Source organism: Micromonospora sp. PTRAS2 (assembly GCF_054052245.1).
Window position 1 is genome coordinate 114,411 of record NZ_JBSWBU010000008.1, and the last position, 113,618, is coordinate 228,028.

101 protein-coding genes (1 of these 101 only partly in view) are annotated in these 113,618 nt (G+C 74.4%); 61 read left to right on the forward strand and 40 right to left on the reverse strand.

What is annotated here, in order from left to right; genetic code table 11:
* Positions 1-13: 13 nt before the first annotated feature.
* Positions 14-991 carry a ribonucleotide-diphosphate reductase subunit beta gene (locus ACVMYR_RS23465; RefSeq protein WP_228986740.1) on the forward strand — a complete coding sequence of 326 codons (978 nt, stop codon included), beginning with the start codon at positions 14-16 and terminating at the stop codon, positions 989-991.
* Between the two features lie 26 nt (positions 992-1,017).
* Here the strand turns inward: ACVMYR_RS23465 and ACVMYR_RS23470 are convergent, their stop codons facing one another.
* Positions 1,018-2,058 carry a LacI family DNA-binding transcriptional regulator gene (locus ACVMYR_RS23470; protein ID WP_431897325.1) on the reverse strand — a complete coding sequence of 347 codons (1,041 nt, stop codon included), beginning with the start codon at positions 2,056-2,058 and terminating at the stop codon, positions 1,018-1,020.
* A gap of 310 nt (positions 2,059-2,368) precedes the next feature.
* Between ACVMYR_RS23470 and rhaI (ACVMYR_RS23475) the strand changes: the two genes are divergently transcribed.
* The 3 genes from rhaI (ACVMYR_RS23475) to ACVMYR_RS23485 are packed head-to-tail and all read left to right on the forward strand — an operon-like array spanning position 2,369 to position 6,355.
* Positions 2,369-3,550 carry an L-rhamnose isomerase gene (gene rhaI, locus ACVMYR_RS23475; RefSeq protein WP_457122758.1) on the forward strand — a complete coding sequence of 394 codons (1,182 nt, stop codon included), beginning with the start codon at positions 2,369-2,371 and terminating at the stop codon, positions 3,548-3,550.
* Complete coding sequence (locus ACVMYR_RS23480; RefSeq protein ID WP_457122759.1) at positions 3,543-5,342, forward strand: hypothetical protein; 1,800 nt, start codon at positions 3,543-3,545, stop codon at positions 5,340-5,342. Before rhaI (ACVMYR_RS23475) ends, ACVMYR_RS23480 begins: the two co-directional genes overlap by 8 nt.
* Positions 5,339-6,355, forward strand: a complete 1,017-nt coding sequence (locus ACVMYR_RS23485) for an aldo/keto reductase (protein ID WP_077939672.1) — start codon at positions 5,339-5,341, stop codon at positions 6,353-6,355. Before ACVMYR_RS23480 ends, ACVMYR_RS23485 begins: the two co-directional genes overlap by 4 nt.
* 86 nt (positions 6,356-6,441) lie before the next feature.
* On the opposite strand, the gene ACVMYR_RS23490 is transcribed toward ACVMYR_RS23485, so the two are convergent.
* Positions 6,442-9,051: a family 78 glycoside hydrolase catalytic domain gene (locus tag ACVMYR_RS23490; RefSeq protein ID WP_457122760.1), complete on the reverse strand. Its 2,610-nt coding sequence runs from the start codon at positions 9,049-9,051 to the stop codon at positions 6,442-6,444.
* 248 nt (positions 9,052-9,299) lie between these two features.
* Here ACVMYR_RS23490 and ACVMYR_RS23495 point away from each other — a divergent pair, with 248 nt between their 5' ends.
* Positions 9,300-10,688, forward strand: a complete 1,389-nt coding sequence (locus ACVMYR_RS23495; RefSeq protein ID WP_457122761.1) for a hypothetical protein — start codon at positions 9,300-9,302, stop codon at positions 10,686-10,688.
* Positions 10,689-10,757: 69 nt separating this feature from the next.
* Here the strand turns inward: ACVMYR_RS23495 and ACVMYR_RS23500 are convergent, their stop codons facing one another.
* From ACVMYR_RS23500 to ACVMYR_RS23530, 7 genes are read right to left on the reverse strand one after another with little or no spacing between them, the layout of a single operon-like run.
* Positions 10,758-11,144: a cupin domain-containing protein gene (locus tag ACVMYR_RS23500; protein ID WP_158229490.1), complete on the reverse strand. Its 387-nt coding sequence runs from the start codon at positions 11,142-11,144 to the stop codon at positions 10,758-10,760.
* Positions 11,141-11,560 (reverse strand): cupin domain-containing protein, encoded by a 420-nt coding sequence (locus ACVMYR_RS23505; protein WP_077939676.1) that lies wholly within the window; start codon positions 11,558-11,560, stop codon positions 11,141-11,143. The genes ACVMYR_RS23500 and ACVMYR_RS23505 overlap by 4 nt, the downstream gene beginning before the upstream one ends.
* A gap of 22 nt (positions 11,561-11,582) precedes the next feature.
* A complete protein-coding gene (locus ACVMYR_RS23510) occupies positions 11,583-12,407 on the reverse strand; it encodes a phosphoenolpyruvate hydrolase family protein (RefSeq protein ID WP_043968370.1) in 825 nt (274 codons plus the stop codon).
* Position 12,408: 1 nt separating this feature from the next.
* Positions 12,409-13,659: a Tm-1-like ATP-binding domain-containing protein gene (locus tag ACVMYR_RS23515; RefSeq protein WP_457122762.1), complete on the reverse strand. Its 1,251-nt coding sequence runs from the start codon at positions 13,657-13,659 to the stop codon at positions 12,409-12,411.
* Position 13,660: 1 nt separating this feature from the next.
* Entirely contained in the window at positions 13,661-14,119 is a 459-nt protein-coding gene (locus tag ACVMYR_RS23520; protein WP_091286754.1) for a carboxymuconolactone decarboxylase family protein, read from the reverse strand.
* The gene (locus ACVMYR_RS23525; protein ID WP_052503965.1) at positions 14,116-14,892 is read right to left on the reverse strand and encodes an SDR family NAD(P)-dependent oxidoreductase; all 777 of its coding nucleotides are present in this window, start codon (positions 14,890-14,892) and stop codon (positions 14,116-14,118) included. Before ACVMYR_RS23525 ends, ACVMYR_RS23520 begins: the two co-directional genes overlap by 4 nt.
* A gap of 40 nt (positions 14,893-14,932) precedes the next feature.
* The gene (locus ACVMYR_RS23530; RefSeq protein ID WP_457122763.1) at positions 14,933-15,871 is read right to left on the reverse strand and encodes an NAD(P)-dependent oxidoreductase; all 939 of its coding nucleotides are present in this window, start codon (positions 15,869-15,871) and stop codon (positions 14,933-14,935) included.
* Positions 15,872-16,256: 385 nt separating this feature from the next.
* Here ACVMYR_RS23530 and ACVMYR_RS23535 point away from each other — a divergent pair, with 385 nt between their 5' ends.
* From ACVMYR_RS23535 to ACVMYR_RS23590, 12 genes are all read left to right on the forward strand, one after another.
* Positions 16,257-17,591, forward strand: a complete 1,335-nt coding sequence (locus ACVMYR_RS23535) for an ABC transporter substrate-binding protein (RefSeq protein WP_199486155.1) — start codon at positions 16,257-16,259, stop codon at positions 17,589-17,591.
* Between the two features lie 93 nt (positions 17,592-17,684).
* Positions 17,685-18,569 (forward strand): carbohydrate ABC transporter permease, encoded by an 885-nt coding sequence (locus ACVMYR_RS23540; RefSeq protein WP_077939686.1) that lies wholly within the window; start codon positions 17,685-17,687, stop codon positions 18,567-18,569.
* Between the two features lie 2 nt (positions 18,570-18,571).
* Positions 18,572-19,492 carry a carbohydrate ABC transporter permease gene (locus ACVMYR_RS23545; RefSeq protein ID WP_077939687.1) on the forward strand — a complete coding sequence of 307 codons (921 nt, stop codon included), beginning with the start codon at positions 18,572-18,574 and terminating at the stop codon, positions 19,490-19,492.
* A gap of 4 nt (positions 19,493-19,496) precedes the next feature.
* Positions 19,497-20,351: an amidohydrolase family protein gene (locus tag ACVMYR_RS23550; protein ID WP_457122764.1), complete on the forward strand. Its 855-nt coding sequence runs from the start codon at positions 19,497-19,499 to the stop codon at positions 20,349-20,351.
* A complete protein-coding gene (locus ACVMYR_RS23555) occupies positions 20,348-21,439 on the forward strand; it encodes a hydroxyacid dehydrogenase (RefSeq protein WP_457122765.1) in 1,092 nt (363 codons plus the stop codon). The genes ACVMYR_RS23550 and ACVMYR_RS23555 overlap by 4 nt, the downstream gene beginning before the upstream one ends.
* A gap of 81 nt (positions 21,440-21,520) precedes the next feature.
* On the forward strand, positions 21,521-23,092 hold the full coding sequence (gene aceB, locus ACVMYR_RS23560) for a malate synthase A (RefSeq protein ID WP_457122766.1): 1,572 nt from the start codon (positions 21,521-21,523) through the stop codon (positions 23,090-23,092).
* Between the two features lie 155 nt (positions 23,093-23,247).
* Positions 23,248-24,111: a phosphogluconate dehydrogenase C-terminal domain-containing protein gene (locus ACVMYR_RS23565; RefSeq protein ID WP_457122767.1), complete on the forward strand. Its 864-nt coding sequence runs from the start codon at positions 23,248-23,250 to the stop codon at positions 24,109-24,111.
* On the forward strand, positions 24,108-25,886 hold the full coding sequence (locus tag ACVMYR_RS23570) for a dihydroxyacetone kinase family protein (protein ID WP_457122768.1): 1,779 nt from the start codon (positions 24,108-24,110) through the stop codon (positions 25,884-25,886). The genes ACVMYR_RS23565 and ACVMYR_RS23570 overlap by 4 nt, the downstream gene beginning before the upstream one ends.
* Positions 25,883-26,356, forward strand: coding sequence for a ribose-5-phosphate isomerase (locus ACVMYR_RS23575; protein ID WP_091286729.1), 474 nt, complete (start codon positions 25,883-25,885; stop codon positions 26,354-26,356). The genes ACVMYR_RS23570 and ACVMYR_RS23575 overlap by 4 nt, the downstream gene beginning before the upstream one ends.
* A gap of 4 nt (positions 26,357-26,360) precedes the next feature.
* Entirely contained in the window at positions 26,361-27,209 is an 849-nt protein-coding gene (locus ACVMYR_RS23580; RefSeq protein ID WP_457122769.1) for a triose-phosphate isomerase family protein, read from the forward strand.
* The gene (locus ACVMYR_RS23585; RefSeq protein WP_457122770.1) at positions 27,194-27,991 is read left to right on the forward strand and encodes a sugar phosphate isomerase/epimerase family protein; all 798 of its coding nucleotides are present in this window, start codon (positions 27,194-27,196) and stop codon (positions 27,989-27,991) included. Before ACVMYR_RS23580 ends, ACVMYR_RS23585 begins: the two co-directional genes overlap by 16 nt.
* A 175-nt stretch (positions 27,992-28,166) precedes the next feature.
* Complete coding sequence (locus tag ACVMYR_RS23590; RefSeq protein ID WP_396788624.1) at positions 28,167-28,487, forward strand: hypothetical protein; 321 nt, start codon at positions 28,167-28,169, stop codon at positions 28,485-28,487.
* Positions 28,488-28,590: 103 nt separating this feature from the next.
* On the opposite strand, the gene ACVMYR_RS23595 is transcribed toward ACVMYR_RS23590, so the two are convergent.
* The 3 genes from ACVMYR_RS23595 to ACVMYR_RS23605 all read right to left on the reverse strand — a co-directional run bounded on the left by ACVMYR_RS23595 (position 28,591) and on the right by ACVMYR_RS23605 (position 30,602).
* Entirely contained in the window at positions 28,591-29,220 is a 630-nt protein-coding gene (locus ACVMYR_RS23595) for a class I SAM-dependent methyltransferase (protein ID WP_077939695.1), read from the reverse strand.
* Positions 29,217-30,221, reverse strand: a complete 1,005-nt coding sequence (locus tag ACVMYR_RS23600; protein WP_457122771.1) for an alpha/beta hydrolase — start codon at positions 30,219-30,221, stop codon at positions 29,217-29,219. The genes ACVMYR_RS23595 and ACVMYR_RS23600 overlap by 4 nt, the downstream gene beginning before the upstream one ends.
* 75 nt (positions 30,222-30,296) lie before the next feature.
* The gene (locus ACVMYR_RS23605) at positions 30,297-30,602 is read right to left on the reverse strand and encodes a putative quinol monooxygenase (protein ID WP_077939697.1); all 306 of its coding nucleotides are present in this window, start codon (positions 30,600-30,602) and stop codon (positions 30,297-30,299) included.
* Positions 30,603-30,950: 348 nt separating this feature from the next.
* Between ACVMYR_RS23605 and ACVMYR_RS23610 the strand changes: the two genes are divergently transcribed.
* Entirely contained in the window at positions 30,951-31,553 is a 603-nt protein-coding gene (locus tag ACVMYR_RS23610; protein ID WP_144082781.1) for a ferritin-like domain-containing protein, read from the forward strand.
* Here the strand turns inward: ACVMYR_RS23610 and ACVMYR_RS23615 are convergent.
* From ACVMYR_RS23615 to ACVMYR_RS23635, 5 genes are all read right to left on the reverse strand, one after another.
* Positions 31,489-34,254: an ATP-binding protein gene (locus tag ACVMYR_RS23615; RefSeq protein WP_457122772.1), complete on the reverse strand. Its 2,766-nt coding sequence runs from the start codon at positions 34,252-34,254 to the stop codon at positions 31,489-31,491. The two genes, ACVMYR_RS23610 and ACVMYR_RS23615, sit on opposite strands and share 65 nt — an antisense overlap.
* Before the next feature lie 141 nt (positions 34,255-34,395).
* The gene (locus ACVMYR_RS23620) at positions 34,396-35,304 is read right to left on the reverse strand and encodes an AraC family transcriptional regulator (protein WP_077939700.1); all 909 of its coding nucleotides are present in this window, start codon (positions 35,302-35,304) and stop codon (positions 34,396-34,398) included.
* 127 nt (positions 35,305-35,431) lie between these two features.
* Positions 35,432-35,956 (reverse strand): sigma-70 family RNA polymerase sigma factor, encoded by a 525-nt coding sequence (locus ACVMYR_RS23625; protein WP_077939701.1) that lies wholly within the window; start codon positions 35,954-35,956, stop codon positions 35,432-35,434.
* Positions 35,957-36,066: 110 nt separating this feature from the next.
* Entirely contained in the window at positions 36,067-36,828 is a 762-nt protein-coding gene (locus tag ACVMYR_RS23630) for an SDR family oxidoreductase (protein WP_457122773.1), read from the reverse strand.
* Between the two features lie 93 nt (positions 36,829-36,921).
* Positions 36,922-37,326 (reverse strand): ester cyclase, encoded by a 405-nt coding sequence (locus ACVMYR_RS23635; protein ID WP_077939703.1) that lies wholly within the window; start codon positions 37,324-37,326, stop codon positions 36,922-36,924.
* A 503-nt stretch (positions 37,327-37,829) separates the two neighbouring features.
* Here ACVMYR_RS23635 and rhaI (ACVMYR_RS23640) point away from each other — a divergent pair.
* The 7 genes from rhaI (ACVMYR_RS23640) (at position 37,830) to ACVMYR_RS23670 (ending at position 45,811) form a co-directional block, all read left to right on the forward strand.
* The gene (rhaI, locus tag ACVMYR_RS23640) at positions 37,830-39,008 is read left to right on the forward strand and encodes an L-rhamnose isomerase (protein ID WP_457122774.1); all 1,179 of its coding nucleotides are present in this window, start codon (positions 37,830-37,832) and stop codon (positions 39,006-39,008) included.
* Between the two features lie 36 nt (positions 39,009-39,044).
* Complete coding sequence (locus tag ACVMYR_RS23645) at positions 39,045-41,078, forward strand: bifunctional aldolase/short-chain dehydrogenase (RefSeq protein ID WP_457122775.1); 2,034 nt, start codon at positions 39,045-39,047, stop codon at positions 41,076-41,078.
* A complete protein-coding gene (locus tag ACVMYR_RS23650) occupies positions 41,075-42,532 on the forward strand; it encodes a rhamnulokinase (protein WP_457122776.1) in 1,458 nt (485 codons plus the stop codon). Before ACVMYR_RS23645 ends, ACVMYR_RS23650 begins: the two co-directional genes overlap by 4 nt.
* Entirely contained in the window at positions 42,511-43,290 is a 780-nt protein-coding gene (locus tag ACVMYR_RS23655) for a (Fe-S)-binding protein (protein ID WP_431895652.1), read from the forward strand. Before ACVMYR_RS23650 ends, ACVMYR_RS23655 begins: the two co-directional genes overlap by 22 nt.
* Complete coding sequence (locus ACVMYR_RS23660; protein WP_077939709.1) at positions 43,287-44,717, forward strand: lactate utilization protein B; 1,431 nt, start codon at positions 43,287-43,289, stop codon at positions 44,715-44,717. Before ACVMYR_RS23655 ends, ACVMYR_RS23660 begins: the two co-directional genes overlap by 4 nt.
* A complete protein-coding gene (locus tag ACVMYR_RS23665; RefSeq protein ID WP_431895656.1) occupies positions 44,714-45,331 on the forward strand; it encodes a LutC/YkgG family protein in 618 nt (205 codons plus the stop codon). The genes ACVMYR_RS23660 and ACVMYR_RS23665 overlap by 4 nt, the downstream gene beginning before the upstream one ends.
* 99 nt (positions 45,332-45,430) lie before the next feature.
* Positions 45,431-45,811, forward strand: coding sequence for a VOC family protein (locus ACVMYR_RS23670; protein WP_457122777.1), 381 nt, complete (start codon positions 45,431-45,433; stop codon positions 45,809-45,811).
* A gap of 73 nt (positions 45,812-45,884) precedes the next feature.
* Here the strand turns inward: ACVMYR_RS23670 and ACVMYR_RS23675 are convergent, their stop codons facing one another.
* From ACVMYR_RS23675 to ACVMYR_RS23685, 3 genes are all read right to left on the reverse strand, one after another.
* Positions 45,885-48,653 (reverse strand): cellulose binding domain-containing protein, encoded by a 2,769-nt coding sequence (locus tag ACVMYR_RS23675; protein WP_457122778.1) that lies wholly within the window; start codon positions 48,651-48,653, stop codon positions 45,885-45,887.
* A gap of 164 nt (positions 48,654-48,817) precedes the next feature.
* Positions 48,818-51,655 carry a glycosyl hydrolase family 95 catalytic domain-containing protein gene (locus ACVMYR_RS23680; RefSeq protein WP_457122779.1) on the reverse strand — a complete coding sequence of 946 codons (2,838 nt, stop codon included), beginning with the start codon at positions 51,653-51,655 and terminating at the stop codon, positions 48,818-48,820.
* Between the two features lie 21 nt (positions 51,656-51,676).
* Complete coding sequence (locus ACVMYR_RS23685; protein ID WP_396788614.1) at positions 51,677-52,963, reverse strand: cellulose binding domain-containing protein; 1,287 nt, start codon at positions 52,961-52,963, stop codon at positions 51,677-51,679.
* Between the two features lie 559 nt (positions 52,964-53,522).
* On the opposite strand from ACVMYR_RS23685, the gene ACVMYR_RS23690 reads away from it, so the two are divergent.
* Positions 53,523-55,073 (forward strand): glycoside hydrolase family 43 protein, encoded by a 1,551-nt coding sequence (locus ACVMYR_RS23690; protein WP_077939714.1) that lies wholly within the window; start codon positions 53,523-53,525, stop codon positions 55,071-55,073.
* Between the two features lie 64 nt (positions 55,074-55,137).
* Positions 55,138-56,178, forward strand: coding sequence for a LacI family DNA-binding transcriptional regulator (locus ACVMYR_RS23695; RefSeq protein WP_457122780.1), 1,041 nt, complete (start codon positions 55,138-55,140; stop codon positions 56,176-56,178).
* Positions 56,179-56,221: 43 nt separating this feature from the next.
* Here the strand turns inward: ACVMYR_RS23695 and ACVMYR_RS23700 are convergent, their stop codons facing one another.
* Positions 56,222-57,646, reverse strand: a complete 1,425-nt coding sequence (locus tag ACVMYR_RS23700) for a short-chain fatty acyl-CoA regulator family protein (protein ID WP_457122781.1) — start codon at positions 57,644-57,646, stop codon at positions 56,222-56,224.
* A 197-nt stretch (positions 57,647-57,843) separates the two neighbouring features.
* Between ACVMYR_RS23700 and aceA the strand changes: the two genes are divergently transcribed.
* Positions 57,844-59,115, forward strand: coding sequence for an isocitrate lyase (gene aceA / locus ACVMYR_RS23705; RefSeq protein ID WP_077939716.1), 1,272 nt, complete (start codon positions 57,844-57,846; stop codon positions 59,113-59,115).
* Positions 59,112-60,722 carry a malate synthase A gene (aceB, locus tag ACVMYR_RS23710; RefSeq protein WP_091281266.1) on the forward strand — a complete coding sequence of 537 codons (1,611 nt, stop codon included), beginning with the start codon at positions 59,112-59,114 and terminating at the stop codon, positions 60,720-60,722. Before aceA ends, aceB (ACVMYR_RS23710) begins: the two co-directional genes overlap by 4 nt.
* A gap of 48 nt (positions 60,723-60,770) precedes the next feature.
* On the opposite strand, the gene ACVMYR_RS23715 is transcribed toward aceB (ACVMYR_RS23710), so the two are convergent.
* From ACVMYR_RS23715 to pcaH, 9 genes are all read right to left on the reverse strand, one after another.
* A complete protein-coding gene (locus ACVMYR_RS23715; protein ID WP_077939718.1) occupies positions 60,771-61,553 on the reverse strand; it encodes an IclR family transcriptional regulator in 783 nt (260 codons plus the stop codon).
* A gap of 141 nt (positions 61,554-61,694) precedes the next feature.
* Positions 61,695-62,876, reverse strand: coding sequence for a thiolase family protein (locus tag ACVMYR_RS23720; protein ID WP_396788609.1), 1,182 nt, complete (start codon positions 62,874-62,876; stop codon positions 61,695-61,697).
* A complete protein-coding gene (locus tag ACVMYR_RS23725) occupies positions 62,873-63,643 on the reverse strand; it encodes a CoA-transferase subunit beta (protein WP_077939720.1) in 771 nt (256 codons plus the stop codon). The genes ACVMYR_RS23720 and ACVMYR_RS23725 overlap by 4 nt, the downstream gene beginning before the upstream one ends.
* A complete protein-coding gene (locus ACVMYR_RS23730; RefSeq protein WP_457122782.1) occupies positions 63,640-64,458 on the reverse strand; it encodes a CoA transferase subunit A in 819 nt (272 codons plus the stop codon). Before ACVMYR_RS23730 ends, ACVMYR_RS23725 begins: the two co-directional genes overlap by 4 nt.
* Positions 64,459-64,582: 124 nt before the next feature.
* Positions 64,583-64,999, reverse strand: a complete 417-nt coding sequence (gene pcaC, locus ACVMYR_RS23735; protein ID WP_431895673.1) for a 4-carboxymuconolactone decarboxylase — start codon at positions 64,997-64,999, stop codon at positions 64,583-64,585.
* A complete protein-coding gene (gene pcaD / locus ACVMYR_RS23740) occupies positions 64,989-65,771 on the reverse strand; it encodes a 3-oxoadipate enol-lactonase (protein WP_431895675.1) in 783 nt (260 codons plus the stop codon). The genes pcaC and pcaD overlap by 11 nt, the downstream gene beginning before the upstream one ends.
* Complete coding sequence (gene pcaB, locus ACVMYR_RS23745; RefSeq protein ID WP_457122783.1) at positions 65,768-67,135, reverse strand: 3-carboxy-cis,cis-muconate cycloisomerase; 1,368 nt, start codon at positions 67,133-67,135, stop codon at positions 65,768-65,770. The genes pcaD and pcaB overlap by 4 nt, the downstream gene beginning before the upstream one ends.
* Complete coding sequence (gene pcaG / locus ACVMYR_RS23750) at positions 67,110-67,682, reverse strand: protocatechuate 3,4-dioxygenase subunit alpha (protein ID WP_043968424.1); 573 nt, start codon at positions 67,680-67,682, stop codon at positions 67,110-67,112. The genes pcaB and pcaG overlap by 26 nt, the downstream gene beginning before the upstream one ends.
* The gene (gene pcaH / locus ACVMYR_RS23755) at positions 67,675-68,406 is read right to left on the reverse strand and encodes a protocatechuate 3,4-dioxygenase subunit beta (RefSeq protein WP_077939726.1); all 732 of its coding nucleotides are present in this window, start codon (positions 68,404-68,406) and stop codon (positions 67,675-67,677) included. The genes pcaG and pcaH overlap by 8 nt, the downstream gene beginning before the upstream one ends.
* Before the next feature lie 119 nt (positions 68,407-68,525).
* On the opposite strand from pcaH, the gene ACVMYR_RS23760 reads away from it, so the two are divergent.
* Together ACVMYR_RS23760 and ACVMYR_RS23765 are read left to right on the forward strand one after the other, a co-directional pair.
* Positions 68,526-70,079 carry a gamma-glutamyltransferase gene (locus tag ACVMYR_RS23760; protein WP_457122784.1) on the forward strand — a complete coding sequence of 518 codons (1,554 nt, stop codon included), beginning with the start codon at positions 68,526-68,528 and terminating at the stop codon, positions 70,077-70,079.
* Between the two features lie 61 nt (positions 70,080-70,140).
* Positions 70,141-71,160: a phosphotriesterase family protein gene (locus tag ACVMYR_RS23765; RefSeq protein WP_091281299.1), complete on the forward strand. Its 1,020-nt coding sequence runs from the start codon at positions 70,141-70,143 to the stop codon at positions 71,158-71,160.
* 30 nt (positions 71,161-71,190) lie between these two features.
* Here ACVMYR_RS23765 and ACVMYR_RS23770 read toward each other — a convergent pair whose 3' ends face one another.
* Both ACVMYR_RS23770 and ACVMYR_RS23775 read right to left on the reverse strand, forming a co-directional pair.
* The gene (locus ACVMYR_RS23770) at positions 71,191-72,447 is read right to left on the reverse strand and encodes an MFS transporter (RefSeq protein ID WP_457122785.1); all 1,257 of its coding nucleotides are present in this window, start codon (positions 72,445-72,447) and stop codon (positions 71,191-71,193) included.
* Positions 72,444-72,944, reverse strand: coding sequence for a RidA family protein (locus ACVMYR_RS23775; RefSeq protein ID WP_077939729.1), 501 nt, complete (start codon positions 72,942-72,944; stop codon positions 72,444-72,446). The genes ACVMYR_RS23770 and ACVMYR_RS23775 overlap by 4 nt, the downstream gene beginning before the upstream one ends.
* 64 nt (positions 72,945-73,008) lie before the next feature.
* On the opposite strand from ACVMYR_RS23775, the gene ACVMYR_RS23780 reads away from it, so the two are divergent.
* A complete protein-coding gene (locus ACVMYR_RS23780) occupies positions 73,009-73,512 on the forward strand; it encodes a RidA family protein (RefSeq protein ID WP_077939730.1) in 504 nt (167 codons plus the stop codon).
* Between the two features lie 58 nt (positions 73,513-73,570).
* Here ACVMYR_RS23780 and ACVMYR_RS23785 read toward each other — a convergent pair whose 3' ends face one another.
* Entirely contained in the window at positions 73,571-74,332 is a 762-nt protein-coding gene (locus ACVMYR_RS23785; RefSeq protein ID WP_457122858.1) for a sulfite exporter TauE/SafE family protein, read from the reverse strand.
* Between the two features lie 158 nt (positions 74,333-74,490).
* On the opposite strand from ACVMYR_RS23785, the gene ACVMYR_RS23790 reads away from it, so the two are divergent.
* The 11 genes from ACVMYR_RS23790 (at position 74,491) to ACVMYR_RS23840 (ending at position 88,629) form a co-directional block, all read left to right on the forward strand.
* Complete coding sequence (locus ACVMYR_RS23790) at positions 74,491-76,218, forward strand: gamma-glutamyltransferase family protein (protein ID WP_457122786.1); 1,728 nt, start codon at positions 74,491-74,493, stop codon at positions 76,216-76,218.
* Between the two features lie 33 nt (positions 76,219-76,251).
* On the forward strand, positions 76,252-77,607 hold the full coding sequence (locus ACVMYR_RS23795; RefSeq protein ID WP_457122787.1) for an amidohydrolase: 1,356 nt from the start codon (positions 76,252-76,254) through the stop codon (positions 77,605-77,607).
* A gap of 211 nt (positions 77,608-77,818) precedes the next feature.
* The gene (locus tag ACVMYR_RS23800; protein WP_144082784.1) at positions 77,819-78,694 is read left to right on the forward strand and encodes an ABC transporter permease; all 876 of its coding nucleotides are present in this window, start codon (positions 77,819-77,821) and stop codon (positions 78,692-78,694) included.
* Position 78,695: 1 nt separating this feature from the next.
* Complete coding sequence (locus tag ACVMYR_RS23805; protein WP_077939735.1) at positions 78,696-79,544, forward strand: ABC transporter permease; 849 nt, start codon at positions 78,696-78,698, stop codon at positions 79,542-79,544.
* Positions 79,541-80,602, forward strand: a complete 1,062-nt coding sequence (locus ACVMYR_RS23810) for an ABC transporter ATP-binding protein (RefSeq protein WP_077939736.1) — start codon at positions 79,541-79,543, stop codon at positions 80,600-80,602. The genes ACVMYR_RS23805 and ACVMYR_RS23810 overlap by 4 nt, the downstream gene beginning before the upstream one ends.
* Before the next feature lie 28 nt (positions 80,603-80,630).
* Positions 80,631-81,689 carry a phosphotriesterase family protein gene (locus ACVMYR_RS23815; RefSeq protein WP_096761721.1) on the forward strand — a complete coding sequence of 353 codons (1,059 nt, stop codon included), beginning with the start codon at positions 80,631-80,633 and terminating at the stop codon, positions 81,687-81,689.
* Positions 81,679-83,127, forward strand: a complete 1,449-nt coding sequence (locus ACVMYR_RS23820; protein ID WP_457122788.1) for an aldehyde dehydrogenase family protein — start codon at positions 81,679-81,681, stop codon at positions 83,125-83,127. Before ACVMYR_RS23815 ends, ACVMYR_RS23820 begins: the two co-directional genes overlap by 11 nt.
* A 137-nt stretch (positions 83,128-83,264) precedes the next feature.
* Positions 83,265-84,503, forward strand: a complete 1,239-nt coding sequence (locus ACVMYR_RS23825; protein ID WP_457122789.1) for an aminotransferase class V-fold PLP-dependent enzyme — start codon at positions 83,265-83,267, stop codon at positions 84,501-84,503.
* Positions 84,500-85,612 (forward strand): FAD-dependent oxidoreductase, encoded by a 1,113-nt coding sequence (locus ACVMYR_RS23830; RefSeq protein ID WP_457122790.1) that lies wholly within the window; start codon positions 84,500-84,502, stop codon positions 85,610-85,612. The genes ACVMYR_RS23825 and ACVMYR_RS23830 overlap by 4 nt, the downstream gene beginning before the upstream one ends.
* A gap of 79 nt (positions 85,613-85,691) precedes the next feature.
* Positions 85,692-87,608 carry a primary-amine oxidase gene (locus tag ACVMYR_RS23835; RefSeq protein ID WP_077939741.1) on the forward strand — a complete coding sequence of 639 codons (1,917 nt, stop codon included), beginning with the start codon at positions 85,692-85,694 and terminating at the stop codon, positions 87,606-87,608.
* 10 nt (positions 87,609-87,618) lie between these two features.
* Entirely contained in the window at positions 87,619-88,629 is a 1,011-nt protein-coding gene (locus ACVMYR_RS23840) for a phosphotriesterase family protein (protein WP_077939742.1), read from the forward strand.
* Positions 88,630-88,678: 49 nt separating this feature from the next.
* On the opposite strand, the gene ACVMYR_RS23845 is transcribed toward ACVMYR_RS23840, so the two are convergent.
* The 3 genes from ACVMYR_RS23845 to ACVMYR_RS23855 all read right to left on the reverse strand — a co-directional run bounded on the left by ACVMYR_RS23845 (position 88,679) and on the right by ACVMYR_RS23855 (position 90,493).
* The gene (locus tag ACVMYR_RS23845; RefSeq protein WP_457122791.1) at positions 88,679-89,347 is read right to left on the reverse strand and encodes a cysteine hydrolase family protein; all 669 of its coding nucleotides are present in this window, start codon (positions 89,345-89,347) and stop codon (positions 88,679-88,681) included.
* Positions 89,344-89,700 carry a cupin domain-containing protein gene (locus ACVMYR_RS23850; RefSeq protein WP_091281345.1) on the reverse strand — a complete coding sequence of 119 codons (357 nt, stop codon included), beginning with the start codon at positions 89,698-89,700 and terminating at the stop codon, positions 89,344-89,346. Before ACVMYR_RS23850 ends, ACVMYR_RS23845 begins: the two co-directional genes overlap by 4 nt.
* 73 nt (positions 89,701-89,773) lie before the next feature.
* Positions 89,774-90,493, reverse strand: a complete 720-nt coding sequence (locus ACVMYR_RS23855; RefSeq protein WP_198956737.1) for a GntR family transcriptional regulator — start codon at positions 90,491-90,493, stop codon at positions 89,774-89,776.
* A gap of 216 nt (positions 90,494-90,709) precedes the next feature.
* On the opposite strand from ACVMYR_RS23855, the gene ACVMYR_RS23860 reads away from it, so the two are divergent.
* From ACVMYR_RS23860 to atzF, 7 genes are all read left to right on the forward strand, one after another.
* Complete coding sequence (locus tag ACVMYR_RS23860) at positions 90,710-91,657, forward strand: PDR/VanB family oxidoreductase (protein ID WP_457122792.1); 948 nt, start codon at positions 90,710-90,712, stop codon at positions 91,655-91,657.
* 92 nt (positions 91,658-91,749) lie between these two features.
* Positions 91,750-93,078, forward strand: a complete 1,329-nt coding sequence (locus ACVMYR_RS23865; RefSeq protein ID WP_077939747.1) for a Rieske 2Fe-2S domain-containing protein — start codon at positions 91,750-91,752, stop codon at positions 93,076-93,078.
* Positions 93,071-94,597: a glutamine synthetase family protein gene (locus ACVMYR_RS23870; RefSeq protein ID WP_457122793.1), complete on the forward strand. Its 1,527-nt coding sequence runs from the start codon at positions 93,071-93,073 to the stop codon at positions 94,595-94,597. The genes ACVMYR_RS23865 and ACVMYR_RS23870 overlap by 8 nt, the downstream gene beginning before the upstream one ends.
* A 291-nt stretch (positions 94,598-94,888) precedes the next feature.
* Entirely contained in the window at positions 94,889-95,983 is a 1,095-nt protein-coding gene (locus tag ACVMYR_RS23875; RefSeq protein WP_457122794.1) for an extracellular solute-binding protein, read from the forward strand.
* 181 nt (positions 95,984-96,164) lie between these two features.
* On the forward strand, positions 96,165-96,881 hold the full coding sequence (locus ACVMYR_RS23880) for an urea amidolyase associated protein UAAP1 (RefSeq protein WP_457122795.1): 717 nt from the start codon (positions 96,165-96,167) through the stop codon (positions 96,879-96,881).
* Entirely contained in the window at positions 96,878-97,501 is a 624-nt protein-coding gene (locus ACVMYR_RS23885) for an urea amidolyase associated protein UAAP2 (RefSeq protein ID WP_431975855.1), read from the forward strand. Before ACVMYR_RS23880 ends, ACVMYR_RS23885 begins: the two co-directional genes overlap by 4 nt.
* Positions 97,498-99,132, forward strand: coding sequence for an allophanate hydrolase (gene atzF / locus ACVMYR_RS23890; RefSeq protein ID WP_457122796.1), 1,635 nt, complete (start codon positions 97,498-97,500; stop codon positions 99,130-99,132). The genes ACVMYR_RS23885 and atzF overlap by 4 nt, the downstream gene beginning before the upstream one ends.
* A gap of 11 nt (positions 99,133-99,143) precedes the next feature.
* Here atzF and ACVMYR_RS23895 read toward each other — a convergent pair whose 3' ends face one another.
* From ACVMYR_RS23895 to ACVMYR_RS23910, 4 genes are all read right to left on the reverse strand, one after another.
* Positions 99,144-99,743, reverse strand: a complete 600-nt coding sequence (locus ACVMYR_RS23895) for a DUF5134 domain-containing protein (protein ID WP_457122797.1) — start codon at positions 99,741-99,743, stop codon at positions 99,144-99,146.
* 205 nt (positions 99,744-99,948) lie between these two features.
* Positions 99,949-100,776, reverse strand: coding sequence for a hypothetical protein (locus tag ACVMYR_RS23900; protein ID WP_457122798.1), 828 nt, complete (start codon positions 100,774-100,776; stop codon positions 99,949-99,951).
* Positions 100,773-101,816, reverse strand: a complete 1,044-nt coding sequence (locus ACVMYR_RS23905) for a WxL protein peptidoglycan domain-containing protein (protein ID WP_457122799.1) — start codon at positions 101,814-101,816, stop codon at positions 100,773-100,775. Before ACVMYR_RS23905 ends, ACVMYR_RS23900 begins: the two co-directional genes overlap by 4 nt.
* Positions 101,817-101,884: 68 nt before the next feature.
* Complete coding sequence (locus ACVMYR_RS23910; RefSeq protein WP_431895701.1) at positions 101,885-103,393, reverse strand: HtaA domain-containing protein; 1,509 nt, start codon at positions 103,391-103,393, stop codon at positions 101,885-101,887.
* A gap of 193 nt (positions 103,394-103,586) precedes the next feature.
* Between ACVMYR_RS23910 and ACVMYR_RS23915 the strand changes: the two genes are divergently transcribed.
* The 11 genes from ACVMYR_RS23915 to ACVMYR_RS23965 all read left to right on the forward strand — a co-directional run.
* The gene (locus tag ACVMYR_RS23915; RefSeq protein WP_457122800.1) at positions 103,587-104,417 is read left to right on the forward strand and encodes a hypothetical protein; all 831 of its coding nucleotides are present in this window, start codon (positions 103,587-103,589) and stop codon (positions 104,415-104,417) included.
* Positions 104,414-105,469, forward strand: a complete 1,056-nt coding sequence (locus ACVMYR_RS23920; RefSeq protein ID WP_457122801.1) for a heme/hemin ABC transporter substrate-binding protein — start codon at positions 104,414-104,416, stop codon at positions 105,467-105,469. The genes ACVMYR_RS23915 and ACVMYR_RS23920 overlap by 4 nt, the downstream gene beginning before the upstream one ends.
* 29 nt (positions 105,470-105,498) lie before the next feature.
* Positions 105,499-106,596, forward strand: coding sequence for a FecCD family ABC transporter permease (locus ACVMYR_RS23925; RefSeq protein ID WP_457122802.1), 1,098 nt, complete (start codon positions 105,499-105,501; stop codon positions 106,594-106,596).
* A 53-nt stretch (positions 106,597-106,649) separates the two neighbouring features.
* Positions 106,650-107,513 (forward strand): heme ABC transporter ATP-binding protein, encoded by an 864-nt coding sequence (locus ACVMYR_RS23930; protein WP_353901594.1) that lies wholly within the window; start codon positions 106,650-106,652, stop codon positions 107,511-107,513.
* Positions 107,514-108,194, forward strand: a complete 681-nt coding sequence (locus tag ACVMYR_RS23935) for a biliverdin-producing heme oxygenase (protein ID WP_457122803.1) — start codon at positions 107,514-107,516, stop codon at positions 108,192-108,194.
* A complete protein-coding gene (locus ACVMYR_RS23940; RefSeq protein ID WP_396788585.1) occupies positions 108,191-108,610 on the forward strand; it encodes a DUF2470 domain-containing protein in 420 nt (139 codons plus the stop codon). The genes ACVMYR_RS23935 and ACVMYR_RS23940 overlap by 4 nt, the downstream gene beginning before the upstream one ends.
* A 128-nt stretch (positions 108,611-108,738) precedes the next feature.
* Positions 108,739-110,751: an oxidoreductase gene (locus ACVMYR_RS23945; RefSeq protein ID WP_457122804.1), complete on the forward strand. Its 2,013-nt coding sequence runs from the start codon at positions 108,739-108,741 to the stop codon at positions 110,749-110,751.
* A 94-nt stretch (positions 110,752-110,845) separates the two neighbouring features.
* Positions 110,846-111,922, forward strand: coding sequence for a class I SAM-dependent methyltransferase (locus tag ACVMYR_RS23950; RefSeq protein WP_457122805.1), 1,077 nt, complete (start codon positions 110,846-110,848; stop codon positions 111,920-111,922).
* The gene (locus ACVMYR_RS23955; protein ID WP_077939770.1) at positions 111,922-112,233 is read left to right on the forward strand and encodes a hypothetical protein; all 312 of its coding nucleotides are present in this window, start codon (positions 111,922-111,924) and stop codon (positions 112,231-112,233) included. Before ACVMYR_RS23950 ends, ACVMYR_RS23955 begins: the two co-directional genes overlap by 1 nt.
* A complete protein-coding gene (locus tag ACVMYR_RS23960; RefSeq protein WP_431895717.1) occupies positions 112,233-112,616 on the forward strand; it encodes a nuclear transport factor 2 family protein in 384 nt (127 codons plus the stop codon). The genes ACVMYR_RS23955 and ACVMYR_RS23960 overlap by 1 nt, the downstream gene beginning before the upstream one ends.
* 126 nt (positions 112,617-112,742) lie before the next feature.
* Positions 112,743-113,618: the 5' portion of an ABC transporter substrate-binding protein gene (locus tag ACVMYR_RS23965; protein ID WP_077939772.1), read on the forward strand. The gene runs 237 nt beyond the window's last position; the window shows 876 of its 1,113 coding nt (coding positions 1-876); it begins with the start codon at positions 112,743-112,745; the stop codon falls past the right edge of the window.

A 113,618-nucleotide genomic window follows, 5' to 3' on the forward strand; every position in this document is an offset into this window, starting at 1 on the left:
GCTCGACCCCGGGATGGACCTGACCCTGCGGCCGATGCGCTACCCCCGGTTCTTCGACCGGTTCAAGGACGCGATCAAGAACACCTGGACCGTCGAGGAGGTCGACCTGCACTCCGACCTCGCCGACCTCGCCCGGCTCTCCCCGGCGGAGCAGCACCTGGTGTCCCGGCTGGTCGCGTTCTTCGCCACCGGCGACACGATCGTCGCCAACAACCTCGTGCTCAACCTCTACCAGCACGTCAACTCCCCGGAGGGCCGGCTCTACCTGTCCCGGCAGCTGTTCGAGGAGGCGGTGCACGTCCAGTTCTACCTCAACCTGCTGGACACCTACGTGCCGGACGAGCGGGAACGGTTCGCGGCGTTCGCTGCGGTGGAGAACATCCCGTCGATCGCCCGCAAGGCCGAGTTCTGCTTCACCTGGATCAACTCGATCCACGACCTGCGGGAGCTGCGGACGCGCGAGGACCGGCGGGCGTTCCTGCTCAACCTGATCTGCTTCGCCGCCTGCATCGAGGGGCTGTTCTTCTACGGCGCCTTCGCCTACGTGTACTTCCTGCGCTCGCGGGGGCTGCTGCACGGGCTGGCGTCCGGCACCAACTGGGTGTTCCGCGACGAGTCGATGCACATGGAGTTCGCCTTCGACGTGGTGGACACCGTACGCGCCGAGGAGCCGGAGCTGTTCGACGCGGAGCTGGAACGGCAGGTGCGGCAGATGCTGGCCGAGGCCGTGGAGTGTGAGGTGCAGTTCGCCGCCGACCTGCTGGAGCAGGGGGTGTCCGGGCTGTCGCTGGTCGACATGCGCGAGTACCTGCAGCACGTGGCCGACCGGCGGCTGGCCACGCTCGGCATCGAGCCGATGTACCACAGCCGCAACCCGTTCGCGTTCATGGAGCTGCAGGACGTGCAGGAGCTGTCGAACTTCTTCGAACGACGGGTGTCGGCCTACCAGGTGGGGGTGACCGGCACGGTCGGCTTCGACGAGGACTTCTGACCGGGCCTGCGCGGCGGCGACCGCCGCTAGGAGGCGATCGACGGCTGCCGCGGTCGCCGCCGCGCGGGCCGTGCGCTGGACTCCCGCACGACGAGCTCCGGCTGGAAGACCACGTGCCGGTGCTGGTGCTGCCCGGCGTTGTCGACCTCCTCCAGGAGCAACTGGGCGGCCGTGCGGCCGAGCTGCTCGCGGGGCTGCCGCACCGAGGACAGCGGCACCGCCGCGGCGGCCGCGTACTCGATGTCGTCGTAGCCGACGATGGCGATGTCCTGGGGGACCCGGATGCCCTGCCGGGTCAGCTCCTGGAGCACGCCGAGGGCGATCAGGTCGTTGGCGCACATCACGGCGGTGGGCCGGTCGGCCGCGGGTAGGGCGGTGAGCTCGCGGGCGGCGGACCGGCCCGCGCCGACGGTCAGGTTCGGGGTCGTGACGTTGATCAGCTCCGCGTTGCCCTCCAGCGCCTGGGTGACGCCCGCGCGCCGGTCGGCGACCTGCGCGATGCTGAGCGGGCCGCCGACGAAGGCGATCCGCCGGTGCCCCTGCTCGACCAGGTGGTCGCCGGCGAGGCGACCGCCGAGCACGTCGTCGACTGCCACCGAGCACAGGCTGTGTCGGCCGGCTCCCCGGTCCACCAGCACGACGGGGGTGCCCCGGCGGATGAGCTGCTCCAGCCGGGAGCCACGCGAGTCGTCCACGGGGGTGATCAGCACCCCGCGTACGCGCTGCTCCTCCAGCAGCTCCAGGTGCCGACGCTCGCGCTCGTCGTCGTCGCCGCTGTTGCACACGACGACCATCACGCCGTGCTTGTCGACGGCGGCCTCGGCGCCCCGGATCACGTCGGTGAAGAACGGGTTGGTGACGTCGAGCACCACGATGGCGATCTGGCGGCTGCGCCCGGCGCGGAGCTGCCGTGCCGAGTCGTTGCGGACGTACCCCAGCTCGGCGATGGCGTCCAGGACGCGCCGCCGGGTGGCCTCGGCGACCAGGTCGGGCCGGTTCAGCACGTTGCTCACCGTGCCGATGGACACCCCGGCGTGGCGCGCGACCTCCTTGATGCTGGCCGTCATCGCCCTCGCTCCTCGTCGCCTTGCCAGCCGGTCGCCGTCAGCCGGCGGCACCGGTGCGACCCCGGCAGGGAGCCGCCTTCTAAAACGTGTCAACTACGGTCGGGCGGGAAAACGCCGTCCCCCAGGTTACACGCAGGGCGAGTTGGCCGAACTCCTTGACGTGCCGTGCGTGGCGACCTACCGTGAGCGTAACAGGTGTATGAAACGTTTCACGACGTGTTTGCCGAGATCGGAGCGATGGTGGCCAATCCGCTGCTGCCCGGAACGGGCCCGGGATCCCCCGGCGCCCCCGCACCGGGGGAGGCACCCGATGCCTGAGCTGTCCCCAAGCACCCGGGCTCGGGTGGCGGCGGCGCTGCGTGCCCAGCGCATCGAGACGGCGTCCTGGGCGTTCGGCAATTCCGGTACGCGGTTCAAGGTGTTCGCGCAGGAGGGTGTGCCGCGGGATCCGTACGAGAAGGTCGCCGACGCTGCCGTCGTGCACCGGTTCACCGGTGTCGCGCCTTCCGTGGCTCTGCACATTCCGTGGGACCGGGTCGACGACTATGCGGATCTGGCCCGCCATGCCAAGGAGCAGGGCGTGGCTCTCGGTGCGGTCAATGCGAACGTGTTCCAGGACGATGACTACAAGTTGGGCAGCGTGACCAACCCCGACCGGGGGGTGCGGCGCAAGGCGGTCGATCATCTGTTGGAGTGCGTGGACGTCATGGACGCCACCGGCTCCCGCGATCTGAAGTTGTGGTTCTCCGATGGCATCAACTATCCGGGTCAGGATGATGTGCGTGCCCGGCAGGACCGGCTTGCCGCCGCGTTGCGGGAGGCGTACGACCGGCTGGGGGACGGGCAGCGGATGTTGGTGGAGTACAAGTTGTTCGAGCCGGCTTTCTATGCCATGGACGTGCCGGACTGGGGCACGGCGTACGCGCACTGCCTCCAGCTCGGGCCGAAGGCGCAGGTGGTCATCGACACTGGGCATCATGCGCCGGGGACGAACATCGAGTTCATCGTGGCGGTTCTGCTGCGGGCCGGGAAGTTGGGTGGTTTCGACTTCAACTCGCGGTTCTATGCCGATGACGATCTGATGGTGGGTGCGGCGGATCCGTTCCAGTTGTTCCGGATCATGCAGGAGATCGTGCGCGGCGACGCTCTGCGTGCGGAGGCGGGTGTCGCGTTCATGCTCGATCAGTGTCACAACATCGAGCCGAAGATTCCGGCGGTCATCCGGTCGGTGATGAATGTGCAGGAGGCCACCGCGAAGGCGCTGCTGGTCGACCGGGCCGCGTTGCGGGCCGCTCAGGACGCCGGTGACGTGCTCGCGGCGAATGCGGTGTTGATGGACGCCTACCACACCGACGTGCGGCCGCTGCTCGCCGAGCTTCGCGCCGACGCGGGTCTGGACCCGGACCCGATGGGCGCATACGCCCGCTCCGGCTACTTCGAGAAGATCCGCGCCGAACGGGCCGGCGGACAGCAGGCCGGCTGGGGTGCCTGACACCGGCGGGGCCGACGAACTGGCGTGGGGGGACCGGGAGTCGGCCGAACCGTGGCACGACCTCGCGCTGGGGCGGTGGTCGGCCCGGCTCACGGCGCGCGGGATCGAGGACGTCCGGCTCGACGGGCGGCGGGTGCTCACCCGCGTCCTGCACACCGTGCGGGCCACCGACTGGTCGACCGAGCGGGCGGCGCTGACGTACACCCTCGCCCCGCCCGGCCGGGACGGGCCCGCCGCCACGTTCACGGCGCGCTACCCGGGGCACGGTCTCGACCTGCGCGGCGAGATCCGGGCCGTCCCCGACGGCTTCGACGTCGCGTTCGAGTCCCGGCCCGCCGGCACCCGCGCGGTGCGGGTCAATCGGGTCGGCCCGGCCGTCCTGCACCCCGGGGACCAGGCCGGACGCCCGGTGCGCGGGCACCCGGGCGGGCTCCCGGCCGGGTTCGCGTTTCCCCGGCACGTCGCCCGGTCGCCGGTGTTCGCCGCCGGCGACCGGATGGAGCTGGACCTCGCCCCCACCGGCGTCGTGCTGGAACTCGACGGCGGCGAGTTCGAGGTGGAGGACCACCGCGACTGGTCCGACGACGGCTTCAAGACCTACACGCCGCCGCTGGCCGCGCCCCGTCCGATCGTTCTGCGCCCCGGCGACGTGCTGCGCCACCGGCTCCGGATCACCGCCGCCCCGACCGCCCCGGGCCCGGCCCGCGCCCGCCCCCGCCGGCCCGACGCGGCCACCCCGGCCGGCGTCATGCCCCCGCTGGGGCTGCAGCACTCCGGGGGAGCGCTTCCGCCGGCCGCCCTCGCGGCCGTCGCCGAGCTGCGGCCGGCCTTCCTTCACCTGACCACCGACCTCGCCCACCCCCGGTGGCGGGAGCTGCTGGCCGCCGACGCCACGGCAGCCCGTGCCCTGGACGTGCCGGTCGTGCTCACCCTCGTCGCCGACCCCACCGACCCCGGGCCCGCCGCCGAGCTGCCCGGCCTGCTCGACGGCCGGCTGACCACCGTCCTCGCGTTCGACGCGGGCACCGCCCGCACCTCCGCCGCGCTGGTGCGCGCCCTGCGCCCCCGTCTCGGCGCGGGCGTGACGATCGGCGGCGGCAGCCGCGCCCACCTGGCCGCCCTGCTCACCGCGCCGCCGGTCGACGAGCTGGACGTCGTCACGTTCCCGATCGCGTCCTGTGCGCACGACGTCGACCGGGCCGCCGTGCGATCGTCGCTCGACAGTCACCCCGCCGTGCTGGCCGCCGCCACCGAGTTGGCGGGCGGCCGGCCGCTGCTGGTCGGCCCGGTCGGTCACCTGCCGTACTGGGACTCGTGGGGGGCGGCCACGCCCGGCCCCGCGTACGGCTGGGGGCCGGGGCTCGCCCGGCAGCGGTCGGTGTTCCATGCCGCCTGGACGGTGGCCGCGCTCGCCGGCTTCGCCGCCGCCGGGGTGGCCCGCGTGTCGCTGTGCCACACCACCGGCCTGCGCGGCGTCGGCGAGCCGGCCGGCGACGCGTTCGCCGCGTACCCCTTGTGGTTCGCGCTGCGGGAGCTGGCCGGCACGGCCGGCTGGCGGCGGCTGCCCGGGACGCCGCCGCCGGGCACCACCGGGCTGCGGCTGCGCGGCCCGGCCGGCGGGCTGGACCTGCTGGCCTGCCTCGCCGACGACCCGCCCGCCGGCGGTTTCCCGCCCACCGCCGAGGTGCTGCACGCCGTGGCCGGCACGCTGCGCCGCGAACCGGCCCGCACCGCCGGCACGCCCACCCCCTGCGTGGTGGTCGACCGGCAGCCACGAGGAGGACAACCATGAGGTACGCGCTGCTCGGCCCGTCCGGTATCCGGGTCTCCCGGATCGCCCTGGGCACGGCGACCTTCGGCGTGGCGCCCGACGCCACCCGCGCCGACGCCGTCGTCGGCGCCGCCCTCGACGCCGGCATCAACCTGGTCGACACCGCCAACGCGTACGGCAACCTGCCGCACTTCGACCGCCCCGGCGTGCCCCCGGCGGCCGAGCGGGAGTCGGCGGAGGAAATCCTCGGCCGGGCCCTGGCCGGCCGCCGCGACGACGTGGTGCTGTGCACCAAGGCGCAGGAGCCGGTCGGCCCGGGCGTCAACGACCGGGGACTGTCCCGCCGGCACCTGTTCGCCCAGCTCGACCGCAGCCTGCGCCGGCTGCGCACCGACCACGTCGACGTCTTCTACGCCCACCACCCCGACCCGGCCACCCCGTTGGAGACCACCCTCGCCGCGCTGGACGACCTGGTCCGCGCCGGCAAGGCCCGGCACTGTGCGCTGTCGACGTTCCCGGCCTGGCAGACCGTGCACGCGCTGTGGATCTGCGACGACCGGCGGCTGCACCCACCCGTCGCCCTCCAGGTGCGCTACCACCTGTTCGCGCGGGGCGTGGAGGCGGAGATCGTCCCCCTCGCCGACAGGTTCGGGCTGTCGGTGGTGGCGTTCAGCCCGCTCGCCGGGGGGCTGCTCGCCGGGGCGGCGGCCCGCACCAGGGCGCACGCGGGGGAGTCCCGGTGGGGCGGCGGCGCGTTCACCCCGTCCCAGCAGGCCGCCGCCGCGCAGGTGGAGGAGATCGCCGCCGCCGCCGGGCACCGCGCCGACGAGCTGGCCGTAGCCTGGCTGCTGTCCCGGCCCACGGTGGCCGCCGCGATCGTCGGCGCGGAGAACCCCGAGGAGGTGGCCGCCGCCGGTCGCGCCGCCGCCCTGATCCCGGACGCGGAGGTGCTGGCCCGCCTCGACGCGATCGACGTGGCCGAGATCCGCGAGCCGAAGCCCCGGACGGCTCGGCCCACCGCACCGGGCCTCTGACCGACCCTCGACCACGTGTCGCGCCCGCCGGGGCGGGGCGTGCGGCGGCCCGGCCCCGAGATCGGGGCCCCGGGCCGCCGCTGCGGTCAGGCCGCCTCGCTCCAGGGCACGGTGAACCGGTGCGCGCCGGAGCCGACCTTCGTCGGCGCGGCGCCGGGCAGCTCGACCCGCGCGGTCGCGCCGGGCGGCACCGTCACCTCGACGGCCAGCTCGCCGTCGGCCAGCCGCCAGCCCACCGCCGCCGGCCCGTACGGGGTCAGCAGCGCGGCGCGGGCGTGCCGCAGCCCGCCGCCGGGCCGGGGCCGCACCAGCAGCCGGCGGTAGCCGGGCTCGGCCGGGGCGAGGCCGGCGACCGTGCGGTGCAGCCAGTCCGCCACCGCGCCCAGCGCGTAGTGGTTGAACGACGTCATCTGCCCCGGGTTGACCGTGCCGTCGGGCAGCAGGCTGTCCCAGCGCTCCCAGATCGTGGTCGCGCCCGTGGTCACCGGGTACAGCCAGGACGGGCAGTCGGTGCTCAGCAGCAGCCGGTACGCGGTCTCCACCTCGCCGTTGTCGGCGAGCGCGTCGCAGATGGCCGGGGTGCCGGCGAACCCGGTGGCGATGCGCCACCCGGCCTCCTCGACCAGCTCGGCCAGCCGCCTGGCCGCCGCCCGGCGCGGGCGGCCGGCCGGCACGAGACCGAACCGCAGCGCCAGCGCGTACGACGTCTGCGCGTCGTTGTCGAGCAGCCCGGAGGGCAGCACGTACCGGCGCTGGAACGCCTCGGTGACGGCGGCGGCGAGGGCGGCGTAGCGCTGTGCGTCGGCGTGCCGCCCGAGCACCTCGGCCATCCGGGCGAGGGCCCCGGTGGAGTGGGCGAAGTAGGCCGTGGCGACCAGGTAGCGGTCGGCCTTGGCGTCCTCCGGGTCGTCCGGCGGGGCGGTCGGGTCGAGCCAGTCGCCGAGCTGGTAGCCGCTGTCCCACAGGTGGTCCGCGCCGGCCCGCTGGTCGACCAGGTCGACGAACGCCTTCGCGCTGGCGTACTGCCGGGCCAGCACGTCGCGGTCGCCGTAGCGCTCGTAGAGCGTCCAGGGGGTGAGCACGGCGGCGTCGCCCCAGACCGCCGTCGGCTGCGGCGGCTCCCACCTCGGCGCGGGGATGCGGGGCACGAAGTACGGCACGGTCCCGTCGGGCAGCTGCTCGGCGGCCAGGTCGACCAGCCACGACGAGAGCATGCCGGCGCAGTCGTACAGGAAGGCGGCGGTGGGGGCGAAGACCTGGATGTCGCCGGTCCAGCCCAGCCGCTCGTCGCGCTGCGGACAGTCGGTCGGGATGTCCAGGAAGTTGCCCCGCATGCTCCACACGACGTTGTCGTGCAGCTGGTTGACCAGCGGGTCCGAGCACTCGAACGTGCCGGTGCGGACCATGTCGGTGTGGTGGACCCGGGCCACCACCGCCGCCGGGTCGAACTCGCCGGGCCAGCCGGTGACCTCGGCGTAGCGGAAGCCGTGGAAGGTGAACCGGGGCTCCCACGTCTCGACGCCCCCGCCGCGCAGCGTGTACGAGTCGGTGGCCTTCGCCCCGCGCAGCGCCCGGACGAACAGCTCGCCGTCCTGGAGCACCTCGGCGTGGCGCAGCCGCACCGTCTGCCCGGCCGGGCCGGTGACCGTGATCCGCAGCCGGCCCACCAGGTTCTGCCCGAAGTCCAGGATGATCCGCCCGCCGGTGGCGTCGACCACCTCGGCCACCGGCACCTCCTGCACGCAACGCACGGGCGGGCCGGTCGGGGCGACCAGGGCCGCCGCCGGGCGGGGCAGCACGCGCACCGGGGTCCAGCCGTCGGCGGCGAAGCCGGGCGAGGACCAGCCGGTGGGCTCGCGGCGGGCGTCGTGGTGCTCGCCGTCGAGCAGTCCGGAGGCGGTCAGCGGCCCGGTCGCGGCCCGCCAGGAGCCGTCGGTGGCGACGAGCTGCCGCCGGCCGTCGGCGTACTCGATCTCCAGCTGGGCGAGCAGGCCGATCCGGCTGCCGTAGACGGTGCGGTGGCCGCCGTGGAAGCCGAGGCGGCCGGCGTACCAGCCCTCGGCGAGCCAGCCGCCGACGGCGTTGCGGCCCGGCCGCAGCAGCCCCGTGACGTCGTAGGTCTGGTAGCGCAGCCGGTGATGGTAGCTGGTCCAGCCCGGGGCGAGGGTCTGGTCGCCGACGCGGGCGCCGTTGAGCTCCAGCTCGTAGACGCCGAGGGCGGTGGCGTAGACCCGGGCCCGGGTGACCTCGCCGGTGACGTCGAACTCGTGGCGCAGCAGCGGCGGGGGCTGCTCGACCGTGGGGTCGACCTCCCAGTCGGGGGAGACGAACTCCGCCTGCCAGTCGTCCGCGTCGAGGCCGGCCTCCACGGTGGCCGGGTCGCTGAACGGCGTGGGCTCGTCGGCGTCGGCACCCCAGACCCGTACGCGCACCTCGCACCGCTCGCGGGGGCGCAACGGCGGCGCGGGCCAGGGCACCAGCACGCAGTCGGCCGAGTCGAGGCGGCCGCTGCGGTGGGCGGCCCGGTCCGGCCCGGTCACCTCGACCTCGTAGCCGACCTGCCGCCAGCCGGCGGGGGCGTCGGTGACGCGGAACGAGAGCCGGGGGGCGGGCTCGCCGATGCCGATCGCCGGGTCGACGTGCGCGACGCGGGGCGCCTGGACCGTCGTCCGGGGCGCGGGGTCGGCGTTGCTCATGGGCTTCCTCTCGACCGTCCGGTGGCACCGGGTACGTTACGAGCCAATGAAAGGTTTCACAAGTGTCGTGCCGCAGGGTGTCGAGTGGCGACGCCGCTTGACCGGTGGTGGTGACGGGCATAGCGTGGGGTCGCAGATTGAAACGTCTCAGCCCCCGGTTCGGTCGCCGCCGTGCCGCTGACCCGCCCCGACGCGCGGTCCGCCCTACGGCGGGACGGCCGCGGGGCGCGCACCCCCGAGGAGAGCGTGTGGGGTCCCTGGTGGGAATCCAGATCGGTGCCATCTCCTTCGTCGACGAGGGCGTCGACCAGGTTCTCGACATCGTCGGCGAGGCCGCGGCGGTCGACGCCGTGTTCGTGGCGACCCAGTCCTTCGACCGTGGCCTGCAGGGCCGGCAGGTGGTGAGCCGCCCCTGGCCCGGCCACGGCGCCCGCCAACTCGACCACCACCACGTCGGCGGCTCGTACGTCACCCAGCACCCGGAGTTCTACGCCAACACCGCGCTCGGGCCGTTCCGCGCCCCGGACCGCGAGGTCGCCGGCTTCGACGTGCTGGAACAGGTCATCCCGGCCGCCCGGCGGCGCGGCATGAGGGTCTACTCGTTCGTCCTGGAGAACACCCACTCCGGGCTGACCCGGCACGTGCCGAACTGGCCGAAGGTCCTCCAGGTCGACGCCTGGGGCCGCGCCGACCCGTACGCCTGCGTGCGCAACCCCGACTACGTCGCCTGGTGGCTCGGCCTGATCGAGGACCAGCTCAAGAGCTACCCGCTGGACGGGCTCATGTTCGGCTCCGAACGGCACGGCCCGCTCGGCAACGTCCTGGGCGACGGCGGCTTCGCCCGCGACGGCAACCCGTACTGCTTCTGCCCGCACTGCGAGGCCGCCGGCCACCGCCGCGGCATCGACGTGCGCCGGGCCCGCGAGGGGTACGTCGCGCTGCACCGGCTCGCCCACGGCGGGGCCGACCCCGGCGGCGACAGCGGCTTCGTGCGCTTCCTGCGCCTGCTCACCGAGTACCCGGAGATCCTCGCCTGGGAGCAGCTCTGGACCGACGGCTTCGAGGCCCTGCGCCGCCAGCTCTACGGCACCGCGAAGTTCCTCGCCCCGCACGTGCAGGTCGGCTGGCACGTCTGGCACCACAACTCGTTCTCCCCGCTCTACCGGGCCCAGACCGACTTCACCGCGCTCGCCGAGTACGCCGACTTCGTCAAGCCGGTGCTCTACAACAACTGCGCCGGCTACCGACTGCACCACCACATCCGGCAGGTGGCCCGGAGCATCTTCGCCGGGGTCGACGAGCAGACCCTCTACGACCTCTACCGGGGCGTGCTCGGCTACGACGAGGCCGTCCGGTTCGACGACCTGCCCGCCACCGGCCTGTCCGCCGACTACGTCACCCGGGAGACCCGCCGCACCGTGACCGCGGTCGCCGGCCGGGCCGCCGTGTACCCGGGGCTCGACCTCGACGTGCCCACCCCGGAGCACGTCAAGAAGACCAGCCCCGAGGAGGTCCGCGCCTCGGTCACCGCGGCGCTCGACGGCGGCGCCGACGGCATCATCCTGTCCCGCAAGTACTCCGAGATGCGGCTGGACAACCTCGCCGCCGTCGGCGACACCCTGCGCGCCCGCGCCTGACCCGCTGCCGGACACGAATCGGGGCGGGGACCCGTGCAGGGTCCCCGCCCCGATCGTCGTGGCGACCGGTCAGCCGGCCGACGGTCCGGGTCGCCCGACGTCGTGGCCCAGAGCGAACTCCGGCTCCCGGTGCAGGTGCCCGGCCGGCTCGCCCTCGGGCACGGCCGCGACGAAGAAGAACAGCCGCAGGTCGTCGGTGTACGCGCGCAGGATGTCGTGCTCCACCCCGGCCGGCGTGCAGACCAGGTCACCGGGGGCGACGTCGTACTCCTGCGCCCCGACGGCGACGCGGGCCCGGCCCTCGACGACCGCCCAGTACTCCGGGCAGGAGTGGTGGTGCCGGTCGAACCGGAAGCCGGCCCGCTCCAGGCTGAACCAGCCGACCGCCGACAGGTCGCTCCAGGCCGGCCCGTCGACGGTCCACCGCTGGCCGGCGCCCAGCCGCAGGACGCTCACGCGCCCGGCCGCTGCCAGGCCACGACCTCACCCGCCGGGTGGCGGCAGAAGTCGGGCAGCCCGGTCAGCGCCTGCTCCTCGCCGCCCGGCGTGTACGTCACCAGCAGCCGCAGCGTGCGCCAGGTGGAGTTCATCGTCGAGTGCAGGGTGTCGCGGGGGATGTAGACCATGTCGCCCTCGGCGATGGCGAACTCGTCGTCGCCGACGGTCTGCACCCCCGCCCCGGACACCACGTAGATCAGCTCGTCCGCGCCGGCGTGCAGGTGCCGGCCGTGGCCCTGCCCCGGGTTGATGATGACCTCGCCCTGGGAGTTGACGGCCCCGGGGATGGTCACCGGCGAGACGAACCACTTCATGGTGCCCCAGTCGAAGCTGAAGGTCTCCACGTCGTGCGCGGGGATGTGGGTGGGTGGCATGGGGGTCTCCGATCGGGGTGGCTCAGGAGGTGGGCAGGGACTTGAAGGCGCGGACCTGGGCGGTCAGGGCGCGCTCCACCGGCAGGCGTTCCATCGACGAGGCGCCGAAGAAGCCGACCACGCCGGTGGTGTGGGCCAGCACGTACGCGGCGTCGTCCGGCTCGGCGATCGGGCCGCCGTGGCAGAGCACCAGCACGTCCGGGTTCACCGCCACGGCGGCGTCGCGCATGGCCTGGATCCGCTCGACCGACTCGTCGAGGGTCAGCGCGGTCCGCGCGCCGATGGTGCCGGACGTGGTCAGCCCCATGTGCGGCACCAGCACGTCCGCCCCGGCCGCCGTCATGGCCGCCGCCTGCTCGGGGTCGAAGACGTACGGGCAGGTGAGCAGGCCGCGTTCGGCGGCCAGCCGGATCATCTCGACCTCCAGGTCGAAGCCCATCCCGGTCTCGGCGAGGTTCTGCCCGAACACCCCGTCGATGAGGCCGACGGTGGGGAAGTTCTGCACCCCGGTGAAGCCGATCGCGGCCAGCTCGTCGAGGAACCGGGGCATCAGCCGGAACGGGTCGGTGCCGCAGACGCCCGCGAGCACCGGGGTGTCCCGCACGACCGGCAGCACCTCGGCTGCCATCTCCACCACGATCGCGTTCGCGTCGCCGTAGGGCAGCAGGCCGGCGAGCGAGCCGCGCCCGGCCATCCGGTAGCGGCCCGAGTTGTAGATGATGATCAGGTCGGCCCCGCCGGCCTCGGCGCACTTGGCCGACAGGCCGGTGCCGGCGCCCGCGCCGACGATCGGCCGGCCGGCGGCCGCCTGTTCCCGCAGCCGCCGCAGCGCCTCCGCGCGTTCCATCTCAGGCTCCCTTCTGGATCAGCCGGTGCAGGGTGTCGGCCATCGCCGACGCGAACTCCGGCGCGTTGACGTGCGCGTCGACGCGGTGCAGCGTCCGGCCGTGCGCCGCGAGGGCCGCCGCGAGGGCGTCGCGGCACGCCGTGTCGGCCGCCGGGTCGGCGAACGGCTGACCGGGGGCGTCCAGCGCGCTCACCCCGCCGTCGGGCCAGAACACCTCGGTCGGGCCGGTCGCGGCGGCGGCCTTCGCGCCGATCCGCCGGCCCAGCTCGGCCATCTCGTCGGCGGTGGTACGCATCAGGGTCACGGTCGGGTTGTGCACGAAGAACAGCCGGTCGGCGAAGCGCTCCGGCACGGTGTCGACCGGCCCGAAGTTGACCATGTCCAGCGCGCCGGGCGCGATCACCTGCGGCACGCCGGCCGCCCCGGCGGCGGTGAGCCGGTCAGGACCGGCGGTGAGCACCCCGCCCACCAGGTCGTCGGCCAGCTCGGTGGTGGTCAGGTCCAGCACCCCGGCGAGCAGTCCGGCCTGAGCCAGTCCCTCCAGGGCCCGGCCCCCGGCGCCGGTGGCGTGGAAGACCAGCACCTCGTACCCCAGCTCCTCCAGCCGGGCCTTGGCGGCCTCGACGGCGGGGGTGGTGACGCCGAACATGCTGGCCGCGACGATCGGCCGGGCGTCGGTGGCGGTGTCGGCGCGGGACCGGTCGCGGGCCATGCCGGCCATCGCCGCGGCGGCGTTGCCGAGCACGAGCCGGGAGATCCGGTTGACCCCGGCGACGTCGACGACCGAATACATGATCGTGACGTCGTTGGCCCCGACGTACGGGGAGACGTCGCCGGAGGCCATGGTCGACACCAGCAGCTTCGGCAGCCCGACCGGGCAGGCGGCCAGCACCGCCGCCGCGATCGACGACCCGCCGGAGCCGCCGGCGGCGAGTACGCCGTCGACCCGGCCCGCGGCGACCAGCCGGCCGACGACCGCCGCCGCGCCCCGGCCCATCGCGGTGACCGCCGCGCCCCGGTCGCCCGCCGAGACCAGCTCGGCGACGGTGGTGCCGGCCGCCCCGGCGACCTCGTCGGCGGTGACGTCCGGGGTGAGGCCGCGCGGCGCGGCGGTGCCGGCGTCCACGACGAGGACGTCGACGCCGAGGGCGCGCAGCCGCTCGGCCAGGTACGCGTAGTCGGGGCCCTTGGTGTCGAGGGTGCCGACGAGGACGACGGTGGGCATGCCGGCCTCCTTCGGGGCGGTGGACATGTCAGTTCCCTTCGGGCAGCGGTGGGGCGGGCGGGTCGGGGTCGTCGACGTCGACCCCGGCGTCGGCGAGCGCGGCGCGGACCACCGCGAGCGCGTTGATCGCCCGGGGGAACCCGACGAACTGCACGCAGTGGATCACCACCTCGACGATCTCGGCGGGGGTGAGGCCGACCCGCAGCGCGGCCTTGGTGTGCCCGGCGATCTGCGGGTCCGCGCCGCCCATGCCGATGAGCACGGCGAGGGTGGCGATCTCCCGGCGGGCCAGGTCGAGGCCGGGCCGGGAGTTGACGTCGCCGAAGTTGAACTCCAGCCCGAAGCGGGCCAGGTCTGCGCCGAGGCCGGAGCGGCGCTGCAGGAACACGTCGGCCGCGCCCGGCCCGTAGATCTCGTTGAACGCCCGCCGTCCCCGGTCGAGCCGGCTCTGTCCGGCCTCGGGCGTCCCGGTCGGTTCCGTGGTCAAATCGAGTGCCCTCCGTCCTGGGCGAGGGTGACGCCGGTGATGTACGCGGCCGACTCCTGGCACAGGAAGACCACCGAGGCGGCCAGGTCGTCGGGTTGGCCGAGGGTGCGGGTGGGGATCTGGGCGAGCAGCTCCTCGCGGCGCTGCGGGGTGTCCCGGTCCCGGCCCGGGGTGGCCTGCGCCCCGGGGGCGATGGCGTTGACGGTGATGCCGGTCTCGGCCAGCTCGATGGCCAGCGCCTTGGTCAGGCCGATCACCCCGGCCTTGGCCGCCGCGTACGCCGTGGCGTTGCGCACCAGCCGGCCGCCGCGCACGGCGGCGATGGACGACAGCGACACGATCCGCCCCCAGCCGCCGGGCAGCATGTGTGGCAGGACCGCCCGCGTGGAGGTGAACACGCTGGTGAGGTTGCGGTCGAGCTGGGTCTGCCACTCGTCGAGCGTCAGCTCGGCGAACGGCCGGACCAGGCCGCCCCCGGCGGTGTTGACCAGGATGTCGATGCCGCCCCACTCGGCGGCGGTGCGGTCGGCCGCCGCGACGACGGCGGCGAAGTCGAGCAGGTCGACCGCGTCGTGCCGGGCGGTGGCCCCCCGGGCGGTGAGGTCGGCGGTGGTGGCCGCGGCGGCGTCGGCGGAGATGTCCAGGCCGGCCACGGCGGCGCCCTGGTCGGCGAGGGCCCGGCAGATGCGGCGGCCGAGGGCGCCGCCGGAGCCGGTGACGACGGCGCGGCGGCCGGCCAGCGGGCGGGCCGACGGCGCGGGTGGGGCTGTCATGTCGCGGGAGGTTCCCTTCGGGTGGAGGTGTCCGGTTGGCTCAGGTGGGGTCGATGACCAGGTTGTCGGGTCGCCGACCGTGGGCGAACAGGTCGATCTGCGCGGCGGCCACGGCCCAGGCGCGCGCCGAGATCCCCTCGGTCAACCCGGCGACGTGCGGGGTGAGGGTGACGTTCGGCGCGTCCCACAGCGGGTGGTCGGGCGGCAGTGGCTCGGGGTCGGTGACGTCCAGGATCGCGTGCAACCGGTCGCCGCCGGTCTCGCGCAACAGCGCGTCGGTGTCGACCAGGGTGCCCCGGCCCGCGTTGACCAGCACCGCGCCGTCGCGCAGCCCGGCGAGGAACCGCGCGTCGGCGATCCGGTCGGTGTCCGGGCCGGCCGGCAGCGCGAGGACGACGACGTCCTGCTCGGCCGCGACGGCGGTGAACCCGGCGGCCGACAGGACTCCCGCGCGGGCGCGCCGCCCGACCAGGGTCACCTCGCAGCCGAAGGGGCGCAGCAGGCCCGCGACGTGCCGGCCGATGTCACCGGCGCCGAGGACCGCCACCCGGCTGCCGGCCAGCGACCGGCCGGTCCGGCGCTCCCAGCGCCGCCGGCGCTGCGCCTCGGCGAAGAAGGCCAGCTCCCGGTGGTGCGCGAGCAGCACCGCGACGACCCACTCGGCCACGGCCGCGCCGTGCGCGCCACGGGCGTTGGACAGGCCCACGCCGGGCGGCAGCCGGCCGATCCAGCCGTCGTAGCCGGCGTTGAGGGTCTGGACGAGCCGGACGCGGGGGAGCCGGGGAAGCAGGGCGAGGGTGCGCTCCACCGGGTGGAAGCCGTGCACGACGACGACGGCGTGGTCACGCTGCCCGGCCGTCGGCTCGCCGCCGGGCCCGAGCAGCTGCGGGCGCAGCAGTGGGTACGCCGCCAGCGCCGCCGCGCCCTGCTCGTCGGGCACGAGGACGCAGACGCCCGCGTCGCCGTCACTGTCGGTCATGGCATCTGCACTCCGTGGTCGGTGGCGGGCAGGCGCGCCCGGACGGCGCGCGGCTGCTCCTCGTGGCCCCGGGGACGGGATGAGGCCGACGGCGGCGGGCGGCGAGGGCCCTGCATGTATAACGTTTCAGAGCGGTGCTGGCAAGCCCGTCTGCCGGGGCGCGGCCACTGCCTGTCCGGCGTGCGCGCATTCCGCCCTGCTCCGTGTCGCTGTCGCCCCGCCGACCGGCGGAGCTGGGGCGGCGGCCGGGCCGCGTTACAAGCGGGAAACAGCCTGTTGACACTGCGGATGTGACGCAGGTAGCATCCGTCCGTTGAAACGATTTAAAGGCCGGCCGGCTATGCGCGTTGCTTCGCACGACCATCCCTGCCCCCGAGGAGCACCCGTGATCAGAACCTGGCGAGCCGCTCGCACGCACCCCACACTACGCACAGTAGCGGCTGTCAGCGCCGCCGCCCTGCTGGTTTCGGGATGCAGTGCGGCAGGCACCGGCACCAAGTCCGGTTCCGCCTCCAAGCCCACCGCGTTCTCGGCGCTGTTCACCACCGAGAACACCCAGATCCCCGCCGAGCTCAACCGGCTCGCCGCCGGCGAGTGCAAGGCCCAGAACGACGCGCTGCCGCTCAAGATCGAGCAGACCCCCAGCAGCAACATGCAGCAGAAGGTGCAGCTCCTCGCCGGCCAGGACGCGCTCCCGGTGCTGTTCGCCGGGGGCAACGCCCTGATCAACAAGGACGGGGCGCTGCAGAAGTCCGGTCAGCTCGTCGACGTCAAGAAGGCGCTGACCGACCTCGGCGTCGCCGACAAGCTCACCCCGGCCGCGTCCGACACGATCGACAAGCTCTACGGCGGTGGCGTGTACCCGACCATCCCGTTCCAGTACAACATCGAGGGCATCTTCTACAACAAGAAGATCTTCGAGGAGCAGGGCATCGCCGTCCCCGCCACCTGGGACGAGCTGCTCGCCGCCGCCGCGAAGCTGAAGGCCGCCAAGATCACCCCGTTCACCGCCTCGGGCAAGACCGGCTGGACGATCAGCCGCTGGGTCGGCGCGTACATCCTGCGCGACCTGGGCCCCGACGCGCTGAAGAAGGTCGCCGACGGGCAGGCCAAGCTGACCGACCCCGAGTACGTCCGGGCCGCCCAGGCGATCGCCGACCTCGGCAAGGCCGGCTACTTCGTCGACGGGGTCACCTCCGTCGACTACGACACCGCCACGGCCAACCTGCTCAACGGCAAGGCCGCCATGATGTACATGGGCAGCTGGCTGCTGGCCAGCATCAACGACCCGAAGAAGAACCCCCTCGGCGACGCGATCGGGTTCATGCCCGTCCCCGCCGTCACCGGCGGCAGCGGCTCGATCGACCAGTACCCGGCCAACGTCGGCGCGCCGACGGCGATCTCCGCCAAGCAGTACAGCCCCGAGGTCGGCGGCTGGCTCAAGTGCATCGCCGAGAACTACGCCAGCGGGCTGATGGAGACCCAGGGCGCCTTCTCCGGCTTCAAGATGGGCAAGCCGGTGGCCAACGTCCCGCCGCTGACCCAGGACCTGCAGAAGCGCATCGACGCCAGCACCTCCACCGTCCTGTGGTTCGAGGCCCTGTTCAACACCAAGGCGACCGGCGACGCCAGCGCCAACGCCGCCCCGCTGCTCACCGGCGCCATGAAGCCGGAGCAGTACATGAGCCTGCTCCAGAACGACCTCTCCGCGGCACAGTAGTTCCGGCGGGCCGGTCCACCGGGCGGCGGCGGGTAGCCGCCGCCCGGTGGACGGCCCAACCGGTCAGGCATCCTTGGTTGGGACGGGTAATCAATGGACCGAGTATTCGGTGACAAAAAGGCCATCGCGATCCTGCTCGGGCCCGCGTTGTTCATGTACACGGCGATCATGCTGGTGCCGTCGGTGTGGTCGCTGTTCTACGCCTTCTCCACCGGCAACGTGATCGAGGGCTTCCGCCCGGTCGGGCTCGACAACTTCCGCAAGCTGCTGGACGACCCGATCGTCCCGACCTCGCTGCGGTTCACCGTGACCTACGCCCTGGTCATCACGGTCGGGCAGATCCTGCTCGGCCTGGCGCTGGCCCTGTTCTACGTCTTCGTGCTGCGCCGGGCCTCCGCGCTCATCCGTACCCTGGTCTTCTTCCCGGTGGTGCTGCCCACCGTCGCGGTCGGCCTGCTGTTCTCCAAGATGTTCGCCATCGCGCCGCAGACCGGCCCGGCCAACAGCCTGCTCGACCTCCTGGGGTTCGGGGCGACCGACTGGTTCTCCACCGGCAGCAAGGCGTTCTGGGTCATCATCCTGATGGACCTGTGGCGCACCATGGGCTTCTACGCGGTGCTGCTCTACACCGGCCTGCTCGACATTCCCGGCGAGGTCCTGGAGTCCGCGCGGCTCGACGGGGCGGTCGGCTGGCGGCTGCTGCGGCACATCGTGCTGCCGCTGGCGCTGCCGGTGCTGATCTCGTCGATCATCTTCAGCCTGAACTCCTCGCTGAAGGTCTTCGACTCCGTGGTGGCGCTGACCAACGGCGGCCCCGGGACGTCGACCACCCCGCTGAACCTCTACATGTTCCAGACCTCGTTCTTCTACAGCGACTACGGCTACGGCAGCACCCTGGCGATCCTGATCACCACCATCTGCCTGACCGTCACGCTCTTCCTGTTCCGCTCCTCCCGACGAGACCTCACCAAGGGCTGACCATGGCGACACGTACGGACCTCTCCGCGCCGGTGGCGACCCGCGCGACCGCACCTGCCCCACCCGCGCCGTCGCGCCGCCGCGGCGTCAACTGGCGTCGGGTGGGCAACCGCGCCTGGACGGGCCTGGTGATCGCCGTCCTGCTGGTGATCACCATCTACCCGCTGTTCTGGATGTTCGCCAGCTCGCTGAAGACCGAGAACGAGTTCATCACCGAGCCGCTGTGGTCGCTGCCCCGCGAGCTGAACTTCCAGAACTACGTCGACGCGTGGGAACTCGGCGGCATCGGCACCGTCATCCGCAACAGCCTGCTGGTGACCCTGCCGTCGCTGTTCTTCATCCTCGCCCTCGGCGCGGCGGCCGGGTTCGCCCTGGAGGTGATGGTCTGGAAGGGGCGCAACACCGTCCTGCTGCTCATCGTCGGCGGGATGATGCTGCCGCTGCAGCTGATCCTGCTGCCGCTGTTCACGATCTACTTCCGCCTCGGCCTCACCGACTCGCTGCTGCCGCTCATCCTCACCTACGTCGGGCACGGCCTGCCGCTGACGGTGTTCCTGATGGCGGCCTACTTCCGGGCCGTGCCCCGGGAGCTGTTCGAGGCCTCGACGCTGGACGGGGCCGGGGTGTTCCGGGCGTTCTTCTCCGTCGGCCTGCCGATGGTCCGCAACGGCCTGCTCACCCTCGGCCTGCTGATGTTCTTCTCCGTCTGGAACGACCTGCTCATCGCGTTGACCTTCAACACCAGCAAGGAGCTGAGCACCATCCAGGTGGGCCTGCTCAACTTCAACGGCGAGTACGGCTCGACCCTCTACGGCCCGCTCTTCGCCGGCATCTGCACCACCGTGCTCGGCATCCTGGTCGTCTACGTGTTCATCAACAAGCAGATCATGAAGGGCCTGGCGGCCGGGTCGCTGAAGGGCTGAACCGGTGATCGTCGACGCGCACACCCACGCCTGGCCGCGCTGGCCGTACCGGCCGCCCGTGCCGGACGACGCCACCCGGGGCGGGGTCGAGGTGCTGCTGCACGAGATGGCCGCCGCCGGGGTGGACCGGGCGGTCGTGGTGGCCGCCGAGATCGACCGCAACGCCGACAACAACGACTACGTCGCGGCGGCGGTGGCCCGGCACCCCGGGCGGCTTCACCACTTCGCCGACCTGGACAGCCGGTGGAGCCCCCGGCACCACACGGCCGGGGCCGCCGACCGGCTCGCGGCGCTCGCCGACCGGTACCCCCTCGCCGGGATCAGCCACTACCTCGGCCCCGACAACGACGGGTGGCTGCGCTCGGCGGACGCCCGGGCGCTGTTCGCCGCCGCCGAGCGCCGGGGACTGCTCATGGGGCTGGCCGCCGGGCCGGCCTGGCACGCCGACCTGCGCGCGCTCGCCGCGACCGTGCCCGGCCTGCCCATCCTGTGCAACCACCTGGCCCTGGTGCCGGCCTGGCCCGGCGGCGTCGCCGACGCCCTGGCCCGGGTGCTCGACCCGGCCGTCCCCGCCAACCTGATCGTCAAGGTCTCCGGCCTCCAGTACGGCGCGGCCGACCCCTGGGACGTGCCGCACCGGGCGGCGTTGGACGTCGTCCGGGCGTACTACGAGACGTGGGGCCCCCGGCGCCTGGTGTGGGGCTCGGACCACCCGGCCTCCGGCGCGGCGATGACGTACCGGCAGTCGCTGGAGGCGGTGCGGCGGCACTGCGACTTCATCGCGCCGGCCGACCTGCCGCTGGTCCTCGGCGGCACCCTCGCCGGGCTGCTCGGCGACCCGGAAGGAGTCCGCGCATGACCCCGCCGCCGCCCCGCCCGCACGTGACCCCGCCGCCCCGCCCGCGGGTGGGCGTCGCGTGCAACCGGGCGACCCGGGAACGCTTCGTCACCGAGGCCGCGCTGGCCCGCCTCGCCGGGGTCGTCGACGTGGCCTGGCTGGAGTTCGACGGACCGGACCGCTCCACCGCGCCGCCGCCGACGGACCCGGCGACCGTCGCCCGGCTGACCGCCTTCGTGGCCGACCTCGACGCGCTGGTCGTCAGCCACGGCTGCCCCCGGGTCACCGACGAGGTGCTGGCCGCCGCGCCCCGGCTGCGTCTCGTCGGCGACACCCACGGCGACCGCTTCGCCCACCGCGTCGACGTCGCCGCCGCCCGCGCCCGGGGGGTCTGGGCGGTGGACACCACCAACGGCTCCTCCGACCCGGTGGCCGAGTGGGCGCTCGCGCTGATGCTCGTCGGCCTGCGCAACGCCGGGGCGCTGTTCCGCCGCCTCGTCGCCGACGAGGTGCTCTGGCCCGACCGCGGCGTGTTCCTCGACGACCCCGGCTACCGCAACGGCGAGCTGACCGGCCGGACGGTCGGCATCATCGCGCTCGGCCACATCGGCCGGCGGCTGCTGGAACTCCTCGCGCCCTTCGGGGTGGACGTCCTCGCTCACGACCCGTACGCGCCCCGGGTGCTCGCCGACGTCTACGACCTCACCCTGACCAGCCTCGACGGCGTGCTCTCCGGGTCCGACGTGGTGGTCTGCCTGGCCCCCCTGACCAGCGCCACCCGGGGCCTGCTCGGCGCCCGCGAGATCGCCCTGCTCAGGCCCGGCGCGGTCTTCGTCAACGTGTCCCGGGGCGCGGTCGTCGACTCGGCCGCGCTCCTCGACCGGCTCGCGACCGGCGACATCGTCGCCTGCCTCGACGTCTTCGACCCGGAGCCGATCCCGGCCGGGCACCCCGTCCGCGCCCTGCCCAACGTCTTCCTCAGCCCGCACATCGCCGGGGTCACCGCCGCCAGCGAGCCGCGCTTCTTCGACCTGATGGTGGACGAGGTGATCCGCGTGATCCGCGGCCACCACCCCCGCCACGAACTGGTCCCCCGCGAACCCGACTGAACCGCCCCGGCCGGGCGTCAGCGGCCCCGGCCGCCGAGCGCCGGGCCAGCGGCCCCGGCCGCCGCCGAGACTGGAGCCACCGTGACCGTTTCCTACTCCGCCGCGCCGCCGCTGAGCGAGCGCGCGCGGGCCGAGGTGCTCAGCCCTGCCGCCCTGGACTTCGTGGCCGGGCTGCACCGCCGCTTCGACCCGCGCCGGCGGGAGCTGCTGGCCGACCGCGCCGCCCGACCCGCGCCGACCGGCTTCCTGCCGGAGACCGCCGACGTGCGGGCCGGCGACTGGCGGGTCGCCCCGCCCCGCCCCGACTACGCCGACCGCCGCGTCGAGATCACCGGCCCTACGGACCGCAAGATGGTGATCAACGCCCTCAACTCGGGGGCCCGCGGCTTCATGGCCGACTTCGAGGACGCCAACAGCCCGACCTGGCGCAACCAGGTCGAGGGCCACCTCAACCTGACCGACGCGATCGACCGGACGATCACCCACGACGCCTCCGACGGCCGGCGGTACCGGCTGGTCGACTCGCCGGCCACCCTGCTGGTCCGCCCGCGCGGCTGGCACCTGGTCGACAAGCACCTGCTGGTCGACGGCGTCCCCGTCGCCGGGGCGCTGATGGACTTCGGGCTGTTCGCCTTCCACAACGCCCGCCGGCTGCTGGAGCGGGGCAGCGCACCGTACCTCTACCTGCCGAAGCTGGAGCACCACCTGGAGGCGCGGCTGTGGAACGACGTGTTCCTCCACGCCCAGGACGCGCTCGGGGTGCCCCGGGGCAGCATCCGGGCCACGGTGCTGATCGAGACGTTCCCGGCGGCGCTGCAGATGGACGAGATCCTGTTCGAGCTGCGGGAGCACTCGTACGGGCTCAACGCCGGCCGCTGGGACTACATCTTCTCGATGATCAAGACCTTCCGGGACCGGCCGGGGTTCGTGCTGCCGGACCGCACGGCGGTGACGATGACCGTGCCGTTCATGCGGGCGTACACGGAGCTGCTGGTGGCCACCTGTCACCGGCGCGGCGCGTTCGCGATGGGTGGCATGGCCGCCCTCATCCCGTCCCGCCGCGACCCGGAGGCCAACGCCCGGGCCGTGGCGGCGGTGGACGCGGACAAGCGCCGCGAGGCCGGCGACGGCTTCGACGGCACCTGGGTCGCCCACCCCGACGTGGTGCCGGTGGCCCGCGCGGCGTTCGACGCGGTGCTGGGGGAGCGGCCGAACCAGCTCGACCGGCGGCGCGACGATGTCACGACGACCCCGGCCGACCTGCTCGACGTGGCGTCCACCCCGGGGTCGGTCACCGAGGCCGGGCTGCGGGGCAACGTCAGTGTGACGTTTCAATACCTGTCGTTCTGGCTGACCGGACGGGGCGCGGCCGGGATCGACAACCTGATGGAGGACGCGGCCACGGCCGAGATCGCCCGATCCCAGGTCTGGCAGTGGATCCGGCACGGCGCGCGGCTGCCCGACGGGCGGGTCGTCACGCGGGACCTGGTGGCCGGCATCCTCGCCGAGGAGATGGCGCGGATCGCCGCCGAGGTCGGCGACCGGGTGTGGCGACAGGGCAGGCCGGAGGACGCGCGGGAGGTCTTCGCGCGCGTCGCACTCGCCGACGAGCTGCCGGAATTCCTCACCCTGGTGGCGTACGACCGGCTGTAGGCCACCGGTGCGCGGCGGCCCGTTGACCGTCCCGCGCCATCTACTGTAACGTTTCATTCCGTCGGCCGTGGCCCGTGGCATCCGCCGGGGCCACCCGCCCCCCCGCCGGCCCCACCCTTCGCCAACCCCTCTGCCACCCTTGTGAGGAGCCCCTCATGTCCACCTCGGACCTGGTCATCACCGTCGTCGGCGCCGGCGGCAAGATGGGCCTGCGGATCTCGGCCAACCTCCAGCGCAGCGGCCACACCGTCCGCTACTGCGAGAACCACCCGCCGGCCCGGGCCCGGGTGACCGCCGAGGGCCGCGAGCTGAGCGACACGGCCACCGCCGCCGCCGACAGCGACGTCGTCGTCCTCGCCGTCCCCGACGTGCTGCTCGGGGACATCTCCGCGCAGCTCGTGCCGCTGCTCAAGCCGGGCGCCGTCGTGCTCACGCTCGACCCGGCCGCCGCCTACGCCGGCGTCCTCGCCCGCCGCGACGACATCCACCTCGCCTGCGCCCACCCCTGCCACCCGTCGGTCTTCCTGGAGCGCACCACCGGCGAGGAGTACGCCGACACCTTCGGCGGCGTCGCCGCCGCCCAGGACGTCGTCGCCGCGCTCGAATCCGGCGACGACGCCGTCCGCGCGCGCGTCGAGGACGTCGTCCGCATCATGTACGGCCCGGTGCTCGACGTGCACTGGGTCACCGTCAAGCAGCTCGCCGTCCTGGAGCCGACCCTGGTCGAGACCGTCGCCTGCATGATCAGCGGCCTGCTCCGCGACGCGCTGCACGAGACCGTCCACACCGTCGGCGTGCCCGAGGCGGCCGCGAAGGCGATGCTTTTCGGCCACATCCAGGTGGCGCTGAGCAACTCGCTGCGCGGCTCCAACCCGTTCTCCGAGGCGTGCCTCATCGCGATGGACTACGGGCGGGAGACCATCGTGCGCGACGACTGGAAGCGCATCTTCGACGACGCCGAGCTGGACTCCGTCATCGCCCGGATGCTGCGCATCGACGCGGTGCGGCCGGCGCGATGACCCGCCTGTCCAACGACCCCGCCCGCTTCGCCGCGCAGGCCCTCGACGGCTTCGTCGCGGCCCACCCGGGGCTGGTGCGCCGGGTGGGCGGCGGCGTGGTCCGGGCGGCGGCTCCCGCACCGGGGCGGGTCGCCGTCGTCGTCGGCGGCGGCAGCGGCCACTACCCGGCGTTCGCCGGCCTGGTCGGCGAGGGCCTCGCCCACGGCGCGGCCGTCGGCAACGTCTTCGCGTCCCCGTCGGCCCGGCAGGTCCGGTCGGTGGCGCGGGCCGCGTCCGGCGGCGGCGGGATCCTGCTGGCCTACGGCAACTACGCCGGCGACGTCCTCAACTTCACCGCCGCCCGGGTGCACCTGGAGGCGGAGGGCGTCGACTGCCGCGCCGTCGCCGTCACCGACGACCTGGCCAGCGCCCCGGCCGAGCAGGCCGACCGGCGGCGGGGGATCGCCGGGGGACTGGTGGTGTTCAAGGTGGCCGCTGCCGCCGCCGACCGGGGGCTCGACCTCGACCAGGTGGAGCGGATCGCCCGGCTGGCCAACGCCCGGACCCGCTCGTTCGGGGTCGCCCTGACCGGCTGCACCCTGCCCGGCGCGGCCGCCCCGCTGTTCGCGGTCCCCGCCGGGCGGATGGCCGTCGGCCTGGGCATCCACGGCGAGCCCGGCATCGACGAGCGGGACCGCCCCGACGCCGACGGCCTGGCCGAGCTCCTCGTCGACACCGTCCTCGCCGAACTGCCGGCCGGGATCGACGCCCCCGCCGGCCAGCGGGCCGCCGTCCTGCTCAACGGGCTGGGCAGCGTCAAGTACGAGGAGCTGTTCGTCGTCTACCGGCGGGTCGCCGAGCTGCTCGCCGCCGCCGGTGTGCAGGTCGTCGCCCCGGCCGTCGGCGAGCTGGTGACCAGCTTCGAGATGGCCGGCGTCTCGCTGACCGTCTGCTGGCTGACCGACGAGCTGACCCCGCTGTGGTGCGCCCCGGCCGACGCCCCCGGCTTCCGACGCGGCCTGTCGGCCACCGCCGCCGCGCCGCCCGCGCCGGTCCTCGCCGAGGAGGCGGCGGAACCCGTGCCGCCCGCGAGCCCCGCGTCGCGGGCCGCCGGCCGCCGCCTGCTCGGCGCGCTCGCGGCGGCGCGGGACGCCGTCGACGCGCACGCCGACGAGCTGGGCCGCATCGACGCCCTGGCCGGCGACGGCGACCACGGCATCGGGATGAGCCGGGGCGTCAACGCCGCCGTGGCCGCCGCCGGGGCCGCCGTCGCCGCCGGCGCCGGGGTCGGCACCGCGCTGACCCGGGCCGGGGACGCCTGGGCCGACGCCGGCGGCGGCACCTCCGGCGCGCTGTGGGGGGTGGCCCTGCGCGGCGCGGCCCTGGCCCTTGGCGACGAGAGCGAGCCGACCCCCGCGCGGGTGACCAGTGCGGTCTCCCGGGCGCTGGCCGACGTCACCCGGGTCGGCGGGGCCGCCGTCGGCGACAAGACCCTCGTCGACGCGTTCGCGCCCTTCGCCGCCACGCTGGCCGACCGCGTGCAGGCCGGACAGCCGCTCGCCGCCGCCTGGCGGGAGGCCGCCGCCGTGGCCGACGCGGCGGCCCGGGCCACCGCCGACCTGGTGCCCCGCGTCGGTCGGGCCCGCCCCCTGGCCCACCGCAGCGTCGGCGCCCCGGACGCGGGGGCGGTCTCGCTCGCCCTGATCCTGGCGGCCGTCGCGCCCACCGGGGAAGAAGCCGCCACCGCCCCCACCCGAGAAGACGCCCCCACCCGTGCAGAGGAGACCGCGCGATGAGCGCCAGCAGGCTGCGGATCGTCGTCGGCGCCGACGACGCCGGCTACCAGTACAAGGAGATGCTCAAGGCCGACCTGCGCGGCCATGAGCGGGTGGCCGAGGTGATCGACGTGGGCGTCGACGCGGACGGGCACACCGCCTACCCGATCGTCGCCATCGCCGCCGCCGAGATCGTCGCGGCGGGCCGGGCCGACCGGGCGCTGCTGGTCTGCGGCACCGGCCTGGGCGTGGCCATCGCCGCCAACAAGGTCGCCGGCATCCGCGCGGTCACCGCCCACGACAGCTACTCCGTCGAACGGGCCATCCTGAGCAACAACGCCCAGGTCCTCACCTTCGGCCAGCGCGTCATCGGGCCGGAGCTGGCCCGCCGGCTTGCCCGCGAGTGGTTGGCCTACGACTTCGACGACTCGTCGCCGTCGGGGGCGAAGGTCCGGCTGATGTCGACGTACGAGTCGACCGGGTCGTGCTGAGCCGATGCGCGACCGCCCGCTGACCGTCGGGGTCAGCCTCAAGATGTACTTCGGGGAGCGGGAGACGCTGCGCTGGTGCGCGGACGTGGCGCGACTGGCCCGCGGCCACGACGCTGTCGCGGCCGGACGGGTCGAGCTGTTCGTGCTGCCGTCGGCGCCGCTGATCGCCCCGGTCCGGGGCGTCCTCGCCGGCACCCGCGTCCACGTCGGCGCCCAGGACCTGCACCACACCGACCGGGGCGCGGTCACCGGCGGCACCAGCGGCGCGCTGCTCGCCGAGCTGGGCTGCCGCTTCGCCGAGGTGGGCCACTTCGAGCGCCGTACCCTCTTCGGAGAGGACGACGCCGTCGTCGCCGCCAAGACCACGGCGGCGCTCCGCAACGGCCTGACACCGGTGCTCTGCGTCGGCGAGCCCGACCGGGTCGACGCCCCGGCGGCCGCCGCCGACTGCGTCGCCCAGGCCCGCGCCGCCCTCGCCGCCGCCCCGCCCGGCCCCGTGGTCCTGGCGTACGAACCATGGTGGGCGATCGGCCGGCCCGAGCCGGCCCCGCCGCAGCACATCGGGGCCGTCACCGGGCCGCTGCGCGACTGGATCGCCGACCAGCCGGGCCGGGCCGGCAGCCGGGTGATCTACGGCGGCAGCGCCGGACCGGGGCTGCTCGGCCGGCTCGGCGACCGGGTCGACGGGCTGTTCCTCGGCCGGTTCGCCCACGACCCGGCGGCCCTGGCCGCGATCCTCGACGAGGCGGCCACCCTCGCCGGTGCCGCCCCCACCGGCGACACCGGGGACAGTGCCCACACCGCCGGCGGCGCGCCGGCCCGCACCGGGGAGCCGCCGTGGCCATCGGCCTGAGCACGTACTCGTTCTTCTGGCGCTGGACGGCGGCGCAGCGCCCGTTGTCCCTGACCGACATGGTCGAGCGGACCGCCGAGGCCGGGGCGACCGTCTTCCAGATCTGCGACTACCCGCCGATCGAGGAGGCGTCCGACGGGGAACTGGAGCGGCTGCGCCGCCGGGCGTCCGCCCTCGGCGTCCGGCTGGAGCTGGGCACCCGGGGCGTCGACGGCCCGAGCCTGGCCCGCTACCTGGACCTGGCCGGCCGGCTCGACGTCGGCTTCGTGCGCACCATGCTGAACACCGCCGCGCACCGCCCGACCGTCGCCGAGGCCGTCACCCTGCTCGCCGCCGCCCTGCCCGGGTACGCCGCCCGGGGCGTCACCATCGGCCTGGAGACCTACGAGCAGGTGGCCACCGACGACCTGCTCGCGGTCGTACGCGGGGTGGACGACCCGCACCTGGGGGTGTGCCTCGACCCGGCGAACTGCGTGGCCCGGCTCGAACTGCCCGCGACCACCGTGGAGCGCACCGCGCCGTACGTGGTGAACCTGCACGTCAAGGACTTCGCCTTCACCCGGGCCCCGGGGTGGGTGGGCTTCTCGCTGGTCGGCTGCCCGCTCGGCACCGGCCTGCTGGACTACGCCGCGATGGTGGCGCGGGTCCGGCCGGCCGAGCGCGGGATCAACCAGATCGTCGAGCACTGGTTGCCCCGGCAGGAGTCGATCGAGCGCACCTGCGCGGTCGAGGACGAGTGGACCCGGCACAGCGTGGAGTTCCTGCGCCGGGCCGGGAACTGACCCGCCCGGTCCCGCGTACGACGGGCGACACGTAGGCGACCCCGCCGAATTCATCGGCGGGGGCATGAACATGTGTCGATTATTTCACCGGGCGGAATCGTTGAGAACTCAGGTGTCTCGATGAATGGTGGGTCGGGAACCGCACCGCCGTTCGTCGAGCACAGGAGGCAGCAGCATGAGGAAGCGGATCGTTCGTACCGTCGTGGGCCTGGCCGCCGTGGCGGGGGCCACTGCCGCGACGGCGCTGCCGGCGCACGCCGCGCTGGCCGCGGGCCTGACCTTCTACCAGGGCACGTTCGCCACGCCGGTGCTGCACGTCCCCGAGCCCGACGGCGCCTGCACGGCGTTCCCGGCGAGCGCCGACTCCCTGGCCGCCGCCGGTGGGGTGGAGCAGGTCCTCGCGTTCCGCAGCGCCGACTGCGCGGGCGCGGCGGTGGGCCTGGGCACCCTGCGCACCTTCCCGGCCGGCGAGTACCACTCCTTCCGGGCGTTCTGAGCCGTCGCCGGGGGCGGGCACGGCCACCGCCCCCGGCCGACCATCCCGGGTCGGACGCGTCGGCTGCTTCCCCATGGCCAACCCGCCTCTCGGGGTTCCGTTCTCAGCCGGCCAGGGACACCAGCGCGCGCGGTCGCGCGGTGGCCCGGGGCCGCCGGCAGAAGTACACGAAGGCCGGCGGCACGTTGGCCCACACGGTGCGGCCGGTCACGACCTCCTCGAACCGGTCGCCCAGCGCCCGCCGCAGTCGTCGGGCGGGCGGGGCCCAGCGGGCGAACGTGTAGCCGAACGTGGTGAACGCCCCGTCCGGCGTGAGCGCGCCGGTGACGGCGTGCAGCAGCTCGTCCTGCTGGCCCTCGGCGAACGCTGCCCACGGCAGCCCGCTCACGATCACGTCCGCCCGGCCGTGGCCCCGCTGTGCCAGCACGTCGCCGAGGCCGCGTGCGTCGGCCACGGCGACGTCGAGCCGGGGGTACCGGGCGGCCAGCAGGCCGGCGAACCGCTCGTTGACCTCGACCGCGAGGTGGTGACCCCGGCCAGCGAGCCGGCGCTGGATGGCGGCCGTGAACGCCCCGGTGCCGGGGCCGAGTTCGACCACCAGCGGCTCGCCGGCGCCGGGGACGGGCGCGGTGACGAGGTCGGCCAGCAGTCGGCCGCTGGGGGCGACCGAGGCGACGGTGAACGGGTCGCGGAGGAACTCGCGCAGGAACTCCGCCCGGTGGTTGTCGCTCATCGTCCGGCCCGCTGCCCGGAGAGCTGCGGCCGGGCCGGCCCGGCGGCGGGGTCCAGGACCCGGGCGAGCCAGTCGGTGCGGGCGCGGCGGGCCTGGGCCGAGACCCGCGCCTGCGGGTACAGGGCGTCGAAGCCGTGGAAGCCGCCCGCCCAGACGTGCAGCTCGGCCTGGCCGCCGGCGGCCCAGATGCGGGTGGCGTAGGCGACGGCCTCGTCGCGGAACACCTCGGCGGTGCCGGCGTCGACGTAGGCGTCCGGCAAGCCGGACAGGTCGTCGGCCGTCGCGGGAGAGACATGCCCGGGTACGGCGTCGTCGGCGACGTCGCCGAGCACCGACCGCCAGCCGAACTCGTTCATCTCGCGCGTCCACACCCCGGGCTCACCGGCGTACTGGCGGCTGGAGGTGGTGTCGTTGTGATGGTCGAGCATGGGGCAGATCAGCACCTGGGCGGCGAGCGGCGGGCCGCCGCGGTCGCGGGCCAGCAGGGCGATCCCGGCGGTGAGGCCGCCGCCGGCGCTGACCCCGGCGACGACGATCCGGTCCGGGTCGACGCCCAGCTCGTCGGCGTGCTCGGCCACCCACAGCAGACCGTGGTAGCAGTCGTCGACCAGGCTGGTGCCGGTGGCCTCGGGTGCCAGCCGGTAGTCCACGGAGACCACGACGGCGCCGAACCGGTCGAGCCACTCCAAGGGGATGTCGAGCTGGGAGAAGCGGTCGCCCATCACCATGCCACCGCCGTGCATCCAGTAGACGCAGGGCACCGGAGCGGTGTGTTCCGGGCCGGCGGGGCGGAAGACGGACAGCGGGATGTTCGTGCCGTCCGGGCCGGCGATGCCGACCTCGCGCCGGTCGATCGCCCGGCCTTCGAGCAGCGGCTCCACGGGCGTCGACGAGAACTGCCGGATCTGCGGGAGCACGTCGCGGTTGAGTTCGGGTACGAGCGGCATGTCGGCCAGGAGCGCGCGCAGCTCGGGGTCGAAGGGGGGACGTGTCAGTACCATGAGGGGCTTCCTGTCGTGTTCGATGTTGACGGCCGGATGGACGGCCGTAGGGACGGGCGGACGGACGGGCGGGTCTCAGATGGCGGCCTTGCCGCCGACCGGCACCTCGTCGAGGTATGCCGGCTCGCCGACGATCAGCGGCTGGAGCTGCGCCAGCAGGGCCTGCGCCTCGGCGGTGGCGAAGAACCGGTGGTGCGCCTCCTCGGTCGTCCAGCCCTCGGTGACGTGGACGACGTCGGAGTCGGCGGCGGAACGGCCGATCAGGAAGACGACGCAGTCCTCGTTCGTCAGCGACGGCGACGCGAGCAGGAAGTCGGCGAGTTCGTCGCCCTTGCCGGGCTGGGCGGTCATGGTGGCGTGGAAGCCGTAGCTGATGGTCATCGGGCACTCTCCTCGGCGGCTGCCGCCGGATGTCGGCGGCGACGGTATTGCCTGGCTGGTCTCTACCTTCGGGGCCGCCGGGCCGGCCTTCATCAGTCATCCGACTTCCGAGATCCGGGCCGCCGACGACGATGACCTAGCCGGTCGTGCCGGAACCGGGCAGGCCGGCGGCAGGGCGGGGCCGGTGACGTGAGCGGAGCCGCCGGCCCGCGCCGCGTCCTTGTGCACCGGCCCGGGGCCGCGAGGACCCTCCGCCGCCGCGAGCACCCTCCGCCGCCGGCACCTCGTCCCCGGGTTAGGTCATTCGACAGATGTGCGGGCCGGGTGCCGCGCCGCACCATCGACGGCGTGACGCCATCAGGACGGGAACACCCCGCATCGCCGCCCACCGTGCTGCGGATGCGCGAGGTCCGCGACCGGGCCCTGTTCGACCTCGACGACGGGCCGGTCACGCCGTCGAACCGGGCTGACCTGACGGCGACCACGCGCCTGCTCAACGTGCTGCTGGCGAGCCTGGTCGTGTCCTCGTTGCAGTACGAGCAGCATGCGCTGGTCGTCCGCGCTCCGTCGGCCCGGCCGCTCGCGGAGCTCCTGTTCGCCGGGGCCGACCGCGACCGTGGTGACGCCCGGCTGGTCGCGACCCGGATCCGGCAGCTCGGGTGCGCCGGCGACTACGACCCGCAGCACCTCAGCGCCCGGTCCCGGGTCGCCTTCCGGGCGTTCCCCGACGGTGACGTCGTCGGCATCGTGACGCAGAACCTCGTCGGGGCGCGGATCCTCGTCCAGACGTTGCAGGAGGCGGTGCGCTGGCTCGGCGGCGACGACCCCACCACCCGGCGTCTCCTGGAGCGGCTGCTCGAAGCGAAGGAGACGCAGGCCGACGAGCTCAGCGCGCAGTCTGCCCAGCAGCAGGCGGCGACAGCGCGTCCCGGAGCGCGGCCCGGGACGTGACGCCCAGCTTGGGGAAGATCCGGTACAGGTGGGCGCCGACGGTCCGGTGGGACAGGTACAGGCGCTCGGCGATCTGCTTGTTGGTCAGGCCGCTCGCCGCCAGCTCCGCGATCTGGAGTTCCTGCGCCGTCAGCGCGGTCAGGTCACCCCGCTGCCGGGGGGTCGGACGGTGACCGCAGGCACGCAGTTCCCCCTCTACCCGGTCGAGCCAGGGCTCTGCAGCCAGGGCGGCGAATCCGTCCCGTGCGGCGAGCAGGTGCGGCCGGGCCTCCACCGGCGACCGGGTCCGCCGCAGCCGCTCCCCGAGGGCCAACCGCACCCGGGTGCCGTCGAACAACCACCGTCGGGTGACGGGTTCGACCAGCAGGGCCTCCACGCGGGTCACCGACTCGTCGTCGTCGAGGACGAGGGCCTCCGCGCCGGCCTGGAGCAGGGCCAGCCGGGGCGACAGGACGGCCAGGTCCGCGTCCCGCATCGCCTGGACGTGGGCCCGGGCCTCGGCCGTACGCCCGGTGCGTACGGCCGCCTCGACCAGGTCGAACATGACCCAGGTGCAGTGCGGCACGTGGGAGGCGAGCACGCCGGGCGGGCTCATCGCGGCGGCGTGGCCGAAGGCGGCGTCGTAGTCGCCCTGCCCCATGGCGGCGAGCACCCGGGGATGCTGCGCGAACAGCGCGGCGGCGGCGACGCCCCGGGGCAGCGCCCAGTGGGTGATCTCGTCGGCGAGCGCGTACGCCTCGTCGAACCGTCCCCGGCCGGCGGCGAGGATCGCCCGGTTGTACCGGAAGTACCACGCGAAGAACGAGAAGCCGCTGGTGTCGCAGGTCCGCTGGCCCTCCGCGGCGAGTTCCTCGGCCTCGTCCCACCGGCCGGTCAGGAAGTCGTCGAGGCACAGGTGCATCAGGGCCCCGAGGTGCCGGCGGGGCGCCCCGCCGTTGCGCCCGTGCTCGACCAGCCGCCAGGACGCCTCCCGCGAGTCGCCGAGACGATCGAGGTACACCGAGGCCGTGCCGATCCGCATGATGCGGGTGGGGTCCTCGTTCTCGGTCAGCGTGCGGAGCACCGCATCGATCCGGCCCAGCGCGGCCTTCCCGGTGCGCACCGGGTCGGCGAAGCTGTCGCTCGCCAGCGCGAGCACGTCCGGCGGCCGGGGCCGGATCCGGCGCAGCATCGCGAAGAACGGTTCCCAGTACTCCGGCCTGCTGCCGTACCAGCACAGCAGCAGCAGGGTGTGCATGGCCTCGACGAGCGCGGGGTCGGCGGCCCGGTAGCCGTGGTCGCCGGTCTCGATGGCGCCCACCAGCAGCCGGTGGGCGGTGTTCACGTCGCCGTCCCCGTTGATCATGAGGAAGGCGGTCGCGTTGGCCGCGTGCAGCGAACCGGCAGAGTCGGGAGCCGCCCGACGCGCGTCGGTCAGCAGGATCTTCGCGTCGTCGATGGTGCCGCTGGCCTCCGCGCCGATGTACGCGGCCTCGGCGAGCCGCCGCCCCCGGCCGGCGCTCGTGGCGCTCAGCTCGGCGGCGCGGACCAGGGCCGCCACCGCCGCGAACCCGTCCCCGCGCCGCATCACCCGGTGCGCCGCCTCTTCCAGGAGTTCCGCCACCGCCTCGTCCGGGCCGACAGCGGCCGCCGCGAGGTGCCACGCGCGGCGTTCCTCGTCGTCGACCAGGGCTCCGGCGAGGGCGACGTGCGCGGTGCGGCGCTCCTCGTGGGTGGACATGGCCACGATCGCCGAGCGGATCAGTGGATGCCGGAACGCGATCCGGGCCGTGGCGTCGTCCACCCGGACGAGCTGCGCCCGCTCGGCGGGGGCCAGGTCGGCCAGGCTGGACTGGTCGGGCAGCGCGGCGCGGAGCACCCGGACGTCGCCGGTGCCCTCGAAGGTGGCCAGCAGCAGCACCCGCCGGGTCGCCTCGGGCAGCCCGGTCAACCGGGCCGCGAAGATCGCCTGCAACCGGTCGCTGAGGGGGACCACCTCGGGCTGCGTCTCCGTGCGCCGCACGGAGCCCAGCAGCGTGGCGGGCAGCTCCATCAGCGCGAGGGGGTTGCCCTGGGCGAGGTCGAGCAGGCGGCGGCGTACCCGCGCCGGCAGTTGCGGGTGGCGGGCGTCGACCAGCCGCCCCGCGGCCTCGTCGTCGAGCGGCCCGACGGCGTGCTCGGACAGCCCCCGCAGGTCGAGGAAGCTCACCGATCCCGCCCTGGTCGACGCCAGCAGCCCGGCCCGGACACCCGCCAGCCGCCGGGCGATGAAGCCGAGGACGACGGCGCTCGCGCGGTCGAGCCAGTGCACGTCGTCGACCACCAGCAGGACCGGCTCGTCGGCCGTGAGCTCCGTGACGAGCAGCAGGGCGGCGTTGCAGACCAGGAGGACGTCCGGGGGCGTGCCGACGCCGAAGCCGAGCGCCACCGACAGCGCCTCGCGCGGACCGGGCGGGAGACGGTCGAGAGCCGCGTGTGCGGGCAGCAGCAGCTGGTGCAGGCCGGAGTAGCTGACGTCGGCCTCGAACTCCGACCCGGACGCCCGCAGCACGCGCATCCCGTCCGCGAGGGCGAACTCCATGGCGGCGGTCATCAGGGCGGACTTGCCGACCCCCGGCTCGCCGCAGATCAGCCGCGCCCCGCCGCCCTGGCGCACCCCGTCGAGGAACTCGGCGAGCTGCGCCAGGTCGTCGTGGCGTCCGAACAGTTCGCTACCGGCCACCCGTACCTCACGCGCCCGTCGTTGTCCGTCGGCCCCCGGCCGACCTCGGCCCTCTGCTCGGGCAGGCTACCGGCGGTGATCAGCCACCCGGCCGTCCGTCGGGCAGGCGGGCAGGATCGGGCAAGAGAACGCGAGTTCCGGTCAACTGTCGCGGGGCGTGACCCGTGCGGCGGTGCGGGCGTGCAGGCGGGCCGCGTCCTGGCGGGGCGGGCCCCCGAACTGCCGGCGGTACTCGCGGCTGAACTGGGCGGGGCTCTCGTAGCCGACGCGGCGGCTGACCCCGGCGACGTCGCCGGGGCTCGCGGCGAGCAGCAGCCGGGCGCGTTGCAGGCGGATCTGCTTCTGATACTGGATCGGGCTCATCGAGGTGACGGCCTGGAAGTTGCGGTGGAACGCGGAGACGCTCATTCCCGCCTGCTGCGCCACGTCCTCGACGCGGAAGGGCCGCGCGTAGTTGTCGCGGATCCACTGGACGGCCCGGGCGATGTGGCTGAGGCTGCTGTCGGGCAGGCCGAACTGGCGCAGGACGCCGCCCTGCTCGCCGGTGAGCAGCCGCCAGATGATCTCCCGCTTGATCAGGGGCGCGATCATGGGGATGTCGCGGGGCTGGTCGAGCAGGCGCAGCAGGCGGACGGCGGCATCGAGCAGCTCGACGGGGGCCCTGCTGACGGCCAGGCCCGCCGGCACGTCGGTGGCGGGTGGCGGCAGGTCCGCCGGGTCGGCCTGGAGCAGCACGTCGGCGACGGCGGCCGGGTGGAGGGTCAGGCCGAAGCCGAGCGCCGGCTCTTCCGGGCTGGCCCGGGCGAAGTGCGCGGTAACCGGCAGGTCGACCGAGGCGACGAGATACTCCCCGGCCTGGTACTCGTACACGCGGTCGCCGAGCGCGAACCGCTTCGTGCCCTGCGCGACGAGGGCCAGCACCCTGCCGTAGGTGGTCGGCGTCGGCGGGTCGGGCCGATCGGCACGGAAGATACGCACGTCGGCGATGCCCGTGCCCAGGTCGGGCCGGGCGTGCCGGGCCAGCAGAACGCGCAACTCGTCGAGCGGCATGACCGCAATTGAACCACCGTGACCACGATCCGGATTCCGGGCTCATCCGCCGCCGGCCAGCCGGGACCGCCGGCGACGGCAGAGCCGGGTACGCACCCGGGGGAGTGCGGCAGCCCCTGCCTCCCTGTCAGCCCTCTCCCATCGCGGCGCGGAGGGCCCGCAGCGCGTAGTAGACACGGGAGCGCACGGTGCCGACCGGAATGCCCAGTTCGGTGGCGATCTCGTCGACTGTCCGGTCGCGGAAGTAGACCTCGTGCAACACCCGGCGGTGGTCCGCGCTGAGCCGGGCGACCGCCTGGCGTAGCGCCTGGCTCGCGATCGCCGTGTCGGCCGTCTCGTCGCCGGTCACGCCATACTCCTGGGCCGCCTGGGCGGCGACCTCGACCGGGCGGGCCTGCCGCCGCCGCGCCTCGTCGATGACCAGCCGCCGGGCGACGGTGAACAGCCAGCGCCGGCTGCTGCCCCCGCTGTCCGGCGGCAGCGAGTCGAGGTGGCGCCACGCCCGGAGCAGGGTCTCCTGCACCACGTCCTCGGCGGTCTGCCGGTTGCCCATGGTCAGCCCCCGGACGAACCGGGTCAGCGGCGTGCCGTGCGCGGCGAGCAGCTCACGGATGCGGGTGTCGGTGTCGTGCTCACTGGCCAGGCAGCTCATCGGGCGGTCCTATCGCTGAGGCGGCGCGTCTTCGTGGTGCACGCGGTCCGACCCCGCACGCCGCGGGGCCGGACCGCCCGGACCGCGCCTCACCGCGCGGTCCGGCCGGATCACCTCGCCTGGTCGAGCCAGACGGCGTCGGGGCCGGCAGGGAACCGCAACTGGCCGGTGGTGTCATGGACGGCCCGCCACACCGCCTCGGCGACGTCGCTCTCCCGGGTGAACAGGTCCTGGTTGACGAAGCCGCCGAGGGCCTTCTTCGCGAAGGGCTCGTAGGGCGCCGGGACCAGGCCCTCCAGCGAGGCGGTGAGGTCGATGTTGTTCGTGGCCCCGGCGGCGAAGTTCGTCGTCAGGCAGGCGCCCGGCTCGACGGTCTTCGCCCGCACGCCGAACTCGGCGAGCTCCAGGGCGAGGGACGCGGTGAAACCCTCGATGGCCATCTTGCTGGCCTTGTAGACCGCCGAGAGCGGCATGTGGCCGAGCACCACGCTGGAGGTCACGTTGACCACGACCCCGCAGCCGCGCTCGCGGAACTGGGGCAGCACCGCCTGGGTGGTGGCCATCACCCCGAAGGTGTTGGTCTCGAAGATCTCCCGGACCCGGGCCATGGGCGTGCCCTCGAACACGCCGATCAGTCCGACTCCGGCGTTGTTGACCAGGGCGTCGAGGGGCCCCGCCGCGGCGAACGCGGCGGTGATGGTGTCGGGCCTGGTCACGTCGAGTTCGAGGACGCGGAGCCGGTCCGACTCGGGCAGGACGTCCGCGCGCGGCGTGCGCATGGTGGCGATGACGTTCCACCCCTGCGCGAGGAAGTGCCGTGCGGTTTTCCGCCCGTATCCGGATGAGGCGCCGGTGATGAGAACTGTCTGCATGGTAAGGCTCCTGTCGCCCGTTCGGATGATTGCCGAACCAATCCTGTTCGGCCACGTTGGTGCGTTGCATCGGTCATTCGACTTCCCGCCTGACTACGCCGGCAGGGCACCGATCTGCCGCATGATGGTCAACCGGTCCGGCGAGACCCAGAACTCCGCGATCCTGCCCGCCTCGATTCGCATGATGCCGATGCCGACCGCCGACACCCGCCGCCCGCTTGCGGGCACACCCAGCAGTTCCCCGTCGTGGGTGCCCTCGTATCGACAGCGCAGCGCCACGTGGTCGCCGTCCGCGATCAACTCGTCGAGGGGGTGCCGCAGGTCGGGCATGCCGGCGAAGAACGCGTCGCCGAACTCCTTCACCCCCTGCCGGTCCATCGACGGCAGCCCGGCCGGGTGGAACCGGTAGTCGTCGGTGCACAGGTGCAGCGGGGTCGTCCGGCCGCGGTCCAGTTCCCGGAAGTAGTCGCGGACGATCCGCTTGTTCTCCTCGGACATGGGGGTCCTCTCAGGTGGGGATCGGGATGTGCGGAGCCGGGGCGGAGCCCGCCGCGACGGCTCGCCGGTCAGTCTGGTGCGGCGGGCGTCGTGGGGCCTCTGTCATTCGACTTCGTTTCGGGAGGATCGCGCGGTGGACCGCCCCCCATCGCGGCGGGGAACCTGCGGCCTCTGCGCCGCCCCCCGACCCCGTGGCCGCCTGAAGGTCCGCGCGGAGGTGCTGGAGATCGTCGGCCTAAAACGTTTTATGGATCGCCTAGGGCTTGCTGCCGGAATTGTGCTGACACGAGCGGATCGCGAAGGCCGGTACCTCGGCGTCGGCCAGCCGGCCGCATGACGTCGGAAAAGCGCTTGAACCTCTTGACGTTCGCCGGCGCGCACCCTACGGTCCTATCTCGGGACGCGCATGAAACGATTCAGGTGCGTCGCGAGGCAGTCGGACGTGCCGTACGGCGGCTGGACAGACCCGGGGCGCAACTCGCCGCCCGGACGGGAGACGCACCATGACGCAGAGCGAAGCAACCCGCGACCGGGTCGAGCAGGCCCTGCGTGCCCAGCGCATCGAGACGGCGTCCTGGGCGTTCGGCAATTCCGGTACGCGGTTCAAGGTGTTCGCGCAGGAGGGTGTGCCGCGGGATCCGTACGAGAAGGTCGCCGACGCTGCCGTCGTGCACCGGTTCACCGGGGTGGCCCCGTCGGTGGCTCTGCACATTCCGTGGGACCGTGTCGACGACTATGCGGATCTGGCCCGCCACGCCCAGGAGCAGGGCGTGGCTCTCGGTGCGATCAATGCCAACGTCTTCCAGGACGACGACTACAAGTTGGGCAGCGTGACCAACCCCGACCCGGCGGTGCGCCGCAAGGCGGTCGACCACCTGCTGGAGTGCGTCGACGTCATGGACGCCACCGGCTCCCGCGATCTGAAGTTGTGGTTCTCCGATGGCATCAACTATCCCGGTCAGGACGATGTGCGGGCTCGGCAGGATCGGCTGGCGGAGGCGCTGCGGGAGGCGTACGACCGGCTCGGGGACGGGCAGCGGATGTTGGTGGAGTACAAGTTGTTCGAGCCGGCGTTCTATGCCACGGACGTGCCGGACTGGGGCACCGCGTACGCGCATTGCCTCGAACTCGGGCCGAAGGCGCAGGTCGTCATCGACACCGGGCACCACGCCCCTGGAACCAACATCGAGTTCATCGTGGCGGTTCTGCTGCGGGCCGGGAAGCTGGGCGGTTTCGACTTCAACTCCCGCTTCTACGCCGACGACGATCTGATGGCCGGCGCGGCGGATCCGTTCCAGCTGTTCCGGATCATGCACGAGATCGTGCTCGCGGACGCTCTGCGTCCGGAGGCGGGTGTCGCGTTCATGCTCGATCAGTGTCACAACATCGAGCCGAAGATCCCGGCGGTCATCCGGTCGGTGATGAATGTGCAGGAGGCCACCGCGAAGGCGCTGCTCGTCGACCGGGCCGCGTTGCGGGCCGCTCAGGACGCCGGTGACGTGCTCGCGGCGAACGCGGTGTTGATGGACGCCTACCACACCGACGTGCGGCCGCTGCTCGCCGAGCTTCGCGCCGACGCGGGTCTGGACCCGGACCCGATGGCCGCATACGCCCGCTCCGGCTACTTCGAGAAGATCCGCGCCGAACGCGTCGGCGGCCGGCAGGCCGGCTGGGACGCCTGAGCGCCGACCGAGAAACGCAGACAGGGGAAACAAGGAATGCACTCCGAGGTTCAGGCACTGGTGGCCCGCAGCAACCGGCTCGGTGCCGACCCGACCACGACCAACTACGCCGGTGGCAACACCTCGACCAAGGGCGAGGCGACCGACCCGGTGACCGGCGGGCCCGTCGAGCTGCTGTGGGTCAAGGGCTCCGGCGGCGACCTCGGCACCCTCACCGAGGCCGGGCTGGCGGTGCTGCGGCTCGACCGGCTGCGCGCCCTGGCCGACGTCTACCCCGGCGTCGACCGGGAGGACGAGATGGTCGCCGCGTTCGACTACTGCCTGCACGGGCGGGGCGGGGCGGCCCCGTCGATCGACACGGCCATGCACGGGCTGGTCGACGCCCCGCACGTCGACCACCTGCACCCCGACGCCGGCATCGCCCTCGCCACCGCCGTCGACGGGCCGGCGCTCACCAAGGAGATCTTCGGCGACCGGGTGCTGTGGGTGCCGTGGCGGCGGCCCGGGTTCCAGCTCGGCCTCGACATCGCCGCCGTGGCCAGGGCCAACCCGCAGGCGATCGGGGTCGTCCTCGGCGGGCACGGCATCACCGCGTGGGGGGCCACCAGCGGGGAGTGCGAACGCCACTCGCTGGAGATCATCCGCACGGCGCAGGCGTACCTCGACCGGCACGGCCGGCCCGAGCCGTTCGGCCCGGTCGTCGCCGGGCACGAGCCGCTGCCGCCGGCCCAGCGGCGGGCCCGCGCCGCCGCCCTCGCGCCGGTCCTGCGCGGCCTGGCGTCGACCGACCGCCCGCAGGTCGGCCACTTCACCGACAGCGACGTGGTGCTCGACTTCGTCGCCCGGCAGCGGCACCCCGCCCTCGCGGCGCTGGGCACCTCCTGCCCCGACCACTTCCTGCGCACCAAGGTCCGCCCGATGGTGCTCGACCTGCCGCCGTCGGCACCGCTGGAGGAGACCGTCGCCCGGCTCAGGGAGCTGCACGCGGCCTACCGCGACGACTACCGCGCCTACTACGAGCGGCACGCGGGCCCGGACAGCCCGCCGATGCGCGGCGCCGACCCGGCGATCGTCCTTGTCCCCGGCGTCGGCATGTTCAGCTACGGGCCCAACAAGCAGACCGCCCGGGTCGCCGGCGAGTTCTATGTCAACGCCATCAACGTCATGCGCGGCGCCGAGTCCGTGTCGACGTACGCCCCGATCGACGAGGCGGAGAAGTTCCGCATCGAGTACTGGGCCCTGGAGGAGGCCAAGCTCGCCCGGATGCCGAAGCCGAAGCCCCTCGCCACCCGGATCGCGCTGGTCACCGGGGCCGGCTCCGGCATCGGCCGGGCGATCGCCCACCGCCTCGCCGCCGAGGGCGCCTGCGTGGTCGTCGCCGACCGCGACATCGCCGCCGCCGAGACCGTGGCCCGTGAGCTGGGCGGCACCGACGTCGCGGTGGCCGTGCCGGTCGACGTCACCGACGCCGGGGCCGTGGCCGACGCGGTCGCTGCGGCGGTGCTCGCCTACGGCGGCCTGGACCTCGTGGTCAACAACGCCGGGCTGTCGCTGTCGAAGTCGCTGCTGGACACCACCGAGGCGGACTGGGACATCCAGCACGACGTGATGGCCAAGGGCTCCTTCCTGGTCTCGCGCGAGGCCGCCCGGGTGCTCGTCGACCAGGGCATGGGCGGCGACATCGTCTACATCTCCAGCAAGAACTCCCTGTTCGCCGGCCCCAACAACGTGGCCTACGGCGCGGCCAAGGCCGACCAGGCGCACCAGGTCCGGCTGCTCGCCGCCGAACTCGGCGGCCACGGCATCCGGGTCAACGGCATCAACCCCGACGGGGTGGTGCGCGGCTCCGGCATCTTCGCCGGCGGCTGGGGCGCGAAGCGGGCCGCCGTCTACGGGGTGCCCGAGGAGCGGCTGGGCGAGTACTACGCCCAGCGCACCCTGCTCAAGCGGGAGGTGCTGCCCGAGCACGTCGCCAACGCCGTCTTCGTGCTCACCGGCGGTGAGCTGTCCCACACGACGGGCCTGCACGTCCCGGTCGACGCCGGCGTCGCGGCGGCCTTCCTCCGGTGAGCGCCGTCGTCGACGTCGCCGCGGTCGACCTCGGCGCGTCCAGCGGCCGGGTGATGGTCGGCCGCGTCGGCCCGGGCCGGGTGGCGCTCACCGAGGCGCACCGGTTCCCCAACGTGCCCGTCCGCGTCGGCGGCACCCTGCACTGGGACATCCTCCGTCTGTGGCAGGGGGTCGTCGCCGGGCTGCGCGCCGCCGGCCCGGTGACGAGCGTCGGCGTCGACTCCTGGGCCGTGGACTACGGGCTGCTCGACGCCACCGGCGCGCTGCTGGGCAACCCCGTGCACTACCGCGATGGGCGCACCGACGGGGTTGCCGAGCGGGTCGAGGAGCACCTGGGCCGGGAGCGGCTGTACGCCACCACCGGGTTGCAGCGGCTGCCGTTCAACACCCTCTACCAGCTGGTCGCGGCGGCCGGCACGCCGCAGCTGGCCACCGCCGACCGGCTCCTGCTGATCCCGGACCTGATCACCTACTGGCTCACCGGCCGCCTCGGCGCGGAGGTCACCAACGCCTCGACCACCCAGCTGTACGACCTGCGCCGCCGGGCCTGGGCCACCGACCTGATGGTCGAGGCGGGGGTCCCCGCCGGACTGCTGCCGCCCCTGCACCCGCCGGGCACCCGGATCGGCCCGGTCCGGCCCGACCTGGGGCTGCCCGGCACCCCCGAGGTGGTGGCGGTCGGCTCACACGACACCGCGTCCGCCGTCGTCGGCGTGCCCGCGGCCGGCGAGCGGTTCGCCTACGTCTCCTGCGGCACCTGGTCGCTGGTCGGCGTCGAACTCGACGCCCCGGTGCTCACCGAGGCGAGCCGGCGGGCCAACTTCACCAACGAGGCCGGCGTCGACGGCACCGTCCGCTACCTGCGCAACGTGATGGGTCTGTGGCTGCTGCAGGAGTCGGTGCGCACCTGGGGCGACGTCGACCTGCCCACCCTGCTGCGCCAGGCGGCCGGGGAGCCGGCGTTCCGGTCCGTGGTGGACCCCGACGACCCGGTGTTCCTGCCGCCCGGCGACATGCCGGCGCGGATCGCCGACGCCTGCCGGCGCGCCGGCGAGCCGGCGCCGGACAGCCCGGCGGCCACGGTCCGCTGCGTCCTGGACAGCCTGGCGCTGGCCCACCGGCGTGCCGTGCGCCAGGCCCAGGAGCTGTCCGGCCGGTCGGTCGACGTCGTGCACGTGGTCGGCGGGGGCGCCCGCAACGAGCTGCTCTGCCAGCTCACCGCCGACGCCTGCGGGCTGCCGGTGGTCGCGGGGCCGGTCGAGGCCACCGCGCTGGGTAACATCCTGGTGCAGGCCCGGGCGGCCGGCGTGGTCGGCGGCGACCTGGCCGCGCTGCGGGGCCTGCTGCGTGCGACGCAGCGCCTCGTCCGGTACGAGCCGAGGGGCGACCAGGCGGCCTGGCGAACGGCCGAGGAACGGATGGGTGGTGAAGGATGCGCGTCGCGTTGTTCGTGACCTGCCTGGCCGACACCCTGTTCCCGCAGGCGGCGGTGGCGACGGTGCGGCTGCTGGAGCGCCTCGGGCACGAGGTCGTCTTCCCCGAGGACCAGACGTGCTGCGGGCAGATGCACGTCAACACCGGCTACCCGGACGACGCGCTGCGGCTGGTGCGCCGGCACGTGCGGGTCTTCGCCCCGTACGACGTGGTGGTGGCGCCCTCCGGGTCGTGCGTGGGCTCGGTGCGGCACCAGCACGCCACGGTGGCCCGGCGGGCGGGCGACGAGCGGCTCGCCGGCCGGGCCGAGGAGGTCGCCGCCCGCACGTACGAGCTGTCCGAGTTCCTCGTCGACGTGGCCGGGGTCACCGACGTCGGGGCCTACTATCCGCACCGGGTGACGTACCACCCGACGTGCCACTCGCTGCGGATGCTGCGGGTGGGCGACCGGCCGCTGCGCCTGCTGCGCGCCGTACGCGGGCTGGAGCTGGTGGAGCTGCCGCAGGCGGAGCAGTGCTGCGGCTTCGGCGGCACCTTCGCGGTGAAGAACGCCGACACGTCGACGGCGATGCTCGCCGACAAGATGCGCCACGTGCTGGCCACCGGGGCCGACGTGTGCACCGCCGGCGACGCCTCCTGCCTCATGCACATCGGCGGCGGGCTGTCCCGGCTGCGCGCCGGCGTGCGCACCGTGCACCTGGCCGAGATCCTGGCCAGCACCGAGGCGAACCCGGCCGGCGGGGCGGTCGCGACGCCGGCCACCGGAGGTGCGCGATGACCGAGACCTTCCTCGGCATGCCGGCCACCGCCCCGCCCGGCGTCGGGCACCTGCGCGGCGACGAGCCGTTCCCGGTGGCCGCCCGGCGGGCGTTGGGTGACGCCCAACTGCGCCGCAACGTGGGCCACGCCACCAGCACCATCCGCGCCAAGTCGGCCGCCGTGATCGGCGAGGTGCCCGACTGGCCGCAGCTGCGGGCCGCCGCCCGGGCGATCAAGACGGACACCATGGCCCGCCTGCCCGAGCTGCTGCAGCAGCTGGAGGCGGCGGTCGGTCGGGCCGGCGGGACGGTGCACTGGGCCGCCGACGCGGTCGAGGCCAACCGGATCGTCACCGACCTGGTCCGGGCGGCCGGCGCCGACCGGGTGATGAAGGTCAAGTCGATGGCCACCCAGGAGATCGGCCTCAACGAGGCCCTGGTGGACGCCGGCATCGAGCCGGTCGAGACCGACCTCGCCGAGCTGATCGTGCAGCTCGGCGACGACCGGCCCAGCCACATCCTGGTGCCGGCGATCCACCGCAACCGGGCCGAGATCCGGGAGATCTTCCTGCGCACCATGCCCGGGGTGGACCCGGCGCTCACCGACGAGCCGGCGGCCCTGGCCGCCGCCGCGCGCCGACATCTGCGCGAGACGTTCCTGAGCACCCGGGTCGCCGTGTCGGGGGCGAACTTCGCCGTCGCCGAGACCGGCACCCTCGCCGTCGTCGAGTCGGAGGGCAACGGGCGGATGTGCCTCACCCTGCCGGAGACCCTGATCACCGTCATGGGCATCGAGAAGGTCGTGCCCACCTGGCGTGACCTGGAGGTCTTCCTGCAACTGCTGCCCCGGGCGTCGACGGGGGAGCGGATGAACCCGTACACCTCGATGTGGACCGGCGTCACCCCCGGCGACGGCCCGCAGGCGTTCCACCTGGTGCTGCTCGACAACGGCCGCAGCGCCGTGCTCGCCGACCCGGTCGGCCGGGAGGCGCTGCACTGCATCCGCTGCTCGGCCTGCCTCAACGTCTGCCCCGTCTACGAGCGCACCGGCGGCCACGCCTACGGGTCGGTCTACCCGGGGCCGATCGGCGCGGTGCTCTCCCCGCAGCTCACCGGCGTCGCCGACAACGCCTCCCTGCCGTACGCGTCGTCGCTCTGCGGCGCCTGCTACGACGCCTGCCCGGTGATGATCGACATCCCGTCCATCCTCGTCCACCTGCGCGGCCAAGCGCCGCACCCCAGGGGCGAGGCGGCGGCGATGGCCGCCGCCGCGTACACGATGGACCATCCCGCGCTGTACGCGGCCGCGCAGCGCGGCGCGAAGCTGAGCCGGCTCGCCGGCCCGCGCGGGCGCGGCCTGCCCCCGCCGCTGTCGGGCTGGACGGCCAGCCGCGACCTGCCGGAGCCGCCGCCGCAGACCTTCCGCCAGTGGTGGGCCGACCGGTGACCGCCCGCGACCTGATCCTCGGCCGCCTGCGGGCCGCGCTGGCCGCACCCGCGCCCCCGCCGGCCGAGGTGCCCCGGGACTACCGGCCCGCCGGCGCCGTGGCCGCCGACCTGGACGTGCTCGCGGACCGGCTCACCGACTACCGGGCGACCGTGCACCGGTGCGCGGACGCCGACGTCGCCCGGGTCGTCGACGAGGTGCTCGGCGGCCGGCGGGTCGTGGTGCCGCCCGGGCTGCCCCCGCACTGGCTGCCGCCCGGCGTCACCGCCGTGACCGACGACGGCCTCGACGCCGCGCGGATCGCCGCGGCCGACGGCGTGGTCACCGCGGCGGCCGTGGCCGTCGCCGAGACCGGCACCATCGTGCTCGACGGGGGCCCGGACCAGGGCCGCCGGGTCGTCACCCTGCTGCCCGACGTGCACGTGTGCGTGCTGCGGGCCGACCAGGTCGTCGCCACCGTGCCGGACGCCCTCGCCCGCCTCGACCCGCGCCGCCCCCTGACCTGGATCAGCGGTCCGTCGGCCACCAGCGACATCGAACTCGACCGGGTCGAGGGTGTCCACGGCCCCCGCCACCTGCACGTGGTCCTCACCGGAGGGCCCGGCGGGGGCTGAAAACCCTGTCGCTTCCGCCCGCCCCGCCCGGTACGGTCTCCGGCGTGTTCCCACCGTCGGGAGCGCGATGCTTGTTCCCCTCACTGTTAGGTGGCGTCGATGGCCTGTCGGATCAGCGAGCTCGTCCTCAGTTGCCGCGATCCCGAGGTGCTGTCGCGGTTCTGGTGCGAGGTGCTGGACTTCGTGGTGCTCGACCGCGACGGCGACGGCAGCATCGAGATCGGGCCGCGCGAGGGGTTCGGCGGCCCACAGCCGACGATCATCCTCGTCCCCACCGACGAGCCGGAGCCGGCGAAGCCCCGGCTGCACATCGACGTCAACGCCACCGACCGCGACCAGGACGCCGAGCTCGAACGGCTGCTCGCGCTCGGGGCGCGCCGGGCCGACATCGGCCAGACCGGCGAGGAGTCCTGGCACGTCCTCGCCGATCCCGAGGGCAACGAGTTCTGCCTGCTCAAGGCCCGTCTTCAGCCGCTCTGAGGGCGCGGGCGTCCCCGGCGCGCCCTCAGAGCATCGCGCGTCACGTGTCCTGTCGCGGTCGGTGGTGTCGGGGTCAGCGCCAGAGCGACGAGTTGCCGAAGTTGGCCGGCTCGGTCTCGCCCGCGGCGCCGACGGTGTCGGTGGTCGTGATCGTGATGGTGGCGTCGGGCAGGCCCGCCGACCGGGCCGTGACGGTCGTCGTGCCGGCGTACCAGGAACGGAACTCGATCGCGGCCTTCCCGTCGAACATCTGCGTGCCCGGGGTGAAGGTGTAGGTCTTGCCGCCGGGCAGGATGCCCGGGCCGCTGGTGACGGTCAGCGTGACGGCCCGGTTGTTGTTGACCCACGCCCCCGAGGCGTTGCGCATCGTGACCACGAGCTGGGTGTCCGTGGTGCCGTCGTTGGTGATGGTCGTCGACGAGTTCTTCCCCGCCTCCAGGGTCATCCTGGTCGCGGTGCCGCTCGTGGACTGCTCGCGGGCCACGGGCGTGGGGTCGGCGACGGTCGTGGTGCCCGTCCACCGCGCCTTGTTGGCCCGGTACCAGTACCACTGGTTCTTCGGCAGCCGGTAGAAGTCGATCATCCCCATCCGGGCGAAGCTGGGGTCGAAGATCGTGCCGTGGTCGAAGCCCGCCCAGATGGCCAGCCCGGCGCTGCCGGTGGTGAGCTTGAACCGGGTCCCGTCGGCCGGGTCCTTCACGTCGCCGTACGTCGGGTCGTAGGTGCCGGGCCGGTCGGAGGTGTACGACCCGTATTCCGAGACCATGTTCGGCATCCAGGTGTTGGTGATCTTCCCGCCGTCGCCGTTGTAGCCGGCGATGTCGCAGACGGAGAGCTGGTCGAGCGCGCTGCGCTGCACGCCGCCCATCCCCGCCTTGCGCGTCGGGTCGAGCTGGTGGGAGTAGTCGCGCATCCTGCTCACCAGCGCCTTGGCCTTGCTCAGGGTGGTCGAGGCCGTGAAGAACACCTCGTTGCCCATCGACCAGTTGATGATCGAGGGGTGGTTGCGGTTGACCCGGATCATGTCGCGCAGCCCGTCCATGGCGCTCTGCTCGAAGACCGCCTCGTCGGTGGTGCGCTGCGGGTAGCCGTCGGCGAGGTAGTCGTTGGAGCTGCCGGTCGGCGTGGGTTCCCGGCCGGCGGTCGCGGTGGCCCAGAAGGTGCTCTCCGACCAGAACATCAGGCCGAGTTTGTCGGTGGCGTCGGCGAAGGACGGGTCGTGCGGGTAGTGCGACCCCCGGATGAAGTTCATCCCGGCCTCGCGGATCTGGCGGACGTCGCGCTCGAACCCGGAGTTGCTGACGACGTTGCTCCACCCGCCGTGGTCCTGGTGGGCGTTCGCCCCGAACAGCAGGGTCCTGACGCCGTTGAGATGGAAGCCGTCCACCTTCCACTGCGCGCTGCGGAAGCCGAACGTGCTGGGGTAGCTGTCGACGACCGTGCCGTCGATGACCACCCCGTCGGCGGTGCCGTCGACCACCAGGGAGGTCGTCACGGTGTACAGCGCGGGGTTGTTCGGCGCCCACAGGTCGAGGTTCTGCAGCATCGCGGCGGTGTTCGACAGGGAGCCGCTGAGCGCGTCGAGGCTCGCCGTGCTCGCCGCGCCGAGGGTCCGCACGGGCGAGGCGAACGTGGCCAGCACGGTGTTCGACCCCTGCCGGCGCACCTCCTGTCGGGCGTAGACGTCGATGGCGGAGCCGCCGTCGTTGCGTACCTCCGTCTGGACCCGCACGTTGGACCGGCGGGCGGCGAGGTTCGCGCGCAGGTCGGTCTCGCTCGGATACTGCGCCAGGTCGATGTTGCGGTAGTAGGCCGCGTTGCTGGTGTCCCACGCCGGGTTGGTCAGCGCGGGCGTGGTGACGAAGGTGCCGTACCAGGTGACGTGGACGTTGTCGGTGACGTTGAGGAAGACGTCGCGGTAGATGCCGCCGCTGAACTGGTGGTCGCCGGTGCGCGGGGCGAGGTCCGGCCGCCAGGAGTTGTCCACCCGCACCGCGACCACGTTGTCGCCGGTGTGGATCGCGCCGGTGATGTCGAAGGCGAACCCGGTGAAGCCACCCCGGTGGGTGCCGATCCGGGTGCCGTTGACCCACACCTCGGTGACCGCGAACGATCCCTCGAACTCGATTTCGACGCGCCGGCCGGTCCAGGAGGAGGGGGCGGTGACGTGCCTGCGGTACCAGCCCGCGCCCACGTGGAACGACTTCCCGCTGTTGGTGGGGCTGATGTCGTAGGGGGCGTCGAAGTCGTGCGGCAGGGCCACGGGCACCCAGGTCGAGTCGTCGTAGCCGGGGTTCTGGGCCCCCGGGACGTCCGAGCGGACGAACCTCCAGCCCCGGTTGACGTTGACCTTCTCCCGCGCGCCCGACCCGGTCGGCGGGCCGGCCGTGGGGGTCGGGGTGGGCGACTGCGGCGTCGTCGACGGGGTGGGCGTGGGCGTGGCCACCCCGCCCGTGCAGGCCGTGCCGTTGAGGGTGAACACGGTCGGCGTCGGGTTGCTGCCGGTCGACGAGCCGTTGAAGCCGAAGTCGACCGTCCCCCCGGTGGGGATGCTGCCGTTGTAGGCCGCGTTGGTGACGGTCACCTGCGCGCCGGACTGGCTCACGGTGCCGTTCCAGAGCTGGGTGACCGTCTGCCCGGCGGCGAACGACCAGGACAACCGCCAGCCGGTGACGGCGTCGCCGAGGTTGGTGACGGCGACCGTCGCGCCGAAGCCGCCCGGCCAGGAACTGGTGACCGTGTAGTCGACCCGGCAGCCGGCGGCGGCCTGGGCCGCGGTCGCCGCCACCAGCCCGCCCGTGCCCGCCAACACGGCGCTGAGGACGAGAGCTCTGATCTTCATGCTGCCTCCACTGCGGAGTGGGTGGAGCGGTGGACCCCGAAACGGGCGGGCTGAGCGGTGCACCCGACGAGCGGCGGGTTGAGCGGTGGACCCGACGGGCGGGCGGGGCGCGCCGGCCCGGGCGGCCCCGAGGCCGCCCGGCGCGACGGCGCGCCCCGCGCCGGTCAGGTGGTGGTGCAGGTGAGGTTCGTCGGCGGGTTGTTGGTCCCGGTCGTCGTGCCGATGAAGCCGAACGTGGTGGAGGCGCCGGCCGCCAGCGCCCCGTTGTAGTCGACGTTGCGCACCGACACGTTCGACCCGCTCTGGGTGTGCGAGCCGCCCCAGATCTGGCTGATCACCTGGCCGTTGGGGAACGTCCAGGAGACCGTCCAGCCCCGGATCGCGGTCGCGCCTGCGGTGACGGTGACCTCGCCCTGGAAGCCGCCCGACCAGGACCCCGTCACCGCGTACGTCGCCCGCGCGCCGGACGACGGCGGCGAGCTGGTCGGCGGCGGGGTCGGCGTCGGCGTCGGCGACCCGGTGGGCGTGGTGGTGGGGGTGGGCGTCGGGGTGGGGGTCAGGGTCGGTGACGGCGTGACGCCGGGCCGCGCCGCCCGGTAGGTGTGGCCGGCGCGGACGGTGAGCGCGACGACGTCCGTCTCCGGCCGGGTGACGGCCGGCGTGCTGCCGTCGGTGACGTCGACGAGGGTGAAGCTGCCGGTGAGCAGCCGCGCGCGCAGCTTCAGCGTGCCGTCGCGGTCGGCGCGGATGGCGATCTCGTCGATCTGGCTGTTGGTCCAGGCCACGCCGACGGTGTAGCCGCCCCGGCCGCGCAGGCCCGCGACCTGCCCGGTGGGCCAGGCCGTCGGCAGCGCGGGCAGCACGTGCAGCTCCCCGGCGTGGCTCTGCAGCAGCATCTCGGCGATGCCGGAGGTGGCCCCGAAGTTGCCGTCGATCTGGAACGGCGGGTGCAGGTCGAACATGTTCGGCGCGAGCCGGTCGGTGCGCACCAGGTCCTTGAAGAGCTTGTGGGCGCGGGCGGCGTCCTCCAGCCGGGCCCAGAAATTGATCTTCCAGGCGAGGGACCAGCCGGTGCCGTCGTCGCCGCGCAGCTCCAGCGTCTTGCGCGCGGCCTCGTGCAGGGCCGGGGTGCCGCGCTTGGTGATCTGGTTGCTGGGGTGCAGGCCGTACAGGTGGGAGACGTGCCGGTGGGTCCGCTCGGTCTCGACCCAGTCGGCGAGCCACTCCTGGACGTTGCCGCGCGAGCCGACGCGGCTCGGAGGCAGCCGGTCCTTCGCGGTACGCACCTGCGACCGGAAGGTGGTGTCGACGCCGAGCGCCTCGCTGGCCCTGGCCGCGGCGTCGAACAGGTCGCGCAGGATCTGGTTGTCCATCGTGGGGCCGGCGCAGACGCTGACGTTCGAGTGGTGGGCGAGTTCCGGCGAGTTCGACGGGTTCGTCACCAGGTAGCCGAGCGTCGGGTGGGCGACCAGGGTGTCGAGGAAGAACTGCGCGGCGCCCTTCAGGGCCGGGTAGTTGGTCTGGAGGAACCCGAGGTCGCCGGTGAACAGGTAGTGCTCCCAGATGAGCGTGGCCAGCCACGCGCCGCCGGTCTGCCACATGCCCCACAGGGCCCCGTCGACGACCGACGCGCCCCGCCACGCGTCCGTGTTGTGGTGGGTGACCCAGCCGCCCGCGCCGTACTGGGCCTGGGCGACGCGCGCGCCGGTCACCGTCAGGTCCTTGATCATGTCGAAGACCGGCAGGAAGCACTCGGACAGGTTCGTCGTGTCGGCCGGCCAGTAGTTCATCGGCAGGTTGGCGTTGATCGTGTACTTCGAGTCCCAGGACGGGGCCAGGGAGTCGTTCCAGATGCCCTGCAGGTTCGCCGGCTGGGTGCCCGGCCGCGAGGAGGAGATCAGCAGGTAGCGGCCGAACTGGAACAGCAGCGCGGCGAACTGCGGGTCGTTGGTGCTCGCGTGCTGGGCGATCCGCACGTCGGTGGGCTGGTCGGCGGCGGCCGTGCGCCCCAGATTGATCGTCACCCGGTTGAACAGCGCCTGGTAGTCGGCGACGTGGCGGCTGCGCAGCTGGTCGATGGCCACGCCCTTGGCCGCGTTGAGCCGGGTGCGCGCGATGCCCTGGTAGTCGCCGTTGACGGTGCGGTAGTTGACGTAGCTGGACCCGATCGACACCAGCACGGTCACGCTCGTGGCCCCGGAGACCCGCAGGGAGCCGCCGGAGCTGCTGACCGTGCCGCCCGTCGCGATCGCGTGGGCCAGGCCGAGGAACCGCACCGACCCGTTGAGGCCCTCCATGTTGCCGGAGATGCCGTCGACGGCGATCGTGCTGGCGTCCGGGCTCGACATGGTCGTCCGTTGCGGACTGTCGAAGGTGGCGGTGAACGTGATCGAGTTCGCCTTGTCGGCGGTCAGCCGCAGCACGATCACCTGGTCGGGGGCGCTGGCGAACACCTCACGCTGGTAGCGGACCCCGCCCAGCACGTACGTGGTGGTGACGGTGGCGGTGGTGAGGTCGAGGGTGCGGTTGTACTGCGACACGCCGCTGGCCGAGCCGAAGGCGAGCCGGAGGTTGCCCACGGTCTGGTAGGCGAGCTGGCCGCCCGGCGAGCCCATCATCGTCTGGTTGATCAGGTCCTGCGCCGAGGACCACTGGTCGGCGAAGACGCGGCGGCGGATCTCGGCCAGGTTGGCCGCGCCCCGGGTGTTGGCGGAGTCGTACGGGCCGCCGGCCCACACGGTGTCCTCGTTGAGCTGCAGCCGCTCGGTGTCGACGTTACCGAAGACCATCGCGCCGAGGCGTCCGTTGCCGATGGGCAACGCACGCAGCCAGTCGGTGCCGGCCCCCTCGTCGTACCACAGCGCCATGTCACCGGCTGCCAGCGCCTGCGGCGGCGCCGCCGAGTCGGCGCGGGCGACGGCGCTCCACGCCGCCGGCACCAGCGCGGCCCCGGCCCCCGCGGCCCCGGCCTTGAGCACGTTCCTTCGTGTCACTTCAGACATGATCTCTCCAGTTCACGCGGCTCAGAGGCTGGTGCAGGTCAGGGACGGCGTGTTCGGCGAGCCGCTGGCGAGAAAGCCGAACGTCGTGGACGTGCCGGCGGCCAGGCTGCCGTTCCAGGTCTCGTTGGAGACGTTCTGGGTGCTACCGGCGGGCGCGTTGCGGCCGCCCCAGATCTGGGTGATCGTCTGCCCGCCGGCGAGCGTCCAGCTGACCCGCCACCCGCTGATGGCGGTGCCGCCCGCGGTCACCTTGACCTCGCCCTGGAAGCCGCCCGACCACTGGCCCGTGGTCTGGTAGCTGGCGGCGCACCCGCCCGGTGCCGGGCTGGTCGGCGGCGTGGTCGGCGGGGTCGTGGGCGGCGTGGTCGGCGGCGTGGTGGGCGGGGTGCCGGCGAACTGGGTGAAGAACCGCCACACCTCGCCCGGTACCCAGGTCCGCGAGCCGCTGTCGCCGCCGGCGCCGTCCTGCGGCGCGGCGATGTGGCCGCCGTCGAACGCCGCCCACACCACCGGGTAGCCGGACCGGCAGCCGGAGTAGCTGAAGACGGTGTGCGTGAGGCTGCCCGCCCTCGGCTCCGGCGGGCTCGCCGCCGTGCACCCGTTGTTGCGCACGAAGCGGTCGCGCAGCGAGCGCCCACCGGCGATGTTGTCGCCGATGCCGTGCACCCCGAGGTACGCGAACGGCTGGGTGCCGCCGCTGCATCCGCTGAGCGTGCCGGGGGCGGACTGGACGGCGACCGCCCGGAAGACGTCCGGCCGGGCGCAGGCCAGCGCGTAGCTCATGGATCCGCCGTAGCTGAAGCCGACGGAGAACCGCTGCGTCGTGTCGACGCACAGGCCGCCCTCGATCCGGCGGAGCATGTCGTCGACGAACGTGAGGTCCTCGCCGCCGGCGTTGGCCCAGCCGTTGTCGATGCCCTGCGGCGCGACGAAGATCGTGCTGTTCTCCGCCAGGCGCAGCAGGCCGTAGTAGGCCCACACGTCCCGCTGCACCGTCTGGCCCGTGGCGACGTCGACCGCGGTGCCGCCCCACCAGTGGAACCCGAAGACCAGCCGGTACGGCCGGTTGGCGTCGTAGCCGTCGGGAACCCGCAGGATGAACGTGCGGTTCTTCCCGTTGCTCTGGATCGTGTGCGTGCCGCTGGCCAGCGTCGGCGCCTTGCCGCAGCCGGCCGTCGCCGCCGCCGCGCCGACGTCCGCGGCCCGGGCGGTGCCGCCGAGGCCGCCGCCGACCATCGCAGCGCCCATGCCGAGGGTCAGCAGCGTCGCGACCGCGACGGATGCCAACCGGGACCTGTGTGTGGACATCAGATGTCTCCTTCATGCCGTGGGGTGGTGGTGTCGACGGCATGCCGTCGTTGGTCAGCCCGGACGTGGCCGTCCGGCCGGGAGCGGCCACCAGCGCTGACCTGCCCACGGTCAGGCGTGACGGGGAGGATGGCGTGCCTGCCCGGCCGTTGGCGCGTGAACTGGCGCTGACGCGTTGGAGCTCGTCGGGTCGCCGACCGGTCGCCCGTGCCGGTGCGGTGATGAGGACAGCGCGTCGAACGACGCTGCTGTTGCCAGCGAGAGCCACACCCGCGTTCTCGACGCTGACGTGCGTCGATGTCTGCCGGCGTCCGAGCTCCCGACGGTGCACCAGCTTTGCCCACATAGACTTTCGTGGATTCCCGTGCCCGCCGTCAAGATATGACGTTTAGGTTTCGCGAAAGTTTTCCGCTGATGAGGCGCCGGTCCGTCGCGGTCGCCGCCCGCCCGCCGCCCCGGAGGCCACGGAGCGGGCCTGCGGACCTTGAGCCCGGCCGGGGTTTCTCGTAGCATCCAGGGTCCGAAATGTTACCGCGAACATTTCTCGGAGGTGGTGCCAGTGTCCGCCGACGCGCACTACCGTAACCCGGTCGTCGCCGGTTTCTATCCCGACCCGAGCGTCTGCCGCGTCGGCGACGACTACTACCTGGTCTGCTCCAGCTTCGAATACTTCCCGGGCGTGCCGCTGCTGCACAGCCGGGACCTGGTCAACTGGCGGCAGATCGGCAACGTGCTCGACCGCCCGAGCCAACTCCAACTCCCCGCGGACACCCCGGCCTCCCAGGGCGTCTACGCCCCGACCATCCGCCACCACGACGGCCGGTTCTGGGTGGTCACCACCAACGTGAGCCTGGGCCGGCACCTGATCGTCACCGCGCAGGACCCCGCCGGGCCGTGGTCCGATCCGGTCCAGATCGACCTGCCGCACGTCGACCCCTCGCTGGCCTGGGACGACGAGGGGAACTGCTGGCTGACCACCTCGGGGGTGAAGTCCTACCGGATCGACCCGGACACCGGCCGGGTGTTGGAGGGCCCGATCCCCCTCTGGTCGGGCACCGGCGGCCAGTACCCCGAGGCCCCGCACCTCTACCGCATCGACGGCTGGTGGTACCTGCTGCTCTCCGAGGGCGGCACGCACACCGGCCACGCCGTCTCGGTCGCCCGGTCGCGCAGCCCCCGGGGCCCCTTCGTGCCCGCACCGACCAACCCGATCCTCACCCACCGGGGCAGCAACCTGCCGGTGCAGGCCACCGGGCACGCCGACCTGGTCCAGAGCCCCGACGGCGGCTGGTGGATGGTCCTGCTCGGCATCCGGGCCAAGGGCCAGTGGCCGCCCTACCACGTCCTGGGCCGCGAGACCTTCCTGGTGCCCGTCCGCTGGGTCGACGGGTGGCCCGCCGTCGACCCCGTCGAGGAGGTCACGGCGGCCCCGGCCGGCAGCGCCCCGGCGCTCGCCGCCCCGGCCGAGGCGGGCGCGTACCGCGACGACTTCGACACAGCCGTCCTCGCCCCCGGCTGGGTCTCGCCGCGCTCCCGGCCCGACGCCGCCTGGTCGCTGACCGCGCGGCCCGGCTGGCTCACCCTGAACGCCACGGGGGCGACGCTGGACCGCGCCAGCGCGACGATCGTGGCCGCCCGGCAGCGGCACCACGACTGCCGCGCCAGCGCCCGCCTGGACCCGGGCGGCGGCACCGCCGGGCTCACCATCCGCATCGACGAGGCGCACCACTACGACCTGGAGGTCTCCGCCGGCCGTGTGCGGGTCGTCGGCCGGGTCGGCCCGTTCCGGCAGGTCTTCGCCGAGCTCGCCGTGCCCGGCGGGCCGGTCGTCCTCACGATCGCCACCCGCACCCACGACCTCCGTCCGCCGACCGTGACCGGCGCCGCCGACCTGGCGGCCGGGGCCGCGCCCTTCGGCGTACGCGCCGCCGCCTGCGACATGGTGGCCTTCGAGGTGGAGACCCCCGACGGCCCCCGCGTGCTGGCCGAGCTCGACGGGCGCTACCTGTCCACGGAGGTCGCCGCCGGCTTCACCGGCCGGGTCGTCGGCATGTACGTCACCGAGGGCAGCGCCGCCTTCGACTGGTTCGACTACCGGCCGGCGGGCTGACGGCGCTCGCCGCGGCGGTCACGGCCACCGTCCCGCCCCGGGCGGCCGCCGTAGACTCTGCCCCGTGATCGAGGACGGCCCGCGGCGGCATCCCCGCAAGCCCCGGCGCGGTGACCTGCCCATCGCCACGATCGCCGAGCTCGCCGGGGTGTCCCCGCCCACGGTGTCCAAGGTGCTCAACGGCCGCGGCGGCGTCGGCGAACAGACCCGGCGACGGGTGGAGGCGCTGCTGCGCGACCACGGCTACCGCCGGCGGCAGGCCGCCGGGGCCACCCCCTGCGTCGAGGTGGTCTTCCACCAGATGCTGCCCTCGATCGCGATGGAGATCCTGCGGGGGGTCCAGCAGGTCGCCGGCGCGCGGGACTGCACGGTCGGCTTCACCGACGTCCACCGCCGGGTCCTGTTGGGACAGTCCTGGGTGGAGCCGATGCTGCGGCGACAGCCGACCGCCGTCATCACGGTCCTCTCCCAGGTCACCGCCGAGCACAGCGCGCAGTTCGCCGCCAGCGGCGTGCCGCTGGTCGCCGTCGACCCGATCGGTGACCTGTTCCCCACGCCCGCCGTCGGGGCCAACAACTGGAGCGGTGCCCTCGCCGGCACGCGGCACCTGCTCGACCTGGGCCATCGCCGGATCGGAGTGCTCACCGGCCCGGTCAAGGACCTGTCCGCCCGGGCCCGGCTGGACGGCTTCCGTGCCGCGCTGGACTACGCCGGGATCCCGTTCGACGACGGTCTCGAACGACGCGGAGTGTTCACCTTCGACAGCGGCCGGGAACTCGCGGCCGAGCTGCTGTCGCGGCCCGCGCCGCCCACCGCCGTCGTGTGCGGCAACGACCTGCAGGCGCTGGGCGTCTACGCGGCGGCGCGCGAGGCCGACCTGCGGATCCCCGACGACCTCAGCGTCGTGGGCTTCGACGACATCGACCAGGCGGCCTGGCTGGCGCCGCCGCTGACCACGGTGCGGCAGCCCTTCGGCGAGATCGGGGCCACCGCCGCCCGGCTCGCGCTGTCCATGGCCGACGGCCACGCCCCGGCCCAGGAGCGGTACGAGCTCAACACCGCTCTCGTCGTGCGCGGCAGCACCGCGCCGCCCCGGGCCGGCTGAGCGGGGCAGGGCCGCTGCGGGTCCGGCATCCCGCCGGGCGGGGTCAGCCCTTCAGCGGATACGGGATGAAGGTGCTGCGGTTCTCGTCCAGGTCGAGCCGGCCCGTGATCGGCGCGGCGGCGCGCTGCGGGCAGGTCATCCGCTCGCAGGTCTTGCAGCCGGGGCCGATCGACGTGGTCGCGTCGGCCGCGTACAGGTCGATCCCGGCGGAGTAGACCAGCCGCTCGGCGTGCCGGGTCTCGCAGCCGAGCCCGATCGCGTAGACCTTCCCCGGCTGGTTGTAGCCGCCGTGGTGCCGGGTGATGGTGCGGGCGATCCACAGGTAGCGCTGCCCGTCGGGCATCGCGGCGACCTGCACGACGACCCGGCCGGGCGAGCTGAACGCCTCGTAGACGTTCCACAGTGGGCAGGTGCCGCCGGTCAGCGAGAACGGGAAGCCGGTGGCGGACTGCCGCTTGGACAGGTTGCCGGCCCGGTCGACCCGGACGAACGAGAACGGCACCCCCCGCGCGCGGGGCCGCTGCAGGGTGCTGAGCCGGTGGCAGACCGTCTCCCACCCCATCGCGAAGTGCTGGGTGAGCAGGTCGATGTCGTAGCGGCGCTGCTCCGCCGCCTCGAGGAAGCGCTCGTAGGGCAGGATCAGCGCGGCGGCGAAGTAGTTCGCCAGGCCGACCCGGGTGAGGATCTGCGTCTGCACGTCGTCGAAGCGTTCCTCCTCCACGATCTCGTCGATCACGTCGGCGAACTCCAGCAGCGCGATCTGCGCCGCCATCCGCATCGCCTCCTGCCCGGCCCGCAGCGACGTAGACAGGTGCAGGGTGCGCGTCTGCGGCCGGTAGCGGTGCAGCTCGTCGCCGAGCAGGGTGGCGTCGTCGCGGCGCACCTGCACGCCGTGCCGCTCGGCGAGCCGGTCCTGCAACGCGGAGCGCACCTCGCCGCGGCGCAGCCCGATGGTCGCCGCCAGCCGCTCCGCCGCCTCGTCGAGGTCCGGCACGTAGTTCTGCCGCCGGTAGAAGAACTCGGTCACCCGGTCGTGCGGGCTGCGCCCGATCGTCTCCCGGTCGCCGAGCAGCTCGGCGAGCTGCTCGTCGGCCTGCCGGTAGCGCCGGTGCAGGTCGAGGACGGCCTCGGCGACCTCGGGCAGCCGGGTGGCCAGCTCGGTGAGGTCGGCGACGCTCGGCCGCCCCGGGAGCGCCTCGCGCAGCCCGGCGACCAGCCGCGGCGTGTCGCGCGGGGCGAACACCGTCGGGTCGACGCCGAAGACCTCGGTTATCCGCATCAGCACCGGCACGGTCAGCGGGCGCGCGTCGTGCTCGATCTGGTTGAGATAGCTGGGGGAGATGTTGAGCAGGCGGGCCAGGTGCGACTGGCTCAGCGCGCGGTCCTCGCGCATCCGGCGCAGCCGGGCGCCCGCGAAAGTCTTGCTGATCGCCCTCACCTCCTCGTCGGTCTTTCGGCAGCCCAGCACCGTTGGCAGGCTGCAAATATAACCCTTCGCAACTTCGCAAGACGGGGCGCGAACTTCTCAGAACTTGGCTTCTTCCGTCCCTCGACCGCACCGCCGACGCCGTGTGACCGTTGGCGACACGCCGGACGGGCACCGCGGTCACGCCGCTGGGCGGCACGACGGAGCGCCGGCGTCACGACAGCCGAGGAGACGACATCATGCAGAACGCCGTGGAGAAGTTGCGGACCGAGTGGGAGACCGACCCCCGCTGGCAGGGGGTGCGCCGCGGCTACCGCGCCGAGGACGTGGTGCGCCTGCGCGGGGCGATCCAGGAGGAGCACACCCTGGCCCGGCACGGGGCGCAGCGGCTGTGGCGGCTGCTGCACAGCGAGGACTACGTCCACGCCCTGGGCGCGCTCACCGGCAACCAGGCCGTGCAGATGGTCCGGGCCGGGCTGAAGGCGATCTACCTCTCCGGCTGGCAGGTGGCCGCCGACGCCAACCTCGCCGGGCACACCTACCCCGACCAGAGCCTCTACCCCGCCAACTCGGTGCCCGCCGTGGTGCGCCGGATCAACAACGCCCTGCTGCGCGCCGCCCAGATCACCACCGCCGAGGGCGACGAGAACGGGACCGACTGGCTGGCCCCGATCGTCGCCGACGCCGAGGCCGGCTTCGGCGGGCCGCTCAACGCGTACGAGCTGATGACCGCCATGATCGCGGCCGGCGCGGCGGGCGTGCACTGGGAGGACCAGCTCGCCGCCGAGAAGAAGTGCGGCCACCTCGGCGGCAAGGTGCTCGTCCCGACCGGGGCGCACATCCGCACCCTGGAGGCGGCGCGGCTCGCCGCCGACGTCGCCGGGGTGCCGTCGGTCATCATCGCCCGCACCGACGCGCAGGCCGCCACGCTGCTGACCACCGACGTCGACGAGCGGGACCGGCCCTTCGTCACCGGCGAGCGCACCGCCGAGGGCTTCTACCGGGTGCGCAACGGCGTCGAGCCGTGCATCGCCCGGGGCCTGGCCTACGCCCCGCACGCCGACCTGCTCTGGATGGAGACCTCCACCCCCGACCTGGAGATCGCCCGGCGCTTCGCCGAGGCGATCAAGGCGGAGCACCCGGACCAGCTCCTCGCCTACAACTGCTCGCCGTCGTTCAACTGGCGCAAGCACCTCGACGACGCCACCATCGCCAAGTTCCAGCGGGAACTCGGCCACATGGGCTACAAGTTCCAGTTCATCACCCTGGCCGGCTTCCACGCCCTCAACTACTCGATGTTCGACCTGGCCCGCGGCTACGCCGCCGACGGCATGCCCGCCTACGTGTCGCTGCAGGAGCGGGAGTTCGCCGCCGAGCCGGCCGGCTACACCGCCGTCAAGCACCAGCGCGAGGTCGGCACCGGCTACTTCGACCTGATCAGCACCGTGCTCAACCCGGCCGCCGAGACCACCGCCCTGCGCGGTTCCACCGAGGAGGAGCAGTTCGCATGAGATACGAGATCATCGGCCCGATGGCCGACCGGTTCGACGAGGTCCTCACCCCGGCGGCGCTGGAGTTCCTGGTCGAGCTGGACAGCGAGTTCGCCGCCCGCCGGGTGGCCCTGCTGGACACCCGGCGGGCCCGCCGGGACCGGTACGCCACCGGTCAGCTTCCCGACTTCCTCCCCGAGACCGCCGCGATCCGCGCCGACCCGACCTGGCGGGTGGCCCCGCCCGCGCCCGGCCTGCTCGACCGGCGGGTCGAGATCACCGGCCCGCCCGACCGCAAGATGACCGTCAACGCGCTCAACTCCGGGGCGCGGGTGTGGCTCGCCGACTTCGAGGACGCCACTTCGCCGACCTGGCACAACGTGGTCTCCGGTCAGCTCAACCTCATCGACGCCCTGGACCGGCGGATCGACTTCACCGACGCGCGCGGCAAGCGCTACGCCCTCGGCGACGAGCTGGCCACGATCGTCGTGCGGCCCCGCGGCTGGCACCTCGTGGAGAAGGGCATCGTGGTGGACGGGCGGCCCATCTCGGCCAGCCTGGTCGACTTCGGGCTCTACCTGTTCCACTGCGCGCGGCGGCAGCTCGACGCGGGCGCCGGACCCTACTTCTACCTGCCGAAGCTGGAGAGCCACCACGAGGCGCGGCTGTGGAACGACGTCTTCGTCTTCGCCCAGCAGCGCCTGGGCCTGCCGCGCGGCACCATCCGGGCCACCACCCTCATCGAGACGATCACCGCCGCCTTCGAGATGGAGGAGATCCTCTACGAGCTGCGCGAGCACTCGGCGGGCCTGAACGCCGGCCGGTGGGACTACATCTTCAGCGTGATCAGGAACTTCGGGCAGTGGTCGGACTTCGTCCTGCCCGACCGGGCCGAGGTCACCATGACGGTGCCGTTCATGCGGGCGTACACCGAGCTGCTGGTGGCGACCTGCCACCGGCGCGGCGCGCACGCCATTGGCGGGATGGCCGCGTTCGTCCCCAGCCGGGACCCGCAGGTCAACGAGGTGGCCCTGGGTCGGGTGCGGGCGGACAAGCGGCGCGAGGCCGGCGACGGCTTCGACGGCTCGTGGGTCGCCCACCCGGGGCTGGTCGCCACCTGCCGGGAGGAGTTCGACGCGGTGCTGGGCGAGCGCCCGCACCAGCTCGACCGGCTGCGGGACGACGTCAGCGTCGCCGCCGCCGACCTGCTCGCCGTCGACAAGACCCCCGGCCAGGTCACCGCCGCGGGGGTGCGCGCCAACATCGCGGTCGCGCTGCGCTACATCGACGCGTGGCTCGGCGGCGCCGGGGCGGTCGCCCTGTGGAACCTGATGGAGGACGCGGCGACCGCCGAGATCGCCCGCTGCCAGGTGTGGCAGTGGCTGCACCACGGCACCCCGCTGGCCGACGGCGGCTGCGTGACCGACGAGCTGGTGCGCACGATCCTCGCGCAGGAGCTGGCCGACCTGGTGACGGGTCGCGGGGCCGCCGACCGGGAGCGCGCCGAGCGGGCCGCCCGCGTCGTCGAGGACACCGCGTTCGGCGAGGACCTGCCGGCGTTCTTCACCACCGGCGCGTACGCCCGGCACCTCGGCCCGGGCCGCCGGCTCGCGGCGTCGGCGCGCTGAGGCGGCGCATCGGCCGCCGACGCGGTGGCGGTCCGGACCGGTGCCGGTTCACCGGCCCGGACCGGCCGCCAGGTCCTCCTCGACGCGCTTCGCGGTGGCCAGCAGGGGCGGCAGCAGCTCCGTGCGGATCGTCTCGGACGAGCCGCGGCTGGCGTGCGCGGAGACGTTGATCGCGGCGACCACCGACCCGTCCTCCCCGTGGATCGGCGCGGCCAGCGAACGCAGCCCCTCCTCCAGCTCCTGGTCCACGATCGCGTAGCCCTGTGCGGCGATCGTGGTCAGGGCGGCGCGCAGCCGGGCCGGGTCGGTGACGGTGTGCCGGGTCAACGGCCGTAGCCGCGCCGTGGCGAGGTAGTCGTCCAGCCAGTCGGCGGGCTGCGCGGCGAGCAGCACCCGGCCCATCGACGTCGCGTACGCGGGGAAGCGGCTGCCGACGCTGATCCCCACCGTCATGATGCGTCTGGTGGCGACGCGGGCGACGTAGACCACCTCGTCGCCGTCGAGGACAGACACCGAGCACGACTCGCGCACCTGCGCGGCCAGCGCCTCCAGGTGCGGCCGGGCGACCTCCGGCAGGCCCAGGCCCGACAGGTAGGCGTAGCCGAGGTCGAGCACGCGCGGGCGCAGCGAGAACAGCCGCCCGTCGGTGTGCACGTAGCCCAGCTCGACCAGGGTGAGCAGGAAGCGCCGGGCGGCGGCCCGGGTCAGCCCGGTGGCCCGTGCCACCTCGCTGAGGGTGAGCCGGGGGTGCTCGGCGTCGAACGCGCGGATCACGGCCAGGCCGCGCTCCAGCGACTGGACGAACTCGCCGGATCGCGCCGCGTCGGTCACTCGGTCTCCTGCCGCAGGGTCGCCCGGGGCGGCCTGGCGCACCCGTCACCGTCGGTGGCCAGCGTAGCCGCGCCGCCCGGGGTGGCCGGCACCGGTGCCCCGCGGGTCGCGCGGTGTCGGCGCCCGGGACCGGTCGTCCCGTCACGCCTCCAGGACGACGGCCAGGCCCTGGCCCACCCCGATGCAGATGGCGGCGAGCCCCCGGCCCCCGCCGCGGCGGTGCAGCTGCCAGGCCAGTGACCCGAGGATGCGGGACCCGGAGGAGCCGAGCGGATGGCCGAGGGCGATGGCGCCGCCCTGGGGGTTGACGATCGCCGGGTCGAGGTCGGGCCAGTGGGCCAGGCAGGCCAGGGACTGCGCGGCGAACGCCTCGTTGAGCTCGACCACGTCGAGGTCGGCCCAGCCGAGGCCGGCGCGGCGCAGCGCCTCCTCGGCGGCGGCCACCGGGCCGATGCCGAACAGGTGGGGCTCGATCCCGGTGACGGCCCGGGAGACGATCCGGGCCAGCGGCGCGCGCCCGATCTCCCGCGCGCCGGCGGCGTCGGCGATCAGCAGGACGCTCGCCCCGTCGTTCAGCGGCGACGAGTTGCCGGCGGTGACCGTGCCGGCGGGCCGGAAGACCGGCTTGAGCCGGCCCAGCGCCTCGGCGGTGGTGGTCGGCCGGATGCTCTCGTCCCGGTCGACGTCGGTGCCGGGCACCGGGACGACCTCGTCGGCGTACGCGCCGTCGCGCCAGGCCCGGTCGGCCCGCTGGTGGCTGCCCAGCGCGAACTCGTCCTGCCGCTCGCGGGTGATCCCGTGGCGTTCGGCGAGGATCTCCGCGCCCTCGCCCAGCGCCACCGTCCACTGTGCCGGCATCGCCGGGTTGACCATCCGCCAGCCCAGCGTGGTGGAGTGCAGCGTCTCGTGCCCCCGGGGGTAGGCCCCCTCGGGCTTGGGCAGCACCCACGGCGCGCGGCTCATCGACTCCACCCCGCCGGCGAGGCAGATCGACGCGTCGCCGAGGGCGACGGCCCGGGACGCGCCGATGACGGCCTCCAGGCCGGAGCCGCAGAGCCGGTTGACGGTCGCCCCGGGCACCGACGGCGGCAGGCCGGCCAGCAGGACGGCCATCCGGGCCACGTCCCGGTTGTCCTCACCGGCGCCGTTGGCGTCGCCGAGGAGCACGTCGTCGATGCGCGCCGGGTCGAGCCCGGGGCTGCGGGCGACGACCTCCCGCACCACGTGCGCGGCGAGGTCGTCGGGGCGTACGCCGGCCAGGCCGCCGCCGTGGCGGCCGATGGGGGTGCGGACGGCGTCGAGCACGTACACGTCGCGGGTCATGGCGTCGCCTTCAGCGTGGCCTGCAGGGCCCGCAGCGCGGCGAGCTCGTCGGGGGTGGGGGGCTCGTTGGTGGTCAGCCCGTCGGCGACGGCGAGCGGCCAGCCGGTGGCCGCCCGGGCCTGCTCGACGGTGACGCCGGGGTGCAGCCGGGTGAGGGTCAGCTCGCCGGTGGCCGGGTCGGGTTCGAGGACGCCGAGGTCGGTGATCACCGTCCGGGGGCCGCCGCCGCGCAGCCCGAGCCGGGCCCGGTCGCCCGGCCCCGTGCCGTAGCCGACGGAGGTGACGAAGTCGACGCGCCCGGTGAACGTGCGCCGGCTCTGCCGGACGATGACGACCACCTCGCCGCAGGACGCGGCGATCTCCGGGGCGCCGCCGGCGCCGGGCAGGCGGACCGCCGGGTCGGCGTAGGAGCCGCCGATGACGGTGGTGTTGATGTTGCCGTGGCGGTCGAGCTGGGCCGCCCCGAGGAAGCCGACGTCGATGCGGCCGGGCTGGAGCCAGTAGTTGAACACCTCCGGCACGGAGACGACCGCGTCGGCGGTGTCGGCGAGGATGCCGTCGCCGATGGACAACGGCAGCCGGTCGGGCTTCGCGCCGAGGCAGCCCGACTCGTAGACCAGCACGAGGCCGGGGGCGTGGGTGACGCGGGCCAGGTTCGCCGCAGTGCTGGGCAGGCCGATCCCGACGAAGCAGACGGTGCCGTCGCGCAGCTGCCGGGCGGCGGCGACCGTCATCATCTCGTCGGCCGACCAGTCCGCCGCGCTCACGCCGGCACCTCCGTCGTCAGCACGTGCCGGGCGATCCAGGCCCGGAAGGTGTCGCGGTCCCGGCTGATCGCGTCCCAGTCGCGGTAGAAGTCGTTGTCGCGCACCGAATAGCCCTGCGTGTACGACGGGTGCGCGCCGCCGGGGACCCGGGCCACCGCCGTGATCGCCCACCCGGGCAGGACGACCTGCCCCGGCACCGGCGTCAGCTCGTCGACGAACTCCTCGACGGTGACCAGGGACCGGAGCGCGGCGAGCACGGCCTCCTTCTGCACGCCGGTGATGCCCCACATCTGCACGTTGCCGGCCCGGTCGGCGCGCTGGGCGTGCACCACGGTCACGTCGGGCCGCAGCGCGGGCAGCGCGGTCAGCGTCTCGCCGGTGAACGGGCAGTCGACGGTGCGGATGGTGGCGGTGTGGCGGGGCAGGTCGGTGCCGGTGTAGCCGCGCAGCACGGCGAACGGCAGGCCGGAGGCGCCCGCGACGTAGCGGTTGGCCATCCCCGCGTGGCTGTGTTCCTCCAGCTCCAGGGGCGCCGGCCAGGAGTGCTGCACGGCGTCGCGGAAGCGGTGCAGCGAGCCCACACCGGGGTTGCCGCCCCAGGAGAAGACGAGGCGGCTGGCGCAGCCGGCCCCGATGAGCTGGTCGTAGATGACGTCCGGGGTCATCCGCACCAGGGTCAGGCCGCGCCGCCCCTGCCGGATGATCTCGTGACCGGCGGCGAACGGGATGAGGTGGGTGAACCCCTCCAGGGCCACCACGTCCCCGTCGTGCACCAGCTCGGCGATCCCGTCGGCCAGCGAGACGATCTTCGCCATCGCCCTCCCGCCTCCTGTGCTGTCGTCGTCCGCGCTGTCGTGTTCGCTATGCGGACGGGTGTACTCATGTCGAACGTAGTGCCCGGCGGCGGAGGCCGTCAACGGCGACGGCGTGCCGCGTCGGTCACTCGTCCTCCTGCCGCAACGCCCGCCGGGCCACGGCGAACGCCCGGTTCGCCGCCGGCACCCCGGCGTAGACGCCGACCTGGAGCAGGACCTCGCTGATCTCCTGCGGGGTGAGGCCGTTGCGCAGGGCGGCGCGGACGTGCATGGCCAGTTCCTCGTCGTGGTGCAGGGTGGCGAGGACCGCGAGGGTGATCACGCTGCGGGTGCGCCGGTCCAGCCCGGGGCGCGACCAGATCTCGCCCCAGGCGTAGCGGGTGATCAGGTCCTGGAAGTCGGCGGTGAACGGGTCGGTGGCGGCGACGGCCCGGTCGACGTGGGCGTCGCCGAGGACCTGCCGGCGGACCGCCATGCCGGCGGCGTGCCGGTCGCGCTCGGGCGGGGGACCGGATGGCCCGGGTGCCGGTTCAGGCGTCACGGTGTGTCTCCTCGGCGAGGTGGTCGCGCAGCAGGCGGCCGACCTGCCCGGGCTGCTGCACGTTGGCCAGGTGCGCGGCGTCGGCGACGACCGCCAGCCGGGCCCCGGGGATCCGTTCGGCGATCAGCCGGGCGTGCGGCACGGGGGTGGCCTGGTCGTCGGCCCCGGCGACGACCAGGGTGGGCGCCCGGATGCCGGTCAGGTCGTCGCGCAGGTCCATCGTGGAGATCGCCGCGCAGCACGCGGCGTACCCGTCGGCCGGCGTCGAGGTCAGCATGGCCCGCCAGGCGGCGACCGCCTCCGGCCGGGCGGCGGCGAAGCCGGGCGTGAACCAGCGGGCCACCACGGCGTCGGCCACGGCCGGCAGGCCGCCGGCGCGCACGGCCGCCGCCCGGTCGTGCCACATCCGCGCCGGGCCCAGGGCCGCCGACGTGCACAGCAGCGCGAGCCGGCCGACCCGCTCGGGCGCGTGGGCGGCCAGCCACATGCCGACCATCCCGCCGAGGGAGAGCCCGGCGTAGTGCACGCGCCGGGCGTCGAGGTCGTCGAGCAGGCGCAGCACCTCCCGGCCGAGCAGTTCGATGGTGTACGGGCCCGGCGGTACCGCCGAGCGGCCGTGGCCGAGGTGGTCGTACCGGACCACCCGGAAGTGGGCGGTGAGCTCGGCCAGCTGTGGTTCCCACATGGCGGCGGTGGTGCCCAGCGAGCTGCCGAGCACGAGGACCGGCGCGTCGGGCGGGCCGTCGACGGTGGCGTGCAGGCGGGACGTCACGAGGGCCCGGCCCGGTGCGCGCGGTGGTCGGCCAGCGCCCGGTCGACGAGGAGCCCGGCGGAGCCGAGCCAGCCGTACGGGTCGAGCGCCTCGTCGATCTCGCGCGGACCCAGGTGCGCGCGGACCTCGGGGGCGGCCAGCAGCGCGGCGCGGAAGTCGGGCCCGGCCGCGGCCCGCGCGACGACGTCGTGCGCCGCGCCCCGGCCCAGGGCGGGCGTCAGCCGCGCGGCCACCGCCTCGGCCAGCACGAGGCCGCCGGTGGCGTCGAGGTTGGCCTGCATCCGGCGCGCGTCGACCCGCAGCCCGCCCAGCATCCGGGCGGTGCGGGCGGCCGCGCCGCCGGCCAGGTGCAGCAGGTCGAGCAGTGGCTCCCACTCGGCGTGCCAGGCTCCGGCGGCCCGCTCGTGCTCCTGCACGGCGGCGGCGTACAGGGTGGCGACCAGGCCGGGCCCGCGCCGCGCCGCCGCGCCGACGAGGACCGAGTCGACCGGGTTGCGCTTGTGCGGCATCGCCGACGAGCCGCCCCGGCCCGGCCCGGCGCCCGTGGCCGCGTCGCCCTCGGCCGCCTCGCCGACCTCGACCTGGGCGAGCAGCCCGACGTCGAGCGCGGTCTTGCCGGTGGCGGCGAGCAGCCCGCCGAGCGCGGCGGCGAGGTCGAGCAGCGGCTGGCGGCGGGTGTGCCAGGGCAGCGGGCTCGCGGCGAGGCCGAGGCGGGCGGCGAAGCGGGCGGCGACCGCCGGCCCGGCCGGGCCGAGCGCGGCGAGCGTGCCGACCGCGCCGCCGAGCTGCGCCGGCAGCGCCGCGCGGACCGCGTCGAGCCGGGTCCGGGCCTCGGCCAGGCCGACCAGCCAACCGGCGGCCTTCAGGCCGAACGTGGTCGGCGCGGCCTGCTGGCCGAGGGTGCGGGCGAGCATGACCGTGTCGCGGTGGGCGGCGGCCAGCCGGGCCGCGGCGTCGGCGGCCCGGTCCAGGTGGGCCAGCAGCGGCCCGGCCGCCCGCGCCGCGACCAGCATCAGCGCGGTGTCGAGGACGTCCTGGCTGGTCGCCCCGAGGTGCACCCAGGCGCGGGCCGGCTCGGGCAGGGCCGCGGTGAGCTGCCGCACGAGCGGCACCACCGGGTTGCCGGCGTCCTCGGCGGCCCGGCCGAGGGCCGCCGGGTCGAACAGGTCGGCCCGGCAGCACGCCCCGATCGCCTCGGCCGCCGCCCGGGGCAGCACCCCGCAGTCGGCCCCGGCGGCCGCGAGCGCGGCCTCGGCGTCCAGCAGCGCCCGCAGCAGCGCCCGGTCGGTGAGCTGCGCGTCGACCCCGGGGTCGCCGGACAGGCCCGAGAGCAGGCCGTCAGACGGCGAAGAAGACGGTCTCATCGTCACCCTGGAGCCGGATGTCGAAGCGCACCCCGTCGGCGGATTCCCGGCCGACGAGGGTGCCCCGCCGGTCGGCGTCGACACCGCGCAGGACGGGGTCGGCGGCGTTGGCCGCCGGCTCGTCGGGGAAGTAGAGCCGGGTCACGACCCGGTGCAGCAGCCCGCGCCCGAACACCGACAGGTTCAGGTGCGGCGCCTCGGTCCCGCCGTCCGGTGCCGGCAGGGCCCCGGGCCGCACGGTCAGCAGCGCGTACCACCCCTGGTCGTCGGTCTCGCTGCGCCCGAACCCCCGGAAGCCGGCCACCGACGACGCCCGCGCGCCGCGCGGGTCGTCGGGGTGGTCGAACCGGCCGTCCGGGTCGGCCTGCCAGCTCTCGACCAGGGCGTCCACGACCGGCGCTCCCGCGCCGTCGGTGATCCGGCCGCGCACCCAGAAGGAGCCCGGGGTGCCGGGCGGGACCACGTGCGGGCCGTCGGGCCAGCGCAGGCCGATGCTCAGGTACGGCCCGACGGTCTGGGCCGGGGTCACGCCGTGGCGCTCACTCATCGTCGTCCTCGTCCTCGAAGGGCGTGCTCTCCCGGCCCCGCAGCACGATGTCGAACTCGTACGCCAGGGCCCACTCCGGGCGGGTCGTCGCGTGGTCGTAGCGGGCGACCAGCCGCTGGCGCGCCGCCGGGTCGGGGATCGAGTTGAGCACCGGGTCCTGGAAGAAGAGCGGGTCGCCGGGGAAGTACATCTGCGTCACCAGGCGCTGGGTGAACGCCCGGCCGAACAGCGAGAAGTGGATGTGCGCGGGCCGCCACGCGTTGTCGTGGTTGCGCCAGGGGTACGCGCCCGGCTGCACCGTGACGAACCGGTAGCGCCCCCGCTCGTCGGTGCAAACCCGGCCCACGCCGTCGAAGTGGGGGTCCAGCGGCGCAGCCCAGTTGTCCACCGCGTGCCGGTAGCGGCCGGCGGCGTTGGCCTGCCAGATCTCCACCAGGGTGTGCGGCACGGGCCGCCCGTCGCCGTCGTGGACCCGGCCGTGCACGATGATCCGCTGGCCGAGCGGCTCGCCGTCGTGCTGCCGGGTCAGGTCGTGGTCGAGCGGGCCGAGCCGGCCCTCGCCGAGCAGCGGCCCGGTGACCTCCGTGAGCCGCTGCGGCAGGTACACCAGCGGTCGGCTCGGCGCGCGGAGCACCGTCGACCGGTAGCCGGGGCTGAGCAGGGGCGGGTGGGCGTCGACGTCGTCACGCCGGTACGTCGGCAGCGTGCTGACGGGGTGGTCCATGGGGCGACTCCCTCGCGGGTTGGATCCACGCATGCTACTTTTGGATCCCTTGATTGGAAAGTGGGGGCCCGCGTGAGCAGACTCGACGACGTACCGCACGACGCTGCCACCGTCGCGGCGTGGCGCAGGTCGGGGTCATGACCGTCGCCCTCGCCGCCCCGCACCACGAGGCCGTCCGCGCCGGCGAGCGCGCCGTCGCCGCCGGCGGCAACGCCCTCGACGCGGCCCTCGCCGCCGCCTGCGCGCTCACCGTGGTCTACCCGCATCAGTGCGCCCTCGGCGGTGACCTCATCGCGGTGGTCCGCTCGCCCGAGGGGGAGACGACGGCGGTGGTGGCGGCGGGCACCGCGCCGCGCGGGATCGACCGGCCGGCGGCGGGGTGGCGGACCATGCCGGGGCAGGGCGCGCACTCCGTCACCGTCCCCGGCGTCGTCGCGGGCTGGCGGGAGCTGGCCCGGCTCGGCGCGCTGCTCCCGCTCGCCACGCCGCTGCGGGAGGCGGCGGCCGTCGCCGAGGCCGGCACCCGGGTCAGCGCGGGGCTCGAACGCGCCCTCGACAGCCGCCGCGACACCGTGCTGGCCGACCCGGGGCTGCGGTCGGTGTTCGCGCCCGACGGGCGGCCGCTGCGGCAGGGGGCGACGCTGCGCCAGCCGGCGCTCGCGGCCACGCTGCGCCGGCTCGCCGCCGACCCGCGTGACCTGTACGAGGGGGAGACGGCGCGGGCCATCGTACGGCTGCTGGGATCCCTGGGCGGTGCCCATACGCTCGCCGACTTCGCCGGCTACCGGCCGCAGACGGGGCCGGCGGTGACCCGGGAGATCGCGGGCCGCACCTGGTCGGTCGCGCCGCCCCCGTCCGTCGGGGCGGTCCTGCTCGGTGTCGCGGGCGCGGTGGCCGACGGCGGCGGCGAGCCGGATCCGGCGCGCCTGCTCGACGCCAGCCTGGCCGGGGTCGCCGCCCGGGCCGGGTTCCTCGGCGACCCCCGCACGGGCGGGGCCGACCTGGCGGCCCTGCTGCGGCTCGACGCCCCTGCGGCCGCCGCCGGCCCGGCCGAGCCGCCCGCCCGCGGTGACACGGTCGCGGTGGTGGCCAGCGACGACGCCGGCTGGAGCGTCTCGCTCGTGCAGAGCGTCTACCAGACCTTCGGCGCGGGCCTGCTCGAACCGGAGACCGGCGTCGTGCTGCACAACCGGGGCGCGGCGTTCAGCCTCGACCCCGCGTCACCGGCGCGGCTCGTGCCCGGGGCCCGGCCCCCGCACACGCTCTGCCCGGTCATCGTCCACTCCGCCGAGGCCACGGTCGTCGCGGGCTGCCAGGGCGGCCGCGCCCAGCCGTGGATCCTGGCCCAGCTGGTCCCCGCGACGACGGACCTGGCCCGCCCGCTCGACGAGGTGCTGGCCCGGCCGCGCTGGGTGGTCGGCGACGTCGACCTGGGCCACGCCGACCTGACCCTGGTGGCCGAGCCGGGCGTGGACGACCGGGTGGTCGACGCGGCGCGGGCCGCCGGCCTGCCCGTCGCCTGGTTCCCGGGCCGGGCCGACGCCGCCGGCCACGTCCAGGTCGTGCGCAGCCGCGCCGGGCGCGACGGCGCGGCGTTGCAGGCCGCCAGTGACCCCCGCGCCGACGGCGCGGCCGTGGTGGTCCGGGCCCCGGGCCCCCACCACCGAGCCTGAGCCCTGCCCGAGTCCGGGTCGCAGTCCGAGCCACCGTCCGAGTCCGACCAGAAGGAGCACCATGCCGATCCACACCGTCCTCGGGCCGATCGCGCCGGAGCAGCTCGGGCCGACGTCCATGCACGAGCACCTGCTGAGCGATCTGCGCATCTGGTCGAAGCCGCCCCGGGAGCTGCCGCCCGTGGGCGTGCCGATGGGCCCGCAGCTCGCGTCGTACCTGCGATGGAACGCGCTGTCGCTGGAGGAGAACCTGATCCTGCACGACCCCGACGTCGCCGCCGAGGAGCTCGCCCACGTGCGGGCGGCCGGCGGATCGGCCGTCGTGGAGCTCACCCTGGAGGGGATGGGCCGGCGCGTCGGGGACCTGCCGGAGATCGCGCGCCGCGCCGGGGTGCACGTCTGCGTCGGCTCGGGCTTCTACGTGGAGGAGACGATGCCGGCGCACGTGCGGGCGGCGGGCGTCGACGAGCTCACCGAGCTGCTCGTGGCGCAGCTGACCGACGGCATCGGCGACACCGGCATCAGGCCCGCCCTGCTCGGCGAGATCGGCACGAGCTGGCCGATCACCGACGCCGAGTGGCGGATGGTGCGCGCCGCCGGCCGGGCCGGCGCCCGCACCGGCGCGGCCGTCTACATGCACCTGTCCTTCCGGGGCGCGGGCGGCGTACCGGTGCTGGCGGCGCTGCTGGAGGAGGGGATGCCGGCGGACCGCGTGGTCATCGGCCACCTCGACGAGCGGTGGGACCGCGGCTACCACCGCGAGATCGCCCAGGCGGGCGCCGTGCTCGCCTACGACACGTTCGGCTCGGACTTCTACTACGGCACGCCGGCCCTGCGCAATCCCACCGACGCGGAGCGGCTCGACATGGTCGGGTGGCTGTTGAGCGAGGGGTTCGGCGGGCAGCTCGTGGTCGGCGCGGACGTCTGGACGCAGGCGAACCTCCGCCGCAACGGCGGCAACGGCTACGACCATCTCTTCCGCCGGATCGGCCCGGCGATCGCCGACCTCGCCGGGGGCGACCCCACCGTCGTCGACACGATCCTCGTCGGCAACCCCCGCCGCCTGCTCGACCGCCCCTGACCACTGCCGGGCGGGGCCCGGGCCGCGTCGTCAGCCGACGGCCGGCCCAGGCACCCCGTCGGCCGGGTCGGGTGCCGCGCCGGGCCGGCCAGGTGCCGCGCCGGGCCGGTCGGGCGGGGCTTCGCGGGCGAAGGCCGCGACGACGACCAGCGCCGCCACCTGCAGCGCCGCGACGAGGAGGAACGCCCAGCCCGTCGAGGCGGCGGCGATGACGAGCCCGCCGACGAGCGCGCCGCCGGCGTTGCCGAGGCCGGTGAAGCTGGAGAACAGGCCGAGGCCGAGGGCCTGGTTCGCGCCGTCCAGGCCCCGGGCGGCGAGCATCGTCAGCGACGGGTACAGCGGCGAGAACCCGATGCCGATCAGGACCTGGGCCGCCGCGGCCACCCAGAAGTTCGGCGCCAGGCCCATGGTGACCAGGCCGGCCGCGAGCGCGCACAGCGAGACCGCGGTCGCGCGGACCGGGCCGATCCGGTCCGGCAGGCCCGCCAGGGCGATCCGCGCCCCGATCACGCTGATCGAGAAGACCGCGAACACGGAGGCCGCGCCCGTGACGCCGCCGGCCGGCACGCCCCGGGCCTGGAGGTGGACGAGGAGGAAGCCGAGCATCAGCCCCTCGCCGCACCAGGCCGCGGCGGCGACGACGCCCGGCACCCAGACCGCGCGGAAGGAGCCCCGGACCGCGCCCGCGCCCCGGCTGTGGGGGGCCGCCGGTGGCCGCGCCGGCCGGGGCAGCCAGGCGACGAGTACGACGGTGGCCACCTCCAGGACGGCGCACAGCGCGAACACGCCGGCGGGCCCGACCGCCTGGTTCACGGCCACGCCGACCTGCGGGCCGACGGCGAGCCCGAGCCACACGCTCAGCCCGAAGACGCTCAACGCCCGGCCGCGTTGCCCGGTGGGCGCCAGCGCGACCAGCCAGGCCATGACGAGCGTCATCGCGGCGGCGTTGCCGAGGCCGAACAGCAGCCGGGCCGGGCCGGCGCCCCACAGGGAGGGCACCGCCGCCAGCAGGAGCATCCCGAGTGCCGCCGTGCCGCCGCCGGCCAACGCCACCGTCCGGTAGCCGCGTCGGTCGCCGAGCATCCCGGCCACGGGCATGGCGACCATCGAGGCGACCGCGCTGAGCGAGATGAGCACGCCGGACAGGGACGCGTCGCCGCCGAGCATGCGTTCGACGTAGCCGGGGATGATCGGGGTGCTGGCGGAGTTGGTCATCGCGCCCAGGGTCGAGGCGGCGAAGAGGAGCCAGAAGGGTACGGTCCGGGTGACGTCGCGGGGCGACGTCATGACGCCGTCGGTTCCGGCGCGCACTCCAGGCTGAGCCACAGCTCGAAGCAGTTGCGCCGGGACAGCGCGGTCGCGCCGATCGACGCCCGCCCCACGCTGCCGACCTCGTCGCCGAACACCTCGACGAAGAGGTCAGTCGCGCCGTTGGAGACCTCGTGCAGCGGCTCGAACCCGGGTGGGCAGGCCACGAAGCACAGGGCGCGGGACAGGCTCACCACGTTGTCGAGCGAGCCGAGCGCGAGCCGGATCATCCCGAGCGTGTGGACCGCGGTCAGCCGGGCCGCCTGGTAGCCCTGCGCGACGGTGACGTCGACCCCGACCACCCCGGGGTGCAGCCGCTCGCCGGCCCGGTTCTCGGGCGTGAGCCCGCTGAGTTCGAGCAGGTCGCCGATGCGGTGGAACGGCTTCAGCCGGCCGTAGCGCCGCCCGTACGGTGGGTCGGCGTAGTCGGGGATCTCCAGGCCGAGTTCCCGGACTCTCTGCTCCGCACTGGCCACAGACTCTCCCGCTTTGTATCCGAAGATGGTTAGAGTGGATCCACTTTAACCGGAGGAGGCTGGCATGACGACCCCGACCCCTGAGCAGCGCGTGGCCGAGCTGGGCCTGGTGATCCCCGACTACGCCGACCCGCCCTACGGCGAGCGGTACGGCGCGATGAAGCCGTTCCACCGGTCGGGCCGCACCCTCACCCTCGGCGGCATGACCCCGGAGGACCGGCAGGGCAACAAGGTGTTCCCGGGTCGGGTCGGCGCGACCGTCACGCCGGAGCAGGGCTACGAGGCGGCCCGCTACACCGCCGTCAACGTGCTCGGGCTGATCCGTTTCGCCGTCGGCTCCCTCGACGAGGTCACCTCCTTCGTGCGCACCCTCTGCCTGGTCGTGACGACCCCGGAGTTCAGCGACGTCAACCTGGTCGCCAACGGCGCGGGCGACCTCTTCGTGGAGGTCTTCGGCGACCGGGTCGGGCGGGCCACCTCGGCGAGCGTCGGCGTGCTGAGCCTGTCGGGCGGCAACGTCTTCGAGATCCTCACCGTCGTCGAGACCCGCGGCGCGGCCGACTCCTGACCCGCCCGCCCGGGTGGGCGCGCGGCCGGCGACGGTCGCCCGCCCCGGCCGCGCGGGGTCAGAACGCCCGGACCAGCAGCACGCCGCCGACGACCGCGCCGAAGGCGATGATGACCGCGCGCAGCAGGGCGGGCGGCAGCCGTCGGGCGAGCCGGGCGCCGAGGAAGCCGCCGAGCATGGTCGCCGGCACCAGCACCCCGGTGGCGGCCCAGTTGACCGGCCCGAACACGCCGTAGACCAGGATGGTCACCACGCCCACCGTCGCCGAGAGGACGTTCTTCAGCGCGCTGACCCGGCGCAGCGAGTCGTCGAGGACGAGCGCCAGGCCGGCGATGAGCAGCAGGCCGAGTGCTGCGTTGAAGTAGCCGCCGTACAGCCCGCAGCCGAAGACGGCCAGGTGCAGGGCCGCGTCGGCCCGGCGGGGGGAGTGGGCCCGGGGCTGCCCGGCGATCGCGCGCACCCGGCCCTGGAACGCCAGCAGCGCGGTGGCGCCGAGCACCAGGAACGGCACCACGACGTCGAAGACCGCGCGGGGCGTGACCAGCAGCAGCACGGTGCCGCAGAGCGCGCCGAGGACGGCCGTCGGCACCGCGCGGCGGATCCGCTGGGCCTGCCCGGCCAGGTCGGCGCGGCTGCCGAGGACGCTGGCGCCGTAGCCGGGTGCGACGGAGAGGGCGTTGGTCACGTTCGCCGACACTGGCGGCAGGCCGATGCCCAGCAGCGCCGGGAAGGTGATCAGCGATCCGCCGCCGGCGACGGCGTTGACGATCCCGCCGGCCAGGCCGGCGAGCAGCAGGAGGGCGGCCTGGGACGGGGTCACGATTGGCACTCGCGCATTGGATCCAATGTCATGTAGCATGGATACATCACTCGGGCGCGGAAGGCCACCCCGGCCTCCGGCGCCGGGCCCGCCCCCGCCGGGTCCCGCCGGCCCGCCCTGTCCGGACGGCACAGGCGCCGCTGACGAAGAGGAGCCCGATGGGCCACGAGAGCGCTCCGGCTTGGCACGTACCCCACCCGACCGTCCTGGGCACCCGGCATGCCGTCTCATCCGGGCACTACCTCGCCAGCTCCGCCGCCCTGGCGATCCTCGACGCCGGCGGCAACGCCGTCGACGCCGGCTGCTGCGCCGGCATGGCGCTGGCCGTCCTGCACGCCGACGAGGTCAACTTCGCGGGCGTGGCCCCGATCATGATCCGGATGGCCGACGGGACGACCGTCAGCATCGACGGTCTCGGCGTGTGGCCCGCGGGGATCCCGGCCGACCTCTTCCAGCGCGAGCACGGCGGCGCGATCCCGCGCGGCCTGCTGCGCACCGTCGTGCCGGCGGCCCCCGACGCCTGGATCACGGCGCTGCGCGACTACGGCACGATGAGCTTCGGCCAGGTCGCCGAGGCCGCCATCCGGCTCGCCCGCGACGGGTTCGCGGCCTTCCCGCTGCTGGTCGAGGGGATCACCGCGCGGCAGCGCGGCTACCGCAACTGGCCGGCGAACGAGGCCATCTACCTGCCCGAGGGCCGGCCGCCCCGGGTCGGCGAGCGGTTCGTCCAGACCGATCTCGCCCGCAGCATCCAGCTCATGGCCGATGCCGAGGCGGCCACCACCGGCGGCCGGTTGGCGGGCCTGGAGGCCGCCCGGGCGGTCTTCTACGAGGGCGAGCTGGCCGAGCGGATGGTCGCGTACCACCGGGAGAACGGCGGCTATCTCACGGCGCGCGACCTCGCCGACTTCCGCTGCCGTTACGAGCCGGTCCTGACCACCCGCTGGCGCGACTTCGACGTGCTGACCTGCGGCGCCTGGTGCCAGGGCCCGACGCTGGCCCAGACGCTGCAGATCCTTGAGGCGTACGGCCTGCAGGACCTGGAGCACAACTCGCCCGGGTACGTGCACCTGGTCGTCGAGGCGCTCAAGGGCGTCTTCAGCGACCGCGAGCACCTCTACGGCGACCCGGCGTTCGTCGACGTCGACGTCGAGCGGCTGCTGTCGACCGCACACGCGGCGGCCCGCGCGGCCGGCATCGACGCCGACCGGGCCCACCCGGGCCTGCCCGACCTCCTCTTCGGCACGCCGCAGCCGCTGCCCGAGCCCAAGGACTACGACGAGCTGCCGGTCGTCGGCGAGGGCGCGACCTCGTACGTCTGCGTGGTCGACGCCTGGGGCAACGCGTTCTCGGCGACGCCGTCGGACGGCGCCTCCACCTCACCGGTGATCCCCGGCACCGGGTTCGTGCCGTCGCTGCGCGGCATGCAGTCGCGGCCCGACCCGGCGCACCCGTCGGGCGTCGCCCCGGGCAAGCGGCCCCGGCTCACCCCGAACCCGGCGATCGTGGTGCGCGACGACGGTTCGGTCATGCCGTTCGGCTGCCCCGGCGGCGACATGCAGGTGCAGGCGATGGTGCAGGTCTTCCTCAACGCCTTCCACTTCGGGATGCCGTTGCAGGAGGCCGTGAACGCGCCGCGCTTCTCCACCTGGAGCTTCCCCAACTCGTTCGCCCCCTTCGACTACCTGCCGTCCCGGCTGTTCCTGGAGGGCCGGTTCCCCGCCGGGACCCTCGAGGCGCTGCGCGCCAGGGGGCACGACGTGCGGTCCTGGCCGGCGTTCACCCGGGACGCGGCGGCCGTGGAGGCGATCTACCGCAACGCCCGCACCGGCTTCCTGGAGGCGGCGGCCGACCCGCGCCAGCCGGCAGCGGCGTACGTGTCCTGACCGCCCTTCGAGCAGCTCCGTGAGGAGATCGTGGTGAGCGTTGAACCCCCGTACGTGGTCGCCGGGCGGATCCACACGATGGACCCGGCGCGCCCGCTGGCCGAGGCGATGGCGGTGGACGGCGACCGGATCGCCGCCGTGGGCACCCGGGCCGAAGTGCTCGCCGCCTGCCCCGCCGGGGCCCGCGTCGAGGAGCTGGGCGGCGCGACGATCACCCCCGGCCTCATCGACACCCACCTGCACATGCAGCGCGGCGGCCTCAAGATCATCCATGACCTCGGCGACGCCACCCACGATCTCGACCTGGTGATCGCGACCATGCGGGAGAAGGGCTTCGCGGCCGGGTGGGGACCGCAGCCACCGACCCCCGCCGACCGGGCCGCCGCCCTGCGGCTGGTGCAGCCGCTGATGCACCAGCTCGGCTTCACCGGGATCATCGACCCCGCGGCGACCCCCGAGGAGCTGCGCGGCTACCAGGAGAGCCGGCGGCGGGGCGAGCTGACCATGCGGGTGGTGGCCATGCCGTACCCCGAGGTGGGCGGGTTCGCCGACCCGGACGTCGACGGGGCGATCGGGTGGCTGCGGGGCCTGGGCCTGCGCACCGGCGACGGCGACGACCTGCTGCGCGTCGGCGGCATCAAGGTCTACTTCGACGGTGAGGCGATGAAGGGCGAGGCGCTGCGGCGCACGCCGTGGCCGCACAGCGGCTCCACCGGGCGGCAGCGCCTGCCCACCGCGCAGTTCCAGCGGCTGGTGGACTTCTGCGCCACCGAGGGCTGGTCGGTCGGGGTGCACGCGGTCGGCGGCGCCGCGATCGCCGCGGTGCTCGACTGCTTCGCCGAGGCCGACCGCAAGCACCCCATCGCCGGCCGGCAGTGGCAGGTGATCCACGGCTACCTGGAGGTCGAGCCGGAGTCGATGGCCCTCGCCGCCCGCCTCGGCGTCGTCCTGGCCGCCCAGCCGTCGATCCCGCTGCGCAACGCCGCCGGCCTCGTCGCGCAGCTCGGCGCGGGGGCGGAACGGATGAACCCGCTGCGGTCCTGGCTCGACGCGGGGGTCCCGGTGGTGCTCGGCTCCGACGGCCCGTTCTTCCCGTTCGACCCCCGCGAGCTGATCTGGTCGGCGGTCACCCGGCGGGTCCGGGGCCGGGCGGAGCCGCTCGCCCCGCAGGAGGCGATCACCGTGGCGGAGGCGCTGGCCGCGTACACCGCGACGGCCGCCGTGGCGGCCTTCGGCGGCGACCGGCGGGGCCGCCTCGCGCCCGGCCGGCTGGCCGACTGGGTCGCCTTCGACCGGGACCCGTTGGGCGTGCCGCCCGACGAGCTGCCGACCCTGCGGGTGCTGCGCACGGTGGTCGGCGGCCGGACGGTCCACCGGGCGCCGGCATGAGCGCCGGGGCCCGCCACCGGCCGTCGACGGGACGGGTCGCGGTTGTTTACACATCGGCAACACACGTGGGACGCTACGGGATCCATAAAGCAATACCGTGGATCCAATGCAGTTCGTTTCGGTGGAAGGGAAACCGGATGACTCATCGGCCGCAACCCCAGCTCGCAGCGTACGTCGGGGCAGCGCAGGCGGCGAAGCGGAGCGCGCCAAGATGACCATGGAACAGGCTCTCGCCGCGCCGGCCACCACCCGACGGCGCAGGCCCATGGCGGACGGCGCCGCCGCCGAGCGGCGCTGGCTGCTGTGGCCGCCACTGGTGTTCTTCCTCCTCACCGTCGCCGGGCCCGTCGTCGCGCTGGTCCAGCAGGCGCTCTCCGGCGAGGGCAACGCCTTCGCCGAGTCCCTGCGGATGGAGGTCTTCGTCGACTCCGTGTGGCGCACCCTGCTGCTCGCGGCGGTGGTGACCGTGGCGACGGTCGTCGTCGGCACCTGCTACGCGTTCGCCATCGCGGTCGGGCCGGTGTGGGTCAAGGCGCTGCTCATGGGCGGCCTGCTGATCTCCCTCTGGACGTCGGTCATGGTGCGCACGATCGGCTGGATGCTCCTCGAACTCCCGACCGGCGCGCTCTTCTGGGTGCTGGAGCTGCTGCACCTGCGCAGCGAGCCGATCGACTTCTACCAGAGCACCGCGGCGATGTACCCGGCGATGATCGCCGTGATGCTGCCGTTCGCCGTGCTGCCGGTGCTGGCGTCCGTCATCGGCTTCGACCGCGAGCAGCTCAAGGCCGCCACCGTCTTCGGCGCGGGGCCGCTGCTCACCCTCGGCGCGGTCGTGCTGCCGGCGATCCGCCAGGCCATGATCAGCGGCGGCGTCCTGGTGTTCGTGATGAGCCTGGGCTTCTACGTGACCCCGCTGCTGCTCGGCGGGCCCGCCAACATGACCATGTCTGGCATCATCAACGCCCAGCTCAACACCGCCAACCGCGCCGACGTCGGCGCGGCGATGAGCCTGCTGCTGGTCGGCGGCACGGTGGCCATCTACCTGGTCGCCGACCGGCTGTTCAAGGTCAGCGAGAGGTGGGGCTGACATGACCGACTCCCCGCTGCGCCGCAGCCTCGGCTGGTACCGGTTGCCCATCCTGGCCGTCGCGCTGGTGACCAGCCTGCTGTTCTACGTGCCGTTCCTGGTCGTCGTGGCGACCAGTTGGACGGAGACCTCGTTCATCATCTTCCCGCCGGACGGCTTCTCCCTGCAGTCGTACTCCGGGGTGCTCAACGATCTGGAGTGGATGGACGCGTTCAAGGTGTCGCTGCGGGTGGCCGGGCTGGGCACCGTCATCTCAGTGGCGCTGGGCACCCTCGGCGCGCTGGCGCTGACCCGGCTGCGCTCGCGGACGGCGCGCAGCTGGGTCCGCACGCTCTTCATCGTGCCGATGGCCATCCCGCCCGTGGCGTACGCCGTCGGCCTCTACTCGGTCAGCCTCCGGGCCGAGGCCCTGCAGGACAACCTCGCCCTGCTGGTCCTCGGCGAGGCGCTGCTCGCCGTGCCGTACGTCTTCGTGATGGTCTCCTCCGGCCTGAGCCAGGCCGACCCCGCGCTGCGGCCGGTGGCCAGCACGCTCGGGGCCGCCTGGCCGATGGTCATCTGGCGGGTCGACCTGCCGATGATCGTGGGCCACATGCTCGCCGGCGCGGTCTTCGCCTTCGCCGTGATCTTCGACGAGGTCGTCCTCTCGGTCTTCCTGACCCCGATCGGCGTCAAGACCCTCCCGTTGCAGATGCTCACCGCGTCGCAGGAGGAGCTGTCGCCGCAGCTCACCGCCGCCTCGACGCTGGTCTCGATGCTCGCCGTCGCGCTGCTCGGCGGCTACAGCCTGTTCTCCAACCGCCGGGCGGCCCGCGCCCGGCGTCTCTCCCGAAAGGCCGCGACCGCATGAGCATCGCGCTGTCGATCAAGGATGTCCACGTCACCCTCGGCCAGTTCGAGGTCCTGCGGGGGGTGAGCCTCGACGCCGAGCCGGGCACGTTCGTGACGCTGCTCGGCGCCAGCGGCAGCGGCAAGACCACGCTGCTCAACGTCATCGCCGGGCTGCAGCAGCTCGACTCCGGGCACGTGCTGTTCGACGGGGCCAACGTCGAGCGCCGGCCGCCGCGCAAGCGCCGGGTCGGGGTCGTCTTCCAGTCGTACGCCCTGTTCCCGCACATGAGCGTGGGGGAGAACGTCGCCTTCCCGCTGCGGGCGGCCCGCCGGCCGGCTGCCGAGCGGCGGCGCGTGGTCCAGGAGATGCTGGACCTGGTCGACCTCGGCGGCATGGTGGACCGGGCCCCGGCGTCGCTCTCCGGCGGTCAACGGCAGCGGGTGGCGCTGGCCCGCGCGCTCGCCTCGGACCCGGCCATCCTGCTGCTCGACGAGCCGATGGCCGCCCTCGACAAGCAGCTGCGCGAGCGGATGCAGGTCGAGATCAAGCGGATCCAGCAGCAGGTCGGCATCACCACCGTCGCGGTCACCCACGACCAGGCCGAGGCGATGACGATGTCGGACCTGGTGGCGATCATGCACGAGGGGCAGCTCGTGCAGGTCGACTCGCCGGAGAACCTCTACCGCCGGCCGGTCAACGAGTACGTCGCGAGCTTCCTCGGCGAGGCCAACCTCTTCCCGGCCGACCGACAGGGGCCGCTGCCGGTCGACTCGGGCGCACCGGCGACCGGCACGGCGGTGGTCCGCCCGGAGGACCTGGTCGTGCTCGACGCCGGCCAGCTCGGCGACCGCTGGCACGTGCGCGGCGTGGTCCGCCTGCTCAGCTTCCAGGGCAGCCGCTTCCGGCTGGAGGTGACCACCCCGGCCGGGCGCAGCGTGGTCTGCTCGCTGCCGCCGCACACCGACGCCGGCGCGCTGCTGCCCGGCAGCGAGGTGACGCTCGGGTGCGCGGACTCCGACCGGGTCCACGTGATCCACCCGGCCGCCGTGGGTGAGCAGCTCAAGCTGGTCGCGTGATGGCGGCGGGCAGGCCGGGGTGGCGGCGATGATCGAGACGGTCCTCGGGCCCGTCGCGGCGGCCGGCGTCGGCCGGGTCAACATGCACCAGCACCTGCTCAGCGACGCCAGCGCGCTGAGCCGCCCCGGGGCGGAGCCGGCCCCCGCCGACGCGCGGGTGACGACGGCCAACCTGGGCTTCCTCCGGTGGAACGCCCTGGCCCTGGCCGACAACCTGCGGCTGGACGACCCGCGGCTCGCCGTCGCGGAGCTGCGGCACGCCGCCGGCGGCGTCGACCTTGTCGTCGAGGACACCAGCATCGGGCTGGGGCCGGACCACCCGGCCCTGCCGGCGATCTCGCGGGCCGCGGGCGTGCACGTCGCCGTGGCGTACGGCCTGTATGTGACGCCGACCCTGCCGGGCTGGGCTCGGGACCTCGACGAGGACGGGGTGCACCGCCTCCTGCACGGCGCGCTGACCGACCGCGTCCCGGGCACCGACTACCGCGCCGCCCTGCTCGGGATCATGGGCACCACCGCGGCGTTCCCCGCCGTCGAGCGGGCCCGGCTGCGGGCCGCGGCCGTCGCCGCCGCCGGTGCCGGGGCGAGCGTCGGCGTCCGGCTCGACGGCGACAGCCGCACCGGCGTCGAGGTGGTGGCCGAGCTGACCGCCGCCGGGCTGCCGGCCGACCGGATCCTGCTCACCAACGCCGACGAGTATCTCGACGCCGCCTACTGGCACGACTTGATCGACACCGGCGCGACCCTGGAGATGTGCTTCGGCACCGAGTGCCAGCACGTCGGGCGGATGCGTAACCCGTCCGACGGGCAGCGGCTGGACTTCTTCGAGGCGTTCCTCGCCGCGCGCCCCGACGGCCGGTGGGTGCTCGGCGGCTCGGTGTGGACCAAGGCCCAGCTGCGCCGCTACGGCGGTGAGGGCTACGACCACCTCACCACCCGGGTCCTGCCGGAGCTGGTCCGCCGGGGCGTCGCCCCGGACCGGCTGGCGGCCATGGTGACCCACGAGCCGCGCCGGCTGCTGGACCGGCCGTCCCCGATCGCTGTTCCGACCACCACCCCGGCCGAGGAGGCCCACGATGCGCGCTGAGCTGCCCGCCCTCGCTCCCACCCAGGCGCTGTTCGTCGACGGGGCGTGGCACCCCGGCGGTGAGCTGTTCGACGTCGTCGACCCGGCCACCGAGGAGGTGCTCACCCGGGCCGTCCAGGCCACCCCGGCCGACGTCGACGCGGCCGTGGGCGCGGCCCGGCGGAGCCTGGCCGACCGGCGCTGGGTGGGCCTGCCGCCGCTGGAGCGGACCCGGATCCTGCACCGGGTCGCCGACCTGATCGAGGCGGAGCTGGAGCAGCTCGCGATCCTGGAGACCCGCGACAACGGCAAGCCGATCGAGCGGTCCAGGGCCGACGTGGCCACCGCCGCGCGCACCTTCCGGCACTTCGCCGGCGCGCCGAGCCGGCTGCTGGGCAGCACCGTCCCGATCGATCCCGGCGCGCACCACGTCTACACCACGCTGGAGCCGGTGGGGGTGGCCGCGCTGATCCTGCCGTGGAACTTCCCGATCATGACCGGCGCCTTCAAGATCGCCCCGGCGCTGGCCGCCGGCTGTTCGGTGGTCGTCAAGCCGGCCGAGCAGACGCCGCTGACGATGCTGCGCCTCGCCGACCTGATCACCGCCGCCGGGGTCCCCGCCGGGGTGCTCAACGTGCTGACCGGCGACGGCCGGGTCGGCGCGGCCCTGGTCGACCACCCCGGCGTCGCCAAGGTCTCCTTCACCGGGAGCACGGAGGTCGGCCGGCTGGTCGGCGCCGCGGCCACCCGGCGGTTGGCGCGGGTCACCCTCGAACTGGGCGGCAAGAGCGCCAACATCGTCTTCGCCGACGCCGACCTGGACGCCGCCGTCACCACCGCGATCCGCGCCTCGTTCGGGCACTCCGGGCAGATGTGCACGGCCGGCAGCCGGCTGCTGGTGCACCGCGCGGTCCTCGCCGAGTTCACCGGGCGGCTCGCCGAGGCGGCGGCGCGGGTGCCGGTCGGCGACGGGCTGGCCGGGGGCGTCTCGGTGGGGCCGCTGGTCTCGGCGGAGCAGCGCGAGCGGGTCCTCGGCTACGTCGCGCAGGGGCGCGCCGAGGGGGCCGAGCTGCTCGTCGGCGGCGCGACCCCGGACGGCCCCGGCTTCTACGTGCCGCCCACCGTCTTCGCCGGGGTCACCAACGACATGGTCATCGCCCGGGAGGAGATCTTCGGGCCGGTGGTCGGCGTGCTGGCCTTCGACGACGAGGCCGAGGCGGTGCGGATCGCCAACGACTCGACGTACGGCCTGGCCGCCGGCGTCTGGACCACCGACCTGAGCCGGGCGCACCGCGTCGCGGCCCAGCTGGAGGTGGGCACGGTGTGGGTCAACAGCTACAACGTGTTCGACCCCGCGCTCTCCTTCGGCGGGCGCAAGGAGTCGGGCGTCGGCCGCGATCTCGGCGACGAGGCGTTGCACGGCTATCTGGAGTCGAAGGCCGTCGTCGTCAGCCTGTAGATCGTATCCATTCTGAGGGAGATAGTATCCATGAGGCTGGCGAGCGTGGGAAATCGTGCCGTACGATGGGATCCACATTCGGTCTTTCTGGATCCCATGTCGGGGAGTTGGGGGAGCGGTCGACGGTGGAGCTCTCGGTGAACGCTGACCACGCGGACGTCGACCGGCTCGGCACCCTCGTGCGACCCGTGGACGTCGCCCGGGAACGGGCGCAGACGGTCGGGGTGCGCCACGCGCACCACCTCAACTCCGCGGGTTCCGCCCTGCCGACGGTCGCGGTGGTCGACGAGGTCGTCGCCCACCTGCGGCGCGAGGAGACCGAGGGCGGCTACGAGGCCGCCGCGGCCGTCGCCGGCCGCATCGAGGAGGTGTACGCCTCGGCGGCGCGTCTCGTCGGCGCCCGGGCCGAGGAGATAGCCCTGTCCGACAGCGCGAGCACCGGCCTGCGGGTCGTCGTCGACGCGCTCCGCCTCGACGCGACCAGCCGCGTGCTGGTCGCCCGCTCGACCTACGTCAGCCACGCCCTGCACCTGCTCAGCCTGACCCGGGAGACCGGCGCGGAGCTCGTCGTCCTGCCCAGCGGCCCCGACGGCGCGGTCGACCTCGACCGGCTGGAGCGGGCGCTGACCGGCGGCCCGCGCGACGTCGTCTGCGTCGCCCAGGTGCCGACGTCCTCGGGCCTGGTCGAGCCGGCGCGCGACATCGGCGCGCTGACCCGCCGCTCCGGCGCGGTCTACCTGCTCGACGCGACCCAGTCGGTCGGGCAGCTGCGCATCGACGTCGACGAGATCGGCTGCGACGCCCTGGTGACGACCGGACGCAAGTTCCTCCGCGCCCCCCGGGGCACCGGCTTCGCGTACCTGCGCGGCGGCTTCCTCGACCGGCTCACGCCCGTCGCGCCCGACGTGCGGGGCGCGGTGTGGACGGGGACGCACCAGTGGACCCTGGCGGCGACGGCCCGCCGCTTCGAGACCTGGGAGTCCTCGGTGGCCGGCCGGCTCGGCCTGGGGGTGGCGCTGACCCAGCTGCTCGACCGGGGCGTCGAGGCGACCGAGGCGTACCTGACCGCGTGCGGGGCCCGGCTGCGCCGGGGGCTCGCCGCCATCGACCGGGTGACCGTGCAGGACCCGCCGGCCAGCCGCTCGGGCATCGTCACGTTCACCGTCGACGGTCTCGGCAGCGACGCGGTCAGCCGGCGGCTGGCCGTGCGCGGCGTACGCACGGTGTCGGTGCCGGCCAGCCACGGCCAGTGGGACCTCGGCCTGCGCGGCGTGCCCGCCGTGGTCCGGGCCTCGGTGCACGTCTACAACAACGACGCCGACCTCGACGCGCTGCTGGGCGCGGTGGCCGAGATCGCCCGGGGAGCGAACCCGTGAGCGGGCCGCCCGAGGTCGACGTCCTCGTCGTCGGGCTCGGCGTCCACGGCACGGCCGCCGCCTACGAGCTCGCCCTGCGCGGCGTGGACGTCGTGGCGATCGACCAGTTCGCCGAGGACCACCACCGGGGCTCGTCGCACGGCCGGACCCGGATGATCCGGCGCGCGTACCCCAACCCGGTCTGGAACGACCTCGTCGCGCGGGCCTTCGCCGGCTGGGAGCGCTGGGAGCGGGCCAGCGGCGAGACCCTGGTGCGGCGCACCGGCGGCCTCTACGCCCACCGGGGGACGGCCCAGCTCCAGGGGCCCGGCTGCGAGGTCGTCGAGGACCGGGGCCGGCTGCGGGAGCTGATGCCCTCCTTCGCCGTGCCGGACGGTCACCGGGCCGTGTACGACCCGTCCGCCGGGGTCGTCGAGGCCGGCACCGCCCTCGCGGTGGCCCGTGCCGGGGCCCGGGCGGCCGGCGCGGAGCTGGCCTTCGGCGAACGTATGCTGAGCTGGCAGGCGACCGGCGACGGGTGCCTGGTCGAGACCACCGCCCGCCGGATCCGGGCCCGCTCGCTGGTGCTCGCCACCGGCGCCTGGGTCGGCCGCGCCGTGCCCGCGTTCGCCGACCTGTTCGAGGTGTGGCGCATCGTCACCGTCACCCTCCGCGCCGACCAGCCGGCCGCCCGGCCGCCCCGGCTCGGCGCCTTCTCCGTGGACCGCCCCGAGGGTCTCGTCTTCGGCATCCCCGACGCCGCCGGCAACGGTTTCAAGGCCGGCGTCGATGCCGGGGAGGTCTGGGACCCGCAGCGGCCGGCCGCGCCGCCGACCGCCGACGAGATCGGCGAGCTGTGCCGCCTGATGGCGCGCTACGTCCCCGGCGTGGCCGCCGACCCGCAGCGGGACGTGGTCGAGGCGGCGTCCTGCCTCTACACGATGACCCGGGACCGGCGGTTCGTGCTCGGCCGGCTGCCCTGGGCCCCGCCGGTGGTCGTCGCCGCCGCGTGCTCCGGGCACGGGTTCAAGTTCGCCCCGGCGATCGGCGCGGCCGTCGCCGACCTGTGCGGCGGCGACGACCGCCGCGACCTCGACTTCGTCGGCGTACGACGCCGGCTCGACCCGTGACGCCCGCGCCGCCGGCCCCGGCGTCCCCCGCCGGTGGGCCGGTGCCCGCCGCCCGCATCCCGCACCCCGTGGAGGACTCATGACGACCGCAGCGCACTGGAACGACCCCCTCACCGCAGCCGAGATCGCCGAGGTCGTCGCGCTGGTCGCCGACGATCCGCGGATCGGCAAGCGCCCGCGCTACTGGGGGATCGCCGTCGAGGAGGGACTGGCCCGGGCCCTCGCCCCGGGGCAGGGCCGGCCGGTGCGGCTGGTGGTGATGAACCCCGACGCCCACGCCGCCTGGGAGGTCGGCGCGTGGACCTCGGGCACCGACCGGCCGGCGTCGATCGCCTCCTGGTCGCCGGTCGACGCCGAGCGGCCCGGCGTCTCCAGCGAGGAGGCCCGGATGGTCGCCCAGGCGTGCCGCGAGGACGCCGCGTTCCAGGCGGCGCTGGCCCGGCGCGGCATCACCGACGTCTCGCTGGTCTGGGTCGACCCCGAGTCGATCACCGGCTTCGAGCCCGAGGACCTGGTCGGCCGGCGGCTGTCCTGGGGCACCGTCTGGCACCGGGTGAGCGAGGACGACAACGGCTACGCCCGGCCCGTCGCCGGGCTCGTGCCGATCATCGACCTGGAGACCCTCGAGGTGGTCCGGATCGAGGACCACGGGGTGCTCCCGATGGCCTCCGAGACGGGCAACTACCGCTCCGGCACCTGGGGGCCGGACCGGCACGTCGCGCCGCTGGAGATCGTCCAGCCCGAGGGGCCGGGCTTCACCATCGACGGGCAGCTCGTCACCTGGCAGAACTGGTCGTTCCGGGTCGGCTTCACCCACCGCGAGGGCCTGGTGCTGCACGACGTCGTCTACCACGACGGCGACGAGGCGCGGCCGGTGGTGCGCCGGGCGGCCGTCAGCGAGATGTACGTGCCCTACCTCGACAGCGACCCGACCGCGTACCGCAAGAACTTCTTCGACTGGGGCGAGTACGGCGCCGGGCCGCTCACCGCGTCGCTGGAGCTGGGCTGCGACTGCCTCGGGGAGATCCGCTACTTCGACACCGCCGTGCTCAACGGCCACGGCGAGGCGCGCACCATCAAGAACGCGGTCTGTCTGCACGAGGAGGACTTCTCGATCCTGTGGAAGCACGTCAACACCCGCACCGGTGAGGCGGACGTGCGGCGCAGCCGCCGCCTGGTGATCTCCTTCTTCGCCACCGTGGCCAACTACGACTACGGCTTCTACTGGTCGTTCTACCAGGACGGCATGATCGACCTGGAGATCAAGCTGACCGGCGTCATGTCGGTCTCCGGCATCGACGACGGGCAGACGCCCCGCTACGGCCGGCTGGTCGCCCCCAACGTGCAGGCCCCCAACCACCAGCACTACTTCGGCCTGCGGCTGGACATGGGGGTCGACGGCCCGCTCAACCGGCTCTACGAGATCCACGCCGAGGTCGAGGAGGACGAGGCGCTCAACCCGTACGGCAACGCCTGCCGGATGGTGCGCACGCCGATCACCACCGAGGCCGAGGCGGCCCGCAGCACCAACCCGGCGAAGGCGGTGCACTGGCTGGTCGAGAGCACGTCGCGGACCAACCGCTACGGCGACCAGACCGGCTACCGCCTCACCCTGCCCAACACCGCCCGGCTCTACGCCCGGCCGGGCAGCGTCGTCGAGCGGAAGGCGCCGTTCGTCGCCAGGCAGCTCTGGGCCACGCCGTACGAGCCGACGGAGCGGTTCATCGCCGGCGAGTACCCGAACCAGGCGCCGCTCGGCGCGGAGGGCATCACCGCCTGGCAGCAGGCGAACCGGTCGCTCGACGGCGTCGAACTCGTGCTGTGGCCGGTGGTCGGGGTGCACCACGACCCCCGCCCCGAGGAGTGGCCGATCATGGCGGTGCACCGCATCGGCATGCGGCTGGAGCCGGACGGCTTCTTCGACCGCAACCCGTCGCTGGACCTGCCGGCCCCGCGCCGCCACGGCGCCGGCGCCGACGACGCCTGCTGCCACTAGGGGGCGCGGCATGGACCAGGTGTGGTCGGTCACCGGGCCGATCGGCCCGGACGACCTCGGGCTGACCCTGCCCCACGAGCACGTCTTCGCCAACCTGACCCGCACCGAGTCGCGGGACGGGTTCATGACGGTGTGGGAGGAGCGGGAGCGCGACATCCGCCGGTTCGTCGAGCGCGGCGGGAAGACCCTGTGGGACGTCACGAACGGGGAGCTGAGCGCGTACGCCGCGCCCGTCTACTACGACCGGGACCCGGCCCACCAGGTGCAGAACCCGGTCACCGGGTCGCGCTCGGTGGCCAACGTGCTGGCGACCAGGGAACTGGCCGAGCGCACCGGCGTCACCGTGGTGCTGGGCACGGGGCACTACTTCGAGGCGTACCTCGACCAGGGCTGGTGGGAGCGCACCAGCACCAACCAGATCGCCGACCACCTGGTCGCGGACCTGCTCGACGAGATCCCCGGCACCGGCGTGCGCGCCGGCCTGATCGGGGAGATCGCCTCCGACCAGCCGAGGATCACCGCCAACGAGGAGCGCTCGTTCCGGGCCGCCGGCCGGGCGGCGGTCGAGACCGGCGCGCTGGTGAGCACCCACGCGCCCACCTACCCCACCGGCGAGGCGCAGATCGACATCCTCACGGCCGAGGGCGTCGACCCGGAACGGATCGTGATCGGGCACACCGACACGGTCAAGGACGTGCGCTACTCGCTGGATCTGCTCCACCGGGGCGTCTACGTCCAGTACGACTGCATGATGGCCTGCAAGAGCGGCGGGCAGGTGGTCGTGCCGGAGCTGCGACGGCGGGTGGACTACCTCCGGCACCTCGTCGACCGGGGCTTCGCCGCGAAGATCCTGCTGTCGCAGGACGTCAGCCAGCGGTCCCACCAGGCCGAGCTGGGCGGGCCGGGGATGTGCTTCCTGTTCGAGGAGTTCACCGAGTACGCGGTGGCGGCGGGCATCGAGCCCGAGGTGCTCACGATGATGACGGTGGACAATCCCCGGCGGGCGATGTTCGGCCGGTGAGGCCCGTGGCCGGGGCGCTCCTGCGGGGGCGCCCCGGCCACGTGTGTGCTCAGCTGGCGGCCGGCCCGCCTGCGACGTCGGCGGTCGGCCGCGTACCGTCGGCGGTCGGCTTGCCCGCGGCCAGCCAGGCGAAGACCTGGTCGCTGGTGACGAGGGCGTCGCGCTGGAGGTACCGCACGGCGCGCAGCGCGGCGTCGTGCGCCTCGCGGGAGGATCCGCCGACGCAGTCGGTCAGCACCCGGACCCGGTAGTCGTGCTGGTGGGCGTCGACGGCCGTGTAGTGGATGCACACGTCGGTGAGGCCGCCGATCAGCAGCAACGTCCCGGCCCGGTACGCCTTGAGCACGATCTCCAGCTCGGTGCCGAAGAACGCCGAGTAGCGCCGCTTGCGGATGAGGAACTCCTCGGGGCGCGGCCGCACCCACGGGGCGAGTTCCGTCTCGGGCCACCCCTCGACGCAGTGCGGGCCCTCGTCGCCGTCCAGCTCGCGGCCGATGTCGACCAGGCTCGGCTTGTGGACCTCCTGGATGAAGACGACCGGGACGTCGTGCTCGCGGCAGGCGTCGATGAGGCGTTCCACCCGGTCGGCGCGTTCCCGGCGGCCGCCCATCTGGGCGATCTCGGAGCGGGACTCCTCGTCGGGCACCGGGCCGCCCTGGATGTCGACCACGACGAGTACGGCGTTGCCCACGATCGCGGGCGGCGGCGGGTTCGTCATGACTTGAACACCACGTAGACCTTGCGCAGCGTCTCGTGGACGGTCCACGTCCCGCACCAGCCGATCGGGAAGTAGGCCGTGCTGCCGGCGGTCACCTCGGCCGGTTCCTCGCCGTCGCGCTGGACGGTCATCCGGCCGGAGACGACGTGGATGATCTCGCCCCGGGTGAGGAACTCCCAGCGCGACGTGCCCGGGTCGCTCTCCCAGACGCCGGAGATCACGGTACGCGCCTCGTTGGTGAAGTCCACCCGGCTGCGGACGAGGATCTCGCCGCTGAGCGGCTGCGCGCTCGGGGGCCCGAGGGGCTTCTCCTCGAGCCCCGTGGCCGTGCGGGGGACGGTGGTGAGCGTCATGTGACCTCCTGAGTGCGGGGAACAGGCCCAGGCTAACTCAGTGGATGCCATGACGGCTAGATTGTATCCAATTCTACCCGCGGAAGACGGTGGAGGAGCGCAGCTCGTACCAGCGGGCCAGCTGCTCGCCTGCCTTGATGACGTGCTCGCGCATCTGGTCGGCGGCCCGCTGGGCGTCGCCGTCGGCCAGCGCCTCCAGGATCCGCTCGTGCTCCTGGAAGTTCTCGTCGCGGTGCCGGCTGTCGTTGACGATCAACTGCGCCGACACGTTGCGCGGGAAGGTCTCGTTGATGTCGTTGATCGCCTTGCTCAGCCGGGCGTTGCCGGAGATGCTCGCGATCAGCGTGTGGAAGACGTCGTTGCTGCGCCGGTGGTCGTGCTGGGCGGGCACGCCGTCGCCGCGCCCGGCGACGGAGAGGTCGTACATCTCCTGGTTGGCCGCCCGGAGCTGGTCGATCTGGTCGCGGGTGATCCGGCGCACCGCGCGCGCGGCGGCCAGTGCCTCCAGCTCCGCGCGCACCTCGTAGGCCTCGCGGACGTCCCACGGCGCGGGGACGCTGACCACGGCGCCCTTGTTGGGCAGCACCTCGATCAGGCCGCTGGTCTGCAGCTGGCGCAGCGCCTCCCGGACCGGGGTGCGGGAGACGCCGAAGTTGCTGGCCAGCTCGGCCTGGCGCAGCTGGGCGCCGATCGGGATCTCGCCGGTCATGATCCGGTTGCGGATCTGCTCGGCGAGGTCGTCGACGAGGGCGGCGCCGGTCTTGCGGGTTGCCGCCAGTTCCTCGGTGGTCAACCGGCCACTCTCCCTCTGCGTCGATCGATCCGGGCCCCCCGGCCGCTCACCTGCGGCGGAGCATCGGAACGCCGCGTTGGTGACCAAACCTGCCCGTTGGGTCACACCACGATAGCAGGGTGGAGGATGCGTGGACCCACGTGGCCCCGACATGGGTGTGTTTGCTTCCGTAACGGATCCGAAGAAAGTAACATTGGATCCAATGAGAGGGGGCCCGTGTCTACAGAACTACCCTTCGTCGTCCGCGCGCTCCGGTTGGAGGCGGCCGGCGTGCTGTCGGTCGAGCTGGTCCCGGCCGACGCCGACGCGCCGCTGCCGGACTGGACCCCCGGGGCACACGTCGACCTGGTGGTCGGCGACGGTTCCACCCGGCAGTACTCCCTGTGCGGCGAGCCCGGCGCCCCGTGGTGGCGGATCGCGGTCCTGCACGAGCCCGCCGGCCGCGGCGGCTCGGCCTGGGTCCACGACCACCTGCGCCCCGGCGACCGGGTCCGGCTGCGCGGCCCGCGCAACCACTTCGCGCTGGAACCCGCCGGCAGCTACCTGTTCGTTGCCGGCGGCATCGGCATCACCCCGCTCCTGCCGCTGCTGGCCGAGGCGCGGCGGCGGGGGGCCGTCTTCCGGCTGCACTACTTCGGCCGGAACCGGCGCGGCATGGCGTTCCTCGACGAGCTCGCCCCCCACGGCGACCGGATCCGGGTGCACGCCGCCGACGACGGGCCCCGGCCCGAGCTGCGCGACCTGCTCGACGGGCTGCCGCCCGACGCGCTGGTCTACGCCTGTGGCCCGAGCCGGCTGCTGGACGGGCTGCGCGCCGCCACGGAGGCGGCCGGCCGCCCCGACCGGCTGCGTACCGAGCTGTTCTCCGCGCCCGCGTCGGAGCAGCCGCAGCCGGCCGGGTCCTTCACCGTCCGGCTCGACCGCAGCGGCGTCGACCTGACGGTGCCCGCCGACCGGTCCGCGCTGGACGTCCTGCTGGAGGCCGGCGTCGAGATCGTCAACGACTGCCGCGAGGGGATCTGCGGCAGCTGCGAGACCCGGGTCCTCACGGGGGCCGTCGACCATCGGGACCACGTCCTCACGGCCCAGGAACGGGCGGCGGGGGACTGCCTGATGGTCTGCGTCTCCCGCGCCGCGGGCGACCGGCTGGTCCTGGACCTGTGAGCCGCCCCGAGGTGCCGCTGCCGACCGCCGCCGGCGGGCGTCCGGCACCCGATCCCCGCTCCACCCCCATTCCCCCACCGCGGAGGTAAGCAGTGCTGCGACAGGCAGACAACGAGAAGCTCACCCGGACCGGGCCCGGCACCCCGCTGGGCGGTCTCATGCGGGCCTACTGGCAGCCGGCCGCGCTGGTGTCGGAGATGCCCGCCGACCGCCCGGTCAAGGCGATCCGGATGTTCGGCGAGGACCTGGTGCTGTTCCGGCGCGCCGACGGCTGGGGGCTGATCAGTCGCTTCTGCGCCCATCGCGGGGTCGACCTCTCCTACGGCCGGCTGGAGGACGGCGGGCTGCGCTGCCTCTACCACGGCTGGCTCTACGACGCGCAGGGACGCTGCGTGGAGCAGCCCGCCGAGCCCCCGCACAGCCAGTTCCTCGACAAGATCCGGATCGCCAACTACCCGTGCGTGGAGCGCAACGGCATCGTCTTCGCCTACCTGGGGGCCGGCGACCCGCCGCCCTTCCCGGCGTACGACTGCTTCACCGCGCCCGACGAGTACACGTTCGCCTTCAAGGGGCTGTGGGAGTGCAACTGGCTGCAGGGGCTGGAGGGCGGCATCGACCCGAGCCACGTCTCCTTCCTGCACCGGTTCGTCGGCGAGGACCCCCGCGACGTCTACGGCCAGCAGTTCAGCGAGGAGGTCGAGGGCACCGGCACCAAGCTGTCGAAGCTGGTCGGCGACCACTACCGCCCCGACATCGAGGTGGAGAGCGCCGAGCACGGGCTGCGGGTCTTCGCGATCCGCCAGCTCACCGAGCAGCACAAGCACGTCCGGGTGACCAACCTGCTGTTCCCCAACGCCTTCGTGGTGCCGTTCGGCAACGACAAGGTCTTCACCCAGTGGCACGTGCCGATCGACGACGAGAACCACCACTGGTTCATGATCTTCTACGACTTCGCCGAGCGGACCGACAAGGAGACGCTGCTGCGCCAGCGGCTGGAGAACGTCTCCCTGCCCGACTACCGCCCGCTGCGCAACCGGTCCAACAACTGGGGCTTCGACCCGGCCGAGCAGCGCGACCTCACGTACACGGGGATGGGGCTCGACATCAACGTCCACGACCAGTGGGCGGTGGAGAGCATGGGCCGCATCCAGGACCGGACCGTGGAGCGGCTCGGCGTGTCCGACCGCGCCGTCACCGCCAACCGGCGGCTGCTGCTGCGCGCGATCGACGCCTTCCAGGCCGGCGGCGCGCTGCCCGCGCACCCGCTCGACGAGGCGGAGGCGGCCGGGCTGGTCGGCCCGCTGGCCGTCGACATGGTCTCGCCCAGCGAGGGCTGGCAGGAGCGGTGGCGGGAGAAGGAGGCCGAACGCCGCAGCCGGTCGCCGTGGCACCGGCCGCAGTCGGAGGTGGCCGGTGCGTAACGCCGACGAGCGCGACGTCTCCGCCGGCGGCGGCGGGGCCAGCGCCCGGCCGATGCTGGCCCAGGACCGGGGCGGCTTCGTCGACCGGCACGACCTGTGGTCCGAGGCGCAGTACGCCGCCGCGGCGCAGATGCGCCGGGTGATCGACGAGCTCGGCATCGAGATGATCCGCTTCGGCTTCGTCGACCAGCACGGGATCGTCCGGGGCAAGACCATCGCCCGGTCCGCGGTCGCCGCGGTCATGCGTTCGGGCCTGACCGCGCCCAGTTCGCTGCTGCTCAAGGACACCTCGGGCAAGTCGGTCTTTCCGGTGTTCGCCGCCGACACCGGGGTCGGCGTCGCCGGCTTCGCCGGTGCCGGCGACATCGTCCTCGTGCCGGATCCGTCCTCCTTCCGGGTCGTGCCGTGGGCCGAGCGCACCGGGTGGGTCCTGTGCGACGTCCGCTTCCCGGACGGCTCGCCGGTGCCCTTCTGCACCCGCAGCCTGCTGCGGGACCAGGTGGGCGCGCTGGCCGGGCGCGGCTACGGGATGACCGTCGGCGCCGAGCTGGAGTTCCACGTCTTCCGCGCGGCTGGCACGGGGCTCACCGGTGACCGGGTCGGTCGGCCCGGCGCGCCCGGCGCGGCCGCCCCGGTCGGCCCGACGACGCCCGGCGCGCAACTCCTGCACGAGGAGGCGCTCGACGGCCTCGACGCGCTGGTGCAGGCGCTCTACACCGGGCTGACCTCGCTCGACCTGCCGCTGCGCTCGATCGAGCTGGAGTTCGGGCCGAGCCAGCTGGAGCTGACCATGGCGGCGGCCGACGCCGCGACGACCGCCGACGCGGTGGTGGTGTGCCGCAGCGCGGTGCGCCAGATCGCCCGGCGGCACGGCTTCCACGCGACGTTCATGTCCCGGCCGCAGGGGGCCGAGACGGCCTCCACCGGCTGGCACCTGCACCAGTCGCTGACCGACCTGCGCACCGGCCGGGCCGCGTTCGTGCCCGACGCCGACGACGCCGGGCCCCTGTCGGCGACCGGCCGCGCCTACCTGGAGGGGCTCCTGCGCCACGCCGCCGCGGCGGCGGCGTTCACCACGCCGACGGTCAACGGCTACAAGCGCTACCAGAGCCACTCGCTGGCCCCGGACCGGGTCGCGTGGGGGGTGGACAACAAGGGGGCCATGGTGCGGGCCGTCGGTGGCGCGGGTGACCCGGCCACCCGGCTGGAGAACCGCTCCGGGGAGCCGGCGGCCAACCCCTACCTCTACATCGCCGCGCAGGCGGTCAGCGGCCTCGACGGCATCACCCGCGACCTGGAGCTGCGGCCGCCGACCACGAACCCGTACGACGCCGCCGCGCCGCCGCTGCCCCGCTCGCTCGGCGAGGCGGTGGCCGCGCTGGAGGCCGACGGGGTGTTCCGGGCGGCGCTGGGCGACGTGGTGGTCGACTGGTACGCCCGCCTCAAGCGGGCCGAGTACGAGCGCTACCTGCTGCACGTCTCGGACTGGGAGCAGCGGGAGTACTTCGGGCTGTTCTGACGGCCCGGCCCGGCGGTGCGTGGCGCTCCCGGCGGTGTCCGGGGGCCCCGGTCCGGCTGTGCTGCCGGCTCCGGTCCGGCGGCGCGGCCGGCTCCGGTCCGGCGGCGCGGCCGGCGGCGGCGCAGCGACGCCGCTGAGCTGGGCACGAAACACGTCTGTAGCCGTAGCGAGACCCGAGTTTAATGGATGCACATCTTGAGTTCGGGATCCAATCGGGTGTTCAATGGATCCACGGCGGCGGGGTGCCGGTGCGACAGCTGAACAAGCCACACCAAAGCACATGGAGGAACCTTGCGCATACTCCTGGTCCAGCCGGGTCGGCGAATGCGGGCGGCGCTTGTCGCCGGGGCAGCGCTGGCCCTCGTACTCAGCGGGTGCTCGTCGGGCGGCTCCGACGACTCCGGCGACGCCTCGGGCTCCGGGTCGGACGGCCTGAGCGGTCAGGTCGTCTGGGCCGACTTCGGCGGCCCCACCAACAAGGCCCGGTACGGCACCTACTTCGACGACTTCACCAAGGAAACCGGCGTCAAGGTCATCTCCGAGGTCGAGAGCGACGCCATCGCGAACACGATGCTCACCGGCGGCAAGGGCGCGTACGACGCGATCCACGTCGGCCTGGACACCGTCTACCAGAACAAGGCCAACATCGCCCGGCTCGACGACTCGGTCGGGCGCGACACCAACCTGCCCGAGAACATCCGCGACTACGCCTTCGGCACCTTCCTGGTCGGCCACGTCCAGGCGTACCTGACCGCGACCTTCCCCAACGGCGGGCCGAAGAACTGGGCCGACTTCTGGGACGTCGCGAAGTTCCCCGGCAAGCGGGGCTGGATGGGCAGCCCGGGCAGCTACGACGGGGCCTGTGAGATCGCCCTGCTGGCCTCCGGCGTCACCCCGGACAAGCTGTACCCGCTCGACCTGGACCGCTGCACCAAGAAGCTCGACGAGCTGCGGCCGAACATGGTCTTCTACACCTCGTACCCGCAGATCCAGCAGCTGCTGACCTCCAAGACCGCCGCGGTCGTGGCCGGCCCGTCCGGTCAGGCGGTCGCCCTCAAGAACCAGGGCGTGGACGTCACGATCTCGTTCGACCAGGCGCTCATCGCGCCCAACGTGATGGCCATCCCGGCGAGCGCGCCCAACATGAAGAACATCCAGGCGCTGGCCAAGGTCTTCAACGACCCGGAACGCCAGGCGGCGTTCGCCAAGCTGACCGGCTACGGCCCCGGCAACCCCGACGCGTTCAAGTACATGGACGCCGAGACCAAGGCGAAGGTCGTCAACGCCCCCGAGAACACCACGGTCGTCCCGTGGAACTCCGAGGAGCGGGCGAAGGTGAGCGACGAACTGCTGGCCTGGTACACGAAATGGCTCGCAGGCAAGTGACCGACCGACCGGTGGGGCCCTGATCGTGGGGCCCCACCGGCGTCGCCGGCCCTGACCACCCCGCCCCGCCCCACCGCCGCCCGCCGGGCGTGCGCCGCCGGCGGGGGCCGGAACGAGTTCGCGGAGGAAGTGACATGGACGTCGGACATCCCGTCCGCAGGGCCCGTGCGGCGGTGGCCGCGTGAGCGACCCCGGCGGCCACCGGCACGACGTGCCCGGCGGCGCCGCCTGGTCCCTCACCCTCGCCCGTGGCAGCACCCTGCGCCTGGAGGCGCTGGGCGCCGACGCGGTCGCCAGCATGCTGCTGTACGCGGCGGACGACCGGTGGGAACGGCTCAACGTGCCGGACACGCTGAAGGCGCAGATGTCGGCGCGGATCCACCCGCCGATGGTGCTGATGTCGGACATGGGCAGGGCGCTGGCCTCGGTGACCGGCTCCTCGTCGGACTGGCACGACGCGATCACCGGCCACAGCGTCGACGCCGACCTGGCCCGGTTCGGCCCGTCGGACTACGGGCGCGACCGCAACGGATGGCGGCGCAGCGCCCGCAGCCTGCTGCTCGACGAGCTGTACGGGCACGGCCTCGGCGAGCGCGACCTGCACGCCACCGTCAACTGGTTCGTCAAGGTGCGACCCGGCGGCGACGAGCGCGGCACCCTCGGCTACGTCCCGGGGCACACCGCGGCCGGCGACTGGGTGTGCCTGCGGGCCGAACAGGACCTGTTGGTGGTGTTCGCCACCGCCCCGCACCCGCTGGACCCGGCGGCGCGGTGGCGGCCGGCCGGCGTGCGGGCCGTGGTCGCCCCCGGTGACCCCGCGCCCGCCGACGACCCCAGCCGGGCGTTCCGGGCCGAGTCCGCCCGGGCGCTGGCCGCCGCCGAGCGGAGCGCGCGATGAGCGCCACGGGGGACCCGGAGGTCCTGTTCGACGTGACCGTCGCGGCCGGCGACGGCTGGCTCGGCGAGATCCCGGCCGGCGGCCGGCTGCGCATCGTCGACCTGCACGGCAACCAGGCCGTGGACACCCTGCTGTACGACGCGCGGGACACCGCCAACCGGTACAGCGCCGTGGACACCGTCCGCGCGCAGGGCTCGGCGTACCTGACCACCGGCTCGGTGCTGCGCAGCGTGCGCCTCGACCCGCTGGCCACGATCGTCGACGACACCTGCGGCCGGCACGACACCCTCGGCGGCGCGTGCGCCAAGGAGAGCAACGTCGTGCGCTACGGCGAACACACCCGCCACCAGCACGCCTGCCGGAGCACGTTCCTGCGCTACGCCGTGGCCGGCGGGCTGGAGAAGCGGGACCTCACCCACAACATCAACTTCTTCATGAACGTGCCGCTGACCGAGGCCGGCGGACTCACCTTCGAAGACGGCGTCTCCGCCCCCGGCAAACACGTCGAACTCCGCGCGGAGCGCGACATCCTGGTCCTGATCAGCAACTGTCCACAGGTGAACAACCCGTGCAACGGCTACGACCCGACGCCGGTGCGGCTGCTCGGGTGGGCGTCGTGACGCGGCAACCGGTCTGGATCACGGAGTTCTCCCCGGAGGCGGTGGCGCGGTTCGCCGCCGAGGCGCCCGACGGGCCGCTGGCTGGCGTCCGGTTCGCCGTCAAGGACAACCTGGACGTCGCCGGCTACCCGACCACGGCGGCCTGCCCCGACCTGGCCGACCGGCCGGCGGCCACGTCCGCCACCGCCGTACGCCGCCTGGTGGCGGCCGGCGCGGCCCCGGCCGGCAAGACCAACATGGACCAGTTCGCCACCGGCCTCGTCGGCACCCGCAGCCCGTACGGCGCCTGCCACAGCGTCCACAGCCCGGCGCACGTCAGCGGCGGAAGCAGCTCCGGCAGCGCCGTCGCGGTGGCGTCCGGCCTGGTGCCGCTGGCGCTGGGCACCGACACGGCCGGCTCCGGCCGGGTGCCGGCCGCGTTCAACGGCCTCGTCGGGCTCAAGCCGACCCGTGGGCTGGTCTCCACCCGTGGGCTGCTGCCGGCCTGCCGGTCGCTGGACTGCGTCACCACGTTCACCCGCACGGTGGCGGGGGCCGCGTCCGCCCTCGACGTGCTGGCGTGGGCCGACCCCGATGACCCGTGGTCGCGGCCGGCTCCGCCGGCCCCGCCGCCCGGCGTGGCCGCGCGGATGCGTACGGTCGCGGTGCCCGCCGGTGACCTGGACCTCGACCCGCCCCACCGGGCGGCATGGGCGGCGGCGCTGCGCCGGCTCGACACGGTGGCCGCCCAGGTGGTGCCCGTCGACCTCGGTCCGTTCCTGGCCGCCGCCGCCCTGCTGTACGGCGGGCCGTGGGTCGCCGAGCGGTGGGCCGCGTTCGGGGCGCACCTGTCCGGTGCCGGCGTGGACCCGACGGTCCGCAGCATCGTGACACCCGGCCGGGACGTCGCCGGCCCCGACGTGTTCGCCGCGCTGGACAGGCTCGCCGCGCTGCGCCGGGCCACCGAGCAGGTCTGGCTGGACGTGGACGCCCTGCTGCTGCCGGTCACGCCGGGACACCCCACGCTGGCCGAGGTCGCCGCCGACCCGGTCGGCGTCAACAGCCGGCTCGGCACGTACACCAACTTCGTCAACCTGCTGGACCTGTGCGCGGTGGCCGTGCCGGCCGGCGCCCGGGCCGACGGCCTGCCCTTCGGGGTGCAGTTCGTCGCACCGGCCTTCGCCGACCTGCCGCTGCTCGACCTGGCGGCCCGCTGGTGCGGCGAGCCGCCGCGCGGGGTGGACGCGCCGTCACCGGGGACCGCGCTGGTCGCGGTCGCCGGGGCGCACCTGACCGGGATGCCGCTCAATCCGCAGCTCGTCGCGCTCGGCGGGCGGCTGCACACCCGGGCCCGCACGGCCCCCGGGTACCGGCTCTACCGGCTGCCCGGCCCCGGCGTCGCCCGGCCCGGCCTGGTGTTCACCGGCGACGGACCCGACGGCGGCATCGCCGTCGAGGTGTGGCGGCTGCCGCAGCAGGCGGTCGGCGCGCTGCTGGGCAGCATCCCGCCGCCGCTCGGGCTCGGGCCGGTCGGCCTGGACGACGGCACGACCGTGACCGGCTTCCTGGCCAGCGGCCACGGGGTACGCGACGCCCGGGACGTCAGCGCCGCCGGCGGGTGGCGGGCCGCGCTGCGCGCGGACCGGGCCTGACCGCCCCCGCCTCACACCATCGCCAGCAGCATCAGCCCCATCACCGCCCCCATCGTGGCGTGACAGAGGCCCTCCACCCGCACGGCGGGACCGGCCGGGGACGCGACCGCCCCGGCCTGGGCCGGCCACCGCGGCGTCAGCCGCAGGCCGCGACCGGCCCACCAGCCGGCGGTGAGCAGCAGGTATCCGCCCAGGGCGAGGCTGACCACCGAAGGCCACCAGGGTGGCCCCGCCGGGCCGCCGTGATGGCCCCCGCCCCCGGGGTGCCCGTTCGGCCAGGCCATCCAGGCCATCGCCGCCATGGAGACCGCGAAGTACCAGGTGACCGCCCGGGACCCGTGCGGCAGCCGGCCCGGCGAACGGGCGGCGAGCACCACGAACCACAGCGCGGCCGGCGCGAACACGGCCACCCACATCGCCCCGGGCACCGCGACCGTCCACACCATCGCCGTCATCGCCACCGCCATGAGCAGGTGCGCGGCGTCGCAGCCGCGGTGCCGGGCGGGGCGGGCCGCCCCGCCGCTGGCCGCCGGCCGCAGGAGCCGGGACGCGAAGTAGGGGGCCACGACGGTCAGCGCGAGCGTCATCGGCCAGCGCAGCGCTTCGCTCATCGGCGGGCGGTCCCTTCATCCGGCAGGGCGGGGGACAGTCAGGAAGGACGTCCGCCCGGGACCGTCGTGCCAACCGTCGTGGCCGCGCCCGGGGCGGATGCCGGGCGTGCGGTGCGCCGGGCTCTCCGACAGCCTTTCACCTCCCGCCCGCATTGGGAAGAGCCGAGTGACACCGTCGGGACGGCGTCCGAGCTGCGGAAACGGGTCACCGCGCCGGTGCCCGGCCGCCCCGTCGGGCCAGCAGCAGCGCCGCCGTGAGGACCGCCGCGGCCACCGGCAGGCCCCAGGGCCGCCGGGCGGCCTGCACCGTGAAGGCGACCGGGCGGCCGGGCACGTCGATCCGGCCGTCGATCTCGAACCTCCCGTACGGGGCCGCGCCCGTGGGCACCGTGATCAGGTAGTCGCGGGTGGCCCCGGCGGCGACGGTGCCGATCGCCGGGGCGGCCACGATGGTCCGGGCCCGGCCGGGCGGCCCGACGAGCACCGTGAACGGCGGGTCGGTGACGTCCTCGGTGCCGGGGTTGCGCAGGGTGAACCGCACGGCCAACTCGCCCGGCAGGCCGACCCAGCCGCCCGGTCCGGACCGGTCGTCGGCGCGCAACGCGTCCAGGGCCAGCGCGGCGGGGACGCCCGGCGCGGCGGGCGGCGCGTCCACCCCGGTCAGCGGCAGGTCGGCGGTGGCGGCGGCCGTGCCGGTCGGCGTCCGGACGCGCAGCACGCAGGGGCAGGCCACCGGCGGGGCGGCCAGCAGCAGCGGCAGCCGGGCGCGGCCGGACGGCGGCACCTGGGCGTGCGTGGCGTCGCCCGTCGCGCAGTCCAGCGCCCCGCGCCGGGCGGCGTTGCCGCACACCTCGGCCTGCACCGTGCCGGCGGGCCAGCCGTCGAGGCCGACCAGCACCCGCTGCCCGACGCGCAGCGGCCCGGCGGGCAGGGTGACGCCGGGCCCGTCCTCGGGGGCCCCGGCCGCCCCGGGCGCCAGCGCCAGGGCCGCGACCAGGGCCAGCGGGGCGGCGGCGCGGGTCCGGGCGGTCATGCCGTCGCCCGCCCGGCGTCCACGGTGGCCCGCCCACCGTCGCCGGGGGTGCGGCGGCGCCGCCACCACCGCAGCCCGCCCCAGCAGCCGGCGACCGCGAGCAGCGCCAGCGGCACCCACGGCAGGGCCCAGACTCCGGCGGAGCGCAGCACCGGCGGCAGCGCGGTGTCCGTGGTGGTCGCCGCGAGGTCGACCTCGGCGGTCAGCCGCAGCAGCGGGGGTACGCCGGTGATCCGCTCGGTGACGGTGAAGGTGCCCCCGGGCAGCAGCTCCGGCAGGTCGGTGGGGGAGGTGCGGGCCTGTTCCCAGCCGAAGGGCCCGGCGACGCGCACCGTGCCGCTGCCGGTGACCCGGACGTTGCCGGTGTTGCGCACCCGGTAGCGGACCACGAGGTCGCCGCCGGCGAACGGGTCGATCGGATTGTCGTATGACAGGTCGACCGATTCGACGGTGACGGCGGGGCGGACCGGGCCGGTGACCCGCAGGTGGACCCGGGCGGCGAGGCGCTGGTCGACCAGGACCCGCTGCCCGTCGGCGGTGGTCCGGGCGCGGGCGACCGCGCCGATCACCCCGCCGGCGTGGTCGCCCGGGGTGGCGTCGGCCGGCACGGCGAGGCGGAACGGGATGTCGACCCGTTCGCCGGGCGGGACCGTCCAGGCCCGCCGCTCGAACCGGATCCACGAGCCCACGTCGGTGGCGGGCCGGTCGGCCGGCAGCAGCGCGAACGCGCCGTCGGCGGTGGTGTACGCGTCGGTGCCGTACACGTCGAAGGTGAGCGGGCGGTCGCCGAGGTTGGTGATGCCGACGTGGTCGGTCAGGGTGCTGCCCGGGGCCAGGTCGTAGATGAAGTAGTTGCGCCCGGTCGGTCCCTTGGCGCTGGAGGGCTGCACGGCCCACCGGGCCGCGCCGGTGCGGTCGGCGCCGTCGGCGCTCGGCGACGGGGCGGGCGCGGCGTCGGCCGGCGCGGGCAGGGCCGTCGCCGTGAGCAGCGCGGCGGCGAGGGCGACGCTCGCCCGGGACAGGGCGGTGGGCAGGGGCATGCCGGGCTCCGCAGGTGGTCGGGCCGGTGGGACGGGCGCGGGGCCCGTCCCACCGGGTGGTGCCGTGATCAGGAGAGGGTGAGCGTCAGGACCGCGGTGTAGTCGCCCGCCGGGGCGGACGCCGGGATCCCGAGGTTGAGCTGGGCGCCGCAGCCGAAGGTGCCGTTGCTCGCGCCGCTGGCCGAGGTGCACAGCGCGCGCGCCGTGCCCAGGCCGGTCCCGGGCGCGGCGGTCGCGCCCGGGGTGACCACGCCGGGCGTGCCGGCGAGGCCGTCGGTGACGACGGACGCGCTCGGCACCCAGCCGAGGTTGTCCGCGTCGATGCTGCCGCCGCCGGCCGAGGCGAAGTCGGAGACCTGCCCGACCAGGCTCCAGCCGGCGTTGGTGCCGCGCAGGTCGGCCACCGTGGCGGTGTTCAGCGCCCCGCTCGCGACCTGACCGTTGCTGACCGCCGGCAGCGCGACCGTGGAGCCGGCCACGCCGAGGGTCAGCGCGCCGCCGGTGACGGTGGCGGTGATCTGCTGGTCGGCGTCGCCGCCGCCCACCGGGGTGCTGCGGAACGTGACCGGGGTGAAGGTGTCCTGGCTCCGGTCGGCCGACCCGCGGGCGGCGAAGGTGATCACGTAGCACTGCACCTGAGTGCAGTCGACCTGCGCGCCGGTGCGGTCGGTGTAGACCGCGCTGATCGGCAGGGTGGTGCGGAACGTGCCGTCGGCGTTGAGCCGGTCGCGGGCCTCCGTCGGCTCGTTCGTCTTGTTCACCCACTTGGTGACCTGGAGGACACCGGCGTTCGTCCAGTGCTCGTCGACCTTCGGGCCGAAGGAGACGTAGACGCCCGCCGCCCCGTTGGCCTCCGGGTCGAAGCCGCTGCCCTCGACCGTGATCGTCGCCCCGGCCGGGTCGACGCCGGTGGACGGGCTGACGGCGACCGCCGGGCCGGCCGGCTCGCCGCCGCCACCGGTGGAGAAGGTGAACGACAGCGGGTCGAGCGCCGCGCCGGCCGCGTAGAAGCCGTTGAACGCGCTGGCGCCCTCGGCGGTCAGCGTCGCCGCCAGGTCGGTCGCGGTCACCGTTCCGCCGCTGCCGCCCGGGTTGCCCCCGGTGACGGCGATGGTGGCGATGGTGGCCTGGCGGACCGAGACCGGCTCGGCGGCGGTGGTGGCCAGGTCGACGTCCGCCTTCAGGGCGGCGGTGCCGCCGGAGACGGCGACCGTCGGGTTGGCCAGGGTGATGGTGAACATGTGCGCCGGGTACGAGAAGACCACCGTCCCGCCGTACTCGGCGTCGATGGCACCGGTGCCGGCGTCGTACGTGCCGCCCTTCGCGGGGAAGGTGAACGTGCCGTCGCTGTTGATGCTGGCCCCGTTGCTCGCCGCGATCGGCGGGTTGCCGTTGCCGGTGTTGACGTAGCTGCGGAACGACGACTTGAAGCCCCAGGTGAGGCTGCCGGTGCTGATGTCGGCCCCGGCCGCCGAGGCGGGTGCGGCGCCGACGAGTGCGGCCGAGGCGCCGAGGAGGGCGACCGTCGCCCACCGCAGCGACCGCCACCGGCCGGCACCGGTTCTGGATCGGACCATGCTGTTCCTTTCTCACGCCCAATACGGACAGTGGTTGAGGTTAGGCAAGCCTAACTATCGCGGCACAGGGGCGAGGGGGCGAAGATCTTGACCCGAAGAACCCCTTGTGAACTGGGTAAGTGTCGCTTAGGTTAGGCAAACCTTAGTCACGGTCGGTGCGTCAGCCGGCCGGACCCGTCACGTGGGGAGCCTGATGCGAGCACTGCGTCGCGCCGTCCTGACCGCAACACTGATCACCCTCGGTGTCGCCGCCGGTGCGGTGCCGGCCCACGCCGGCACCGGCCGAGGGGCCGGCGGGCAGGCGCTCACCGTCACGCCCAGCAGCGGCGTCGCCCGCGCGGGCGCGAGCGTCACCGTCTCCGGCACCGGCTACGACGTCACCAAGGGCATCTACGTCGCCTACTGCGTGGACAACGGCGCCGGTGCCGCGCCCAGCCCGTGCGGCGGCGGCGCCGACACCACCGGGAGCACCGGCGCCTCGCACTGGATCTCCTCCAACCCACCCTCCTACGGGGAGGGACTGGCCGTGCCGTACGGAGCGGGCGGGTCGTTCCGGGTCACCCTCACCGTCGGCACCCGCATCGGCGACGTGGACTGCACCGTCCGCCGGTGCGTGGTGGCCACCCGCGCCGACCACACCCGCCCCGCCGACCGGTCCCAGGATGTCCGGGTGCCGATCACCTTCGCCGCCGCAGCGACCCCGGCCCGTACCAGCGCCGCGCCGGCCAGCACCGGGACCGCCGGCACGGCCACCACCGGGCCCGCCGCGCGCACCACCGCCCCGCCGGCCGCCACCACGGCCGCCGCCCCGGTCACCGCGCCCGCCGGCAGCGCGGCGCCGGCCGCCACCGGCGCCGACGCGGTCGCCGCCCCGGGCGGCACCGCCGACCCCGCCGCCCAGGTCACCCGGGTCAGCGCCGCCTCCGGCACCGGCGGCTGGTGGCTCGCCGCGCTGGTCCTGCCGCTGCTCGGGCTGACGCTGCTCGCCGGCCTGCGCCGCCGTCGGCGAAAGGCCACCCCGTGACCGGCCGTGCCGTCACCCGCCGTGCCGTCGCGCCCGTCCGGGGCCTTGCGCCGCTGGCCGCCCTGCTGCTGCTCGCCGGCGCCCTGACCGGCTGCACCGCCCCGGCGGCCGGCGGCGAGACCCCCTCCGCCACCTCCTGCGGCCCGGTCACCGCCGCCCTGCCCGACACCGACGTCACCCCGCTCGATCCCGTGCCGACCCCGGCCCTGCCGGTCACCGTCACCTCCGCCGACGGCGTCGCCACCACGGTCACCGACGCGACGCGGATCCTGCCCGTCAACCTCTACGGCTCGATCGCCGAGATCGTGTTCAGCCTCGGCCTCGGCGGCAACGTCGTCGGCCGGGACACCTCGACCACCTTCCCGGCCGCCGCGCGCCTGCCCGTGGTCACCCCCGCCGGGCACGACCTGTCCGCCGAGGCGGTGCTCGCCCTCGCCCCCACCGTGGTCCTCGCCGACGACAGCATCGGCCCACCCGAGACGCTGCGCCAGCTGCGCGCCGCCGGCATCCCCGTCGTCCTCGTCGCCGCCGAGCAGACCCTCGACGCCGTACCCGCGCACGTGCGGGCGATCGCCGCCGCGCTCGGCGTCGGCGAGGCCGGCGAGCGGCTCGTCGCCCGGGTCCAGGGGGAGATCGCCGCCGCCCGCGACGGCGTGCCCGACGATGCGCCGCCCCGCGTCGCCTTCCTCTACCTGCGCGGCACCGCCGGGGTCTACCTGATCGGCGGCCGGGGCGCCGGCTCCGACGCGATGATCGAGGCGGCCGGCGGGGTGGACGCCGGCACCGCGATCGGCCTGGCGAAGTTCCGGCCGCTGACCAGCGAGGGCCTGATCAACGCGGCCCCCGACGTGATCCTGGTGATGAGCGGCGGGCTGGCGTCCGTCGGCGGCGTCGACGGCCTGCTCACGCTCCCCGGGGTGGCGCAGACCCCCGCCGGGGCCGCCCGCCGGATCATCGACATGGACGACGGCGTCCTGCTCACCTTCGGCACCCGCTCCGGCCGGGTCGTGCGGGCCCTGGCCGACGCGCTGCACTGCCAGGGCCGGTCGTGACCGCCACCGACACCCCAGCCGGGACGGACATGACCACCACCGACACCCCACCGGCCACCGTGGACGCCGCGCCGCAGGACGCCCGGCCCGGCGGGACCCGGCGCGCTGCGCTCCTGCTCGCCGGGCTCGCCGCCGGCCTGCTGCTGGTCGCCCTGCTCGCCGCCGGCCGGGGGCAGGTGGCGATCGCCCCGGCGGAGGTGCTCGGCTCGGTGCTGCACCGGCTCGGCCTGGACGTCGGCCCCCGCCCCGCCGCCCCGCACGGCGAGAGCGCGCTGTGGCTCGTCCGTTTCCCCCGGGTGACGCTCGCCGCCGTGGTCGGCGCGGCGCTCGGCTGCTCCGGGGCGGTGATGCAGGGCGTCTTCGGCAACCCGCTGGCCGAACCCGGCGTCATCGGCGTCTCCGCGGGCGCGGCCCTCGGCGCGGCCCTGGCCATCGTCACCGGCGTCACCGTCCTCGGTGGCTGGACGGTGCCGGCCGCCGCGTTCGCCGGCGGGCTCGCCACCACCTGGCTGGTCTACACGCTCGCCCGCTCCGGCGGCCGGACCGAGGTGGTCACCCTCGTGCTCACCGGCGTCGCCGTCAACGCCGTCGCCGGTGCCGCCATCGGGCTGCTGATGTTCGTCGCCGACGAGTCCGGCGTGCAGGCCATCGCGTTCTGGAACCTCGGCAGCCTCGCCCAGGCGAGCTGGTCGGCCGTCGGGCTGGCCGCCCCCTGCCTCGCGGTCGGCCTGGCCGCCACCCTCGCCGACGCCCGCCGGCTCGACCTGCTCGCCCTCGGCGAACGGTCCGCCCGCCACCTCGGCGTCGACGTGGAACGGCTGCGCGTGCGGATGATCGTGGTGACCGCGCTGCTCGGCGCGGCCGCGGTCGCCTTCACCGGCATCATCAGCTTCGTCGGCCTGGTCGTGCCGCACCTGGTGCGGATGGTCGCCGGCCCCGGGCACCGGCTGCTGCTGCCGGCCAGCGCCCTCGGCGGGGCGATCGTGGTCGTCGCCGCCGACCTCGCCGCCCGCACCCTCGTCGACTACCAGGAACTGCCGCTGGGGGTGCTCACCGCGGTCGTCGGCGGGCCCGCGTTCTTCTGGCTGCTGCGGCGCACCAGGGACCGCGCGGGAGGCTGGGCGTGACCGGGCCCGGGAACCCGACCCCCTCCGGCGGCCCAGGACTTTCGCGCGGGCGGGTGCGGTTGCGCGTGCTCGGCCGGCGGTCGGCACCGCAGCCGCCGACCCCGGTGACGCCGGGCAGCACCCGGATCCGGGTCGCCGGGCTGCGGGTCGAACGCGCCGGCCGGCCGGTCCTCGACGGCGTCGACCTCGCCGTCCGCGCCGGTGAGGTGCACGCCCTGGTCGGGCCCAACGGCGCCGGCAAGTCCACCCTGCTGGCCGCCGCCAGTGGCGACCTGCCGGCCGCGGCCGGGACCGTCGAGGTCGACGGCCGCCCCCTCGGTGGGTGGTCGGCCGTGGAACTGGCGATGCGCCGGGCGGTGCTGACCCAGCGGCACACCCTGAGCTTCCCGTTCGCCGTCGTCGACGTCGTCCGGATGGGGCGCGCGCCCTGGACCGGGCGGCCCGAACAGGCGCACGACGACGCGATCGTCGCCGAGAGCATGCGGCGCTGCGACGTGATCCGGTTCGCCGCCCGGCCGTTCCCCACCCTCTCCGGCGGCGAGCAGGCCCGCGCGGCGCTGGCCCGGGCGCTGGCGCAGCGGGCCGGGGTGCTGCTGCTCGACGAGCCGACCGCCGCCCTCGACCTGCACCACCAGGAGCTGGTCATGCGGATCGCCCGCGACCGCGCCGAGGCCGGGGACGCCGTCGTGGTGGTGCTGCACGACCTCGCCCTGGCCGGGGCGTACGCCGACCGGATGACGCTGCTCGCCGACGGGCGGGTACGGGCCACCGGGGCGCCGGCCGCCGTCCTGACCGCACCCCTGCTCAGCGAGGTCTACCGGCACGACATCGAGGTCGTGCCGCACCCGCGTACCCGCCTGCCGCTGGTCGTGCCCCGCCGGGGCCCGGCCCACCGCACCGCCGTTCCGGAGGAATAGATGAGCACGCCACCCATCCCGTTCTCGGCCCGGCTGCGGGCCGCCAGCCAGGGGGCCCACGCCGCCGCCGAGAGTCAGCGCTACGTCACGGCGCTGGTCGCCGGCGACGTGGACCTCGCCGGCTACGTCGACCTCGTGGTGCAGCACCACGCCCTGTACCAGGCGTTGGAGTCGGCCGCCGAGGCGATGCGCGACGACCCGCTCGCCGGGCCGTTCGTCGACGACGCGTTGACCCGGCTGCCCGCGCTGGAGGCGGACCTGACGCACCTGGTCGGGCCGGACTGGGCGCGGCGGAGTGCAGTGCATCCCGCGACGCTGGCCTACGCCGATCGGATCCGCGCCGTCGCCACCACGTCCCCGGAGCGCTTCGTCGCCCACCACTACACCCGCTACCTCGGCGACCTCTCCGGCGGCCGGCACATCGGCCGGGCCGTCGCCCGGCGGTACGGGCTGAGCGGGCAGGCGGGGGCCGGCTTCTACGCGTTCGACCGGATCACCCGGCCGAAGGCGTACAAGGACGCCTACCGGGCGCGGCTGGACGCCCTGCCGCTCGACCCGGCGGCCGAGGCGGCCCTGCTGGAGGAGGTGCTGCTGGCGTACCGGCACAACACGGCGGTCTTCGCCGCGCTGGCCCGGCACGTGCCCGACGCCGACCCCGGGGCGACGGAGGCCGTGGCGTGACCGGCCGGCCGCACCGACCCGCGCCCGACGACGCCGGGCACCCGTCCGACGCGGACCCCGGCAAACCGCTCGACGCGGACGCCGGGCAGCCGTTCGACGCCGACACCGTGCACGCGGTCTGCCGGCACATGAACGCCGACCACGCCGACGACTCGCTGCTGATCTGCCGCACCCTCGGCGGCTGCCCGGACGCCACCCGGGCGCGGGCGACCGGGCTGGACGCCGACGGCATGGACTTCGCCGTCGCCGTCGCCGGCATCGAGGTGCCGGTGCGGATCCCGTTCGCCCGCCGGATCAGCGAGCGGGCCGAGATCCGCCAGGAGGTGGTCCGGATGTACGAGCAGGCGTGCGACGCGCTCGGCGTTCCGCCCCGTTCGGCTGAGAGAAACAGCAGGTCAAGGCCCGGTCTCAAGTGAAGTTACTGACTGGTAAGTCATTGACGGGAGATGAACGACAGCCCTAGCGTTCCTCTTGTTCGAACGGCGTACGGTTCACCCGAACGGTCTGCGGTCGGGGGCGGTAGGTCCAGACAGGAGGCCCGCGCATGGTCGACGAGAAGCTGCGGCAGCTCCTCTCGCCGGTCCGCATCGCCTCGCTGACCCTGCGCAACCGGGTCTTCGTCCCGGGCCACACCACCAACTTCGGCCTGCACAACGAGCCCACGGCCCGACTCGCCGCCTACCACGCCGAGCGGGCCCGTGGCGGCGTCGGGCTGATCATCACCGAGGCGATCCGGGTGCACCCCACCAGCGCCGGACGCAGCATCAGCCTCGGCGCCTTCACCGACGCGTGCGTCCCGGCGTACCAGCGGGTCACCGACGCCGTGCACGAGCACGGCGCGCGGATCTTCGCCCAGATCATGCACGCCGGCCGGCAGGCCAACGGCGACGCCACCCGCACCGCCGCCTGGTCCTCCTCCCCGGTGGCGTGGGCCGCCGGGGCGCACGTGCCGCACGCCATGGGCCGGCGTGACCTCGCCACCGTCGTCGACGCGTTCGCCGCAGCCGCCCGCCGGATGCGGCGGGCCGGCTTCGACGGGCTGGAGGTCCACGCCGGACACGGGCACCTGCTCCAGCAGTTCCTCTCCCCGCACACCAACCGCCGCGACGACGACTACGGCGGCAGCCTGGCCAACCGGATGCGGCTCACCCGGGAGGTGCTCGACGCCGTCCACGCCGCCACCGACCTGCCGGTCGGGCTGCGGATCAGCGCCGACGAGTTCCTCCCCGGTGGGCTCGACCCCGACGCGATGGTGGAAATCGTCGCCCGGCTGCGCGCCGACCACCCGCTGGCCTACGTCCACGTCAGCCACTCCGCCTACCACGGCAGCTGGTCGCTGGCCACCCAGATGGCCGACATGAGCTTCGGGCACGCGCCCTTCCGCCACCACGCCGCCCGGTTCTCCCGGGAGTTCCCCGACCTGCCGGTGCTGGCGGTCTGCCGGCTCGACAGCCTGCCCGAGGCGGCCGAACTGATCGTGGCGGGGGAGGCCGACCTGGTCGGCCTGGCCCGCCCGCACATCGCCGACCCGCACCTGGTCCGCAAGGCCGCCGAGGGCCGGCAGCACGAGACCCGCTCCTGCCTGGCCTGCAACCAGGGCTGCATCGCCCGCGTCGAGGCCAGCCTGCCGATCACCTGCGTGGTCAACCCCGAGGTCGGCGTCGAACGGGAGTGGGCCTCGGCCCGGCGTCGGCCCGTGCCAGCCCGTCGGGTGCTGGTGGTCGGCGGCGGCCCGGCCGGCCTGGCCGCCGCCACCGCCGCCCGCCGCGCCGGGCACCGGGTCACCCTCGCCGAGGCGGCCGACGACCTCGGCGGCCAGGTCCGCGTCGCGGCCCGGGTGCCCGGCCGGGAACGGCTCGGCCTGCTCACCCGCGACCTCGCCGCCGAGGCCCGCGCCGTCGGCGTCGAGATCCTCCTCGGCCACCGGGTCACCGCCGCCGGGGTACGCGCCGGCGGCTACGACGACGTGGTGGTGGCCACCGGCTCCCGCCCCGCCCGCCGCGCCCTGCCCGGCGGGCCACCCGTGCTCGACCTGTGGCAGGCGGTCGACCTGCTCGCCGCACCCGGTGCCGGCACCGGCGCGTACGTCGTCCTCGACGACGACGGCACCTGGGCGGCGTCCTCCGTCGCCGAGGCGCTGGCCCGGCGGGGCGCCCGGGTGCACCTCGTCTCCCCGACGGCGAGCCTCGCCGCCCGGATCACCACCTACTCCCGACTGGCGCTGCTGCGGCGCTTCACCGAGCTCGGTGTCGTCGTCCATCCACTGCGGACACCCCGCGTGGTGGCCGGCGACACGATCGCCCTGACCGGCCCACTGGCCGGCGCCGACGTTCCCGTCGCCGGCGTCACCGCCGTCGTCGACGCCGCAGCGCCGGCCGCCGACGACACCCTGTTCCGCCACCTGGACGCGGCACCCGACGGACCCCGGATCCACCTCGTCGGTGACGCCAACGCACCCCGCACCACGCTGGAGGCGGTCTACGAGGGCCGGTTCGCCGGCGCGTTCCTCGGCCGCCACGACAGCCCCGACGCCGCCGCGGTGGCCCTCGCCTACTGACCACGTCGGTGGCGGACCCCCGCCGGCACCGACCCGAGCATCCCCTCACCGAGCCGCCCGCCTCACCGGGCCGGCGCGACGCAAGGAGATCCGCATGCTGGACATCGAGGATCGACTCACCCTGGACGAACGCTCCGCCGTGGACTTCGTCCTCGGCCTGCGCAAGCGCTGGGCGGACACCGTCTACCCCGCCCTGACGCGGGAGTACGCCGCCACCGGCGAACCGGCGGACACCATCGCCGACGCCGGCGCGACCCTGCGCGACCTGCCGCTCTACCCGTGGTTCAGCCACCTGGAACGGGTGCAGCAGAAGATGCTGTGGAAGACCGCCGGGGAGGCCGTCCTGGGCCGCCGCGACGAGCTGGCCGCCCAGCTCGCCGAGGTGCCGGCGCAGCCGCTCGGCGCGCTCACCCTCGACCCCGACGTGGACCTGCCCGCCTGGTACACCGACTACGACATCCACATCCAGCCGGGCGGCTTCTTCTCCGACGACATGTCCGCCTACGTCTACGAGTTCGGCGCGCGCATCGTCATGCTGCGCGACAACGACGGCTACAAGTTCCACCGGCTGTTCACCGAGACCGCGCTGCCGGACCTGCCGGGGGCCACCCGGGTCGTCGACATCGGCTGCGGGTTCGGCAAGAGCACCCGCCCGCTGGTCGGCCGCTACCCGTCGGCGCAGGTCATCGGCGTCGACCTGGCCGCGCCCGGGCTGCGCCTGGCACACGCCGAGGCCGAGGCGCAGGGGCTGGCCATCGACTACCGGCAGGCCGACGGGCGGGCCACCGGCCTCGACGACGCCTCCTGCGACGTGGTCACCGGCACGATGGTCCTGCACGAGATGCCCGCCGAGGCGATCCGGGAGACGATCATCGAGGCGGCCCGCCTGCTCAAGCCCGGGGGCGCGCTGCGCTTCCTGGAGTTCCAGCTCACCGGCGACCCGCTGCGCGACGCCACCGTCTACGAGCACGCCGAGCGCAACAACGAGCCGTTCTTCCACGCGCTGTTCGGCTCCGACCTGCTCGCCGTCTGCGCCGAGGCCGGCCTGGTCGACGCGAGCTGGACCCCGTTCGACGAGCGCCGCGACGGCGTACGCCCCGATGGCTGGGGCGACCGGGTCGAGTGGCACTTCCCCTGGGCCGTGCTGGCCGCGACGAAGCCGGAGGCGTGATGAGCACCGAGTTCGACTACTTCGGCGACCCCCGCCTCGGCAAGCTGCTCGACCTGGTGCTGCAGCTCTCCACCGAGCTGCACGTCGACCGGCAGCGGCTGCGGGCGCTGGAGCAACTGCTCGTCCGCCGCGACGTGCTCGGCCCCGGCGACCTCGACGGCTTCACCGCCGACGCCGACGGGCAGGCCGTGCTCGACCGGGAACGCGACCTGCTGCTGACCCGGCTGATGCGCATCCTCACCGAGCAGGGCCCGGCCGAGCACCCGCTGCGCGACCAGTGGGAAGCGGCCCTGAGCGGCAAGAGCGGCTGATGGACGCCGCCGGGCTGGTCGACCACTACCTGCAGCTCTGCGAGGACCGCGACCTCGACCGCGCCGGGCGGCTGCTCGCCCCGGGGGCGCTGATCGTCTTCCCCGGCGGGCGTCGCTTCGCCTCCCTGCCCGAGCTGGCGTCGGCGTCGAGGGGCACCTACCGGTGGGTGCGCAAGCACCGCGACCGGTACCTGGTCGGCGCCGCCGCCGACGGCGTCTCGGTGACCTCCCTCGGCCGCCTGTACGGGCAGTGGCCCGACGGCGAGCCGTTCGACGGGATCCGCTACGCCGACGTGTTCGTCCTGCGCGACGGGCTGATCGTCGAGCAGCACGTCTACAACGACCTCGCCATCGCCGTGGCGTCGCGGGACCCGTCCCGCTGACCCTCCCCGGGCCGCCCGGCCCACCGGCCGCACCACGGCCGGCATCACCGAACCGTCCCACCCGCCGCGTGGATCCCGCGCGGCCGATCTTCCCTACCCAAAGAACCCTGAGGACGAGGTGTCGATATGAAGCAGAAGTGGGGTGTGCTGCCGGCGGTGTTGGTCGCCGCGCTGGCCCTGGCCGGATGTGGGGGCTCCGGCGACGACGCGGCGGCCGAGGAGGGGGCGCCGGCGAAGCTGACCTTCGCCATCGCCTCCGCGGTCATCGGTCCCAAGGAGGAGGTGGCCGTCTACGCGGTGGCCAAGGAGCTCGGCTACTTCGCGGAGGAGAAGCTCACCGTCGAGACGATCAACACCGACGGCTCCGTCGCCGCCCTGCAGGCCGTCGCCTCGGGCAGCGCCGACCTGACCGCCGCCGACAGCGGTTCCATCCTCGGCGCGGTCGAGAAGAACGTGCCGGTCAAGGCCATCGGCGGCCTGGTGCAGAACTGGCCGTGGGTGATGGCGGTGAAGCCGGACAGCACGCTCACCGGCGGCGCCGACCTCAAGGGCAAGAAGATCGGCGTGATCAGCCTGGCCTCCGGCTCCGCGCCGTACGCCCGGGCCTTCGTCGCCGCCGCCGGCCTCGACCCGGCCAAGGACGTGGAGCTGCTGCCGGTCGGCGTCGGCGCGCCGGCCGCCGCCGCGCTCAACGACGGCAAGGTCGACATGCTGGCCCTCTACACGCAGGCGTACGCGGTGATCGAGAACTCCGGGATCACGCTGAAGTACCTCGACAACCCCGACGCCTTCGACGGCATCCGGTCGCTGAGCTTCGCCGTCGGCGCCCGCAAGCTCGACGACAACAAGGACGTCTACACCCGGTTCCTGCGGGCGGCGTACAAGGCGATGCTCTTCTCCGCGAAGAACCCGGAGGCCGCCATGCGGATCGGCTACCAGGTGTTCCCGCAGATCCTCGCCGGCAAGCAGGCCGCCGACCAGTTGCCGGCCGACACCCGCAGC

Excerpts from the sequence above, each read along its gene's own strand:
- ACVMYR_RS23955 (WP_077939770.1), top strand. The coding sequence starts at position 111,922 with ATGAGCACCGAGTTCGACTACTTCGGCGACCCCCGCCTCGGCAAGCTG.
- ACVMYR_RS23525 (WP_052503965.1), bottom strand. The coding sequence starts at position 14,892 with ATGACAGCCCCACCCGCGCCGTCGGCCCGCCCGCTGGCCGGCCGCCGC.
- ACVMYR_RS23815 (WP_096761721.1), top strand. The coding sequence starts at position 80,631 with ATGATCGAGACGGTCCTCGGGCCCGTCGCGGCGGCCGGCGTCGGCCGG.
- ACVMYR_RS23810 (WP_077939736.1), top strand. The coding sequence starts at position 79,541 with ATGAGCATCGCGCTGTCGATCAAGGATGTCCACGTCACCCTCGGCCAG.
- ACVMYR_RS23945 (WP_457122804.1), top strand. The coding sequence starts at position 108,739 with ATGGTCGACGAGAAGCTGCGGCAGCTCCTCTCGCCGGTCCGCATCGCC.
- ACVMYR_RS23675 (WP_457122778.1), bottom strand. The coding sequence starts at position 48,653 with ATGAAGATCAGAGCTCTCGTCCTCAGCGCCGTGTTGGCGGGCACGGGC.
- ACVMYR_RS23835 (WP_077939741.1), top strand. The coding sequence starts at position 85,692 with ATGACGACCGCAGCGCACTGGAACGACCCCCTCACCGCAGCCGAGATC.
- ACVMYR_RS23515 (WP_457122762.1), bottom strand. The coding sequence starts at position 13,659 with ATGTCCACCGCCCCGAAGGAGGCCGGCATGCCCACCGTCGTCCTCGTC.
- ACVMYR_RS23530 (WP_457122763.1), bottom strand. The coding sequence starts at position 15,871 with ATGACCGACAGTGACGGCGACGCGGGCGTCTGCGTCCTCGTGCCCGAC.
- pcaB (WP_457122783.1), bottom strand. The coding sequence starts at position 67,135 with ATGAGACCGTCTTCTTCGCCGTCTGACGGCCTGCTCTCGGGCCTGTCC.
- ACVMYR_RS23540 (WP_077939686.1), top strand. The coding sequence starts at position 17,685 with ATGGACCGAGTATTCGGTGACAAAAAGGCCATCGCGATCCTGCTCGGG.
- rhaI (WP_457122774.1), top strand. The coding sequence starts at position 37,830 with ATGACGCAGAGCGAAGCAACCCGCGACCGGGTCGAGCAGGCCCTGCGT.
- ACVMYR_RS23505 (WP_077939676.1), bottom strand. The coding sequence starts at position 11,560 with ATGCCACCCACCCACATCCCCGCGCACGACGTGGAGACCTTCAGCTTC.
- rhaI (WP_457122758.1), top strand. The coding sequence starts at position 2,369 with ATGCCTGAGCTGTCCCCAAGCACCCGGGCTCGGGTGGCGGCGGCGCTG.
- ACVMYR_RS23655 (WP_431895652.1), top strand. The coding sequence starts at position 42,511 with ATGCGCGTCGCGTTGTTCGTGACCTGCCTGGCCGACACCCTGTTCCCG.
- ACVMYR_RS23800 (WP_144082784.1), top strand. The coding sequence starts at position 77,819 with ATGACCATGGAACAGGCTCTCGCCGCGCCGGCCACCACCCGACGGCGC.
- pcaG (WP_043968424.1), bottom strand. The coding sequence starts at position 67,682 with ATGAGTGAGCGCCACGGCGTGACCCCGGCCCAGACCGTCGGGCCGTAC.
- ACVMYR_RS23645 (WP_457122775.1), top strand. The coding sequence starts at position 39,045 with ATGCACTCCGAGGTTCAGGCACTGGTGGCCCGCAGCAACCGGCTCGGT.
- ACVMYR_RS23935 (WP_457122803.1), top strand. The coding sequence starts at position 107,514 with ATGAGCACGCCACCCATCCCGTTCTCGGCCCGGCTGCGGGCCGCCAGC.
- ACVMYR_RS23570 (WP_457122768.1), top strand. The coding sequence starts at position 24,108 with ATGACCCGCCTGTCCAACGACCCCGCCCGCTTCGCCGCGCAGGCCCTC.
- ACVMYR_RS23840 (WP_077939742.1), top strand. The coding sequence starts at position 87,619 with ATGGACCAGGTGTGGTCGGTCACCGGGCCGATCGGCCCGGACGACCTC.
- ACVMYR_RS23670 (WP_457122777.1), top strand. The coding sequence starts at position 45,431 with ATGGCCTGTCGGATCAGCGAGCTCGTCCTCAGTTGCCGCGATCCCGAG.
- ACVMYR_RS23595 (WP_077939695.1), bottom strand. The coding sequence starts at position 29,220 with ATGAGCGACAACCACCGGGCGGAGTTCCTGCGCGAGTTCCTCCGCGAC.
- ACVMYR_RS23780 (WP_077939730.1), top strand. The coding sequence starts at position 73,009 with ATGACGACCCCGACCCCTGAGCAGCGCGTGGCCGAGCTGGGCCTGGTG.
- ACVMYR_RS23625 (WP_077939701.1), bottom strand. The coding sequence starts at position 35,956 with ATGAGCTGCCTGGCCAGTGAGCACGACACCGACACCCGCATCCGTGAG.
- ACVMYR_RS23950 (WP_457122805.1), top strand. The coding sequence starts at position 110,846 with ATGCTGGACATCGAGGATCGACTCACCCTGGACGAACGCTCCGCCGTG.
- ACVMYR_RS23805 (WP_077939735.1), top strand. The coding sequence starts at position 78,696 with ATGACCGACTCCCCGCTGCGCCGCAGCCTCGGCTGGTACCGGTTGCCC.
- ACVMYR_RS23545 (WP_077939687.1), top strand. The coding sequence starts at position 18,572 with ATGGCGACACGTACGGACCTCTCCGCGCCGGTGGCGACCCGCGCGACC.
- ACVMYR_RS23895 (WP_457122797.1), bottom strand. The coding sequence starts at position 99,743 with ATGAGCGAAGCGCTGCGCTGGCCGATGACGCTCGCGCTGACCGTCGTG.
- ACVMYR_RS23620 (WP_077939700.1), bottom strand. The coding sequence starts at position 35,304 with ATGCCGCTCGACGAGTTGCGCGTTCTGCTGGCCCGGCACGCCCGGCCC.
- ACVMYR_RS23490 (WP_457122760.1), bottom strand. The coding sequence starts at position 9,051 with ATGAGCAACGCCGACCCCGCGCCCCGGACGACGGTCCAGGCGCCCCGC.
- ACVMYR_RS23660 (WP_077939709.1), top strand. The coding sequence starts at position 43,287 with ATGACCGAGACCTTCCTCGGCATGCCGGCCACCGCCCCGCCCGGCGTC.
- pcaH (WP_077939726.1), bottom strand. The coding sequence starts at position 68,406 with ATGGACCACCCCGTCAGCACGCTGCCGACGTACCGGCGTGACGACGTC.
- ACVMYR_RS23765 (WP_091281299.1), top strand. The coding sequence starts at position 70,141 with ATGCCGATCCACACCGTCCTCGGGCCGATCGCGCCGGAGCAGCTCGGG.
- ACVMYR_RS23685 (WP_396788614.1), bottom strand. The coding sequence starts at position 52,963 with ATGTCCACACACAGGTCCCGGTTGGCATCCGTCGCGGTCGCGACGCTG.
- ACVMYR_RS23905 (WP_457122799.1), bottom strand. The coding sequence starts at position 101,816 with ATGCCCCTGCCCACCGCCCTGTCCCGGGCGAGCGTCGCCCTCGCCGCC.
- ACVMYR_RS23465 (WP_228986740.1), top strand. The coding sequence starts at position 14 with ATGGACCTGACCCTGCGGCCGATGCGCTACCCCCGGTTCTTCGACCGG.
- ACVMYR_RS23680 (WP_457122779.1), bottom strand. The coding sequence starts at position 51,655 with ATGTCTGAAGTGACACGAAGGAACGTGCTCAAGGCCGGGGCCGCGGGG.
- ACVMYR_RS23845 (WP_457122791.1), bottom strand. The coding sequence starts at position 89,347 with ATGACGAACCCGCCGCCGCCCGCGATCGTGGGCAACGCCGTACTCGTC.
- ACVMYR_RS23790 (WP_457122786.1), top strand. The coding sequence starts at position 74,491 with ATGGGCCACGAGAGCGCTCCGGCTTGGCACGTACCCCACCCGACCGTC.
- aceA (WP_077939716.1), top strand. The coding sequence starts at position 57,844 with ATGCAGAACGCCGTGGAGAAGTTGCGGACCGAGTGGGAGACCGACCCC.
- ACVMYR_RS23580 (WP_457122769.1), top strand. The coding sequence starts at position 26,361 with ATGCGCGACCGCCCGCTGACCGTCGGGGTCAGCCTCAAGATGTACTTC.
- ACVMYR_RS23565 (WP_457122767.1), top strand. The coding sequence starts at position 23,248 with ATGTCCACCTCGGACCTGGTCATCACCGTCGTCGGCGCCGGCGGCAAG.
- ACVMYR_RS23960 (WP_431895717.1), top strand. The coding sequence starts at position 112,233 with ATGGACGCCGCCGGGCTGGTCGACCACTACCTGCAGCTCTGCGAGGAC.
- ACVMYR_RS23470 (WP_431897325.1), bottom strand. The coding sequence starts at position 2,058 with ATGACGGCCAGCATCAAGGAGGTCGCGCGCCACGCCGGGGTGTCCATC.
- ACVMYR_RS23555 (WP_457122765.1), top strand. The coding sequence starts at position 20,348 with ATGACCCCGCCGCCGCCCCGCCCGCACGTGACCCCGCCGCCCCGCCCG.
- ACVMYR_RS23820 (WP_457122788.1), top strand. The coding sequence starts at position 81,679 with ATGCGCGCTGAGCTGCCCGCCCTCGCTCCCACCCAGGCGCTGTTCGTC.
- ACVMYR_RS23885 (WP_431975855.1), top strand. The coding sequence starts at position 96,878 with ATGAGCGCCACGGGGGACCCGGAGGTCCTGTTCGACGTGACCGTCGCG.
- ACVMYR_RS23915 (WP_457122800.1), top strand. The coding sequence starts at position 103,587 with ATGCGAGCACTGCGTCGCGCCGTCCTGACCGCAACACTGATCACCCTC.
- ACVMYR_RS23600 (WP_457122771.1), bottom strand. The coding sequence starts at position 30,221 with ATGGTACTGACACGTCCCCCCTTCGACCCCGAGCTGCGCGCGCTCCTG.
- ACVMYR_RS23925 (WP_457122802.1), top strand. The coding sequence starts at position 105,499 with ATGACCACCACCGACACCCCACCGGCCACCGTGGACGCCGCGCCGCAG.
- ACVMYR_RS23910 (WP_431895701.1), bottom strand. The coding sequence starts at position 103,393 with ATGGTCCGATCCAGAACCGGTGCCGGCCGGTGGCGGTCGCTGCGGTGG.
- ACVMYR_RS23730 (WP_457122782.1), bottom strand. The coding sequence starts at position 64,458 with ATGGCGAAGATCGTCTCGCTGGCCGACGGGATCGCCGAGCTGGTGCAC.
- ACVMYR_RS23900 (WP_457122798.1), bottom strand. The coding sequence starts at position 100,776 with ATGACCGCCCGGACCCGCGCCGCCGCCCCGCTGGCCCTGGTCGCGGCC.
- ACVMYR_RS23605 (WP_077939697.1), bottom strand. The coding sequence starts at position 30,602 with ATGACCATCAGCTACGGCTTCCACGCCACCATGACCGCCCAGCCCGGC.
- ACVMYR_RS23635 (WP_077939703.1), bottom strand. The coding sequence starts at position 37,326 with ATGTCCGAGGAGAACAAGCGGATCGTCCGCGACTACTTCCGGGAACTG.
- aceB (WP_091281266.1), top strand. The coding sequence starts at position 59,112 with ATGAGATACGAGATCATCGGCCCGATGGCCGACCGGTTCGACGAGGTC.
- ACVMYR_RS23720 (WP_396788609.1), bottom strand. The coding sequence starts at position 62,876 with ATGACCCGCGACGTGTACGTGCTCGACGCCGTCCGCACCCCCATCGGC.
- ACVMYR_RS23850 (WP_091281345.1), bottom strand. The coding sequence starts at position 89,700 with ATGACGCTCACCACCGTCCCCCGCACGGCCACGGGGCTCGAGGAGAAG.
- ACVMYR_RS23575 (WP_091286729.1), top strand. The coding sequence starts at position 25,883 with ATGAGCGCCAGCAGGCTGCGGATCGTCGTCGGCGCCGACGACGCCGGC.
- ACVMYR_RS23510 (WP_043968370.1), bottom strand. The coding sequence starts at position 12,407 with ATGGAACGCGCGGAGGCGCTGCGGCGGCTGCGGGAACAGGCGGCCGCC.
- ACVMYR_RS23770 (WP_457122785.1), bottom strand. The coding sequence starts at position 72,447 with ATGACGTCGCCCCGCGACGTCACCCGGACCGTACCCTTCTGGCTCCTC.
- ACVMYR_RS23630 (WP_457122773.1), bottom strand. The coding sequence starts at position 36,828 with ATGCAGACAGTTCTCATCACCGGCGCCTCATCCGGATACGGGCGGAAA.
- ACVMYR_RS23590 (WP_396788624.1), top strand. The coding sequence starts at position 28,167 with ATGAGGAAGCGGATCGTTCGTACCGTCGTGGGCCTGGCCGCCGTGGCG.
- ACVMYR_RS23485 (WP_077939672.1), top strand. The coding sequence starts at position 5,339 with ATGAGGTACGCGCTGCTCGGCCCGTCCGGTATCCGGGTCTCCCGGATC.